The organism is Streptomyces sp. NPDC058653 (genome assembly GCF_042716895.1).
GTDB lineage: Bacteria > Actinomycetota > Actinomycetes > Streptomycetales > Streptomycetaceae > Streptomyces.
The window spans coordinates 1-113394 of record NZ_JBHXRM010000004.1 but is presented as its reverse complement, the minus strand read 5'-3'; the positions used below and the strand labels follow the sequence as shown (position 1 = coordinate 113394).

Genomic DNA, 113394 nt, shown 5'->3' with positions numbered 1-113394 from the left:
TGCGAGTCGCTGGAGTCCCTGCTCGGGTGCGCCGTGAGTATCAAGCTCGAAACGGCGAACCCCGTCCGCAGCTTCAAAGGCCGCGGCACCGAGCTGGCCGCGAGCCTGCTCGTCGAGGACGGCTCGCGTGCGGTGGTGTGCGCCAGTGCCGGCAATCTGGGCCAGGCCCTTGCCTGGTCGGGTCGCCGCCGGGGGCTCGATGTGACGGTCGTGGCATCCCGCTTCGCGACGGCGGCCAAGCTCGACCGCATCCGCGCGCTCGGTGCCGGGCTGGAACTGGTGGACGGTGACCACGAGTTGGCGCGCGAACGGGCGGCGGAGGTGGCCCGGTACGAGGGCATCCGGCTGATCGAGGACAGTCTGGACATCGAGACCTGCGAGGGCGCCGCGACCATCGGCCTCGAACTGGTCGACGTCGCGCCGTCGTTCGACACCGTCCTGATCGCTCTCGGCGGCGGGGCGCTGGCCACCGGCGTGGGTCATGTGCTCAAAGCCCGCGCGCCCGAGGTCGAGATCGTCTGCGTCCAGCCCCTGGGCGCGCCCGCGATGACACTCTCATGGCGCCAACGGCGCGTCGTCACCACCGAGTCGACGGACACCATCGCCGACGGCGTCGCGGGGCGGCTTCCTATCGGGGCCGTCCTGGAGGACCTCCTCCTTGTCGCCGACGACGCCGTCCTGGTCCAAGAGGCGTCGATCATCGCCGGTATGAGGATGCTCCTCGACCACGCCGGCCTCGTCGTCGAACCGTCGGCGGCGCTCGGTATCGCCGCCGTCCTCGAGAACCGTGACCGCTTCGCCGGCCGGCACGTCGTCACCATCCTGTGCGGGAGCAACGTCGACGCGAACGCCTATCGCCGCTGGGTCGGCGCCGACCCCGCCCAGGGACCGTGAACACCCCCCTCCCCGCCGGACCATGACACCGGTCATCGCCTCCGGGTGACACCACTGATCGCCTCCGGACGACGGCCACGGCGATGTGCCGTGGCCGCCGCCGCCCGCAGGCGGGATCACTTCGCGCGGGAACGGGGGTCAGTCGGGCAGCACCGAAAGCGAGACCAACCGTGCGTCGTTGCCGGCCCGGCCCCATATCCGTAGAGCGACGTAGCGGGCGGTGCCCTTCACGGTGAGCGTCGCGTCACGGCCCCTGGTGCGGAACGTCCCGGCCGACTCGTACGACAGACCGTCCGTGCTGAACTCGGCCTCCGCCGACGGCACTCGGCCTCCAGTCCAGCTGATCCGGATCTCGCCGATCGCCGTCGGCTCCCCGAGATCGACCACCATGCGGCCGGCGGCGCCGGGGCTCCAGGAGGTGTGCGCGTCACCGTCGACGGCCGCCGCCGGGTCGGACATGCCGGGCGGCAGCGGCGCCGTCGGGAAGGTGACCCGGCCCAACGCCAGGTCGGCCAGCGGATATGCGGAGGCGCCGTGCACGGTCACCTGCTCGGTGCGTCCCCGGCGCACGCTGACGTGCGTCGCGCGCCCGCCGATCGGGGTGACCAGGAGACGGCAGGAAGGCCCGGTGAGCCGGAGGGTGGCCGCGTCGACCACCTCGACGCGCAGCCCGGCCGGAACGCGCCCGCCCGCACCCGGACGCAGGACGAAGCGCGCGGGCTTCACCTCCGCCCGGGCGGCCGGGAGGTCGGCGCGGTAGTCCGTGCCGTCGGCCGTCACCGTCTGCGTGCCCGCGTACACCCGTACGGAACGGGTGTTCTGCGGCAGGGACACCGTCGTGGTCACCGCCGCCGCCGACAGGTTGAAGAGGCTGAGATGCCCGCCCGCGGTGCTCGCCCGTACGTCGTGGTGGCCCGCGTCGGGTGCCCCGCGGCCGGCGGCCGCCTTCACCTCGGACGGAAGGCCGTTGGCATAACCCTCCACGACGACGGCCTCGGCCGGCCCGTCCGAGAGGATCAGCGTGTCGCCGTAGACGGCGAGCGGGTTGTTCGCACCGCGTACGACGAGGCCCGCCCGCCCGTCCACCGAGACCCATCCGCCGGTGCTGACGAGGTCGGCCTTCGGGTAGCGCGCCAGGTCCGTCCACGTCTGTCCGTCGGCCGAGCCCTGGAGTGCGTACGCCCGGCCCGCGGCGGACTCCCAGCGGAGGGTGACGCGGTCGAACTCCCGTTCCTCGCCGAGGTCGAGGGTGATCCAGCTGTCCGCCCGCGCGCGGTCCGCGACGGCGACGGCCCAGCGCGTCGCGAGGTCGCCGTCGGCGGCCAGAGCCGCGCCCTTGCCGGCGTCGGAGGACGAAGCGGTCACGGTGGCGCTCCGGGCGAGGTCCGTGCCGTCGGCGCCGTCGCGAACCTCGAACGCGTAGAGGGAGTAGCCGTACTTCGGGTCCGGGATGATCCCCTGCATCCGCACATACCGGTAGGAGGCCCGGCCGACGGTGGTGTCGTCCGTGCGCCCGCCGGCAGGCGGCGGGTTCCCGGCGCCGCTGTCCTTGGCGGCGACGGTGGTCGCGCCCTCGGCCGCGGTGTAGGTACGGCCTCCGTCGAGACCGGCGACACCCGGCATGGTGACGTTGTGCACGTCGAGGCGGCCCTCGCCGGCGGACGTGCCACTGGTCGCGTAGACGACGTCACCGGAGGGAAGCGTGGTGAAACCCGCGAAGCCCGTGGGCAGCGTGAGAAGGGTGGCGCTGCCGTCGAAACCGTCGCGGAGTTCGGTGTACGTGGCGACGTTACGGGCGGCCGGCTTGGCGGTGGTGGCGGGAAGGAACATAGGGGTGGAACCGCTGAGCGCGAACAGCCAGTCGTCATGGGCGGGCTGCCAGGCGAACTTGACGAAGCCGGGCTTGCTGACGGCCGCGGCCCAGGCCGCCGGCGACTGGTGCGCGACGAGACCCGGAGCGCTGCCGAAGTCCCTTACGCCGCTGGCCCGTTCGAACATCTCCCGCTCCGAGAGGGGGCGTACGGCCCTGCCCTGGGCGGCCCGCCATTCGTGCAGCAGATAGCTGATGGCGATCTCGGCGCGGGCCTCCGGCTCGTACTTCGGCTCCCCGGAGAACTTGGTCAGCCGGTTGACCGGCGGGTACGCCTGATAGGCCTCCAGACGCTCGGCCAGGGCGAGTTCGGCGCGGGCGGCGGCCCGGTCCCCGGCCACCTGGGCGAGGAACGCGATCGGGATCACGTCGCGTCCGTAGAGGTGCTCACGGTCGTTGACCATCGGCATCAGGGGCTCGCCCGAATCGCTCATCACCAGCAGGAGCGTCTCCCACAGGAGCCCGGCGTTGGGCTGGGCCGTCAGGACCTGCGGCATCGGCCGCCCTGCGGTGACGAAGTGCGCGGCGTTACGGCCGGACGTCCGCCACAGCTCGGACTGGTAGTGCGGGCCGAACGAGCCGTGATTCTCGACGATGAAGGTGTCGTAGAGGTTCTTCGCGGTGTTGTCGCTGATCGCGACGCCGTCGACCAGAGCGGGGTTCACCCGGTCCGCGGCGGGCAGTCCGGCCTCATTACGGCTCCACCGCCCGAAAGCCTCCTCCCACTGCCGATGCCCCGCATCCTCCGGCGCCCACGCGAGACCGGGAGCCAGCGACTGCGCGTAGACGCCCATCTCCTCCAGCTTGGTGTCGCTCACGAATCCGCCGGTGAGACCGTTCGGCGTCCAGTCCCCCGACGCGAGGTCGTCACCGGTGCCGAGACCGGTGGTGTACTCGGCCTGCGCCCGCGCGATCGTGTCCACGTTGTCGCGCGTCGCGCTGTCCAGCCGGTCCCACAGGAGGCGCGCCGCGAGGACGAAGTAGAGCTGGAACGTGGTGTCGAAGAAGAGGGTGCGGCCCCATTCGGTGCCACCGGTGAGGCGGTTCGAGGCGGCGAAGTGCTTGATGGTGTCGACGGTGCGGGAGAGCAGGGTCTTCTCGTCGACGCCGGCCCGCTCGGCGTCGTACGTACCGCGGGTGAGGAGCAGCGCGTTGCCGAGGACGACGGCGAAGCCGAAGTCCTTCGCGGTGTAGTACCCCTTGGCCGCGTCCCACTGGGTCTCGGACCAGCGCGTATGGGTGAGCAGCACCCGGTGGTAGATCTCAGCGATGCCGTCGGGGGCGGCCGGGCGGTGGCCGGACGGCCGACCGGCGGCCGCGGCCGCCGGCACGCCGAGGGACGAAGTCGTCGCCAACGCCAGGGACACGCCCGTCAGTTGGGCGAATCGGCGCCTGCTGAGCTTGGCCGGGTGGTGGTTCACGCGGATACGCCTCCTGGTACGGAGCGGAAGACAACGTTGTCAACAACGCGCTCATTCTTGGTATCCGAAGCCGAAACCGTCAAGACCCGGGGCGGCCTCCGGTCCGGTTCCCACACGATCAGGCGAGCCACGGAACGGAAGCCGAAGCCCCCCGGACCTCTAGGATCAACCGACAAAAGACGTCAAAAGGACTTTTCACCCGGAAGGGATGTACGGGAATGCAGACACGCCATATCGGTGCCGTCGAGGTCAGTGCCGTCGGGCTCGGGGCCATGAACATGTCGATCGAGGGCCGGCCGGACGAGGCCCGCTCCATCGCCACCATCCACGCGGCCATCGACGCGGGCGTGAACCTCATCGACACCGCCGACTCGTACCATCTCGCCGGTCACGACGAGGTCGGGCACAACGAGAAACTGATCGCCAAGGCGCTCGCCTCCCACAGCCGCGGGTCCGAGGTGCTGGTCGCCACCAAGGGTGGCCTCACGCGCCCCGACCTCGACCCCGGCCCGTACACCTGGCCGGTGAACGGCCGTCCCGAGCACATCAAGGCGGCCTGTGAGGGCTCGCTCAAGCGGCTCGGCGTGGAGGCGATCGGGCTGTACTTCCTGCACCGGACAGACCATGACGTCCCGTACGCCGACTCCGTCGGCGCGATCCGCGACCTGCTCGACGCCGGCAAGATCCGTATGGCGGGCATCTCGAACGCCACTCCCGACCGGATCGAGCTCGCCAACAGCACGCTGGACGGGCGGCTCGCCGCCGTACAGAACCAATTCTCCCCAGCGTTCCGGTCCAGCGAACCGGAGCTGGAGCTGTGCGGTGCGATGGGCGTCGCGTTCATGCCCTGGGCACCGCTCGGCGGAGTCTCCCGGCCGAAGAGCGGAAGCAGCCCCGTGCACGACCGGTTCGCCCGGATCGCCGAGGCGCACGGGGTGAGCCCGCAACAGGTCAGCCTGGCGTGGATGCTCGCCAAGTCACCGATGACCATCCCGCTTCCCGGGTCCACCCGGCCGGAGACCGTACGCGACTCGGCGGCGGCGGTCGATCTCGCACTGAGCGACGCGGAACTGAGCGAGCTCGACACCGTCTGAGGTCCGCTCCCCCGATGTTCGACCTCCCCGCTCCGCTGCCGCCACATCCCCGTAAGCCGAGGTCACCCCTTGGGGTGACGTCACCGGAGAGCGGCACGCCAACTGAGAGAAATGTGGCAATTTGAGCACGTTGCACATCCAGTCAACACCGCTCATCAAAGGGGTCTCATGGTGTACACGCGTCCCAAGAAGGTCCGGCCGGCGGCAACCGCGCGCCGACGGCTGGCGGCCACCGCGGCGGCTCTGGCCACCGTCAGCGTCGTGGGGCTGATGACCGCGAATCCGGCGAGCGCCGCGGCGAAGCAGACGTGCGGTGAACAAATCTGCGTGGCGACGGCCTACCAGGGCGCCCGCTACATCCAGGACATCACCGTCTTCACCAAGGACGGACTGCCGGGGAAGTTGCGGGCTTTCGCGGCCGACTTCTCGCAGAGCAAGGCCAACGACGACCGGCACGTGTTCCCCGTCAATCGCGAGCTCGGCGAACCTGGATCCGGACCCCTGCTGGTCTGCGGGGGGTTGGACCGCAGCGGCAGGGTCCTTGAGAACCACTGCGTACGGATCCCCTGATCCGTCAGCCCCGGTCGTGTGCGGCACCGTAACGGCGGGGCGCTCGACACGCCCTCGACCGGTCGGGCCCACCGGTCCGCTCCGGCCGTGGACCGTGGGTACGGATCCCGGTCCCCGCCGTCCACCGGCGGGGACCGGGTGGTGCGACGGCGGACGCCCGGCGCGCGACACACCAAGCCGGCGTACTCCGTGCTCCGTGCTCCGTGCTCCGTGCTCCGGGGCGGGACAGCCCCGCTTGACCTGAAGGTTGGTTGAGGTTCTACGGTCCTCCCATGAGTATGGAGTCCACTGCCTGGACGCAGTTGCACAACGTCATGAACGCCCGCACCGAGCGCAGACAGTTCGACCGCGCCACGCTTCACAGAATCGCCGGCTTCGCCCGGCCGCACCGCCGCCGCATCATTCTGTTCGTCCTGCTCGGGGTCGCCACCGCGCTGCTCGCGGTGGCGACGCCCGTCCTCGCCGGCCGCGTGGTCAACGCGATCGTGTCGGGCGGTGACGAGCGGGTCGTGGTCCAACTCGCCCTGCTCATCGCGGTCATCGCCGTGGCAGAGGCCGGTCTGGGCCTCCTCGGCCGCCGGCTCTCCGCCACTCTCGGCGAGGGGCTGATCCTGGACCTGCGGACCGCGGTCTTCGACCATGTCCAGCGCATGCCTGTCGCCTTCTTCACCCGTACCCGTACCGGAGCCCTGGTCTCCAGGCTCAACAACGATGTGATCGGCGCACAGCGCGCCTTCAGCAACACGCTCTCCGGTGTCGTCAGCAATGTGGTGACTCTGCTGCTGACCCTTGCCGTGATGCTCACCCTCTCCTGGCGCATCACGCTCCTCGCGCTCGTCCTGCTCCCGGTGTTCGTGGTGCCCGCGCGCCGGATGGGCTCCCGTATGGCGCGGCTTCAGCGGGAGGCCGCCGATCTGAACGCCTCGATGGGCAACCGCATGACCGAGCGGTTCTCGGCGCCGGGCGCGACCCTGATCAAGCTGTTCGGGCGGCCCGCCGACGAGTCCGCCGAATTCGCCGCACGGGCCCGGCGGGTACGGGACATCGGGATCCGTACGGCCATGGCTCAGTCCACGTTCATCACCGCCCTGACCCTCGTCTCCGCCCTGGCGCTGGCGCTCGTCTACGGGCTCGGTGGCTCCTACGCGCTGCGTGGCACCCTCGATCCCGGCGCGGTGGTCGCGCTGTCCCTGCTTCTCGTCCGCCTCTACGCGCCCCTGACCGCGCTCGCCGGCGCGCGCGTCGAGGTGATGAGTGCCCTGGTGAGCTTCGAGCGGGTCTTCGAAGTCCTCGCGCTGAAGCCCCTGATCGAGGAGCGGTCCGACGCGCGGCGGGTTCCCGAGGGGCCGGTCTCCGTCGAGTTCGACTCCGTACGCTTCGGTTACCCCTCGGCCGACAAGGTCTCCCTGGCATCGCTGGAAGAGGTCGCCTCGCTCGACAGCCGGGGCGGCGCCGAGGTCCTCCACGGCATCTCGTTCCGCGCCGAGCCCGGCCAGACGGTCGCCCTCGTGGGCTCGTCCGGCGCGGGCAAGTCGACCGTCGCGCAACTGCTCGCGCGGCTCTACGACACCGACGAGGGTGCCGTTCGTATCGGCGGGCTGGACGTACGTGACCTGTCGGCGGAGTCCCTGCGTACGACCCTGGGCATGGTCACCCAGGACGGCCATCTCTTCCACGAGTCCATTCGCGCGAACCTGCTGCTGGCCCGGCCCGGGGCCACCGACGACGAGTTGTGGGACGTCCTGCGGCGGGCCCGCCTCGACGCCCTCGTCCGGTCGCTGCCCGACGGTCTCGCCACCGTCGTCGGCGAGCGCGGCTACCGGCTGTCGGGTGGCGAACGCCAGCGTATGACCATCGCCCGGCTGCTTCTCGCCCGGCACCGCGTCGTGGTCCTCGACGAAGCGACCGCGCATCTGGACAACACCTCGGAGGCCGCGGTCCAGGAGGCGCTCGCCGAAGCGCTGGAGGGCCGTACCGCCGTCGTGATCGCGCACCGTCTCTCCACCGTACGGGCGGCCGATCAGATCCTGGTGGTCGAGGACGGCCGGATCGTGGAGCGGGGCACGCACGAAGAGCTGCTGAGCGCGGAGGGCCGTTACGCGGAGCTGTACCGCACGCAGTTCGAGGGCGGGGAGGCTGGTGAAGCCGGCACGCTCGACCGGGAGCCGCGCGAGGTGACTCCCTGCGACCTCCCGCCCTGTGGCGACCTGGGCGCGGGGGTCGCCACAGGCGTCGCGCCCGCGGCCGGGTAGAGGGGCGGGGGGCGGGGCTGGTGGCGGTTGGCGGTGTCCGGCGCTGGAAGGCTTACGTCGGCGAGGCCCCACGACCAGCCCCAGCAGCCGGAACGGCACACTGGACAAACCGACGGGCCGTCACGAGGATCGAGGCTTGGTCGTACGGGGCGGGTTCCCCTGCGCCCAGGGCCGCCGCGCGGGATGCGTGTCGCTCCGTTCGCGTTCCGCCGCGCTGCCGCTCTGCTGCGCTGCCGCCCAAAGGATCCGCCGTTCCGCCGTTCCGCCGTTCCGCCCTTATCTCGCTCGCGCAGGCCTCAGTCGAGGCCAACTCGTACGAAGGGTGCGTATGTCTGGCATAACCAGAGCAACGTCGCATGATCCGCAGGAAATCGTCCGTCACGTGCGAGCAGGCACGCTCGACCGGCGAAAACTGCTCAAGATGTTCGGCGTGACCGCGGCGTCGGCCGGGCTGGTGGCGGCGGGTCAGTCGTCAAGTTCCGCGCGGAGCCGCCGCTACGACTACGTCATCGTGGGGGCCGGCTCCGCCGGCTGCACGCTGGCCGCGCGATTACTGACGGATTCGGATGCCAGTGTCCTGCTGATCGAGGCGGGCGGGTCCAACGACCTGCCGGAGGTACGTGACTTCACGAAGTCCGGCACCCTGACGGCTCCTGGCTCTCCGCTCAACTGGCCGTTCCAGTCCGAGCCGCAGCCCGCCCTGATGGGCCGGCCCCAGTCCTTCGTGTGCGGCAGGCTCGCGGGCGGCAGCAGTTCCATCAACGGGATGGTGTGGGTCCTCGGCAATCCGGCCGACTACGACCACTGGGCAGCGCAGGGCGCCGAGGGCTGGGACTATACGAACGTACGTCCGTCGCTGGACGCGCTGACCGGACCGATCCGACCCTCGGACGAGCTGACGCGGCGTAACGCGCTGTCACGCGCCACACTGGAAGCGGCCGTCGATCTCGGGTACCGGTACAACCCCGACTACAACGGGGCCTCGCAGTTCGGCGCGGCCTACACGCAGCTCAACGTGCGCGACCGCGTCCGCCAGGACGCCTTCACCGCGTTCCTCGCGCCGCATCTCACCGATCGCCGTCTGACCGTGGTGACGGATGCCAATGTCACGCGGTTGACGTTCGACCGGCGGCACGCGATCGACCGTGTTGTCATCGAGTCCGGGGAACGCGAGTACACGGTCGGGGCGGAGCGGGAAGTCGTCGTCAGCACGGGTGCGGTGAACACCGCTCGTCTGCTGCAACTCTCCGGCGTCGGCGCCGCCGGTGACCTGGAACCGCTCGGCATCGACGTCGTGACCGACCTTCCCGGTGTCGGGCAGAACCTGCACGATCACCTGGTCTCGGTCGTTTCCAGAGCCCTCAGGGCTCCCGAGCCGGAGTCCCACCTCACCGCGATGGACGTCAACGTCTTCACCGGCAGGGGCCGGGTGCCGGGGACTCCCCGGTTCCAGTTCCAGAGCTACTACTCGCGCGTCGGTTATCCGCCGGCTCCCGACGAGTCGGCGTCGATCGGGGTGGTGAACCTGCACCCGACGAGCCGCGGCTACGTCAAACTGCGCTCGGCCGACCCGAATACCCCACCGGTCATCCAGCCGAACTTCCTTCAGACACGCGAGGATCTGGAGTACTCCCTGGAGGGTTTCGAGCTCTCCCTGGAACTGATGAACGCGAGACGGCTCCGTACGTGGGTGACGGAGAAGAACGTCGTGCCGGACACACCGGTCAGGACCAGAAAGGAGAGGATCGCCGCGCTGCGCGCCTTCTCCCAGTCCGACTTCCACACGGTGGGCACCTGTCGGATGGGCACGGACAGGCTCGCCGTCGTCGACCCCCAGTTGCGCGTACGGGGCGTCACGGGCCTGCGCCTGGCGAGCGCCGCGATAATGCCCAGCGTCACCTCAGGCAACACCAACGCCCCGTCGATGATGATCGGCGACCGCTGCGGACGGCTGATGCTCGGCCTCGGCTGAAGCGGCTGGCGGGCGTGGCAGGGGCGGCCTGTCGCGAGGCGGTGATGTGAACGGCAGGGCCCGCGCCCCGGATCGGGGTGCGGGCCTCAGTGCCGCGCAGTGCCGCGCTCGCCGGACGCCGCTCGGGCCTCCCACTCACCGGCAGGGCGCAGACGTTCCAGTGAGCCGGCGGCTTTCCCCACCGGCCGAGTGGAGTGGCGCCCGGGTCTGTGAGCCGATCCGGCCAGTAGATCACTTTGCGTCAACCATCCGTAACTCATCGGCGCCGGGCGGGGGTTCGGGATACACAGAGAGCCGAAGCGTGCACGTGAGCCGATGGCGGCTGGTGACTGACGGGGGGGGTGGGCGGGTGCTGACCGTGGTGATCGTGTCGGCGCTGGGCATTCTGCTCGCCCCCACCGACATGGGCCAGGGGATCCTGAACGTCCTCCAGCAGCTCACGAACAGCATTACGGGGGCCGGCCAATGAGCCCCCGCGCTCGTAGGAGCCGCACCGCGGCCAGGCGCCCGCCCGTGCGGCGGCGCCCCCGTCGGCCCGGCAGGCGGCGGCAGCGGGCGAACGACCGGCTGATCGGGCTCCTGGCCGGCGCCGCCCTTGCCATCACTCTGGCGGTCGCTGTCGCCAACTGGCTGCTGGCCCACTGGTGGATCCTGGTCGTCGCCGGCATGCTCGCGACGTTGGCGGGCGGCACTTGGCTCCACCGGAGACGGCAGGCGGCGCAGTGGGACGCGGTCCGCCTGTCGGGCCTCCGCTACGGGCTGGACGAGCTGGACGCCCTGCATCACACCCAGTTCGAGGACGCGGTACGGGAACTGATGCGGCGTGACGGCTGCCCGGACGCCATCCGCGTCGGGGGCCGCGGCGACCTGGGCGCCGATGTGAAGGCCACCGACCCCTACGGGCGGCACTGGGTGATCCAGTGCAAACACCGGCGCAACGGCCTCGCCGGCGCGGCAGTGGGCACTCCGGACCTCCAAGTCCTCAACGGAACCGCCCGCCAGGTCCACGGCGCCGACATCGCGGTGATCGTGACGAACGGCCGGGTCACCGCCCCGGCCGTGGCCTTCGCCGCGCAGCAGCGGCTGCACGTCGTCGACCGTCGCACCCTCGCGGTGTGGGCGTCCGGCACCCGCCCCCTGTGGGAGCTGTTGCGTGCCGTCCCGCCGCCTCGCCGTCCGACCGCCCTCTCCTGAGACCGTCTGTCGAGCCTTCCCCTTCGACTACTCCGAAGTGTCGCTCGGGGTGAGGCGGGTCCAGCCGGCGGGTGGGGCGAGGAGCGTGCGGGCGTGGGGCTTGTGGGTGCGCAGCCGTACCTGTCCTCGGTGGTCCCGAAGGATGAGGTGGGCGAGGTGTTCGAGAGCTTTGGCGGCGAAGCCGTTCGCCGGGCACATGCCGTCGCCCTTGCCGAAGGGGACGTAGGCGCGCCGCTGGTCGTCCGTGGGCTGCTCCCATCGCGCCGGGCAGAAGTCCCCCGGCCTGTCCCAGACGGCCGCCGAGCGGTGGATCGCGTGCGTGCCGATGAGGACGTGCTCGCCCTCGTGCACCTGGACTCCGGCGATGTCGTGGTCGGCGGCGGCCACCCTGATCAGGCGCCAGGCGGTCGGATACAGCCGGAGCGCTTCCCTGACCAGCTGACGGACCTGCTCGTGCCGCAGGGTCGGGGTGTCGTAGCCGTGCTGGACGCCGAGCATCACCACCCATTCGAGAGTCACACCGGTGAAGCCGACCGTGGACAGGACGAGTCGTTGCAGCAACTGCGCGCGATCTCCCGGGGGCAGGTCTCCGGGCAGGCCGAGCACCAGGTCGACCAGGTCCCGCGCCCCGCCTTCAGGCGCCGGCAGCCGGCCGAGTTGTTCGGCGAGCCCGGCCCGGATGGCGGGGACCGTACGGTGCGAACGCCTGACCACATGGCCGACGATGTCGTCGGGGACGACGCTCGACGTCACATACGCGTCGACCAGCGCGTTGATCTCGGCATGCCGTTGATGGGCGATGACGGGGGCGAGGTAACGACGGACGAGCTCAACTCCCCAACGCTGGTGGCGGAGTCGACCGCGGCGGTCACTCACCTCGCCGAGCGCGGATCCGAGGTCGAACGACGCCGGCAGGCCGCTCCGGGCCAGCATCCTGACCAGTTCGCGGGAGGCCTCGCCGCGGATCTCCTCGGGCAGGGGTTTCCGCCCGAGACGGAAGAACCCGGACTGGGAGAGGTAGGCGTCGGCCGAGTCGACGAGGACGTCCCGGGCCGCGTCGGCGTCGGCCACGAAGAGGGTGCCGAAGCGGAGCCTGAACGGACCGTCCCGGCCCGCGGCCTGCTCCTCCCAGCGCCGCAGCTGCGGCCACAGGCTCTTTCGGTCCAGGAACACGGGTTTTCCGCCCATCTGACGGAGGGGTGGGACGAGCGCCCGGCTGTCGCCGGCCTCTCGCCCCACCCCCGCACGAAGCGAACGTCAGTCTCTGTGCCCGTACCTGTCGCCGTACTGGTTCCGGCGCGCACGCGCCTCACCGCTGACTAGCCGAAGGGTCCTGATGATCCATGACATCGCGGCTGTCCTCCTTGACGTTCAGGGTTGTGGCTGTCCCCGCAGGCGCGCGTCAGTCCTGCTTCCCGTAGCCGACGAAGTATCCGTGCCACCGCGCACGCATCTCACCGCTGAAGGCCCGAAGGCTGCTGGTCACCCATGACATTGTCGTCCTCCTTGCCGGTCGGTGCCGTTGGGGCGTACTGCCCCCGATACGGCATCGCGCCACCGGACCGCCGCACTCGCCGTACGCCGTCGGCCCACCGACGAACCGGCCGGCCGCGAGGACGCCCATTTGGCCCGTAACGCTACTACCACCGCGGAATCGGGTGAACTGCCGGAACCAGCCAAAGAAGGCGGTGTGCACGGCGGCCTCCGGGTACGTGTGCGGGCGGCCGAGCTGGTGCGGGTCAACTCCCGGCGGGCGGGGAGTCGTTGGGCCCGGCGGCCGTTCCTCGTGTGAACGCCTCTTCCGATGCCGCCTCGCCCAGCGCGGCCACGCACGCCGCCCATATCCGGTCCACGTCGTGCCGCTCGGCCGGCGGGAGTGGGGCGCCGGACGTGGCGCGGGCGGCGTGGGCGGTGCCGAGGAGTTCTGCGGACCGTACGGGGTCGTCGGCCGCCGCGGCCACGCCCGCGAGGCCTTCGAGGGCCAGCGCCACGGCGCGTACGTCGCCGAGGGCGCGGGCCGTGGCCAGCCCTTCCTCGTGCAGGTCGCGGGCCCGGTCGGGGTCGCCGCGCTCTTCGGCCGAGAAGCCCAGTTCGGCCAGGGCCAGGGACGTGCCGGGGCCGTAGCCGATGGCACGGAACCAGACCAGGACCGCCTCCATGTGGGCCTCCGCGCCCGCCAGGTCGCCCGTGCGGCGGGCGGTCATGCCCAGGCCGATCCGGGCGTCGGCCTCTCCGGGGCGGTGGTTCTGCTCGCGCGCCAACTTCCAGGCACGGGTGTGCAGTTGGGTCGATTCCACGTGCTCACCCGCCAGGAGGGCCAGACGCCCCAGCGCGCAGAGCCGCTTGGCCGCCTCCGTCCACAGGCCGAGTTCCTCGGCGAGGGCACGCCCCTCCTCGTGCAGCCGGCCCGCCTCCGCCCGGTCCCCGGCGATCTCGTGCAGGGCGGCCCGGGGGAACACCGTCTGCAGCACTCCCCAACGGTCACCCAGCGTCGTGAACAGGCGTGCCCCGCGCTCCGCGTCCGCGCGTACGGCCTCAAGGTCGCCGTGCGCGAGGGCGTGCCTGGCACGCACGCTGAGCGCAGCCGCGGTGCCCCAGGAGTCACCGAGTTCCTCGCAGGCGGCAAGCGCGCGCCGGGTGATTTCCTCGCCCGTGGCCACGTCCCCCGCGCCCATCTGGGCAGCCGCCAGGAAGCAGAGGGCGCGGGCGCGTCCCTGGGGGTCGGCAGCCATGACGGGGAGTTCGTCCAGGGGGGCCAGTACGGCCCGTAGCTCCGCCCCGCCGGCTTCCGGTGACGTTCCCTCTGCCAGGGTCAGGCCGGTCCGCCAGGCGGTCGCGATGGCGCGGGCCGCTGCCCGTTCGTGTGACGCCTCCGGGGCCGGCGGAGCAGTACGCTCCGCCGCGAGGCACGCGTCGAGAAGTCGACCTGCCAGGGCCGGCCGGCCCCGGAGCAGCCAGTACCGGGTGAGGGCGCGGGCCGTGCGCAGCGCGGGCACCACCTCGCCGCGCGAGAGTGCCTCCTCGACCGCCGGGCGCAGATCGGGTTCGGCACCGTCCAGGAGGACCAGCCACTCCCGCTGCCGAGGACCACGGAGCAAGGGCTCGGCCCGCAGCGCCAGTTCGCGGTGGTAGGTGCCGTGCCGGGCGCGGGTGCCGGTCTCCTCCCCCGCCTGCCGCAACCGTTCCAGCGCGTACTCCTTCACCGATTCCAGCAGCCGGTAGCGCGTCGTTCCGGGGCGGTCGACGAGTACGACGAGGGAGCGGTCGACCAGTCCGGCCAGTACGTCGGGAACTCGCGGGTCGGGTACGTCGGCGCCCGCACAGGTGGCACGGGCGGCTTCGGCGGAGGCGTCCCCGGCGTGCACCGCGAGACGCCGCAGCACCGCCTCCTCGGCGGTGCCGAGGAGCGCCCAGCTCCAGTCGATGACCGCGCGCAGGGTGCGCTGCCGCTCCGGCACTCCCCGAAGTCCCCGGGACAGCAGGGCGAACCGGTCGTCGAGCCCCGCAAGCAGGCCGTGTACGCCGAGGCCGCGCGCACGCGCCGCGGCCAGCTCCAGCGCGAGGGGGAGCCCGTCGAGCCGGGTGCAGAGAGCGGCGACGGCCGCCGCGTCGTCCGGTGACGCGAGTGCTCCGGGCGGGAGCGCGGCGCGCGCCGTGAAGAGCGCCACCGCGTCGGCGGGTGCGAGCGGCGCCAGCGGGTGGACGGCCTCACCGGCGAGTCCGAGGGGTTCTTGGGCGGTGGCCAGGACAGCCAGCCCGGGGAGCTGCGGCATGACCGTGGACAGCAACTCGGCCACGCCGTCGGCGAGATGCTCGCAGTTGTCCAGGAGCAGCAACAGCCGTCGCTCACGCAGTGCGCGGAGGAGCAGTTGGGCCGCGTTGTCGCCGACCGAAGCCTGTACTGCGGCCGGTACGGAGCCGGCGTCCGGCTCGGGGTGGCGAAGTCCCAAGGTCTTCAGGATCGCTCCGGCGACGGCTCCGGCGCCGGATCCAGGCGGAAGCGGGGCGAGTTCCACCAGCCACACCTCTTCCCTGCCTCCGTCCGGCCCCCACCCGGCAGCACACTCGACAGCGAGGCGCGTCTTGCCCACCCCGCCCGGCCCGGTGACTGTCACCAGCCGGGAACGTGTCAGCAGGTCCGCCACGGCGTGGGCGTCGGCCTCCCGGCCCACCAGGGGCGTGAGCGGTGCGGGCAGTCGACCGGACGCCACCGACGAGGTACGCGTTACGGCCCCTGAGAGGACGTCCTCCCTCGGAGCCTCCGGCCCCGGACACGGCTCCACGGGACCGAAGCGGGTCTCCACGTCGGCGTCCTGGCGCAGGATCGCCTGCCGCAGCTCGGTCAGCTCCTTGCCGGGGTCGAGCCCCAGCTCCCGCGCGAGCCGGTCGCGCAGGTCCTCGTAACTGTCGAGGGCATCGCTCTGCCGCCCCGCCCGGTAGAGGGCGCGCAGGTGGACAGCTCTCAGGCGTTCTCGCAACGGATGTACGGCGACGAGCTGTTCCAGCTCACCCACGACCGCGTGCTGCTCGCCCAACGAGACGCGCAGGTCGAGCAGTTCCTCCCGCGCGGCGACACGTTCCTCGTCGAGGCGGCGCGCGGCGGCGTGCATCGCGGGGTCGTCGGTGTGGCCCGCGTATGCGTCCCCGCGCCACAGGTCCAGCGCCTCGGCCAGCAGGCCCGCCCTGGTGGTGGCACCGAGTCCGGCGGCCCGTGCGCGGGAGAGGAGTTCCGCGAAGCGCAGGGTGTCCAGTTCGGCGCCGGCCGCGTGCAGGAGGTAACCGCCGGGGCCGTGCACCAGGCGCTCGCGACCGCTGCCCGCACCGGCCCGTTCGAGCGCCGAGCGCAGTCGCGACACCTGGCCCTGGAGGCTTCCGTACGGATGGACCGGGGCTTCGCTGTCGGGGCCGCCCCACAAACTGTCGACGAGCAGGTCGGCGGAGACCGGCCGGCCCGGGTCGACGAGCAGTCGGGCGAGCAGCCGGCGGACCTTCGCTCCGGTCACGGGCACCGGTTCCCCGTCGGCGGTCCACAACAACAGCGGCCCCAACACCCCCATACGCATGCGGTCGAGCCTAACGCGGCTGGTGACGGGCGATCAGGGCCCGCATGCGGAGGGCGCCGACACCCGACGGGCAGCGGACGGGCAGCGGAGCGACAGCGGACCGGCAGCGCGGCGCCGCAGTGTGGTCCCCGTCCCGCAGATCCCCTCCCAAGGAGACACCGACATGAACGCGACCCACACCGGCCCGGCGACCATCAGCGTCCTCGGCCTGGGCAACCTCGGCCAGGCACTGGCCGGCACCTTCCTCGGCAAGGGCCACCGCACCACCGTCTGGAACCGGTCGGCGGGCAAGGCCGACCGGCTGGTCGCCCAGGGCGCACGCGTCGCGGACTCCCCCTCGGCGGCGGTCGCCGACGCCGATCTCGTCGTGGTCGCCGTCCTCGACTACGCGACCGTCCGCGAGTTGCTCCTTCCGGCCGCGGACGGACTGGCCGGCCGTACGGTGGTCAACCTGACCACCGGCACACCGGAGACCGCCCGGGAACTCGCCGCGTGGGTCACCGACCAGGGGGCCGCCTATGTGGACGGCGCGGTGTACGCGGTCCCCCAGACCGTCGGCACCGCGTCCGCCTTCGTGCTGTACAGCGGTGACGAGGCGGCGTACCGGACGTACCGCCCGGCCCTCGACCTGCTCGGCGACGGCGTGTTCGTCGGTGCGGCGCCGGAACTGTCGTCCGTGTACGACACGGCGGTACTGAGCGGTATGTACGGCCTGTTCGCGGGCTTCTTCCAGGCGGTGGCGCTCGCCGGGACCGAGGGGATCACGGCGGCGGCCCTCACCCCGCAGCTCGTACGGTGGCTGGCGGGTGCCGCGGAAGCCCTGCCGGGCTTCGCCGACGAGATCGACCGGGGTGAGTACGCCACCACCACCTCCACCCTGGAGATCAACCAGGTGGGCCTGCGCAACATCCTCGCCACCACCGAGGCGCAGGGGCTCCCCACGGACCTCCTGTCCCCGCTGCTGCGGCTGTTCGACGACCAGGTGAACGCCGGACACGCCTCCGCGAGCCTGAGCCGGGCTGTCGAGTCGCTGCGCGGAGACCGCTGACGGAGGGGCCTGGTGCCGCCCCAGGGCAGGCCAGTGCCGCGGGCCTCGGCCGCCGGCCCGGCGTCGTACCCCTGCGTACGAGCGGGCGGCCGAGTCCGGCGTAAGGGCTGCTCCTCGGCGCGCGGCGCGAGCGCGGGTTGGTCGCCGAGCCACGCGAGCAGGGCGATGAGCCGCGCGCCGGTCGCGCTCAGCGTGACGCAGGAGGCGTGGAGCGCGGATTCGGTGTCTCGACGGCAGCTGCCATCAGCACGGTCACGTCCCGGTACTCGGTTGTCCACGTGACGCCGTCCCGCAGCCTCCCGCACCCACGGAACGTCAGTGGGAGCCGTGAGACGCGCCCCCGCCCATGGGTTTCGGGCGTGGGAGCGCCCGGCCGTCGAGGAAGATGTCCGTCTGTTCGTTGTAGAAGGCCACGAGCCCGGCGATGGGTGTGAGCTGGCGGGTCGGGAAAGCGTAGGACCAGGCGATGTCCGCGTGGCTGCCGGCTTTGGTGGTGACGGACCAGTACTCGCTGGTGCTGCCCTTGTACGGGCAGTGGCTGACGGTGTCGCTGGGCACCAGCCGGGTGAGATCGGTGTGCAGGCGGTCGAGGTAGTAGCGGGTCGGCAGGCCGGTTTCGAACACCATGACGGACGAGGGCGCCTCGGCGAGGACCTCCCCGTCCAGTTCGACCCGGACCGCGCGGTTCGACCGGAGCGCGTCCACCCGTGCGTAGGGGCTACGGGGGTGGACGTACACCGGCTCGTCCTCCTCGAACCACGCGTCGGGGGCCGCCCAGTCGATACGTACGGTGCCCGCGAGACCCGGCGGAGCCTCCTCGGTCCAGAGCCGCGCCGAGCCCGGCCGTGCCACGTCCCCGACGCGCAGCCCGTGGCGGCGGGCCACCCCGAGGCTCAGCTTCTGCGTGTGGTCCTCGTCGATGAGAACGCCCTCGGTGAAGTCCTCCGCCGGAACGCAGTACTGCGGATAGCCGGGCCACTCCCATACGTAAAGGGCCCGGGTGGTGTCGAACAGTGGTCGGCCGCCCAGGAAAGCCCGGATACGGCGGGCGACCGGTTCGACATGTCCCACCGGGACGATCATCTGTGGAAAGAACTGGGCGTTGTCGTCGGGCATGAACGCTTCCTGTCCCTGGTGAGTGGTTGGGCTGCCTGACCCACGATCACATGTCGGCGCGCGTCGGGCTCGCCGAGCGCGTCGACCGGGGCGAACCGCCAGGGCCGCGTCGGCAGGAACGCGCCCCCTCAGGTCCCCACCGGTGCCGAAGGAGCCACCCCCGCCTCGGTCGGCTCCGGCCCCTCGCCCCTGTGTGCGTAGGGCGCGGACTCGTCCTCCCAGCGGTCCAGCACCGCCTCCAGTTCGGCCCGGTTCATCGGCGTACCGAAGGCCGGTCCACCGGGCTGGAGCGCGCGGCCGAGTTCGAGCCGGCTCCGCAGCACGGGATCGAAACCGATCCGGTCCACCATGACGGCGACGACCTCGGCCGCGTCCGACGGGCCGACGACGGCGACGGCCCGTCGCCCGGGGGCGCCCGGCGGACGCCGGTCGCCTTCGAGCTCGTGGTAGGTGAGATGCCCGAAGGTCTTGACGACCGTGGCACCGGGCAGCGCCCGCTGGACGATCTCGCTCGACCCGGACTCCCCGTCCTCGAACTCCTCCAGGGTGCCGTTGACCGGCTGCCAGTAGTTCATCGCGTCGACGACGATCTTCCCGTCCAGGACGGCGGGGTCGACCGTGGGCAACCGGTGCAGCGGAATCGCGAGGACGACCACGTCCGACGCCTCGGCGGCGTCCGCCGCCCACGCGGGGACGGCATCGGGCATCATGACCCGCGCCACGAGTGCGAAGTCCTCCGGCGCACCGGAGGCGGCGACCATGACCCGGTATCCGGCTCCGGTGAGCAGGTTGGCCAGCGCGGAGCCGACCTTCCCGGCCCCCAGAACCGCCACGCGCGGCAGTTCCCCGCTCACCGCTTCTCCTCCGTTCCGGCCGTCGAGCGCAGCCCGGCGCGGAGCGCCGCGGCGATGTTCTCCGCTTCCTTGATCATCGCGGGTGTGAGCGGCTCGACGAAGAGCTGCTGGATCGCCATCAGGTGCAGCACCGAGGACTCCCGGAAGACCGTCGCGCCCTGCGGGCTGAGGACGACCTCGGCGCCGCGGCTGTCGGTCGCGCACTCCTCGCGGAGGACGAGGCCACGCCGTTCCATCCGGCCGAGGTGGTGCGACAGCCGGCTGCGTTCCCAGTTGATCGCGACGGCCAGCTCGGAGGAGCGCAACCGGGTGCCGGGCGCCTCGCTCAGCGCGAGGAGCACCGTGTAGTCGCCGGACGAGATGCCCGACTCGCGCTGGAGGCGTGAGCCCATATGGGCCTTGATCTCCTCGGTGACCTCGATGAACAGCCGCCATGAGGCCAGCTCCTCGCGTGTCGGCACCCGTCGCCGACGCGCCGTTCCGGGTTCTTGATCCTTCACCGCACACCTCCTGATTGACACGTCAATCATATCGCGCACATAATTGACACGTCAATCACATGGAGGCGTCATGGTCAGCGCACTTCCGGATCACCCGGTCGTCCTGGGCGTCGAGGGGTTCGGCGAGGTGATCCTCGACGAGAACGGGGTCCCGGGATCAGGGTGCATCCGCGTACGGCCGGCGTCGCGCTGCCCACCTGGGTCGGGGCCGGCGGCAATCCGAACTCCGTCGTCCGGGCCGCCCGGCACGGACTGAACCTGGTGCTGGCGATCATCGGCGGCACCCCCTCGCGCTTCGTGAAGCTCTCCGAGCTGTTCCGACAGGCCGTCGAGGAGTACTGGAAGGCGTACTCGACCTTCGCCCTGGAGACGCGCCACGAGCGCGGCTTCCCCGAGATCACCCGCGAGTACTACGAGAAGGAAGTGCTCCGGGGGTCGATCCACGTCGGCTCGCCCGAGACCGTCGCGCACCGGATCGCCAGGACCATGACCGTGCTCGGTACCAACCGCTTCGACCTGGAGTACGGCATGGGCCCGATGCCCCACTCCAGCATCCTCAGGACCATCCGCCTCTTCGGCACCCAGGTCGCCCCCCTCGTCCGCCAGGAACCGGCGGACCGAACCACCAAGGAGACGTCATGACCGACAAACTCATCTTCGGGCTCGACACGTTCGGTGACCTCAACGAGGACGGCTCCGGCGGTCACGTGTCCTCGGCGCAGGCGATCCGCAACGTGGTCGAACAGGCCGTCCTCGCCGAGGAGGTCGGCGTCGACGCGGTGGCCCTCGGCGAGCACCACCGCCCCGAGTACGCGATCTCCAGCCCCGAGACGGTGCTGTCCGCGATCGCCGGCCGGACCTCGCGCATCCGCCTGGGCTCCGGCGTCACGGTGCTCAGCTCCGACGACCCGGTACGTGTCTTCCAGCGCTTCTCCACCCTTGACGCCGTGTCCTCGGGGCGAGCGGAGGTGATCCTCGGGCGCGGCTCGTTCACCGAGTCGTTCCCCCTGTTCGGATACGACCTGCGGGACTACGAGGTCCTCTTCGACGAGAAGATCGATCTGTTCGTCAAGCTCCTCGAAGAGAAGCCGGTCACCTGGAGCGGCACGATGCGGCCGGAGCTGGTCGACGCGGACGTGTACCCGAAGACCGATTCCGGGCACCTCCGCACCTGGGTCGGCGTCGGCGGCTCGCCCCAGTCCGTCGTCCGTACGGCGCACTACGGGCTGCCGCTCATGCTCGCCATCATCGGCGGGTCGCCGGAGCGGTTCCTGCCCCACATCGACCTCTACAAGCGCGCCGCCGAGCAGTTCGGCACGACGGCCCTGCCGGTCGGCATGCACTCCCCCGGCTTCGTCGCGGACACCGACGAGGAGGCGAAGGACCAGTTCTTCCCCCGCTACAAGATCACCCGCGACCGTATCGGCGCCCTGCGCGGCTGGCCGCCGGTCACCCGCAGGGAGTTCGAGGCGGAGGTCGCCGGCGGATCGATGTACGTCGGTTCGCCCGAGACCGTCGCACGTAAGATCGCGGACGCCATGGGCACCCTGGACGTGGGCCGGTTCGACCTCATCTACTCCGCCGGGCCGATCCCGCACGACCTGCTGATGCGCACGGTCTCCCTCTACGGGGAGAAGGTCGTCCCGATGGTCAAGGACATCCTGGGGAGGGACTGAGGCCGCGCGCGGCCCGGCCGATCTACGCGTCGAGGCACAGGCAGAAGGGGTGGCCGGCCGGATCGAAGAGCACCCGGACGTTCTCCTGCGGCTGGAACTCCGCGACGGTGGCGCCCAGCGCGACCGCGTCGGCGACCGCCGAGTCCAGGTCGCCCACCTGGAAGTCGAGGTGCATCATCGGGCGCTGGTCGCCCTCTGCCGGTGGCCACACCGGCGGCCGATAGCCCTCCGCCTGCTGGAACACGAAGAAGGGGCCCTGCGGAGAAGCGGCCACGACGGCCGTTCCGGGCTCCTCGTGTCCGATGGGCAGATCAAGCAGTTCGGCGTAGAACCTCGCCAGACCGCCGGGGTCCGGCGCTTCTATCGTCGTCCCCCACCACATACCGCCCGTTCGAGATCGCATGCCTGACCCTAACCGAGGCCACCGACAGCCGCCGGGGGCGTCGGGGGCGCGGGGCTCCGGGCGGTGCGGAGGCGGCGACGGGCGGAGGACGCCGCCTGCCACACCCCCGTCCCGCCGCGTCCCCATCCGAGCCAAGTCCGCGCAGGTCAGAGGCCGGACGTCCCTCGAATACGTCAATGAGGCGGCGACGTTGGCCGGGCGGCGCGGGCACCCCGCATCGTTGGTGGTGCACCGGGTGCCGGCCCAGTTCGCAGTGGGGCGGCACCCACTCATCCCAACGAGTTCGGGGGAAACCCTCATGCCCATCAGCACAGGTAAGCGTCTCGGCATCGGTATCGCGACTCTCGCCCTCGCGAGCACCGCGTTCGGTGCCACCGGCACGGCGCAGGCGGCGCCGTCGGACTGCCCGCGGGGCTGGTTCTGCGTCTGGTCCGGTCAGAACTACACCGGCCGCATGCAGAAGGTCCAGGGCGACAACACGGACTTGTCGCAGTTCACCGTCTTCGCCGATGGAGCTCTCTCCGGCTTCAACAACGGCATCAGCTGCGACGTGAACGTGTACGCCGGCAAGAACTACACCCGGTTCATCGACACCGTCGAGCGGGGATACAAGGGCTCGGACGCGTCACCCGACAAGTTCCTCTCCAACAAGTGGGTCAACTGCAGTTGATTCCCACTGCGCCACGAACACATGTGAAGCCCCCGACCCGGCAGGACGCGGCCACCCGCCGCTCTCCGGTTCGGGGGTTTCACGTCGATCCGGGAAAGGATCACGAGGGCACCGGTGAGGGCTCGGGAAGTGGTGTGCTGCCGCCGGGGTCGGTGCACCCTTTCTCTCCGGAGGTCAATTCCCAGCAGGCTTTCGCCTGTTGTGGGGAGGGCGCACCGAGCATGAACGTGAAAGCGGCAAGATTGGCGTCGTCGGGTACCACTTCGTCGTAAGTACGTCCGTCGTCCCTGACGAGTTCCACGCGGTCCCCCGGCGTCGCCCATTTGATACGCGCCCAGGCCGTTCGGCAGAGGCTGCTGTACCGGACCTCCACGTACGACTCCTTCACCCGGGTCATCGCCGCCGTCCACGCGTCGCCGCCGCAGCCCTGCTCGACGGCGTCCTCGCCGTCGCAGGTGGAGCCGTGGCACCGCGCCTCCGCTCCTCTGGCCGGGGACTGCGGCGTCTCGGACCCGGTCACCGCCGCGTCGTCCTGCCGGGAAGCGTCGTCGCGGGCCACGCCGAGGATCACAACGGCGCAGACCACGACAGCGGCGAGGACACCGGCCGCCGTTGCGGCGCGGCGGTTTCGACGGCGTACGGCAGGGGCGCCGTCCGGCCTTTCGGAACCGCCCTCGCTGCTCCCGCTGGTTTCCTCGTCCGCGAGGGCCGGCTCGGCCGCCGCTCGGCCGCGATCGGGCTCCGCCGTCCTGCCCCTGCCGCGCCAGGCGCTTTCGGCCAGTTCCCACAGGGTCAACAGCCGCGCCGGGTCCGTCCCCGCACGGACCGCGAGTGCCCGGACGGCGTCGGCGGGCGGGAGTTGGGCGCCGTTGAGGTAACGCTCCCAGGACGACTTGCTGTAGGAAGTCGCGGCGGCGAGCGCGGCCAGGCTGATGCCCGCCGCGTCTTTCGACCGGCGCAGTTCCTCGACCAGGCGCCGTACATCGGGTTCGAGCGTGTCGGGCAACGCCTTCCAGTTGGTCATCTCTCAAGAATCCCGTTTCGTGTGTCACCGTCGGCCTCGCGCCTTTGAGCGCGGTCGTTGCGGTTCCCGAAGTGGGTTTTCCCATTCCACCTGTTGGAGATGCCCATGGGAGGGGGAAGGCCGAATCCGCTCCTTGTCTCCGGCGCGTAGGGCGAGGACAAGACACAAGTAGGAATGACAGGGAGACCTATGTCCGTGCGACTGTTACGCGTATTCCTGGCAGCGGCCACTCTGGCCGGAAGTGGCTGTGCGGGCGGGGGCACCGACGGGTCCGGGACGTCGGGGGCCTCCGGGAGCTCCGGGGCGTCCGCTCCCCGGTCGGCCGGGGCGGATCCCGGCCATGTGCGCGGTGACGGCGCGCCTTCCGACGACTGGGAGGACGAGGGGCTCCTCGGCGAAAGCATGCCTCCCCGCAGCGACTTGGCGGCGCTGTGGCAGACGGTGCTCTGGGCGGACGGTTACCTCGACCGGTCCCAGATCGACTGCCACTACGCGGGTGCCACCGTCCGCGCCACCCGTGCCTGGCAGAGCAACCACGGTCTGGCGGCCGACGGCATCGTCGGCTCGCAGACGTTCGGCCGGGCGGGAGAGCGACTCGTCCTGGACAAGGGGCTCGTGACGTACCGGGGAGACGATCACACCGTCCCGTTCCGGCGGGCCGACGACGGACAGTATCTGGTGAAGGATTCCGGCACGTACCGGCCGCTGCGCAGGGACACGGCGACGCTCCAGGTCTGCGGGAGCGGCACGTCCGAGCCCTAGCCGTGGTCCTCCTCCAAGCCCTGGTCCTGGTCCTGGTCCTGGTCCTGGTCCAAGCCCTGGTCATGGTCCGGCTGAGGGCGTCAGTCCGTCCACGCCCGGTTGTCCGAATTCACGCAGGAGTGTTCACCGCTCACCACGACACAGGCCTGGGCGCCCACCCCCGCCGAGTCCAGTACGGCGAGCATACGAGTGCGCCGCGCGCCCGGCTTCTCCTGTAACTGTGCCGCCCCCGGGGCGCTGATCGAGAGCCCCTCGGTATCGGCGGCCGGGGCCACCGAGCCCCACACCGTCCGGCACCTCGCGCTGTGGAGCACCTGGACGCGGTGCTGCTTCCGGTAGTAACTGCCCAGCACTCGTCCGTCCCCCGAGCACCCCGTCTGCACGGGATCGCGCCTCTCACAGGACCGGCCCTGGCACTCGACCTGTTCACCCACGGGAGCAACCTCCGACGGCAACGACCATGGCCACTCGGGCTCGTCGGCCTTCCTCGGCACGTACGGCGACGAGTACGGCACCGACGCCAGAAGCACCAGGACCAGGACGGAGACCGCTGTTCGGACCGCGTGGGCGGCGCCGCTGCCGAGCCGGAGCGGAGTGCGTGGGGCCGACGCCGGCGCCGCCGAAGAAGACGGGACGGAATCGGCCATGACCAAGGCGGCGCCCGCGCCCCGCTTCCCCCGTACCTCCTCCGCCGACTCCCACAACGCCCTCAATCTGGCCAGATCGGGCTCCTTCGCTCCGGCCAGCCTTCCGAGCGCCTCCGTCGCCTCCCAGGGCGGGAAGGCGACACCACCGAGATACCGGGACCAGGACGACGTGCTGTAGGAGGTCTTCGCTTCGAGCGAGGCGTAGCTCAGCCCGCTACGGTCCTTGAGCAGCCTCAGCCGTTCGACGAGCCGGCGTACCTCCGGTCTCAGCTCCGTGGACAGCGGCCGCCACCGTGCCATCGCTTCCCCCGACCCTCTCCGGTCCGACGGCCGGTCCAGGACCGTCACCGGCGGCAACCGCTCAAGGCACGCCCTAGGGCTTGAAGTAACGGCAGTCTCCCACCCCGCCGAAATCAGGCGGAGCCCTTCTGCCTGGTTTTCGCCCTTGCGTGGACGTGATCCGCGGGAGTGAGTCCGCGTGCGGGAGCGGCGCACGGCTGAGCGCGGCACGGGCTGCGGCATTGAGGTGACCCGGTGACCGGACCGTTTCCACGAGAGTGAGCCGGGGCACCCAGGGCTGCATGAGCCGCAAAGCTGCTTGTATGCCCAATGGCATGACCCGACTGGCCTTGATGGGTGTGGTGTCCGGCCTGCGCAGCCAGCTCGGGACGGGCGCCGTCGCGTTGACGACCACACCGGGCGAGCGCGCGCGACCGGCATCCTTCTTCGCCGGGGTGTGGGCCAAGAGGGTCACCGCGGCGACCGCCGTCGGCGAAATGGTCGGTGACAAGCTCCCGACGACGCCGAGCCGTCTCAGCCCTTCCGGGATCACGTTCCGCATGGCGTTCGGCGCGCTCGCCGCGTCGGCCCTGGCCTCCCGCGAACCGGGCCACCCGCCGGCCGTCCCGGCCGCGCTCGGCGCCGCGGGCGCGCTGGCGGGCACGTTGGGCGGGGCGTACTGGCGCCGTACGGTGGCCAAGTCGGGGCGCCCCGACTGGCCGGCGGCCCTGCTGGAGGACGCCACCGCCCTTCTGCTGGCGTACGCGGTCGTCGGACACCGACACGGCCGATGAGTCGATTCGGCGTACGCGTGCGTCAAGACCGGGGGCGGGCGCCCGGTCGGGCCAATAGGGAGCTCCGCCCGCGGCGATGAGTTTCGGCCGGGTCCGAAGTCTGTTCTGGTGAAGTTCGCAGCGCTCGTACTACGCACGCGGCACCACGTACCACGGAGGACACCATGACGACCAAGCCAAACGACGCGGCCACCGCGCTGCCCGGCCGCCCGCCCATCGTCGACCGGGCCACCTGGCAGGCCGCCCGTGACGAGCTCCTGGTCCGCGAGAAGGCCCACACGCGGGAGGGCGATGCCATCGCCGCGGCCCGCCGGCGGCTGCCGATGGTGGAGTTCGACGGGACGGTCGAGGTCGTCGGTCCGGACGGGCCGGTGCCGTTCCTGGAGCTGTTCGAGGGCCGCGACGAGCTCGTGGTCTACAAGCACATGTGGTACGACGGCGCGCCGCACCAAGGGCAGTGTGAGGGCTGCACCACCACGGCCTGGCATCTGAGGGACGCCGTCTACCTCAACGCGCGCGGTGTCTCGTTCGCCGTCGTGACCACGGGCCGCTGGGACGAGGTTGCCCCCTATGTGGGGTTCATGGGCTACACCCAGCCGTGGTACTCGGTGCGGGACGTGGCGGAGCCGGTCGGCGGCGACATGGGGTACCTCACCTGCTTCCTGCGGGACGGCGACCGCGTGTTCCTCACGTACTCCACGACTGGCCGTGGCAACGAGGTCGTCAACGGTTCCCTGGCGCTGCTCGACATGACGCCGTACGGCCGTCGCGAGGCCTGGGAGGACGATCCCGAGGGCTGGCCCGAGACCCCGGAGGTCGGTGCGCCGGTCGGCGGGCACGGCGCGCCGATCTGCTGGTACTGGCGCACGGACGTCGACGGGAACGCCACCTGGGGGCCGACCGGCCGCCCCGCACCGCAGTGGACCCGTCCGGGCGCGACGCCCGAGGAGACGCTCGGCCGACGGAGCGGCTGCCACTGACCCGTTCCGGCGAAGAGGCGCCAGGCGCCGGCGGTCAGCGCATGGTGCTGATCAGGCCGGCGTCGATGGTCACGTCCGCGCCGGTGATGTTGGCGGCACGTGCGCCGGCCAGGAAGGTGACCAGGTCGGCGACCTGCTCCGGGGTGGTGAAGCGCCCGAGCGGGGTGTCCGCGACGGCGGAGTCCGCGACGTCCTCGGCCGACTTGCCGGTGACCCGCGACAGCGTTTTCGCCATGCCCGTCTCACCGAGCCACAGGTCCGTGGCGACGGGGCCGGGGCTGACCGAGACCACGCGGATGCCACGCGGGCCCAGTTCCTTCGACAGGCTCTTGGCGAAGTTCGTCAGGGCCGCTTTGACCGCCGAGTAGTCGAGCACCAGCGGGTCGGGCAGGAACGCGTTCACGGAACCGATCATCACGATCACCCCGCCGCCCCGCTCGACCATCGCCGGGACCGCCGCACGCGTCGTACGCACGGCCGACATGAGGCCCAGTGACCACGAGGTGTTCCAGTCGTCGTCGGTGATGCCGAGGAATCCGTCGGGGCGTGGAGTGACCGCGCCGACGCCGTTGACCAGGATGTCGACGCCGCCGCGTGCCAGCGCCGCCGCCACCAGGGCGGCGGGCCCGGACGGTTCGGTCAGGTCGCCCTGTACGAAGGTGACCTTGCCCGCTTCGACCAGTTCTTCGAGCCCGTCGCCCATCGACCGCGCCCCTGCGACGACATGGGCTCCGGCGCCGGTGAGAGCGCGGGTGACGGCCAGGCCGATCCCCTTGCTCGCGCCGCTCACCACGGCGGTCCTGTCTGCCAGCTCCATGTCCATCGCTGTACCCGCTTCCTGTCTCGCCGGCGCCGCTGTCGGCGCGGGTGGTCACGTCAGACCTGGGGCTCCGACTCGTCGATGCGCCACAGATAGAGGCTGGCGAGAGTCCGGTACGGGCGCCATGGCTCGGCGATACGTGTGACGTCCGCCGGTGACGGAAGACCGGGCAGGTCGTGGAGTCTCCTGACCGCGTGGCGGATGCCCAGGTCACCGGCCGGGAGGATGTCGGGCCGGTGCAGGTGCCAGATCATGAACATGTGGGCCGTCCATGTTCCGATGCCCTTCACGGCGGTCAGCTCGTCGATGACGTCGTCGTCGGGGAGATCGTGCAGCTGGTCGAGCCGGAGCTCGCCGGAGAGGATGTGCTCCGCGAGAGAGCGCAGGGAGTCCGTCTTCGCGTGGGAGAGGCCCGCGGCGACACGGAGTTCGTCGGGGTCGTCGTCGAGGATCTGCCGCGGTGTGGGAGGGCGGCCGTCGAAGCGCTCGGTGAGTTTCCGGTAGGTCGCCCGTGCCGAGAAGGAGGAGATGTTCTGGCTGGCGATCCCCCGGATGAGGACGGCGTAGCAGTCCGTCGGCACGCTCGAATCGTTCGAGTGCGAGGGGTCGGGGGGCAGTGAGGGGCGGGGGCCGCCCCCGGTCGCGATCTCGTCGATGACGCGTCCCAGCGCCGGGTCCGCGCGGCGCAGGTACTCCTCCGGTGTCCTCACCCTCTGCCTGGTCATGGGTACAACGTAAAGCGGGACCGGCGGCGCCGCGCGGGGACCGGGGTCGCGTCCGGAGACCCGTTCCCGCAGGTGGATACCGGCATCTCACCGCCCCACCGCCGAGATCCGGAAGCCTGGGCAGTACTGAGGGGACGTCAGTGGGGGATGACGGGCGGTCGGGCGGGCGAGAGTCGCCCCGACCGGTGCCGTACGGGTGAGCCGGGTCAGCCGGCCGCCGCGTCCCGGGTCTTCTTGACGCGGTCGCGGTGCGCGGCCTGCTTGGCGCGGTTGCCGCAGATCGCCATGGTGCACCAGCGGCGCACGCGCCCGCGGGTGTGGTCGACGAACATCAGTGTGCAGGCCGGGCCCTCGCACGCCTTGACGTCCGAGAAGTCCTCCTCGCTGAGGAATCTCGCGAGGGCCTCGCCGATGGGCAGCAGCAGCGACTCGGGCGAGCGCCAGCGGCGCATGGCCCGCAGCTGGAGACCGGGGGTGTCCTCCCCTTCGGCGAAGCCGAGCTGGAGGTAACCCTCGTCGCGCGCGAGCAGCCGGTTCAGCGGCGCGAGGTCCGCCACGTCCCGCGCGCGCAGCGGCCGGCCTCGGTGTTCGCGTACGAACGTGCGGAACTCCTCGCGCAGACCGCGTGCTTGGGCGGCGACGCTGTCGAACTCTCCGGGCAGCGCCTGCTCGCGCAGTGCCGCGAGCGTGTCGGGCGACACCAGTTCCGCCTGCTCCAGCCAGGCGAGCAGCCCGTCACCGTCCTCGATCCAGTCGACCGGTGTGTCGACGGGCGTGGCGACGGAGTTGAGGAAGTCCAGGCCGAGTGTGTCGGCCACGAACAGGGCCGGAGCGTCCTGGGCCATGGGGCCACCCCTTCCTGCCGCGTGAGCGTGCGGTGTCAACTGTTGAAAGCGAGAGTAACCGCCTTGAGTCGCGTTGACAAGTTACGTTGCGATTCCTAACCTGGCTAGTGAAGGCAGGGCGGTTACCCGACTGCCTGTACTCCACCCGCGCTAACCGGCACCACAGCCGGAGAACACGCACCGGAAATAACCTTCTCAGCGCCAATCAAGCAGTTACATGGACCAGTTCGGGGGATGAGCCGGCCGCAGGGCCTCGGCCGCCTCCAGAAGAAGGGTGAACGTCATGGCTGACATCGCATACCGCACGGCGGACGTGGACGGTCTGAAGGTGTTCTACCGGGAGGCCGGAGCGCCGGACGCGCCCACGTTGCTTCTGCTGCACGGCTTCCCGTCGTCGAGCCACATGTTCCGCGACCTGATCCCGCTGCTGGCCGACAGGTTCCATGTCGTGGCCCCCGATCTGCCCGGCTTCGGCAGGACGGACATGCCCGCGCGGGCCGACTTCGACTACACCTTCGAGCGCCTCACGGACGTGATCGACCGTCTGACCGAGGTACTGGGCCTGGACCGGTTCGCGCTGTACGTCTTCGACTACGGGGCGCCCGTCGGATTCCGTATCGCCACCCGGCACCCCGAGCGGATCACCGGGATCGTCTCGCAGAACGGCAACGCGTACGAGGAGGGGCTGAGCGACGCCTGGAGTCCGGTGCGGGCGTACTGGAAGGACCCGTCGGCGGCCAACAGGGAGGCCGTGCGGATGCTCGTGCGGCCGGAGACGACGGTCTGGCAGTACGAGCACGGCGTCCCCGACGTGACACGGGTCTCGCCGGACGGATACGGCCTGGACAATCATTACCTCGCGCGCGAGGGGGCGGACGAGATCCAGCTCGACCTGTTCCTCGACTACGCGACCAACGTCGCCCTGTACCCCGCGTTCCAGGAGTACTTCAGGACGAGCCGTCCGCCGTTTCTCGCGATCTGGGGCAGGAACGATCCCTTCTTCCTGCCGGCCGGGGCCGAGGCGTTCAGGCATGACATCCCCGGGGCCGACGTCCGTCTCCTCGACACCGGGCACTTCGCCCTGGAGACGCACGCCGAGGAGATCGCCGCGGCGATCCGCGACTTCCTCACCACGTAGGGCCGCCCGCCGGGCGGTCGCGCAGGCAACCCGATCTCAGCGAAGAAGAAGAAGGAGAGTGACATGCCGAATTCCGTAGCAGTGGTCACCGGAGCCAGTCAGGGCATGGGTCGTTCCACGGCGATCCGGCTGGCGCGGGACTTCTCCTCGATCGTCCTCGTCGCCCGCAACCGGGCCAACCTGGAGGACACGGCGGCCGAGGTACGCGAGGCGGGGGCCGAGGCCCTGGTCGTCGACCTGGACCTCTCGGAACCCGCGTCGGCGAGGACGGTGGTCGAGCAGACCCTCGCGGCCTTCCGGCGCGTCGACGCGCTGGTCAACATCGCGGGCGCCGTACCGCAGATCGACCTGTTCGAGATGACGGACGAGCAGTGGGACGCGGGCTTGTCCCTCAAGCTCCACGGGGCGCGCCGTCTGACGGTCGCGGCCTGGCCGGCGCTGGTCGAGTCCAAGGGCTCGGTCGTGCTGATGTCGGGGAACTCCGCCATCTTCCCCAAGGCGCCCTACGCGGCGGTCGGCACGATCAACGCGGCGATCGCCGCTCTCGCGAAGGCGTTCTCCGACCGCGGGATCGCCGACGGCGTCCAGGTGAACAGCGTCATGCCGGGGCCGGTGATGACGAACCGGCGCCGGTCGTACCTCGAACACTGGGCGCCCCTCCACGACATGACCGTGGAGGAGGCGATCGAGAAGTTCCCGCAGAAGGCCGAGATCACCCGCTTCGGCCGCCCGGAGGAGCTCGCGGAACTGATGGCTTTCCTCGTCTCACCCGCGGCACGCTGGATGACGGGGTCGACGTTGCGCATGGACGGCGGGGAGGTCAAGTCCGTCTGACCGCGCGCCCGCACGGTCGAAGACTCGGCGCGTCGCCCGCGCCTTCCCGGGATTCCGCCCGCCCGCCCCGTCACAGCGCGGAGTCGAGGACGGGCGGCCCCGCGTACCGTGAGCCCGCCGGGAAGAGGTCCCGCAGCTGGGGGCGGTCGCTGTGCAGGTCGCACAGCTCCACCACCGTCCCGGAGGGGCCGGCGTTGAGCAGCGGGCGTCCGCCGACCGTCGTGCGGGGGCCGAATCCCAGCGCGGACAGGCGCGCGTTCTCCCGGGCCAGGTCGTCGACCCAATAGCCGATGTGGTGGACGCCTCCGCCCCGGGGAGCCTCCAGCGGCGTGCCGGGGATCGACTCCCACAGCTCGACCGCGAACGGGCCTCCTTCGGAGAAGGTCACCTGGCACTCGACCTCGTGGTCGGCGCCCACCGCGTCGGTCAGGGTCAGCGCGCGGACCCGTGTGGGACGCCAGGAGAGCCCGAACACCTCGCCGAACTCCCTCTTCCCCTCCTCCAGATCCTCGACCGCCACTCCGACATGCCAGATTCGCCGGGTCACTGTCTGCTCCGCTCCTCGGTGGGACTCGTCGTTCCTCAGGGTAGACCCTAAGTGGGCACTCTGCCCACTTAGCTGTTACGGTCGGAGCATGACAGCCCCGAACCAGGCGTTGCGTGCCGACGCGGCACGGAACGTGGACGCGATCCTCACCGCCGCGGCGGAGGTCTTCGGCGAGCTGGGGGCGGACGCCCCGCTCGATGAGATTCCCAGGCGCGCGGGAGTGGGCCGCGCGACGATGCACCGCCGTTTCCCCACCCGCGAGCACCTCTTCGCGGCGATCCTCCGCTCCCAGGTGGACACCCTCGTCGACGCCGCCGAGGCCCGGACCGGCGCCGAGGACCCCTGGGGCGCGCTGCTGGAGTGGATCGGCGCGTACGAGGAGATCGGCGCCCCGTACCGAGGGATGAGCGCCCGCCTCAGCGCGGCTCTCCTGGAGCAGGCCTCTCCCGTCGGCGAGCTCTGCGCGCCGATGAGGACCGCCTTCGACGTGCTGTTCCGGCGAGCCCAGGATCTGGCGCGCGTACGGCGGGACATCTCCTCCGCCGACGTACTCGCCATCATCTCCGCGCTGCCGCGGGATCCGGAGACGGGCCGTGCGAGGACGGCGCATCTCACCGTGGTCCTGGACGGGCTCCGGAGGCCGGCCCCGGAGTCGGCGCGCTCGCTCACCGAATGATTCGACGCCGGTGGGATCGAGAACTCCTGGCGGCAGGAGCCGGGAACTCCCGTCTACACGACGGATCTCCCGCTTGACCCGGCGCGCAAGGCCCTCGACGGGGCCCTGCGCGCCGACACCGTGGCCTGGCGCCGGCGCATGGCCGCGAAGGGGCGGTAGCGGGGTGACCTATCGGGGAGCCGCCGCTCCTTCGCGTACCGGCTCCAGCCGGATCAGAATCCCCTTCGAGGTCGGCGTGTTGCTGACGTCGGCCACGCTGTCGAGCGGCACCAGCACATTGGTCTCCGGGTAGTACGCGGCGGCGCAGCCGGCCGCTGTCGGGTAGGCGACCACCCGGAAGCCCTCGGCGCGGCGCTCGACGTCGTCGTGCCAGACGCCGACCAGGTCGACGCGGTCCCCGTCGTGCAGGCCGAGCGCGTCCAGATCGGACCGGTTGACCATCACGATCCGCCGTGAGCCGCGGATGCCCCGGTAGCGGTCGGTCGTCGTGTACGGGACGGTGTTCCACTGGTCGTGCGAGCGCAGCGTCTGAAGAACGAGATGTCCTTCGGGGGCGGTGAGCATCTCAAGTCTGTTGCGGGTGAAGAGCGCCTTGCCGACGGTGGTAGGGAAGACCCCCTCGTTGACGGGGTTCGGCAGCAGGAAGCCACCGGGTCGGACCGCCCGCGCGTTGTAGTTGTCGAACCCCGGTACGACCCGGGCGATACGGTCCCTGATCGTTCCGTAGTCCGCCTCGAACTCCTCCCAGGGCACGATCACGCGGTCCCCGACCGTCATACGGGCGAGCCGGCTGAGGATGGCCACCTCGCTGAGGAGCTGCTTGGAGGCGGGCTCCAGACGTCCGTACGAGCTGTGGACCTGGCTCATCGAGTCCTCGACGGTGATGAACTGCTCCCCGCCCCTCTGGATGTCCTTCTCGCTCCGGGCGAGTGTGGGAAGGATCAGGGCGGTGTCTCCGCAGACCGTGTGCGAACGGTTCAGTTTGGTCGAGATCTGTGCCGTGAGACGGCAGCGGCGCAGCGCCTTCTCCGTGACCGTGCTGTCGGGTGTGGCCCGTACGAAGTTGCCCGCGAGGCCGAGGAAGAACTTCACCCGGCCGTCGAGCATGGCCCTGATGGAGTCCACCGTGTCCAGCCCGTGCGCGGCGGGGGGTTCGAACGAGAACTCGCGGCCGAGGGCCTCCATGAATGCCTCGGGCATCTTCTCCCAGATGCCCATGGTCCGGTCGCCCTGTACGTTGCTGTGGCCGCGCACGGGACAGGGCCCGGCACCCGGCTTGCCGAGATTGCCCCGTAGCAGAAGGAAGTTGACGATCTCCCTGATGGTGGCCACGGCGTGCTTGTGCTGTGTCAGCCCCATCGCCCAGCAGACGACGACGCGTTCGCTGCCGAGGACGGCGTCGCGCAGCCGCTCGATCCCGGCACGGGTCAGTCCGGTGGCGCTCATGACATCGGGCCAGGTGACCGTCGAGCGGATGTGCTCGGCGAACTCGGAGAAGTCCTTGGTGTGCGAGTCGATGAAGGACCGGTTGAGCACGGTGCCGGGCGATTCGTCCTCCGCCTCCAGGAGCAGCAGATTCAGCGCCTGGAAAAGGGCGAGGTCACCACCGAGCCGGATCTGCAGGAACTCGTCGGCGATCACGGTCCCCGGGCCGATCACGCCGCGTGGTTTCTGCGGATTCTTGAACCGCATCAGACCCGCCTCGGGCAGCGGGTTGATCGCGACGATCCGGCCGCCCCTGTTCTTGGTCTCCTCCAGCGCCGAGAGCATCCGCGGGTGATTGCTGCCGGGGTTCTGGCCCAGGATGAGGATCAGTTCGGCGTGGTGGATGTCCGACAGGCTCACGCTGCCCTTGCCGGTGCCCAGCGTCTCGTGCAGGGCGGCGCCACTCGACTCGTGGCACATGTTGGAGCAGTCGGGGAGGTTGTTGGTGCCGAAGGCGCGGGCGAAGAGCTGGAGGGCGAAGGCCGCCTCGTTGCTGGCCCGTCCCGAGGTGTAGAAGACGGCTTCGTCGGGCGAGTCCAGGCTCCGTAGCTCCTCGGCGATCAGCCCCAGCGCCTCGTGCCAGCTGATCGGCTCGTAGTGGTCGGAGCCCGGCCGCTTCACCATGGGCTCGGTGAGCCGTCCCTGCTGATTGAGCCAGAGGTCCGATCTGCCGCCGAGTTCGGAGACCGAGTGGCGACGGAAGAACTCGGGGGTGACCCTGCGTGTGGTCGCCTCGTCGTTGACGTGCTTGGCGCCGTTCTCGCAGTACTCGTTACGGTGCCGGCTCCCCGGCTCGGGGTCCGGCCAGGCGCAGCCGGGACAGTCGATGCCCCCGACCTGGTTGAGACTGAGCAGGGTCCGGGCGGTGTGCCGGGGCGAGGCCTCCGCGAGGGAGTAGCCGAACGCGTGAGCGACGGCGGGAACTCCGGCGGCCCATGTCTTGGGCGGAGTGATCTCGGGTTCGTTCTCGCTCGGTTCCTTGGTCGGTCGCCTCTTCACCCGGATAGCCTTTCGCCTCAGCCTGTCGGCCAGTTGGGTACTCGCGGATGTTTCTGTCCCGAGTTCGGCCGGACATGGCTGTCGCTGATCGCGCCCCGCCATTCTCCGGTCTCTCGTCCCTGGCCCTCGATGTATTCCTTGAAGGATTTCAGGTCGTTGTGCACGCGACGGTGAACGACGCCCAGCGCGTCTCCGGCGCGCTCCATGAATCCGCGCGGTGAGTACGCGATGCGAAGCGTCACCCGCACCCGGTCGTCGGCGAGTTCCAGGAATGTCACGGTGCCCGAATGACGGGGTCGGCCGAGGCTTCGCCAGCTGACCCGCTCGTCAGGGCTCTGCTCCACGATCTCCGCGTCGAACTCCTGGATCATCGGCCCCAGTTGGGTCACCCAGTGGGTCATCGTCGACTGCGGCCGGTCGATCCGTCGTACCCCGTCCATGAAACGGGGAAAGGTCTCGAATTGCGTCCACTGGTTGTAGGCCACGCGGACCGGAACGTCCACGTCGGAGGAGGCCTCGATGGTTCTCATGAATATCCCGATCCTCTCGCGCCGGATTGTGGCACATGGCCGAAAGGCCGGACCGGAAAGCCCGACATATATAAAGCCTAGGGAGAACCGACCGGGCCCGCCCCTTGAAACGCGCGGACGGCGCAGCCGACACGGATGACACATCCAGGTGGCATCCCTCGATGTTCTGGGATTGATTCGGTCTCACCTTTCGAAGCCCGGCCGGTGTTTTCGCCGGTTCCGACTTCCCTCTGGTGGAGGTGTGCGTCATGGACCCCGGCAGATTCGCCGTGATCTTCCCCGATTCTGCTTTCGTGCCCGTGGTGCTGGGCTTCTTCGGCCTCGGCACCGGATATCTGATCTACGGTCCGCAGGAGCTGCTCCGCGCTCCGCGCCGTAACGCCGATGTCGACCGGGCCATGGGCGTGTGGGGCATCTTCATGCCCGGCCTGTGCCAGTTGCTCGCCGGGATCTATCTCTTCGTCGGGCTCACCTGGTTCCAGGTGTTCACCGACAAGGCGCTGTACATGGCCGCGCTGGCATTCAGCGCGTACGGCATTCACTGGTTCGCGCTGGGCTGGAACCGTTTCCAGCGGACCGGGGTGAAGACGGATGCCGGTATGTGCGTCGCCTTCGTCATCCTGTCGGTACTGGGCATGGTCGTCTTCTTCAGCGCCGGTGCCTGGCCGGTCGGTCTCCTCTTCGTCGGCCTCACCGGTGTGTACGTCTCCAAGTTCTTCATCAGCCTGCCGTTCGACAGGCCCCGGCAGGGCGGGTCCATGGCGATGGTGACGACGGCGGGTGACTGGGGACAGGGGTTCTTCCACACCCTCACCGGTCTGTGGCTGATGTACCTGACCTTCGCGACGACACTCAACATCGCTTCCGGGTACGACCTGCCGGGCGGCTGAGCCGTCCCCGGAGGCGACCGGGGCCCGTGCCGGGGCAGTGGTGCGCGGGTCACTGATACGGACTCCGCCCGGGGATACGGCCGTCGACGAACGCGACCGTCTCGCACAGCGGGGCCCGGCCCGTACGCGGGTGGTCCACCGACACGTCCTCGAACCCGATCGACATGCCGCAGAAGAGCAGGAGATCGTCCGGGGGCGACACGGCCTCCGCGACGCTCCGGTGGAACTTCGCCCACGCCATCTGTGTGCAGCTGTGCAGCCCTTCGGCGCGGAGCAGCAGCATCACGGTCTGCAGATACATGCCGACGTCCGACCACTGGGCCGGGCCCAGGTCGCGGTCGATGTAGCAGAACAGGGCGGCGGGCGCTCCGAAGCAGTCCCAGTTGGCGGAGGCCGCCCGCTGGCGCGCCTCGATGTCGCCGGGCGGGATACCGAGGGCGCCGTAGCGCTGCTCACCGAACCCGGACCGGCGTTCTCGGTAGGGGGATTTCAGCCGGGGCGGGTACTGCGCGTACTCCGGTTCGTCCCAGGGGTCGGCCTCGGCCAGCCGCTCGCCGGCGCGCTTCTTGAGCGCGTCCAGCGGTGGCCCGGTCAGTACGTAGACGTGCCACGGCTGGAGGTTCGACGCGGAGGGCGCCCAGGCCGCCGCAGAGAGTACGCGGTCGAGCACCTCTCTCGGGACCTGCCGCCCGGTGAACGCGCGTACCGCCCGCCGACTCGTGACCGCCTCGTAGACGTCCAAGACCGCCTGCCTCCCAGCATCCATGTGATCTTCGTTGCGCACGAGACGGTATCATTCGATACCGTCTCGTGTTTAACTGTTGCCATAACAAGCCACCCCGGCTCCCCGCCGCAGACACCGCTCCTTGGAGAAAGTCATGGCTACGCTGCTGCACATCGACTCGTCCGTACTCTCGGGCGAGGCGTCCTTGTCCCGGTCGCTCGCGAACACCTTCCGCGAGGCCTGGCGGGAGCAGCACCCCGACGGCACGGTGATCCACCGCGATCTCGCCGTCGATCCCGTTCCGCACATCACGGCCGCCGCGTGGACCGCCGGCCACGCCCCCGCGTCCGGGCGCACCCCGGACCAGGCCGCCGCCTTCGCCACGCGGCTGGAGCTCATCGAGGAGCTGGAGCGGGCGGACGCCGTCCTGATAGGCGCCCCGATGCACAACTACTCGATCCCGTCGACCCTCAAGGCATGGCTGGACAACGTGTTCCTGCCCGGCCGCACCACGGGCGAGGCCCCCTCCGCCAAGGGCACCCCGGCCGTCGTCGTCGCCAGCCGCGGCGGCTCCTACGCGCCGGGCACCCCGCGCGAGGGCTTCGAGTTCGTGCAGAACTATCTGCGGGCCGTCCTCCGGGACAGCCTCTGCCTGGACCTCGACTTCATCGTCCCGGAGCTCACCCTGGCGCCCAGGAATCCGGGCATGTCCGATCTCGTACCCCTCTACGAAGCGTCCCGCGTGCGCGCCTTCGAGGACGCGAAGACCAAGGCGAAGGCGCTGGTCGAGCGCCTCGGGTGATCGCGGGCGGCCGACGCCGCGCTCGGGCTTACGCCTCGCCGTCGGTGGGGTGCGTGATCCGGGTCAGCAGCTCCGTCAGCACCTCGGACTCGCCGGGCCCCAGCCCGCCGACCACACGCTCGGCCAGGGGCTCCGCCGCCGCGTGAGCGGCGTCGAAGAGTTCCAGTCCCGCCGGTGTGATCTCCACGGCCCGCGCCCTCCGGTCCCCCGGAACGGCCTTCCGTACGGCGAGCCCCTTGCCTTCCAGGTCGTCCACGACGCGCATGATCCCGGCCTTGTCCGAGCCCGTCGCGGTCACCAAGTCCCTCTGCACGGTGGGCCCTTCGTTCACCAGGACGATCAGCACGGCGAAATGCCGTAGCTCGATCCCGAGCGGCCGGAGGGCCTCCCCCATCACGCCGGCCGCGTGCCAGTGGGCCCGGCGCAGGAGGAGACCGAGCGCGAAGGGCGACTCGTCCCCGGGGCGATCGGTCGCCCGCGGGGCACCGGCTGAGTGAGGGGGTTCGGCGACCATTCGGTCACCGTACAGCCATCCGCTCATTCAATACGGTCTCGTCCGAAACCAAACTCATCACGCCTGCCGCGGCCCGCTCACCTCACACGGATGTGGACGCGCGCAGGCGGTCAGCCGTCGGCCGTGACGGGCCTGGCGTCGGCCGACGCGGCGAGCCGTCGCAGTGCCGCCTCCGTCGGTGAGCCCGGCTCCGCCGGACGCGGGAATCAATCTCATCGACACGGCGGACGTCTACTCCTCCGGAGAGAGCGAGACCATCGTCGGCGAGGCGCTCAAGGAGCGCCGACGTGACGATGTCGTCCTCGCGACCAAGTTCGCCATGCCGATGGGCGCCGACGCCAACGAGCGTGGTGGATCCCGTAAGTGGATCATGCGCGCGGTGGAGGACAGCCTGCGCCGCCTGGGCACGGACCACATCGACCTCTACCAGATTCACCGCTTCGACCCGGTCACCGAGCTGGACGAGACACTCTCCGCGCTCTCGGACCTCGTCAGGGCGGGAAAGGTGCGGGCCTTCGGCTCGTCGCTGTTCCACCCCGAGCAGACCGTGGAGGCCCAGTGGGTCGCGGAGCGCCGGGGCCATCACCGCTTCCGGTCCGAACAGCCGCAGTACAACATCCTGCTGCGCGGTATCGAGTCCAATGTCCTGCCGACCGCGCGGCGTTACGGCTTGGGGGTCCTGACGTTCGGGCCGCTCGCCTCCGGGTGGCTCTCGGGCCGCGCCGATCCGACGGCGGGACACCGCAACGCGGGCGCGGGGGCGCAGCTGTTCGATCTGTCGGACCCCGGGAACCGGGCGAAGGCCGAGGCCGTACGGAGACTGTCCGAGCTGGCGGACGAGGCCGGCCTGCCGCTGCCGCATCTGGCCACTGCCTTCGTACGGGCGCATCCCGTGGTGACGTCCGTCCTGATCGGGCCCCGCACACCGGAGCACCTCACCGGACTGCTGTCGGGCGCGGGCGTGGTACTCACGGACGACGTGCTGGACCGGATCGACGAGATCGTCCCGCCGGGCACCGACCTGAACCACGGTGACCTCATGTACGTGCCGTCCGAGCTGGCGGACAAGAGGGCACGACGGATCTCGCGCTGACGGTCACGGGGCCGCACGCTCGTCCCTGGGGCGGCCCGGGCCCGTTCCCGGTTCGCCCCAGGAGACGGCGATCATCGCCATGTCGTCCTCCAGCGAGCCGCCCGAGAAGGAGAGCAGGTCGGCCATGAGGTGCTGGAGCATGACGGAGGGGCCGCCGTCCGGCCGCACGGCCGAGCGGCCGGCCACCGCCGCGCTCTCGGCCAGGGGATAGAAGTTGCCCTCGCTGTCCCGCGCCTCCGACACCCCGTCGGTGTAGAGGAGCAGGAAGTCTCCCCGGCGGAAGGGGAAGGTCTCCTCCACGTAGGACGCCTCGCCGAGCCCGCCGAGCCCCAGGGGCGGTGCCGGTTTGCGCACGAAGAGCGGTTCGGCGGAGGCCCGGTGGATCACCAGCGGCGGCGGGTGCCCCATGCTGACCACATGGACCACCTGCCCGTCGTCGGGGATGTCCGCCACCAGCGCCGTGACGAACCACTCCCCGCTCTCGTCGACCGCCGAGTCGAGTTCCGCGAGGCCCCAGTGGACACTGCCCTCCAGATAGGTGGCCAGCTCGGGCAGTGGTTCCTGCCGGTGGGCCGTGGCCCGGAAGGCGCCGAGCATGATCGAGGTGCCGTTGAGGGACGTGAGCCCCTTGCCGCGGACATCTCCGATGAGCAGCCGGGTCGAGTGCTCGGTCCGGGTGACGGCGAACAGGTCTCCCCCGATGCGGCTGTCCGGCTCCGCCGAGCGGTACTCGCTGGCGATACGGAGTGGGCCGGCACGTGGCGGCAACGGTCGTAGTAAGGCCAACTGCGTTGCCTCGGAGACCAGTTGTGCCCTGACGAGCTGGCGCTCGTGCCGTTCGCGCAGATAACAGAAAAGGGTCACGAGCGCCGAGACGACGGTCAGCGAGACAACTTCCAGCACGACACGTTCATCGCCCAGAGCCTGCCGTTCCAGTCCGGCGGTGATCTGGGCCAGCACCGCGAGGGCGCCGATGGTCGCCACGAGACGGGGCCCGGCGAAGGCGGCGGTGAACGTGGGCGCGACGACGAGCAGGGGCGCGACGTGGAGGTTCCGGGGCAGCCATACGTCGATCACGGGCACCGCGATGATGATGGCCAGCGGCACAAGAATCAGGGCCCCACCCGCGATCGGCTGGGGCCTCGAAAGCCTAAAACCGGACCAGCTGCGCATACCTCCTGCATACACCATTCCCTCGACCCGGCCGAACCGACTCGGGCGGGACCCGGTGGAAGGGAGGGGGCGGTGGCGCGCGCCGCGCGCCGGCCCTGGGCTAGGGGGTCAGCACGATCCTGCCGAAGACCTCACCGGCGTCCATCTTCCGGTGTGCCTCCGTGGCTCGGTCCAGCGGGAGGACCTCGTGGACCACCGCCGTCAGCTCGGCACGGCTCGCGGCCTCGAAGTGCTCTGCGCGTACGGCGCGGCGTTCGGCCTCGGGGACGGTGGCCGCGCTGAAGGTGGCGATGGACAGCGATCTCTGGAAGTCGGCCATCAGCTTGGCGCCGAAGGAGGCCGGCGGCTGCCCGGCGACCGCGCCCACCGCGACCAGGCGTCCGTTGGGGTTGAGCCGGTCGAAGAACGCGGGCATGTGCTCACCGGCCGCGACGTCGATGATGACGTCGTAGGCGGAGGGGGCGTCGTCGGCCGTGCCGTTGCCCAGGCGGTCCAGCACGTGGGTCGCTCCCAGGTCCCGCAGCCGTTCGCCGCGCGCGGGCGAGGAGGTGGTGACCGCGACCGCCGCAGCGCCGCCCCGGGAGGCCAGCTGGACCGTCATGATGCCGAGGCTTCCGGCCGCCCCGCGTACGAGGACCGTTTCGCCCGGCGTGAACCGGGCGTGCGCGAGCCCGAAGTGCGCCACGACACCCGCGCTGCCGAGCGTGACCGCGTCGACCGCGGACAGGTCCGGGGGCAGAGCGACGAGGTCGTGGACCGGGGCGACGGCCTGCTCCGCGTAGCCGCCGCTACCGGTGGCCGCCCACACCCGCCGGCCCAGCCAGGACGTGTCGACACCCTCGCCGACCTCCCTGACAATCCCGGCCACCTCGCCGCCCGGGACATGCCCCTCCGTGAAGCCGTACGCGGCGAGGGCACCGCTACGGATCAGCGTGTCCACGCCGCCGACACCGGCCGCCTCCGTGGAGATCAGCACCTGTCCCGGGGCGGGGGCGGGTGAGGGCAGGTCGACGACCGCCAGACCCTCGGGACCCCCGTACTCCTTGATCACGATTGCCATCATGCCGTGTCCACGCCCTTCGATCGACCGCCCACCGGGTCCTACGCTGGAAAGGTAAGCGGACACCTGTGTCCGGTTGAGCGAAGTGAGAGTGACGGCCGACGAATGTCTCGGACTCTGCGCGCCGACGCGCTGGACAACCGCGAGCGCATCCTCACCGCCGCGAGGGAGTTGCTCTCCGCGGAGGGGCTGAACGTGCCGACGCGGAAGATCGCCCGGCGGGCGGGGGTGGGCGCCGCGACCGTGTACCGCCGCTTCCCGGCCCGGCAGGACCTGATCGCGGCCGCCTTCGCCGACCAGCTGCGCGCGTGCCGCACCATCATCGACGAGGGGACGGCCGACGACGATCCCTGGCGGGGCCTGTGCCTGGTGATCGAGAGGATCTGCGAACTGCACGCCCGGGACCGGGGTTTCACCGAAGCGTTCCTGTCGGCGTTTCCGGGGGCCACCGATGTCGTGGGGGGCCGCGAGTACACGGTCAGGGCCGTCGCGGAGCTGGCCCGTCGCGCCAAGGAGGCGGGGAGTCTGCGTGCCGACTTCGTGCTCGACGATCTCATCCTGATGCTGATGGCCAACAAGGGGATCCGCGCGTCCACGGGCGAGGCGCAGGTCGCGGCTTCCCGGCGCTTCGCCGCCTACGTCATCGAGGCGTTCGAGGCGCGCCCCCGGCACACGCCGCTGCCGCCGGCGCCACGGCTGACCTCGTCGGCGCCGGGGTAGCGGGGTGTGGGCTCAAGCCGGCTCGGAGCCGTACGGGCACCGGCCTTTCAGCAGTCGCCCTCTCGCGCCCGTCCGGTTCCGGTTCCGGGTTCGAGCGGCCCGGAGTCGGCCTTGAGGACCTTGAACGCCTGGTAGGCCTCACGCGCGTACACACAGTCGCCCCCACCGTCCGCGTACACACCAGTGCCCAGGACGGACGCGTCACCGGCCGGTGCCTCCGCGTCCATCGCGACGCGCAGCTCGAAGGAGAGCGACGCACCGGGACCCACGCGCGTACGGCCGAGACGGCCGCGGTTCTCGTCGGACTCGTCGAGCGGGACGCCGGTCCACCTTCCGGTGGCCGGGTCCCTGAACTGGAGCGTGACGTGCGTGAAGTCGGTGAAGATGTTCTCGTCGTCCACCTGGGAGGCGAAGACGTCGAGGCCGACGCGCTGATGGACGCGGTCGCCGGTGTTCGCGACGTTCAGCCGGAAGGCCTGGAAACCGCCGCCCGCGACGATCTTCGTCGGCAGCCCCGAGAAGGTGGTGCGCAGGTTGTCGTCGAAGGGGTGGGTGCCGTCGTCGCCGCACGACACACCGCCGCGCGAAAGCGACGGCGAGCCGGGGCCGGCGGCGGAGACGGCGGCGCTGTCTTGGGTCGCGTATGCGACGGGCGCCGCCAGCAGCACGGCCGGCGCGATCGTGACCGCCACGGCGGAGAAGGCCAGGCAGCGACGGAACTTCATGGCGACTCCGGGGGGGCTGTGGTGGACGGTGCGTCTGGGAAGACGGTCGGAAAGCACCGCGCGTTGCCCGTTCCACCGAGATCCATCGCCCGGATGTGTACGGAGACGAGCTCGCGATACGTACCGCGTAGCCGCCCCACCGGCCCGCGACGGTGCCCCCGCGTTACGACGGCCTGCGCGCCGTGCCCGCCGCACCGTCCCGCTGAGGGACGCGGCGGCGTTCAGTCGGCCTTCCGCGCCTGTTCGTCGAAGTTCCTGACGGCTGCCACGGCCGCGCCGATCGGATGGTCCTCTGTGATCCGCTCGATACGGTCGAGGAGGTCGCGATACTCGCGGCCCGGATACATACGCGCGGCAAGGCCGGCCGCGCCTGTCAGGGCGACCACACAGACCGCGCGGGGGGACGGCGCGCCGGGCCCCGTCCCGTACACGACCGTACGGATGGCGTCGGTGATCTCGGCGACGGACCGCCGGGCGTCGTCGGGCGACACGACGTACCAGGTCGTACGGGGAACGAGACCGAGGACGCGGCGCCGGTGGGCCCTCAACAGCCCTCGGGTCTCCATCGCCTCCAGGTAGCGCTTCTCGATGTCACGGAAGTGGGGCCAGGAGCGGATCCAGCCTTCGAGCGTCAGCTTGGTCAGCGACGCGGCGATGCCGATACGGAACCCCGCCGCCAGACGGGCCACGACCCCACGGGGCAGTTCCGGGCGCAGGGCCTCCAGGCTCTCCCGGGGGCCGACGAGGCGGGCCTGCCCGGTGTCGGGCTGGCCGCTTCGTATGTGGGTCACGAGTTGCCCGGAGAGGGAGTCGAGCACCGCCTCGCCCAGCGTGACCGGTCTGAGCTCGGTGATGCGCAGATCTTCGACGGTGATGGCACCGCACAGTTGCAGTTCGGCGAGGACGGCTCCGGACAGGACCCGGTCGAAGAAGTCGGGACGCCTGATCTCGCCCGTGCCCGGATCCGCGCAGGCCAGCAGAAGGTGCTCGGGCAGAGTGCGCAACGGCCGGTCGTACATCGCGAGACCCCCTGGTCGCGGTGCTGACGCTTCGGACTACCCATGACAACGCCGCACGGACCATGGCGGTTGCACTCCACGACCGGGAGCATCGCACGGCCGTTCCCCCGCACACCGGGGGCGGGGGTCTACGCGTCGCGGTACTGGTCCCTGACCTCGGCGCACTGCTGGAATCCGGCCGCCCTGTAGGTGGCCACGGCGCCGACATTCGCGCTCGGGGTGCAGACGAGCGCGCTCGACGAGCCCAGTTCCCGGAGCGCTGCCGCCGCCGCGACGCTGATCGCCTCGCCGTAGCCGAGACGACGGTGTTCCCGGTGCACGCCCATCGGTTCGAGCAGACCGGGCCTCCCCGGACCCGCCGACCACACCGTCACCACCGCCACCGCGTTGCCCCGCCCGTCGTAGGCGGTCAGGCACCTCGCGTCGGCGAACGGCAGTCCGGACGCCATCGCGTGCCAGCGCTCCTCGGTGAACCGCGACCCGTCGAACGCTCCCCGGTGTACGGCCGTATACACGCCCGCCTGCTCCGGACCGGCCGACTCGATCCGCACACCCGGGTCCTTCACCGGCTGCGTGAGGTCGCGGCGCAACGGCGTCCACGGCTCGTCGTCCTTCCAGCCGTCCTCGGACAGCAGCTCGTGGACCAGCGCACCCCTCGGCGTCTCGACGTTCACCCTCCCCCGGGGCAGAACTCCGCGCTCCGGCTCGGTCATGTCCCCGGCCAACTTCCTCGCCAGTTCCTCGTCGCGCGTCGCGTCCGGGGCGATCGTCAGCCGCAGCAGCCCGGGGCCGTCCAGCAGCCCGACGGCGAGAAGCCGTCCGCCCCGGCTCCAGGTCCTGACCGCCTCGGCGGTCGCTTCCGCGCCCGACCGCCAGAACCAGCCCAGATCCCCCGGATGCAACTGCATCGGCGCCCCCTCGTACTGCCACTCCCGCAGCACGCCCACAACCGCGTTCAGCCCGTCGGCTCCCGGCTTGCCCAACTCAACTGCCATGGTCCCGATCCGACACCATCGCACCGGGGTTCGGCATCTGATTTCCGATCCGTGCCGGGTACCCGGTCTCCGGGCCGTACCGAGAACAGGGCGCGCGTACTGGCCGGTAGAGATCTATGCGCGGCGGGCAACCCGCCTCTACCGTCGGGGCACCGTCCCCGGCCCGCCCACCCGGGCCGGGCGTCCCGTCGTACTCCGCCCGGCCGGTCGGCCGGAGTCAGCTCCCCGCCCAGGAGGTCCCATGTCACCCCCCACCGCCCGTCCGTCCAGAAGCAGACTCGCCGTCCTGGTCCTCGTCGCGGCCCTGGGAGCCGCGTCGTTCACCGCGCCTCCCCCGGCACTCGCCTCGGGCGCCGCAGGCGGCACGGCGAGCGCGGCCGGCGACGGGGACTACCTCGTCGGGCGCGGAATCGCCGATGTCACCGGCGAGGCCGCCGAGACCGGGATGATGGGCTACTCCAGCTTCGACCAGAAGACCTCCGGCATCCATCAGCGGCAGCGGTCGCGTGCGTTCGTCGTCGCCGACCGGACCAGCGGCAAGCGCGTGGTGTATGTCAACGCCGACCTCGCGATGATCTTCCAGTCGGTCCAGCAGGGCGTCGTCGCACGCCTGAAGGAGCGTTACGGCAGCCTGTACGGCGACGAGAACGTGCTGCTGTCCGCCACGCACACGCACTCCGGGCCGGGCGGCTACTCGCACGACGTCGCGTACAACCTCTCCGTTCTCGGCTTCCAGAGCGGCACCTACCGGGCCATCGTCGACGGCATCGTCGAGTCGGTCGTCAAGGCACACGAGGACCTGAAGCCCGGGACCATCAGCCTGGGCACCGGCACGCTCACCAACGCGAGCGTCAACCGGTCCCGTACCGCCTTCGACCGCAATCCGGCGGCCGACCGCGCCGCGTTCCCCGGAGGGATCGACCCGGCGATGACCGTGCTGCGGTTCCGGCAGGGCGACAAGGACGCGGGCGCCATCAGCTGGTTCGCCACGCACAACACCTCGATCACCAACAAGAACACGCTCATCAGCCCCGACAACAAGGGCTACGCCTCCTACTCATGGGAGCACGACCTGGAGGGTGTGCGCTATCTCGACAACACACCCGGGTTCGTCGCCGCCTTCCCCAACACCAACGCCGGCGACATGTCCCCCAACCTCAATCTGAAGCCGGGATCCGGCCCGACCGAGGACGAGTTCGAGAACGCGCGCATCATCGGTGAGCGGCAGCTCGACAAGGCCCGCGCGATCTACCAGGACGCGAAGCCGATCAGCGGGGCCGTGGACTCCCGGCTCGCGTACGTCGACATGGAGAACGTGACGGTGGACGGGGCGTACACCCCGGACGGGCAGGAGCACCGCACCTGTCCCGCCGTCGTGGGAGCGTCGACGCTCGCCGGCAGTATCGAGGACGGGCCCGCGATCCCCGGCTTCGAGGAGGGCATGCGCACCCCCGTCGCCTCCATCATCGAGGCGCTGCAGATCGACACCCCGGCCTGGCTGGCGACCTGCCAGTACCCGAAGGCGAGCCTGGTCCCCACGGGCCTGCTGAGCAATGTCCACCCGGTCACCCCGAAGATCCTGCCGCTCCAGATCATGAAGATCGGTGAGCTCCATCTGGTCGCGGGGCCGGGCGAGTTCACCATCACCTCAGGGCTGCGGGTGCGCCGGACCGTGGCCGAGCAGCTCGGTGTCCCGCTCGACCGGGTGCTGCTCCAGGGGTACGCCAACTCCTACAGCCAGTACGTGACGACACCGGAGGAGTACGACACCCAGCAGTACGAGGGCGGCTCCACGCTCTACGGCCGCTACACGCTGCCCGCCTTCCAGCAGGAGTACGCCCGGGTCGCGGCGTCCCTGCGCGAGGGCACCGCGCTCGAACGCGGTACGGCGCCGCCGGACAATTCGGGCCGACAGTTCAACTTCCAGACGGGCGTCGTGTACGACAACCCGCCGCCCGGAGCCGCGTTCGGCGGTGTGATGACCCCGCCGCAGGCGTCGTACGCCCGTGGCTCGAAGGCGACGGTCGAGTTCGCCACCGGACATCCGAAGAACAACGTCCGCCGGGGTGGGACCTTCCTGGAGGTCCAGCGGCAGGTCGACGGGACGTGGGTGCGGGTGCTGGACGACGGTGACTGGCGGACCACGTACCGCTGGACCCGCATCAACGGGCTCACCGGCACGTCGAAGGCCACGATCACCTGGGACATCGGCACGGACACGGCTCCCGGGACGTACCGGATCGTGCACCACGGCGACTCGAAGAACCTCCTGGGGAAGATCACGCCGTTCACGGGAGCGTCGCCCACGTTCACCGTCAACTGATAGCGCGCTGCGCGGAACTGACAGCGGAGGGCTGAGCGCAGGGTCGCCGGGCCGGCAGCGGACGCGCGCGGCCGGCCCGGCGTGCTCGCGTGGGGTTGTGTCAGCCGCGCGCCGATGCTCGATCGCCGGACTCCGGGAACTGTCCCCCGGCGCGTCCCCGTTCACCCGTTCGGCCCCCGCACGGCCGCATCGCCCCCGATGAGAGCAGCCCCGGCGCCCGCCGCCCGCATGATGGGCCGGTGATCAGTGTCCTCTTCGCCGTGCTGACATCGATCAGCAACGCCTGCGCCGCCGTGCTCCAGCGGCGCGCGGCCTCCACCCTGCCCGACTCCGACGTCATGCGCCTGTCGCTGATCGGGCATCTGCTCCGCAAGCGCGTCTGGCTCGCCGGCATCGGGCTGGTGATCGTGGCCGCGATCTGCCAGGGGGTGGCCCTCGCGACCGGGCCGATCGCCGTCGTACAGCCGATCTTCGTCATCGAGCTGCCCCTGACCCTGCTGATCGCGAGCTACGCCTTCCGTTCCGGGCTGGCGCCCACCGCCTGGCTGGGCGTGGCGTCGGTGACCGTCGGTCTGGCGATCGGCCTCGGCGCGTCCGCGCCCACGGGGGGCAGCGAGACCGTGAGGGGGCTCTCCTGGGTCCCGGCGCTGGTGATCACCGGGATCTTCGAGACACTGGTGATCATCGCCGCGCTCAGAACGCGGCGGAACACCCGGGCCGCGCTGCTGGGTCTCGCCGCCGCCTGCGCGTACGCCCTGACCGCCGCGCTTCTGAAGGACGCAGTGGCCCGGCTGGAGGAAGGTGCCGGGATCGGCGCGTTCTTCTCCTCCTGGCAGTTGTACGCCACGGGTGTCGCCGGAGTCGGGGCGCTCTTCCTCCTCCAAAACGCCCTCCAAGCGGGCTCCCTCGTGGCGTCGCAGCCGATGCTGACGCTCGGCGACGCGCTGATCAGCATCACGTACGGGGTGACGCTGTTCGGCGAGAGCGTACGTACCGGCTGGTGGCTGCTGCCCGAGTTCATCGCGGTCGCCCTCATCACGGCGGGCTGCATCGAACTGGCGCGCTCGCCGCTGGCGGGGGGCACCTCCCCGCGCAAACGCCGGGCCCACTGACATCCGCCGTCTGAGGTCGGACAGCTAGGGCCTGACATCAGGTCAGGGGCCAGTGCGGATCTCCGGACACGCCCCGGCTCGTTGACGGCTTCGGGCCGGGGCGTCCGCCGGGAGCCAGGCATGTGAGCGCGTCGGAAAGGCCGTTCAGGTGCCCTCGGCAAGCCCGCGCCGAGGCGGGTGCGCCGGGGGCGCGTGGAGGCCGCGTCGGCCCGCCCTCGTACGGGCCGATGAGACGGATACGGTGCGTGACGAAGGTGACGACGGGGAATTCTGATCACTGACCGCACAGCACTTCCGCTCACCCGCTGAGCAGATCCCGGCGGCGCCCGGCACCAGAGCAAACCGGATCACGGGGAGACAGCATGGCGACGACTTCCGTACGCAGGCTGCGAGGGCAGCAACCGAATCGGCGGGGACTCGCGTCCCTCACCGCACTCACCGCGCTCGCCGCCCTGACAGTGGCCGGATGCGCCGGCTCGGACGAGACCGACGGAGCGGGAGCAAACAGGTCGGACGGGAAGGGCGGGGCCCACGCGACTCCCTCGCCCGAGCGGCCGACCTCGGCCTCCCCCGCCCGGCCGTCGGTGTCGGCGGCGGACGGCGGCGACGCAAGCGCGTGTGCGGACGGCGACTGTGAGATCACGGTGTCCGGGCCGGTGACGTTCCCGATCAAGGGTCCGGCGGGTCCGGCGACCGTGTCGGTGACCGAGGTCGGCGAGAACAAGATCGAGTACACCGTGAAGTCCGGCAACAGTCATTCCCAGAGCGCCGCGACCGGCCCGGGACAGGGCTGCGTCACGGTCCTCCGCACCACCGGCAGCGGCAACTCCTGCGGCGGACTGGGAGCAGCCACCCGCCCGGGCAAGCAGCCCGACGCCGTGGTGATCCAGGCGGCGGCCGGCGGGAACGGCACGGCGATCATCCACATCGTGTCCCACTGACCCGGCCGCCGGGCCGTCGTTCCGGGACCGGCTTGCGGCGGCGTCAGTCCAGCGTCGCGTAGACGATCAGGTTGTTCACCGGGTGGCCGTCGGCGTCGAGTTCGCCGTCGCAGGTGATCAGTCGCAGGGCATGGCCCCGGGCGGGGCCGTAGACCTTCTCGGTCGGGAAGAAGTCCTTGCTGACGCTCTCGGAGTCCGTGACGGTGAATCTCGCCGATTCGCCCAGGCTGTTCCTGACCCTGATGTCCGCGCCCTTGGTGAGTTTCTCCAGGTCGTGGAAGACCGCCTTGCCGAACCGGGTGTCGTTGTGGCCGATGATGACCGCCGTGCCGGACTCGCCCGGCGCGGCGCCGCCGGTGTACCAGCCGGCGGTCATGCCCTTGTCGGGCGGCGGCACTTCGACGGTGCCGTCGGTGTTGAGACCGAGCTCCATCAGGGAACTCTTCACGCCGATCGAAGGGATCTCGACCTCGACGGGAGCCGCGTGCCGTCCGGCTCCCGCCGGAGTTCCGGCCGAAGGGCCGCCGACGGCGGTGCGGTCGGGGGCTCCGGCCCCGGTGGCCGGTTCGTGGGAGACCCTGTCCGCCGCGGAGGAGCAACCGGTCAGCACGATGAGGACCACGGGGACGACACGGGCGAGGCGGGCAAGCGACACGACGGGCTCCAGAACGGGACCGGGAGAGCGGGGGGCCTGTCGTCGGGCGCAGGCCGGAGAGGACGGGACGAGCGGACAGCCTGAGGGGTGGACAGCGCCTCTGGGCGACGGCTGATCCTTCGTACGTACGGGGTGGCGCCGCCCCGCGAAGGACGGCGCCACGGTCGTGGCGGGTCAGATTCCGCGACGCCCGACGGAGCGGCGCCGTACGACGAAGGTGCCGGCGCCCGCGAGGAGCAGCGCTCCGGCGGCCGAGCCGACGAGGGTGGCCGATCCGCCGTCCGCGGCCGGGGCCTCGCCCGCGGCCACGGGGCCCTTGGGGTACTGGCCAGCCTTCGCCTTCTTCGCGTCCTCCTCGGATATGACGCCCGCCTTGGCCTTCTTCGCGTCCTCGGCCTTCTTCATCTCCAGGGTCTTCTGGTCCTCTGCCGCCTTCTCGGCGTCGGCGGCCTTCTTCTCCTCCGCCGTCTTGTCCGTGGGCGGCTCGTCCGCCACCGAGGTGACGGGCGTCTGGGCCGCCTCGGAGGCGACGGCCGCGGAGACGGGGACGAACATCGCGCCGGCCACGACGGCCGGCAGGACGGCGAGACTCAGGCGGTGACGGTGTGACATGTATGGCTCCACTTCCAGCCCGCGATCGGTCGTACCTGAGCGCCGAATCGCGCCAGGTTCCGGGCAGGACCCCAGGCTGACGGTCACTTGTGAAGAAGCTGTCAGAGCGTCATGTTGATCGCATCAGGCGGCGCCGCCGGGCGGTCGGGTCGGGCGTCGGAGGCGTCGGCGGGTGTGGCCGGCAGCCGCAGGGTGAAGACCGATCCCTGCCCCTCCGTGCTCACCACGTCCGCCGTGCCGCCCTGCGCCTCCGCGAGCTTGAGTACGATCGCCAGGCCGAGGCCGCTGCCACCCGTGCTCCGGTTCCGGGACTTCTCCGCGCGCCAGAAGCGGTCGAAAACATGCGGAAGGTCCGCCGCCGGGATTCCCGTGCCGGTGTCGGCCACCTCCAGCGCCACCTCGTCCCCGGAACCGGTCGCGTACGAACGCAACATCACCCGGCCCCCTGACGGTGTGTGACGTAGGGCGTTGGAAACGAGATTGCTGACCGCCTGGCGCAGTCGGACGGGGTCGGCGTACAGCGAGGGCCCGCTTCGGCCCGCGCCCACCGCCGAGACCGTATCCGAGACCGTCAGCGTGACCCCGGCGGTCTCGGCCGGTCCCTGGTACGCCGCGGCGACCTGGCCGATGAGTTCGTCGGCGTACACCTGCTCCGGGTGCAGTCGTAGCGCGCCCGCGTCCGCCGCCCCCAGGTCCTGGAGATCGTCGATGATGTGCTGGAGCTGGACGGCCTCCTCCAGGAGCGAGGAGACGAACGCCGGATCCGGATCGGCCAGTCCGTCCTGTGCCGCCTCCAGCCAGCCACGGATGTTGCTCAGCGGCGTACGCAGCTCGTGGGCGACATCGCTGACCATCACCTTGCGCTGCTCCTCAAGGCGGGCGCGGTGTTCGGCCATGTCGTTGAAGGTGGCGGCCAGCCGTCCGATCTCGTTGTCGGGGCCGACCGGCACCGGCGCGGAGTCCAGCCCGTCCCGCATCCGCTGTGCGGCGCCGGTGAGCGCGTGCAAGGGGCGTACGAGCCGGGTTCCGGCGATCACGGATGCCCCCACGGTGAGGGCCAGGACGAGGGCGGTGACGCCGACGATGCGTGCGGTGTTCTCCGGTGAGAGGTCGAAGCCGGGCACACCGACGGCGCCCGTTCCCTCGATGAACAGCAGTGCGGGCGCGGCAACATAGGCGGTGAGCTGCTCGCGGCGGGCACTGCCGACGCAGGAGGCGATGGCCCGGTCGTACACGCTGTCGTTCGGTCCGCCCACCCGCCCCTTGGTCCCGGCGGCCGCGGCGGCGTCGGCCGCCTTCTTCTCGATCGCCGTCAGTTCGGCCGCCGCCTGCGCGTCTCCGAGGCCGGTGCCCGCTTCGGGCCTCTTCTCGTCGCTCGGGTCCCCGTCGTACCCCCTGTCCCAGGACAGATCCAGATTCAACGTGACACCGGCCCGCCCCTGGCGTTTCAGACAGGCGTCGGCCAGTTCGTCGAGTTCGTCGATGGCCTTCTTCTCGGTGGGCGTGGGCGAGGCGTCGGCCGTCTGGCACTTGAGTTCCCAGGTACCGCCCGGATCACTGCCGACGAACTCGATACGGGGCCGCCCGCTCGGGCTCTCGACCACGTCGGCGGCGATGCCCACCGCCCCCAGGCACGCGACATCCTCACGGGCGGTCTCACGCAACTCGTCGCGTTCCGCCGGGGGCAGCAGGAAGGGGCCCACGGCGCGCGGATCGACACGGTCCGCACCGGCGGGTATGGCCTCGGGCACCAACACGGTGTCGACGGAGAGCGGGTCGACGACGGCCGATGCCTGGGCCGGAAGCGGAGTCGACGCGGTACCGGACGAGGACGGCGAATCGTCCGCCGAGTCGAAGAGAAGGCGCCGGTCCTCGGTGGTGAGCGCGATCCGGCGTTCGGACTTCGCGGCCAGTTCGCGCACGGTGGACTCGACGCCCTCCCAACCGGGGTGGGTCGCCGCGTACCCCAGCAGTGTGTCGTAGATCTTCGCGTCGGAGCTGAGGTCCTGCCCCTGCTCCTGGCGGATCGCTCCCGAGGTCGTCTGCACCGCGAGCCAGGCGGTGGCGGCGACCGAGCAGGAAGCCACCAGGACGGAGACGGTCAGCAGCCTTCCGAGCAGACTCCTGCGGAGGGGGAGGTGCGGCCCGCGCCGTGCTCGCAGACGCCTCGGCCGCTCAGGACCGGGCATGGCGCACGTTCTTGGCGGGGTCCGTCAGTTTGTAGCCGACGCCGAACACCGTCAGCAGCCGGACGGGCCGTCTCGGCGCCTGCTCAATCTTCTTGCGCAGATTCATGATGTGCACGTCGACGGTGCGGTCGCTGATGTACTTGTCGAAGCCATGGAGTTCCTCCAGGAGCCGTTGCCGGGTGAAGACGCGGTCGGGCTCCGTGGCCATCGCGGTGAGGATGCGGAACTCGCCGGGTGTGCACACGACCGGCGTTCCCCCGACCGACACCTCGTGCCGGGCGGGATCGATGCTGAGCGTGCCGACGGACAGCGCGCCCACGGACAGCGTCCCGTGGGAGGCTGCGGGCGCGGGCTCGGGGCGCGTGACGCCGGTACGACGGTTGCGGCGGAGCAGCGTACGTACCCGGGCCGTCAGCTCCCGGGGGCTGACGGGCTTCGTCATGTAGTCGTCCGCGCCGAGATCGAGACCGAGCAGCAGATCGTCCTCGGTGCTGCGGGCCGTCAGCATCAGCACCAGCACGTCCCGGGACTCGGCGCGCAGGATCCGCACCACGTCGAGCCCGTCGGTCCTGGGCATCATCACATCGAGGACGAGCAGGTCGGGTTCCCCGCGTCGTACCTCTTCGAGAGCGGCACGGCCGTCTCCGACGACTGTGACCGTGTGTCCCTCGTGCTCCAGATAACGGCGCACCAATTCGGACTGTTTCGCGTCGTCTTCGGCGACCACGATGTTTGCGCGCACGTCGGCGATCGTAGCGACCGGGGTGTGGGAGGCGGTAGCGAGCGGTCGTTGGCGGGGGCCGGTCCGGGGGGCGGGCGGCCGGCGCTGCCGCGAGATGCGAATCCCGTTGCGCCTTCACGGCCGCTTGCGCATCCTGCGAGGATGCGCTTCTCCATCAACATCCCCAACTTCGGTGACTTCGCCGACCCCCGTACCGTCGCGACCGTGGCGGCCTCCGCCGAACAGGCGGGCTGGGACGGGCTCTTCGTCTGGGACCACGTGCTGCACCGCTACCACCAGGGTCGTCCCTTCGGGGACCCCTGGATGCTGCTGACCGCCGCCGCGCTGGCGACCTCGCGGATCCGGTTGGGCACCCTGCTGACGCCGGTCCCCCGTTACCGCCCGCAGCAACTCGCGCGCCAGGTGGCCACCTTGGACCAGCTCAGCGGCGGCAGGGTGATCTTCGCGGCGGGCCTGGGCGGGCCGGTGGAGGACGAATACCGCAGCTTCGGCGACACCGCCGAGCCACGCGTGCTCGGCGAGCGGCTGGACGAGGGACTGGACCTCTTGGAGCGTTTCTGGTCCGGTGAGCCCGTGAACCACCACGGTCGCCATTACGAGGTCCGGGACGTGACGCTGCTGCCCGCCACCGTGGGGCAGCCACGTCCGCCGGTGTGGATCGGCGGTTTCTGGCCACGTCGTGCCCCCATGCGGCGTGCGGCGCGGTGGGACGGCGCGGTGCCGTTGTTCGAGACGGCCCGGCACGGTCATACGCCGGAGGCGGCCGACGTACGGGAGTTGATCGGCTACGTACGTGAGCAGCGTACGGCGGCCGGGGCCGACTCGTCCTTCGAGTTCGTGCTCGGCGGTGCCACGCCCCTGCACCCGGCGAGGGCCAAGGACGTGATCGGTCCGCTGCACGACGCGGGCGCCACCTGGTGGGACGAACGGCAGATCCAGACCGGCCCCGACCTGGACCGCCTGGCCCCGGTGCTGCGCCGCATCGAGGCGGGGCCGCCGGTGATCTGACGTCGTCACCCCCGGGGAAGCCCGCACCGCATCGCCTCACCCCAGGCGTGGGGGCCGTGGTCACGGTGAGGTGGCCGATCTCGTTCCCGTCCCCCTCACGGGCTGTCGCCCTCCCAGTCCCAACGCCACGGATCACCGGGGCGTGGCCCGTAACCGGTACGGCCCCCCGGCCCGTACGCCCCTATCTCCGTGACCAGCATCGCGCCGGCGCCGAGCTCCTCCTCGGTCCACCCGGTCACATCGAGCAACAGCCCGTCCAACGGCCCGGCGCACAGCTCCCGGTACACCCGCCCGGGCCGCGGCCCCGGGTCGGGGTCCTCATGGTCGGCGCCGTACACCCGCCGCCGCATCAGTTCGTCCATCGGGTCAGCATCCCAGCCACCACTGACAACCCCTGGGGCCTGGCCCGTCCTGGCCCGGGCCCCCGGCCGGCGAGCCAGGCGATACGCCTCCGGCCGAGCGGGCCCCGCCGGGGGAGGGTGCCGTGTCAGGGCGTGTGGGGTTTGCGGGCGAGGAGGCAGGCGTGCGGTCTGTTGACCCGGCCGCCGGGCTCCTGCTCCAGTCGCGCGGTGACGACGAGTCCGGCCTGCGCCAGCAGCTCGACCATGCGGTCCAGGGGCAGGAGGTACGACTCGTAGGACACCGGACGGCCGTAGCCCCGGGTCGGCCGCAGCCGTTCGTCGCCGACGTAGCCTCCCCAGAGCAGGTGGCCGCCGGGTGCGAGCGTGCGGTGGAACTCGGCGAACACGTCCGGCAGCCACCGCGGGGGTGTGTGATGGGTGGAGTACCAGGCCAGGATGCCGCCGAGGCCGTCGTCCCTCATCTCCAGCTCGGTCATCGAGCCCACGGAGAACCGCAGGTCCGGATAGGCGTGCCGGGCCAGCCCGACCATCTTCGGCGACAGGTCGACGCCGAGGACGGACACCCCCAGCCCGGCCAGATGCGCCGTCACGCGCCCCGGGCCGCACCCCAGGTCCGCGACCGGCCCCAGTCCCGACGTCCGCACGAGTTCGGCGAAGCCCGCCAGCATCGCGCGTGACAGCGGGTCCATCTCGCCCGGAGGAGGGACGCGTTCGACGTAGTCGGCGGCGACCGTGTCGTACGACTCACGGACGGCGGTCAGAAAGGAGGGCTCGGCCATGCGAGGGACCCTAGACCGGGCGACTGACAGCCCCGGCTCCCAGTTGGTCGGCATCGCCCCGCGTCGAGCGGCCCCCGCCTCAGACTCGGGCCGTGAACTTGACCTCCGCCAGCAGTTCCGGGAAGGCGAGCCGTGTCGTGCCGATCATGGTGCTGGTCACCTGGGGGTCCGGGCGGCCGTAAGCCTCCTTGCGGACGGGGCCTGCCGCCGCGTTGCCCGCGTCGGCGTCCAGGACGTACAGGACCTCGTCGACCACATCGTCCATCGACGCGCCGAAACGCCCGAGCAGCTCCGCCGCGTTGGCGTAGCACTGGCGCAACTGCTCCCGCATGTTGGTGAAATCGGTGACGCTTCCGTCCTCGTTGACCGGCGCCGGGGCGACGAGGCGCTTGCCGTCGTGGGCGACCTGGCCGGAGAGGTAGATGGTGTCGCCGTTCTTGAGCGCCTGGACGTAGCCGTAACCCTCCTCCCAGGGGACTCCGAAGCTTTCGACCTTGTTCGCGTTGCTCATTGCGCTCCGATCTTCGGAAGGTGGGTTCGTTCACAACGTTATGGAGACCGTTCCCGGTGGGCCAGACCCACTCGTGCCACTTACGGCAAGGATCGTGCCGGAGCGGGCATCCGTTCTGTGGGCATCGCCCGTGGGTTACCCTTGACGCGATAAGCGGAGACAAGGGAGCGTAATTGCCTTCCGGAGATGCCAAGACAGTTGTCGCAATCCTCGCGGTGCCGCGGCTTTACGCGCTGGACGTCAGCATTCCGGCGCATGTTTTCGGTCAGCATGCCGGCTATGAAGTCATTGTGTGCGGTGACGATGATTTCGACTTCGTCGATGATTCGGGCGACAGCTCGTCCTACGTCGACGTTGCCGCCGGTATCAGGCCGACCCACCCACTCGCCGCGATGGCGCGCGCCGATCTTGTACTGATTCCCGGCTACGAGAACCCGCATCTCCCCGTCCCGGCGCACTATCTCGACGCGCTACGGGCCTCCGTCGAGCGCGGCGCCCGTATCGTCGCGGTCTGTACCGGCGTTTTCGCACTGGCCGCCAGCGGAACGCTGAACGGAAAGACAGCCACGACTTATTGGAAGTATACCGAGCTGCTTCGGACGATGCACCCCGAGGTCGATGTCGTCGAGAATCGGTTGTTCGTCGAGGACGGGGCAATTCTTACGTCCGCGGGCGCCGGCGCGGGACTTGATGTGTGTCTCCATATCGTTCAGGCCGATTTCGGTGCCGCGGTCGCCGACGAGGTGGCGAAGGACGTCGTCGTCACCCCTCCGCGTAACGGGAACGAGCCGCAGTACGCGGAAACACTCAGTCCCTCTCGTGCCGATCTGCGCGCGACACGGGAATGGGTGATCCGCAATATCGGCTCACCGATCACGGTCCAGCAGATGGCGGACCACAGCTTCCTTTCGCGCCGGACCTTCATCCGCCGTTTCGTACGTGAGACCGGGATGCCTCCCATGCACTGGGTCGCGCGTCAGCGGCTGACGGGTGCGCGCCGGCTTCTCGAGGAATCCGACTGGTCGGTGGAGAAGATCGCCGGCGCGACGGGTTTTGGGACAGCCGCGAACTTCCGGAGCATTTTCCGGCGCGAGGTGGGAGTGACCCCCTCCGCCTACCGGAAGTTGCACACCCAAGGCGATTCGTCGCGTCCTCGCGAGGAAGAGCGTCTGCCCAGCGGCTGACGCGAGAGCCGGACCCGCCCTCAGCCCTGGCGGCCGTCGAGTGCCGCCACCGCCCATTTCGCCCGGGTGGACAGTTCGCTGAGCGCCTTGGCCGACTGCTTGGCAATCGTCGACAGCAGGACTTCGGCGTGGGTCATCGTCTCGCGCGCGAGTGTGGAATCACCGGCCTCGGCCGCCGCGAGTACGAGTTCCAGATGTTGTTCGGTGATCATGCGGCCTAGGCCGCGCCGGTGCCACTGCGCGACCGTCTCATCCCGCCCGGAGCCCGTGACCGCCGTACGTGAGCGCTCCAACGCCCGCCGGGCCGCGTCGAGATCGCCCTTCCGGCGTTCCAGACGGGCGAGGGCGTACGCCGAACCCGCCCGGTCCCAGTCGGTGTTCTGGAGGGAGAGGTAGCAGGACTGGGCGCGGGCGGCCTGGGCGTGGTCGCCGATGCGTTCAAGGGCCTCGCTCAGCGCGCCGAGACGGTCGGCGTCGGGGCCGGTGTCGTCCAGCAGTCGGATGAGCGCCACCCGGGCGTGCTCGGTCCGGCCCTGCCGACGGGCCAGTTCGATCCAGGTGAAGGGGCTCTCCGTCGCCGGGTCCCGGCCGTGGCGCTCGGCGTCCACGGTGCGCGCCCAGTCGGGGGCGCCCCTGCCGCCGACCGCCCGTCCGTCCGTGGCGGCCCGCACCAGTGGCAGATCCTCCTCCTGGCCGCGCAGCGCCACCAGCATCGCCGCGATACCGCGCTCCGCGAACCACTCGCTCCGCTCGGCCGTCTCGCGTTCCAGAAGCAGTCGCAGCAGTGGCAGGTCGCCGTCCTGACGGTCGTACTGTGCCGCCCGTATCACCCCGGCGCGCAGCACCGCGTCCGCCACGACCTTCTCGGGCATCCCCGGCTCGCCCGCGCGGAACCGCGCGAGCGCGTCCCGGCCGGGACCGAGCACGATGTCGCTCAGCGGCGGGCGCCGCGACGCGCTGTCCGTGAGCTGATAGGCGAGCAGTTCATGGGAGTTGAGGAGGAGATGGTCGGGCTCGGTGCGTGCCGCGGCCGATTCCCTCATGGCGAGGAGCTCGGTCAGCGGGCGGTCGGGAAGCCCCAGTCCGGTGAGCAACGCTGCACGCTGCGAGTGCAGTTCCGGCGCGAACTCCTCGCGCGCCTCCTCGTCGGCCGCGTCGACGGCCGCGCGGATCCGCTCCTCGTCGAGGTCGCCGGACAGGTCCTCGCAGTACCAGGGGAGTCGGACGAGCGCCTCCACCGCGTCGGTGACGCTGTCGCCGACCAGCACCGCGTCGCCCTCGGAGGAGGCGTACAGCACGGCCGCTCCCCCGCACAGGAAGTACGTACCGCCCGTGTCGTCCCCCGCGATGGGCTCCAGCGACGCCCCCGATGCCAGATGGACCTCTTCGACGTGGTGGGTACGGGCCACGTCGAAGTTGAACACGAAGGCCGCGATCGCGGCGAGATCGGGGCGGGTGCGAAGAAGACGTAGTACGCGGTCGGTCATACGCAGCAACCCTAGTAGACCTCCCGTCCCTGCCCGCCGGCCAGGCCTCCTGCCCTGCCGGGCCCCTGTTCGGGGGCCCGGCACGGCCTCCCTCCCCGAGGGACGCCGGACACACCACGGGGGGTCAAGTCCCGCGCCCCAGCGTGCGTGCGAAGGAGTCGAGCGCCCGGAAGTCGGGGTCCAGCAGCCCGAGCCGGGGGTCGATCCGGAGCAGCAGCGCGGATCCCGCGTGGTGGGCGGCGACGTAGGACCGGTCGGGGTCTCCCAGTTCGTCGTCGACCCAGGCGAAGGACCGGCCGGCGGCGTACGTAACGAGGTCCCGCGTCTTCCAGAACGTCTCCTCGGGTCCCGCCTCGTACATCGCCGGCCAGCCCACCGCGGGGAGTTCGGGCAGCCCGAGGACGGGCCCGATGAACACGTTCGCCTCCCTCCCCCAGGTGGTGGCCCACACCAGGTCGTACAGCCCGGCGAGTTCCCGGAGCCGGCGCCCGTGGTCGGGGTTGAGCCAGACCCGCAGGGGCCGCACGGAGGACCGTGGCATGCCCGGGTGCTGGGCGATCCAGCCCTCGGGCTTCATCCGGTGCGTCGTGTAGCCGAACGGGCGCCGGTGGGGCTTGGCGGCGTACGGGTTCAACGGGCCGTCCACGTCGAGATAGAGAAGGGGGCGGCTCATCAGGGGTCCTCTCGCTCGCACTCGGAGTGCGAGCGAGAGTAGCCCTGATCGGTGCCTCGACCCTGGGCATTTTTCTTGCGGCGCCGGGTGTCGCGAACGGGCGGGCGCCGCCGTCGGGTGTCCAGGACGACCCACCGCCCGGCGCGCCCGGAACAGATCACGACGGCTGACCGGCGCCGTCGCCCTCCGGCCGCTCCGCCGGCTCCTGCACCGTGGCGACCCCCCGTATGCCGTACAGCGTCACGGCGGCGCAGAGCAGCGCGGGTACGGCCACCAGGACGAAGCAGAGGGCCGGTGGCACTCTGCCCACCAGCAGGCCCACGAAGGCCGTACCGCCCGAACTCCCCGCGTTCACCGCCGTGTTGACCCAGGCACCCGCCCGGGTGCGGGCACCGGGGGCGGCGGCCTCGTCCGCGATCAGATAGGCGGTGATCAGCGCCGGGGCGACGAAGAGCCCCACCAGGGCCGCCGCCGCGCCCAGCGCGTACACGTTCGGGGCGAGACCCGCGCCCGCCAGTGCGACGCCGAGCGCGGCACAGATGACGGCGAGCCTCGGCCGGGCCGCCGATCGCCAGGAGACGGCGCCGTTCGCCAGGCCGCCGACGGCGCTGCCGGCCGAGAGGGCGGCCAGTACCCAGGCCACCGCAGCGGGCCGGTGCCGGTCGTCGGTGAAGGCGACCACCAGCAGTTCGAGCCCGCCCAGACAGAGACCGACACCGGCGGCGGCCACGACCGGCTGCCCCGGACCGCGCGGCCGGGTGCGGGGCACAGGCTCGCGTGGCGCCCGCCCCCGCTCCCCCGCCCTCCGCCGTTCCGACGCCCGCACCGGGAAGGGGACGGGCGACAGGGCGAGCGCCACCGTCCCGACGAGCACGAGCGCGGCGCTGGCCGCGACTCCGGCCGCCGGCTCCAGGTACGCCACCAGGACCCCGACGAGCAGGGGGCCGGCGACCAGGAGCAGTTCCTCGGCGACACCGTCGAGGCTGTAGGCGCGCCGCAACATCCCCCGGTCCGGCAGCAGTTGCCCCCACAGGGTCCGCATCGTGGGGCCGAGCGGCGGCGCACAGGCCCCGGCGCAGGCGGCGAGCACCCCCACCAGCGCGCCCGAGGTGCCGGAGGTGCCAAACGCCCCCGCCCCGCCCGGCCCGCCGCCCTCCTTGGTGACCAGGGCGAGCACGGTCAGCAGCGCGGTGTACAGCGCGGCCATCGGTACGAGCCCCCGGCGCGGACCGTACCGGTCGACCAAGGAGGCCCGTACGGGCGAGAGCACGACACCGGTCGCGCCGAAGAGAGCGAGCGTGGTGCCGGCGACGGTGAAGGACCCCGTGGCGTCCTTCACGGACAGTACGAGGGAGAGCGACACCATCCCGTACGAGAGCCGGCCGAGCAGGGCGGCGGCGAAGGTGCTCAGGGCGTGCGGGGTCCGCAGGACAGCGGCGTACGAAGACATCGGTGCGGTTCCTCGGGGAGGGCGGCGCGATTCGGGCGCCGCGAGCCGTACAGGGACGCCGAAAGACCGCGACGGAAAGCCGTCGCGGTCTTCACGGGGTCCTACGCACGGAAGAGGAACACGCGGTCAAGCTAGCAGGCGGGCCGGGGATCACATGGCGCCCGAGAGTGCCTCGCGCACCCCGGCCCGCTCACCTCACGCGTTGGGGTCGAACGGGATACCGGCCGGCTTGGCCTTCACCAGGTGGCCGTTGAAGTTGCCGTCCTTGAGGCCGAAGACGGCGCTGCCGAAGTTGGCCTGGCTCAGCTTGTCGCGCAGACCGGCCGGGTAGCCGTTCCAGCCGACCAGGCTGGGGAACTGCCATGTCCCCTTGTGGTTCTCCGGCGGCTCGTCGTTGCTGTTCGCCGCGCGGAAGGCGTGCGTGCCTATGCCGTCCTTGTGGTAGACGACCTTCGCGTGCGTGCCGTCGAACCGCATCTGGTCACGGGTGTGGATGTCGAAATTGCCGTGGGCCGAGGTGGAGACGTACTGCACCTGGTCGTTCTGCACCCACACCACGACGTGCTCCCAGTCGTTGCGGTGCCCGCCGAGCCCGCTGCCGACCACGGCCTGGTCCTTCTCGAAGTACAGGCCGTACATGATGGCGCACCAGCCGTTGTTGCACTTGGCGCGCGAGTATCCGTTGGTGTTGTCGAGGTCCCAGGAGTCACGGCACTGGCCGTTGAGGGCACCACTCGGGTTCAGGCCCGGGTTGATGGTGCCGTCGGGGCCGATGGCCGGGGTGGAGTAGCAGCCGTCCGTGTCGTAGTCGAACGCCGGCTGGAACGTCTGCTCCAAGCCGTCGGCGTTGGCCGGAAGGGCGCTGGGGGGATCGGCTGCGAAAGCGCTGCCGGGAAACGCGATGATCAGCGCGAGGGCGCTGCCAAGCGTGAGTGAGATATTCCGGATGCGCGAGTTTTTCTTCACTGCGTCCTCCTGATCGACCGCAACGTGGGGGCGTCGGTCATTTTGACATGCTCGGATCAGCTTCTGGGTCGTTGTTGACCTATCGAGCGTCAGGAGGTGTCAGCATGATGAAAGATCAACCAATAGCGGGGGTGGGCGAGTTGGGCCTGCGCCGCTTGGGAGGCCTCGGTGTCCGCGGGGTGCCGTGGCGATGACATCGCGTTGACGTCCGGGCAAGGGAAGAGGGGCGCCCGGACCACGGACGCCCCTCCTCCACTATCGTCAAGTCGCCTGCCCCACGCGTTCGTCGGGGAGCCGCCCCTACCCCCGTGACGGCTCGGACCCCCAACCCCCCCGGACACGCGTGGCGTTACGGGGCCGGGACGGTCAGGACTTCAGAGCCTCCGCGATCGACTCGGCCAGCGGCGTCGTGGGGCGGCCCGAGAGACGGGCGAGGTCGCCCGTCGCGACCGCGAGGCGGCCACGCTCGATGGCCTTGTCCACATCCACGAGGACCGGGGCCATCGGCTCCGGCACGCCGGCACCCACGAGAATGCCCACCATGGTCTCGGCGGGGACGTTGTTGTAGACGATCGTGCGGCCGGTCTGGCGGGACAGCTCCGCCGCGTACTCGGCGAAGGACCACGCCGTGTCGCCGGAGAGCTCGTACGCCTTGTCGAGATGGCCCTCACCGGTCAGTACGGCGGCTGTCGCCGCGGCGTAGTCCGCCCGGGGGGCACTGGCGACGCGGCCCTCCCCCGCGGCGGCGACCACCGCGTCGTGCTCCAGCACGGGGGCGAGGTTCCCGGTGTAGTTCTCGGTGTACCAGCCGTTGCGCAGGAAGGTGTACGGCAGCCCGGACTCCAGGATCAGGCGCTCGGTCTCCTTGTGGTCGGCGGCAAGGTCGAAGTCGGCGTCGGGGCCGCCCAGTACACCCGTGTACGCCAGTTGCGCCACGCCCGCCGCCCGCGCGGCGTCGATGACGGCGGTGTGCTGCCGCACCCGGCGGCCGTCCACGCTGCTGCTGGAGATGAACAGGACGCGGTCGCCCGCCCGGAAGGCGTCCGCGAGGGTCGCGGGGCTGTCGTAGTCCGCGATCCGCACCTCGACACCGAGCGCCGCCAGGGGCGCGGCCTTCTCCGGGTCCCGCGCGACGGCGACGATCCCGGCGGCCGGCACGGCCGAGGTCAGAAGGGACTCGATGACAAGACGGCCGAGGTGTCCGGTCGATCCGGTGACGACGATGCTCATGAGGTGGTTACCCATTTCATATATCTGGTTACGGTTGGAGCCGTTTCGAGCTCGCTCCACCAACGATATGGATCGCACTTACTTTGAGGAAGTACCCACCTTGAAGTAAGGTACCGATATGAGCGAAAGCGTCACGTTGCCCAATGTGAACCGGCAGATGTGCCCCTCCCGGCTGGTGCTGGAGCACGTCACCAGCCGATGGGGTGTGCTGGTGCTGGCCGCGCTGCTGGAGCGCTCGCACCGCTTCAGCGAGCTGCGCCGCCAGATCGGCGGGGTCAGCGAGAAGATGCTCGCCCAGACGCTCCAGACCCTGGAACGGGACGGCTTCGTCCACCGGGACGCCAAGCCCGTGATCCCGCCGCGCGTGGACTACTCGCTGACGGACCTGGGCCGGGAGGCGGCCGAGCAGGTGTGGCAGCTGGCGCGCTGGACGGAGCGGCGGCTGGACGCGGTGTTCACGGCCCGCGAGGAGTACGACGAGGCACGCGCCGCCGCCGCGCGGGCCGAGGCGCGTTGACGCCAGGCCCTTCCTTCGCAACCGCGATCACCACAGGACCCGCATACAGGTGATCGCGGGCACGCCCGCGCACGAGAGCGCGAACGCGGCCCGTCGCACACCGTCCCCCGCCACACCGTCGCGCTCCCTCTCCACCCCCGGACGCCCCATCGTCGCCTCCACAGATCCCACACACCTTTTGATGAATCATCAGAAAGTTCTAGAGATTCGTACCGAACCTCTGGACAGTCCCCACGCGGCGCTCTAATGTCTCGGCCCACCGAGACATGCGTTTCGTCGCGGTAACACCGCAGCCCATCGGCGCTCGCTCGAACGCCCTTGACCCCACGAGTCTTTCCACGTCTCTCCCCCCATGGCCGGGCCACCGCCCGTCACGAGGCGCCGCGCGACCGCCGTCACGGCGGTCGTCGCTCACGCACCGTGCAGCACCCCCGTCGGACGACGGGGAAACCGGCCGGGTCACCGACCCTGCCGTGACCGCAGCGGAAGGGAAGCGACATGAAGATCCGTACTTTCATCGCCACGGCCTCACTGGTGGCATCCGGGAGCCTGGTGGCCTTCTCCGGCTCCGCCCAGGCCGCTCTCTACACCACCTGCGTCGGTGACGGCGGGGCCGTGACCGTCAGCAACGACCTGGTCGTACCGGCCGGGAAGTCCTGCACCCTCACCGGCACGAGGGTCAAGGGCACGGTGACGGTCGAGGCCGGCGCCGACCTCGTGGCGGCGGGAGCGACCTTCAACAGCGCGGTCACCGTCGAGGAGAACGCCTACCTCGACCTCACCGACACCACGGTCAAGGGCGCGCTGACCACCGAGTCCGCGTTCGGCACGCACCTGGAGGAGACCACCGTCAAGTCGGTCGACGCCACCGAGGGATTCCTCTACACGGTCGACTCGACGGTCAGCGGGAACATCAGCAGCAGGACCGGCGAGCTGTACGTCTCCGGCAGCACCCTCGGCGGCTCGGTGACCGGTGAGAACAACCAGTACACCGACGTGTACGACTCCACCGTCAAGGGCGCGCTCACCGTCAACGGCAACATCCTCGGCGGTGTGTTCTGCGAGAGCGAGGTGTACGGCGCCGCCACGTACGCGACCAACGCCGACGTCCTCCAGATCGGCGGCGAGGGCCTGCTCGGGAACTGCGCGGGTGCCTCCTACTTCGGCGGCAACCTCGCGTTCACCGACAACACCGCCGAAGCCGTGCTCGACAACGCGATCGTGCGCGGCTCACTCACCGCGACCGGCAACAACCCCGTCCTGGTCGTGGGTGACTCGGCGCGTATCCGCGGCAAGGTCACCGGCGAGACCGCCGACGCCGGCGCGTCGTCCGCCCGTTCGGCCAAGAGGGCCGCGCCGCAGGACCGGGGCGCCGACCTCGCCGAGAAGGCCGCCGAGCGTGCCGCCGCCGCGCGGGCCGACGCCCACGAAGCGGGCAGGTCCAGCCTCTGATCCGGTGCGCCCGGTGCTGCCGCGCGCGGCGGCACACCTCCAACCGGCCACTGCCCGGCCTCGGTTGGAACAGCGTCGAGCAACGCCACACCCTCACGTACCACCAGCAGCCCGACCCACCGCACCACCCGCACCACGATCCGCACCACCCACGGCACTCGTAGCGACGCGACCGGCAGGAAACGGCGACCGCCCCGTCGCCGTTCCTCCTCCCCTCCGCTCGGCGTCCTTCCCCTCCCGCCGGTGAACCGGCCGGAACTCCGCCGACGCACTCGCCACGCCGCCCCTCGGCCGTAGCGGCGCGCGCACCGCAGAGCAGCAGCTCCGGTCGCGCGCGCCCCCGGTCCTACCTTCCTCTCCTCATTCCCAGGAGTGACCGTGAGCCATATCCGCAAGTCCTTCGACCGCAGGGACTTCCTGCGCGCCACCGCCGGAACCACCGTCGCCCTCGCCGCCGCCTCCGTCACAGGCGCCACCGCGGCCTCCGCCGCCCCGGCCCGGGCCGGTCTGTCCATCCCCAAGGACCGGATCGGCATCCAGCTCTACAGCATCCGCGACAAGGTCAGTTCGCTCGGCTTCGCCGTCGTCCTCGCGGAGCTCGCGCGGATCGGCTACCAGGAGATCGAGTTCGCCGGATACACCCAGAACACCTCCATCCTGGGCCGGCAGATCACCCTCCCGGAGATCCGCACACTGCTCGACGACAACGGACTGCGCGCGGTCGGCAGCCATGTCGGCATCGGCAACCTCCGCTCCAACCTCCAGGGCGAGCTCGACGCCGCCGAGATCCTCGGCATGCCCCACGTGGGCACGGCCAACGCGCCGTCGAACCTCAACACCGTCGCCGGCTACCGCGCCGCCGCCGACGAGTTCAACGTCTGGGGCGCCGCCGCCACCGCGCGCGGTCTCAAGCTCTACCAGCACAACCACGCGGGCGAGTTCGCGTTCGCGACGGACCAGCCGTCGGTCCGGCTGTACGACGTGTTCCTCAAGAACACCGACCCGCGTCACGTCTATCTGGAGCTGGACATCTACTGGGCGTACGTGGGCCAGTACCGCTGGCCCGGATTCGACCCGGCCGCCTATGTGCGCAACCAGCCCTACCGCTACCCGCTGTTCCACATGAAGGACGGCGACGCCAACGCGGCGAACGCCAACGGCTTCGACATCGTCGAGTTCGGTGCCGGAGACCTGCCGTACGAGAAGTTCATCCGCGACATCGGGCCGCGCGCCTCGCACGTGGGCATCTGGGAGCAGGACACCGCGCCCAACACGCAGCCGAATCCGCCGGGTTCGCTCGGTGCGGCGGAGCGCAGCTTCACGGCGCTCAAGGGCCTCCTCGGCTGAGCAGCTCCCTCTGAAGCAGCTCCCTCTGAAGAACAGGGCCGGGCGCCGCCGGGCGCGGCGGCGCCCGGCCCTGTTCCCTCCCGCTCCTTCCGCCAGCGATCGAGGAGACGCATCGCCGTGCACCGCACCCTGAGACGCCTGATCACAGGGGTCCTGCTCGTGGCACTGCCCGCGCTGGGCGGTGTGGCCGTCGCGCCCGCCGCCCAGGCGCACCCCGGCCACGAACACGCCCTGGACTGGTCGAACTACGAGAAGGTCACCCTGACGAAGGACACCGGCGAGCCGATCGACCTCGCCGTGCTGCCCGACAGCCGGGTCCTGCACACCGCCCGCAACGGAGACGTCCGGCTCACCGACCCCGGCACGGGTGTCACGAAGGTCGTCAACCACATCGACGTGTACCAGAACTCCGAGATGGGGTTGCAGACGGTCACGCTCGACCCGGACTTCGCCACCAACAGGTGGGTGTACCTCTACTACTCGCCGCCGCTGAACACCCCGGCCGGCTCCGCGCCGCAGCAGTTGCCGGCCGGGCAGACCGACGCGTACTGGAAGCAGTGGGAGGGTTACGACACCCTGACCCGCTTCAAGTGGACCGGCGACAAGCTCGACCTCTCCACCGCGCAGGAGATCATCCGGGTCGACGTCAACCGGGGCCAGTGCTGCCATGTCGCGGGCGACGTGGACTTCGACAGCAAGGGGAACCTGTACCTCGCGACCGGCGGCAACACGCCGGCGTCGGGCCCGAACGTCAACGGGTACACCCCGATCAACGACGCGGCGGGCTACAACCCGGGGCTCGACGAGCGCCGTGGCGCGGGCAACACCAACGACCTGCGGGGCAAGATCCTGCGGATCGACGTCCAGGAGGACGGCGGTTACACCATCCCGGAGGGGAATCTCTTCGCGCCGGGCACGGCGAAGACCCGTCCCGAGATCTTCGTGATGGGACTGCGCAACCCCTTCCGGCTGGCGGTGGACCCCAGGACCGACGCCGTGATGTGGGGCGACTACGGCCCCGACGCCGGTACGGCCGACCCGAACCGCGGTCCGATGGGCTACGTCGAGTGGCAGTCCACGACCAAGCCCCTGAACAGCGGCTGGCCGTTCTGCACGGGTGACAACACCAAGCCCTACCGGGACTTCGACTTCGCCACCCTCACGCCGGGCCCCGCCTTCGACTGCGCGGCGCCGGTCAACGACTCGCGCTGGAACACCGGTCTGACCGAGCTGCCCGCCTCCGCGCCGGCCACGCTCTGGTACGGCGACAAGGACAGCGACCAGCCGTGGCCCGAGCTGACGGCCTTCCGCGGTCCCGGCGGTCCGGGCGGACAGGCCCCGATGGGCGGTCCGGTCTACCACTACGACGCGGACAACCCCTCGCCGGGCAAGTTCCCCGAGTACTGGGACGGCAAGGCGTTCTTCGCGGAGTTCTCCCAGGACTACGTGGCCGCGCTCACGCTCGACGGTCCCGACGGGCCGGTGAGCAAGCTGGAGAACGTGCTGCCCAACAGCGAGCGTTCGCAGAACGGCATCCCGCAGTGGGACAACCCGATGGACCTGGAGTTCGGCCCCGACGGCGCGCTCTACGTGCTCGACTACGGCGACGGCTTCTTCCGGCAGAACCCCGACGCGGGTCTCTACCGGATCGACTACGCCGAGGGCAACAAGGCTCCCACCGCGGTGATCAAGGCCGACAGGACGTCCGGCCAGGCCCCGTTGGAGGTCTCGTTCAGCGCCACCGGCTCCAGTGACCCGGAGAACGGCGACCTCACCTACCAGTGGGACCTCGACGGCGACGGCACCTTCGACGCCACCGGGCCCACGGTCAACCGCACCTATCCCGAGAACGGGCAGTTCCAGGCCCGGCTCAAGGTCTCCGACCCGCAGGGCAAGTTCGGCCTGACGAGCCGTCAGATCACGGTGGGCAACACGGCGCCGACGGTACGGATCACCTCGCCGCCCGACGGCGGGTTCTTCAACTGGGGCGACGCCGTGCCGTACGGCGTAGCCGTCGAGGACCCGGAGGACGGCAGCACGCCGGACTGTGCCAAGGCCGCGTGGACCTTCGGTCTGGGGCACAACCAGCACGGGCACCCGGTCAACAGCGGTACCGGCTGCACGGGCGGGGTCGCGACCCCGGCCGACGCGGGGCACGGAGACACCGAGAACGTCTTCGGTGTCCTCGGGATCACCTACACCGACAAGGGTCACGGAGGCGTGCCGGCGGCGACCGGTGACGCCCAGGTGGTGCTCAACCCGGCGCTGACGCAGGGCGAGCACTACGACTCGGCCGAAGGCGTCACGATCACGGACGACACCACGGCGTCCGGACAGCGCAAGCTGACCTCGTTCGACGCGGGCGACTGGATCGCGTACGACCCGGTGTCGTTCGCCGGGATCGACGGGGTCAAGACCCGTGCGAGCGGCGCCGGTTCGCTGGCGCTGCGCTGGGGATCGGCGGACGCGGAGCCGTTCGCGACGGTGTCCGTGCCGGCCGGCGAGGGCTGGCAGAGCGTCACCACCGCCCTGGGGAACGCTCCTTCGGGGTCGGGCGAGCTCTTCGTCACCTCCTCCGGCGGTGTCGAGCTGGACTCGCTGACCTTCCAGGGCGCGGGAGTCGCGGACAAGACCGCGCCCAAGGTCACCGCCACGCTCAACCCGCCCCGGCCGAACGGTGACGACGGCTGGTACACCGGCAACGTGTCGCTGGCGGTCTCGGCGACCGACAACGGGACGGTCGCGAGCCGGCAGTACTCGGTCGACGGCGGGACGACGTGGCAGTCGGCCAACGCGGCCGTCACGCTCTCCAGGGAGGGTGCCACCACCGTCCGCTACCGGGCGACCGACAACGGCGGCAACGTCTCGGAGGTGGGCTCGCTCACCGTACGGATCGACCGCACCGGTCCGACCGTCACGGCCACCGGTATCGACGCCGACGGCGTCTACGGTGACTCCGCGCGACCGACGCCGGTCTTCTCGGCTGCGGACACGGTCTCGGGGGTCGCCGGCACGACGGCGACGGTCGACGGCAAGGCCGTCGGCTCCGGGCAGGCACTGGAACTGTGGCGGCTGCCGCTGGGGAGCCACGACCTCACGGTCAGGGCCCGCGACAAGGCGGGCAACACCACCACGAGGACGGTGCCCTTCACCACCCGTACCTCCTACGCGGACATCCGCGCGCTGATCGCCCACCTGCGGACCGACGGCCTGGTCACGGCGCAGGGACAGCAGCGGCTGACCGTACGGCTCGGGCAGGCCGAGGCGCACGCCGAAGCGGGCCGGACCAGCCAGGCCGCGGCCGTGCTGGAGTCGTTCGCCGGCTACACGGCCGATGCCGCCCTGGTGCCGGACAGCGCGGCGGGTACGGCCCTGGCACGGGACGCGCGGGCGCTGAAGGGAGGCGCCGCCGGCTGACGCCGGGAGGTGTGCCGGACTGCCCCGCTCCCACCGGGCGGGGCAGTTCCGTGCCCGGAGTCCGTCGGGGCCCTGCGGTCCTGGCGGAGCGGGTTCCGTCAACAGGGCGGCAACTTTCGGTCATGTGTGAAAAAGTTGCCCAGGAGCGTGGGGGACACGGAGCGCCGTCCGCCCGCAGGGCAGGGCGGCCAGGGGCCGGGGGCGCGGACTCCGGCGCGCGAGCGCACCTGCTGGGGCCCGGCCTCGCGGCCGGGACCGGCGGGCCCCGCACGTGGACGCCGACGACGGACGGTCCCGCCCTCCGTGAGCACGAGCCGCGCCGGGCGGTACGGTGCCGGCGCCCCGCACCGCCCGCAAGGCCCCGTGACGACTGCCGACAGCCGCACCCAGGCGTCCAGAGGAAGTGAGCCCGTGAGCATCCAGTACCGCGTGTTGAGTCTGCTGCGGGACAACGGCCCGCTCTCCCGCGCCCAGCTCGCGGACCGGCTGGAGGTCCCCCGCCCGCGGCTGCTCGGCGAGCTCGACCGTATGGTCGCCGCCGGGCGTGTCCGCGAGGCGGGCCCCGCCGCCTCGCGCGGCGGACGGCGCTCCACGCTCGTCCAGCTCGACCCCGGTCTGCGGTTCGCCGCGATCGATCTGGGGGCCAGTTCCGTCGACATCGAGATCACCGACGGCGCGCTCGCACCGGTCGCCTCCTGCTCGGAGCCGGCCGACATCCGGTCCGGGCCGGTCGCGGTGCTCGGGCGTGTCACCGAGCTGCTGCGCGCGATGGCCGACCAGGGTCACTACACACGGCTCGACGCGATCGGTATCGGGCTGCCGGGACCGGTCAGCTTCCGGGAGGGCGTCCCGGTCTCACCGCCGATCATGGTGGGCTGGAACCGCTACCCCGTACGCGACACCCTCGCCCGTGAACACGGCTGTCCCGTCGTCGTCGACAACGACGTCAACGTGATGTCCCTCGGCGAGCAGCACAGCGGGGTCGCGAAGACGGTCGACCATCTGCTCTTCGTGAAGATCGGCAGCGGTATCGGCTCCGGCATGCAGCACCACGGCCGTATCTACCGGGGCGCGGAGGGCTGCGCGGGGGACATCGGGCATGTCCAGGTGGACGCGGAGTCGGACGGGCCCGTCTGTTCCTGCGGGAACACCGGCTGTCTGGAGGCGTACTTCGGCGGGGTGGCGCTGGCCAGGGACGCCACGGCTGCCGCGACCTCGGGCCAGTCCCCCGCCCTCGCCGAACGACTCGCGGAGCGGGGGGTGCTGACCGCCCTGGATGTCGCGGAGTGCGCGGACGGCGGAGACAACACGAGCGTCAATCTCGTCCGGGCCGGCGGCCACCGGGTCGGGCAGGTGCTCGCCACCCTGGTCAGCTTCATGAATCCGTCGATGATCGTGATCGGCGGCGGTCTGACCGGGCTCGGCTATCCGCTGCTCGCCGAGATCCGCAGCGTCGTCTACAAACGCTCGCTGCCCCTCGCCACGGGCAATCTGCCGATCGTGATGTCCGAGCTCGGCCCGCGCGCGGGCGTCGTGGGCGCGGCGCTGCTGGCGAGCGAACTCGCGTACGGCGGCGAGGCGGGCGCGGGAGCCGCCTGACCGGCCCGTAACCCGTCCGGTCGCCCCCGCCCCGCCCGTGTCGTCCCTCTGGCGCCTCCGGGTGGCCGCCCGGCACACCGTCGGTCACCATGACCGGAGCCGGTCCGGGTACACGCGTCGGTGAGGCCGATCGCGAGGGCCGCCGGAGGAGGAGAGCCGACATGATCGATGCCGTGGACATCCGTGAATGGCGTACCAAGGACGTCGTCGACACCGACGGGCGCAAGATCGGGTCGCTGGAGGCGGTCTACGTCGACACCCGTACCGACGAGCCGTCCGTGGCGACCGTGCTGGTCGGCATGCCGACCCGGCACCGCCTGGTCTTCGTCCCGCTCTCGGGAGCCGTCGTGGGGCCGGACTATGTGAGGGTCAACTACGCGAAGGCCGTCGTGAAGGACGCGCCGTCCATGGGGACGGACGATGTGCTGCCGGCCGAGGACGAGAAGGCCGTGTTCTCCCACTACGACCTTCCCTACGAGCCGGGCCCCAGCGGCGAGCGCCAGCTCGCCCGCCGCTGACCACCTCCCGGAAGGGCCCGGCGATGGTGGTCGTCGTGCCGGAATCACTCCGATGAGTTTCCGCTGCCGCGCCGGTCTCTACGCTGGAGACCGACTGACGGAAGGCATGGAGCGATGCGGAAACTGCACTACGGCATGAACCTGAGTCTGGACGGCTACATCGCCGCGCCCGGCGACGACCTCGGCTGGAGCGCGCCGAGTGACGAACTGTTCCAGTGGTGGCTCGACGAGGAGCGGGCGATCGAGCTGTTGATGTACGGGCGCAAGCTGTGGGAGATCATGAGTTCCCACTGGCCGACCGGCGACCAGCAGCCGGACGCCACCCCGGCGCAGATCGACTTCGCTCGGAACTGGCGGGACACACCGAAGGTGGTGTTCTCGTCGACGATCGACAAGGTCGACTGGAACACCCGCCTGGTCACCGGCGACGCGATCGCGGAGATCACCCGGCTCAAGGCCGAGGACGGCGGGCCGATGCGGGTCGGCGGCGCGGCGCTCGGCGGGGCGGCCATGCGGGCCGGGCTGATCGACGAGTACGCGATCATCACCCATCCGGTCCTGGTGGGTGGCGGCACACCGTTCTTCAGCCCGCTGGACAGCTGGGTCAACCTGAATCTGGTGGAGACGCGGACGTTTCCCGGCGGGGTGGTCCTGAACAGGTACGAGACGAGGCGCTGAGCGCGGTCCCTCCCGGGGCTCCCGCGCCGCGCGCTACCCCTTCGACGGAACGCCGCTGTTCTCGGCGTGGACGAAGGCCTTCACGGCCGTGGCCGCCGCCCGCTCCACCAGGGACACGCCCGTGCGGTAGGTGGCCTGTCCGTCCGACAGGACCGCGACGAGCAGGGTGTGGCCGTCGTAGCGGACGCTGCCAATGCTGTTGACGTCCCAGAGTCCGGTCGCGCTGCGCGGGAGCCAGCCGTTCTTCAGCACCGGTGCGGCGGCGGCCTTCCCCGCGCCGTTTCCGGCGGCGGATATCCCCCACCGCTGGTCCTTCTCGACCGTGCTCATCAGTGTCCGCAGATAGGAGCGCGACTGCGTGGTCAGGGGGGAGTGGCCGTCACCGAGAACGGCCTCCAGGAGCACCATCTGGTCGGCCGCCGTCGTGCGGGTCAGGCCCCAGTGGCCGTCCGGGTCGGTGTGGGTGGCCTTCAGGCCGAGGCGCTTGTTGGCGGCGTCCAGGCCCTCCGGCCCGCCGATGGCCTTCCAGAGGGCGTCCGTCGCGTCGTTGTCGCTGCTTCGGATCATCGCCGAGGCGAGCCTCTGCTGGTGGGCGCCGAGGGGCTCGCCACGGTCCTGGGCGCCGAGCAGGAGGGCCGCGAGGATGTCGACCTTGACGATGCTGGCCGTGTCGTAGGCCCCGCCGCCGCCGTACTGGGCGGCGTTCCCGCCGTTCAGGTCCTGGACGGCGACGGTGTAGCGGCCCTTGCTCGCGGGCACGGCGTCCAGCGCCGCGCGCATCGCGGCGTCGACCGCATGGGCCGCCCTCGGGGCGGACTCCCCGGGGGCTTGCGGTCCGGCGGCGGGCGCCGTGACGGCCCTGGCCGGCTCGCCGGGCGTGTCGGCCATGGCGAGCACCGGGCCCGGCACCGTCACGGCGAGGGCGAGTGCGGCTACGGCCAGAGGCGGCAGCCTGCGAATTCTGGACACTCTTCGCACGGTAGGGAACGCGCTTCACCAGCGGATGAGAGATGTCTGAATGTTCGCTGAGAGCGTTTTTCAGCCACCGTGTGTTGCGTCACAGGGGCGCCGTCGTCCGGCCGGCGGCCGAGCCGGGTGCCCCCGGGTCGGCCGCCGGTCACTCGTTCAGCAGGTCAGGTCGCGGCCCGGAGGGGTGCGCAGCACGCGCGTGAACTGCTTGTACAGCTCGACGCGGTGTTCCATCTGCGCCGGATTGCCGCCGTTGCACTCGGCGGACCCGTTGAGGCTCCAGATCGTCTGTCCGAAGCCCTTCTTGTTCACCATCGCGTCGTGGCCGGTCATCGTGCCCGGTCCGGACTGGGTGTTCCAGTACCAGAGGGCCGTCATCCAGGCCACGGCCGGATCGGTCTCGACCAGCCATGGATTGTTGAGCAGGTCGAGGCCGAGCGCGTCGCCGGCGGCCTTGTAGTTGAAGTTCCAGCTCAGCATGATCGCGCCGCGCCCGTAGTAGGCGTCCCGCCCGGCCGGGCAGCCGTAGGGCTGGGTGTCGTCGCAGAAGATCGGGTACATGTCGGGGTTCTGCGACACCACGTAGAACAGCCCGCCGGTCTCGTGGCTGATGTTGGCGAGGAAGGCCGCCGCTTCCTGCTTGCGGGTCTTGGCGCTGCCGGTGTTCGCGAAGCCGGGGTACGCCTTGGTGGCCTCGACGAGGCCGTCGTACGTGAAGAACGGGTCCCGGTCCGGGAACATCCGCTCGAACTGGGCCTCGCCGACGACGAATCGCGGCTTGTGGTGCCCGCCTCGCGCTTCGCCGGCCGCGCCCGTCGCGCCCCGGCCGCTCTCGCTCCGGGAGGGCTGGGCGGCGGCCGGCAGCGCGGCGGTGAGCAGACCGCAGACCAGCAGCAGGGCGGCCATGACAGCCGTGGTGCCTCTTCTCAACACTGTCGCTTCACTCCTGAACGGTGTGGGGGCAGGCGTTCCGGGACCGGCGCCCATCCACAACTGCCTTATGGAAGTGCGCAGTTGGAGGGACGCCGCAGCGCAGAGGCTACGGGCAGCGACCCCTCCCTGGAAAGGTCCATACCAATTCTTGGGAGAACGGAGACGTCCGCTTCCCGCCGAGCGAGCCGGGCGGGCCGCCGGGGAGGCCCTAAGCTCGGCCAATGGCCAAGTATTTCGACGTACACCCCGAGAACCCCCAGCGCCGCACCATCACCAGCGTGGCCGAGAGCATCAGGTCCGGCGCGCTCATCGCGTACCCGACCGACTCCTGCTACGCGTTGGGCTGCCAGTTGGGCAGCCGGGACGGCATCAGCCGGATCCGGTCCATCCGGGATCTCGACGACCGTCACCACTTCACCCTGGTCTGCCAGAACTTCGCGCAGCTCGGCCAGTTGGTGCAGATCGACAACGACGTGTTCCGCGCGATCAAGGCGGCGACGCCCGGCAGTTACACCTTCATCCTGCCGGCGACCAAGGAGGTGCCGCGTCAACTGCTGCACCCGAAGAAGAAGACGGTCGGAGTCCGTATCCCGGACCATGTCGTCGCGCAGGCCCTGCTGGCGGAGCTCGGTGAGCCGCTGCTCTCCAGCACACTGCTGCTGCCCGACGACGGTGAGCCGATGACCCAGGGCTGGGAGATCAAGGAACGGCTCGACCATGTGCTCGACGTCGTGGTCGACTCGGGCGACTGCGGGACCGAGCCGACCACCGTCATCGACTTCTCCGAGGGCGAGCCGGAGATCGTACGCAGAGGGGCGGGCGACCCCGCGCGCTTCGAGTAGGAGCGGACGGCGGGCACGGGCCGGGTGGCGAGGCGGCGCAGGGGCCGGGCACGGGCGGGGCGGTGCGGGTCGGCTCTCGCGTCGCCGACCCGTGCCCGCGCCTTTACGCTGGTCTGAGCCTGTCCGGACCCTGCTCCCGACCGCGCCGATCGACCGTCCGGGCGGAGGAAGGAAGTCCCGCCATGCCGATCATTTCGCGCGGGTTCCACGGCCGCAGGCCGGATCCGGGCCGGAAACTGCCACCCGGCCAGTACGAGGTCCATGACTTCCCGGTGCTGTCCGCGGGGCCCACACCACGCGTGAGTCACGACGAGTGGGAGTTCACCCTCACCACCGAGAACGGCGACCGGCACACCTGGGACTGGGCGCGGCTGATGGCGATGCCCGCCGAGACCCCGACGCTCGACCTGCACTGCGTGACGAAGTGGTCGAAGTTCGAGACGCACTGGGAGGGCGTCTCGCTCGACAGCCTGATGGAGGGGGTCGAGACGGCGGCCGAGTACGCCCTCGTCCACTCCTACGGCGGCTACACGACCAACCTCCCGCTGGAGGACCTGCTCGACGGCAAGGCGTGGATCGCCCACCGCTACGACGGTGAGGAACTGCCCGCCGAGCACGGTGGCCCCGCGCGGCTGCTCGTCCCGCATCTGTATTTCTGGAAGTCCGCGAAGTGGGTGCGCGGGATCCAGCTGATGCTCGACGACGAGCCGGGGTTCTGGGAGGGCCTCGGCTACCACTCGTACGGGGACCCGTGGCGCGAGCAGCGCTATCAGGGGGACTGATGGCGGCCGCGCCACTGCGCTGGCTGGTGGCCGAGCTGGTCGGCCGGCGGGCGGAGTCCTCCACGGCCCAGACCCTGGTGTTCGACGTGCCCGGCTGGCCGGTGCATCTGGCGGGCCAGCACGTCGACGTACGGCTGACCGCCGAGGACGGCTACAGCACGGAGCGCAGCTACTCGGTGGCGTCCGCGCCGGACGCCGACCGGGTGGAGCTGACGATCCAGCGGGTCGGGGACGGTGAGGTGTCGCCGTATCTCATGGACGTGCTGGAGCCCGGCGAGAAGGTGGAGCTGCGCGGTCCGATCGGCGGCTACTTCGTCTGGCGGCCGGAGCAGGACGAACCGGTGCTGCTGGTGGGCGGTGGTTCGGGGCTGGTGCCGCTGATGTCGATGGTGCGCACGCGTGTCGCGGCGGGCGGGGGCGCGCCGTTCCGGCTGCTCTACTCCGTACGCCGGCCGGACGATCAGCTCTATGTGTCCGAGCTGCTCCGCGGGGAGCCCGGCCTCGACACGGAGTATCTGTACACGCGTACGGCGCCGCCCGAACACCCCAGGCCGGTGGGCCGGTTGACGGCCGACGACCTGGTCCGCGGGGGCTGGCCGGCCGATCGGCGACCCCTGTGTTACGTCTGCGGCCCGACGGGCTTCGTCGAGAACGCCGCGACGCTGCTGACCGGCCTCGGCCACGCCCCCGACCGCGTCAAGACCGAACGCTTCGGCCCCAGTGGAGGATGACATGGACGCCTATCCGGCCCACGACGACGCCTACCACGACGGCAACGCGCTGGGCGGCCCGCTCTCCGAGCTCTTCGCGGTCGATCTGACCGACGCCGTGGGCCGCTGCGCCTCCTGCGGCCGCCGGGGCCCGATGGCCCAACTGCGGGTCTACGACCGGGCACCGGGTCTGGTGGCCCGGTGCCCGCGGTGCGAACAGGTGGTGCTCCGGCTGGTCCGGGGGAAGGACACCGCGTGGCTCGACCTTCAGGGCGCCTCCTCGCTCCGGATTCCCCTCGGCCCGTCCTCCTGAGGTCCCCCCGACGTCTTCTCCTCGGGGCCGAAGGGCCCGTCAGGAGCCGACCCTGCGTTTGTTCCAGACGTCGAACCCGACGGCGGCCAGCAGCACCAGTCCCTTGATGACCTGCTGGTAGTCGGTGCCGATGCCGACCAGGGACATGCCGTTGTTGAGGACACCGAGGACGAGTCCGCCGATGATCGCGCCGAACACCGTGCCGACGCCGCCGCTCATCGACGCGCCGCCGATGAACGCGGCCGCGATCGCCTCCAGTTCGAAGTTGACGCCGGCCTGCGGAACGCCCGCGTTGAGGCGCGCCGCGTAGACGATTCCGGCGAGCGCCGCCAGCACGCCCATGTTGACGAAGACGAGGAAGGTGACGCGCCGGTCCTTCACTCCGGAGAGCTTCGCCGCCGCCCGGTTGCCGCCGAGCGCGTAGACGTGGCGGCCGACGACGGCGTTGCGCATGACGTAGCCGAAGCCGATGAGCAGCGCGGCGAGCAGCAGCAGGACGACGGGGACACCGCGGTAGCTGGCGAGCGTCATGGTGAAGGCGAGGACCGCCGCGGCGAGCGCCACGCACTTGGTGAGGAAGAGGTTGCGGGGCAGGACCTCCAGCTCGTACTCCTTCTGACGGCGCCGGTCCCGGACCTCCTGGAGCAGGGCGAACGCGAGCAGCGCGAGCCCCAACAGCAGTGTCAGATTGTGGTAGTTGGTGGACGGTCCGATCTCCGGGAGGTAGCCGGTGGAGATCTTCTGGAAGCCGTCGGGGAACGGGCCGAGCGAGCGTGAGCCGAGGAAGATCTGTGTGCCGCCGCGGAAGAGCAGCATCCCGGCGAGGGTCACGATGAACGAGGGGATGCCCACGTACGCGATCCAGAAGCCCTGCCAGGCGCCGGCCACCGCCCCGATGGCGAGGCCGAGTACGAGCGCGAGCACCCAGGGGATGTCGTGCTCGACCATCATGACCGCGCAGGCGGCCGAGACGAACGCGGCGAGGGAGCCGACGGAGAGGTCGATGTGGCCGGCGATGATGACGATCATCATGCCGATGCCCAGCACCAGGATGTAGCTGTTCTGGAGGACGAGGTTGGTGACGTTGTTGGGCTTGAGGAGGACGCCGTCGGTCCATATCTGGAACAGCACGACGATCAGCGCGAGCGCGACGAGCATGCCGTACTGCCGCATGTTGCGCCGCGCGGCGTCCAGCAGCAGATCGCGGGTGCCGGTGGTTTGCGGGCGGGCGGGCCGCGGTGGGTCGCCCTTGGGCCTGTCGCCCGGGGACTTGGAGAGGTCGGTGGTGGCCGGACCCATGTCGTCTACCTCGTGTTCCTGGTCATGTGGCGCATCAGGACTTCCTGCGTCGCCTCCGCGCGGGGGATCTCACCGGTGAGCCGGCCGGCCGCCATGGTGTAGACGCGGTCGCACATCCCGAGGAGCTCCGGGAGTTCGGAGGAGATGAAGACGACGGCCTTGCCCTCGGCGGCGAGCCGGTCGATGACGGTGTAGATCTCGTACTTGGCGCCGACATCGATCCCCCGGGTCGGCTCGTCCAGCAGGAGCACATCGGGCCCCGCGAAGATCCACTTGCTGAGGACGACCTTCTGCTGGTTGCCGCCGGAGAGCCGGCCGGCCTGCTCGAAGACCGTCGGGGCCTTGATGTTCATGCTTCTGCGGTAGGACTCGGCGACACGGGTCTCCTCGTGCTCGTCGACGATGCCGCGCCGCGCGACCTTCGGCAGGGCGCTGAGGGTGATGTTGCGGCCGATGGTGTCGATGAGGTTGAGCCCGTACTGCTTGCGGTCCTCGGTGACGTACGCGATGCCGTGTCCCACGGCCTCGGGCACGGTTCTCGTACGGATCTCCCGGCCGTCCTTGAAGACGGTGCCGCTGATGTTGCGGCCGTAGGAGCGTCCGAAGACGCTCATCGCGAGCTCGGTGCGGCCCGCGCCCATCAGACCGGCGATGCCGACGATCTCGCCCCGCCGGACATGGATGGAGACGTTGTCGACCACTTTGCGCTGCTGGTCGATGGGGTGGTGGACGGTCCAGTCGCGGATCTCCAGGGCGGGCCTGGCCTCGGGGTCGCCGTCGTACGGTGTGCGTTCGGGGAAGCGGTGGTCGAGGTCGCGGCCGACCATGCCGCGGATGATGCGGTCCTCGGTGGTCGACTCGGCGCGGACGTCCAGGGTCTCGATGGTGCGGCCGTCGCGGAGGATGGTGACGGAGTCGGCGACCTCGGCGATCTCGTTGAGCTTGTGCGAGATGATGATGGAGGTGATGCCCTGGGCCTGCAATTCCCTTATCAGGAGCAGGAGCTGGGCGCTGTCCGAGTCGTTGAGCGCGGCGGTCGGTTCGTCGAGGATGAGCAGTTTCACCTCTTTGGCGAGGGCTTTGGCGATCTCCACCAACTGCTGTTTGCCCACGCCGATGTCGGCGACCCTGGTCCCCGGATGCTCGTCGAGCCCGACCCGCCTGAGCAGTGCGGCGGCGTGTCTCAGCGTCTCGTTCCAGCTGATGATCCCGCGCCTCGCGTGCTCGTTGCCGAGGAAGATGTTCTCGGCGATCGACAAGTAGGGGACGAGGGCCAGCTCCTGATGGATGATCACGATGCCGCGCGCCTCGCTGCCACCGATGTCCTTGAAGGCGCAGGACGAGCCCTGGAAGAGGATCTCGCCGTCGTAACTGCCGTGCGGATGGACCCCGCTGAGGACTTTCATCAGCGTGGACTTGCCGGCCCCGTTCTCCCCGCAGATGGCGTGCACCTCCCCCGGGGCCACGGTCAGCGTCACGTCGGAGAGCGCCCTGACCCCGGGGAAGGTCTTGACGATGGAGCGCATCTCCAGGACGGGCGCGGTCACAGGTCGCTCGCCTTGATGTATCCGGAGTCGACGAGGACGGAGCGGTAGTTGGCCTTGTCGACGCTGACCGGGTCCAGCAGATAGGCCGGGACGACCTTGGTCTCGTTGTCGTACGTCTTCTCGTCGTTGACCTCGGGCTTCTTGTCGTTCAGTACGGCGTCGGCCATCTGCACGGCCTGCTTGGCCAGCGCCCTGGTGTCCTTGTAGACGGTCTGCGTCTGCTGTCCGGCGATGATCGACTTGACCGAGGCGACCTCGGCGTCCTGTCCGGTGACGAGCGGGTACGGCTTGGCGGACGTGCCGTAACCGTCCGACTTCAGCGCGGACAGGATGCCGATGGAGATGCCGTCGTAGGGCGAGAGCACGGCGTCGACGTCGTCGGAGCCGTACGACTTGGTGAGCAGGTCGTCCATCCGGCGCTGCGCGGTGCCGCCGTCCCAGCGCAGCGTGGTGATCTGGTCGAGCTGTGTCTGGCCGCTCTTCACGACGAGCTGCTTCTTGTCGATGTACGGCTTGAGCGTCTTCCAGGCGCCCTGGAAGAAGTAGCGGGTGTTGTTGTCGTCCGGCGAGCCGGCGAACAGCTCGATGTTGAACGGGCCCTCGTCGCCCGCGCCGTCCTTGAGACCGAGCTTGTCGACGAGGTACGTCGCCTGGAGGACGCCGACCTTCTCGTTGTCGAAGGACGCGTAGTAGTCGACGTTCGGGCTGCCGAGGATGAGCCGGTCGTAGGAGATGACCTTGATGCCCTGGTCGGCGGCCTGGCCGAGGACGTCGCCGAGCGCCCGGCCGTCGATGGAGGCGACGACGAGGACGTCGACCCCCTTCGTGATCATGTTCTCGATCTGGGAGACCTGCTGGTCGACGTCGTCCTCGCCGTACTGGAGGTCGGTCTTGTAGCCGAGCTTCTTGAACTCGGCGACCATGTTGCGTCCGTCGGCGATCCACCGTTCCGACGATTTGGTGGGCATCGCGATGCCGACGGTGGAGCCCTTGCCGCCTTTCTTCTCCTCCTTGCTCCCGCCCTCGCTGTTCTGGCCGCAGGCGGTCAGCGCGAGGGCGAGCGAGGTGACGACGACGGTGAGTGCGGCGCGGCTGGTGCGCATGGTCATCAGTCCTGTCCTTGAGGAAGCGGGAAACGGTTGAGCGGTCCGGGCCGGCGTGAGCCGAGCGGTGACATGCCGCCGTCGGCGCCGTGGCGGGCGAGCAGATCGAGGACGAGCCGGCCGCGCCGTACGCGTTCGCGGGCGGTGGCCAGGGTGAGGTCGCGCAGATGGCCGCCGTACGGGTAGATGCCGGGCGCCTTGGAGAGGCCGAACTTCAGGTACAGGGGCGCGCCGCGCCGGATCAGTTCGGCGGTCTCGTACATCCGGACGTAGCCCCCGAGGTCGTCCGGTGCCTCGATGTAGAGGTCCATCGGGGCGCGGCTGGCGCCGCGGATCTCGGTGACGTGGGCGAGCGTCAGATCGGAGGGGATGTTGAGGGAGTCGGCGCCCAGACGTTCGTAGACCGTGTACGAGGCGGGGTTGACCGGCCCGATGAGCGCGGACACCTTGAGGGTGGTGTCGGCGGGCAGTACGCCCAGCTCCCGTAGCCGGTGGAGGGACCAGAGCACTCCCTCGTCGGCGACGAGCAGGCAGGTGACGCCCAACTCGGCGGCGCGCAGGGCGTCTTCGACACAGCCGGCGACGGCGTCGCGGCCACGGGCGCGCAGACCGGCGCCGCCGGAGTCGGTGCGGGTGGCGGCGCCGGTGTCCCAGGTGCCGCGTGGTCCGGTGAAGAGGCACAGTTCGATGTCGCGCGCGGCGCAGGCGCCCACCATCTCGGTGATCTCGTCGTCGGTGAGCATCCAGACGCCGCTGCCCTGGCTGATCCGGTGGATCGGCACGTCGAGGCGGGTGGATTCCTTGAGGACCTCGGCGAGGGCTTCGGGGCCTTCGACGGAGGGGATCTCGGTGCGCCAGGTGCCGCCGTCGGGGAAGGTGTGCGGCGACATGTCGGCGGGGTGGTCGTCGGGGGCGGGCAGGCCGAGGGCGGCGAGGGCCTGCTCACCGGGGCGGCGGCGGGTGCCGGGGGCTGGTGCGTCGGTCAACGGACGTGTCCTTAGGTCGCTGCCTGTCGTGCTCGGCGGTGCTGGTGTTCAGAGGGCCGGTGAGTTGCTTGTCCGAGATTTCGAACCGCGTTCGGGTCTTGCGGCGGGGGGTGGTCGTGGTGTGCCCCGCCCTCGTGGTCAGGGGCGCAGCAGCACCTTCCCCGTGCCGGGGTCGTCGCCGCCGACGAGCGCGATCGCCTCGGCGTACCGCTCCAGCGGGAACTCGTGCGTGATGAGCGGGCCGGGGTCGAGCAGGCCCGCCGTGAAGGCGCGTACGGCGAAGGACCAGGCGGACGAGGGCGCGCCGAAGACGCTGCGTACGGTCAGCTGGCTCAGTGAGAGATGGACGGGGTCGATGCCGGTCGCGCCGGCGGTGAACATGCCGGTGAGCACGACCCTGCCGCCGCGCCGTGCCAGCAGGCAGGAGGAGGCCGCGGTGGTGGGCGCGCCCGCCGTCTCGACCACGAGGTCGTAGTGGCCCCGGCGTTTCTCGGCGTCCGCCGGCGTGAGGATCTCGTGCGCGCCGAAGGTGGGCGCGAGGTCGGCACGTCGCGTGCGCGGTTCGATCACCGTCAGCTCGCCGGGCGCGTACGCGGCGAGGAACTGGACGGCGAGCAGTCCGAGTGTTCCGGCGCCCACGACGGCGATCCGTTCGCCGGGCTCCGGTCGGCCGGCCCGTACGGCTCCGGCGACCACGGCGGCGGGCTCCAGGAGGGCGGCGGCCCGTAGGTCGGCGTCGTCGGCCAGGGGGTGCAACAGGCGGGCGGGGACGGTGACATGGTCGGCGAAGGCGCCCGGCCGGGTGAACCCCGTCTCGTCGTAGCCCCCGGTGCACAGCGACGTGTCGCCGGCGCGGCACCGCTCGCAGACGGAGCAGGCGCGGAAGCCCTCGGCGACGGTGCGTCTGCCGACGAGCGCGGGATCGACTCCCCCGCCCACGGCCTCGACGGTGCCGGACCACTCATGGCCGGGGGTGACGGGGTAGCGGACGTAGCCCGGGTCGCGGCGGCCGTGGTACACCTCGCGGTCACTGAGACAGATCCCGGCGGCGGCGACCTTCACCAGCACCTCGCCGGGGCCGGGTTCGGGGCGTTCGCCGTCGACGATCCGGGAAACGCCGGGCTCGTCGACGACGACGGCCCGGCTCATCGGGGCGCCTTGGGGTCGCGCTTCTCCCAGCCCTCGGCCCAGAGGTCGAACCGGGCCTGCTGCTGCGGGAACTCGGCCGCGGCGTCGGCGTCGAACTCGACGCCGAGCCCCGGCGCGTGCGAGATCGCGAAGCAGCCCGTCTCCGGGTCGACCTCCGGCGCGCCCGTGACGATCTTCTTGATCTCCGCGTCGGCGAAGTCGTTGAAGTGCTCCAGGATCTTGAAGTTCGGTGTGCAGGCGGCCAGTTGGAGACTGGCGGCGGTGAGCACGGAGCCGCCGACGTTGTGCGGGGCCACCAGCACGTAGTGCGTCTCGGCGGTGGCGGCGAGCTTCCGCGTCTCCAGGATGCCGCCGATGTGACCGACATCGGGCTGGATGATGTCGGCGGCCTGCGAGGCGAACAGCTCACGGAACTCGATACGGTCGTGGACGCGTTCGCCGGTCGCGACGGGGATGTCCACCTTGTCGGCGACCTTGCTCAGCGCCTGGAGGTTCTCCGGCGGTACGGGCTCCTCCAGCCACGCCGGTTCGTACGGGGCCATCTCCCGCGCGAGCCGTACGGCCGTGGAGGGGCTGAACCGTCCGTGCATCTCCAGCATCAGCTCGGTGTCGGGGCCGATCGCGTCCCGTACGGCCTCGATCAGCGACACCGCGTAGCGGGTCCCGGCCCGGTCCAGCTCGAAGTGGCCGGTGCCGAACGGGTCGATCTTCAGGGCGCGGTAGCCGCGGGCGACGACGGCCTCGGCGGCCCGGTGGTACGCCTCCGGGGTGCGCTCCGTGGTGTACCAGCCGTTCGCGTACGCCTTGACGCGGTCGGTGACCTTTCCGCCGAGCAGCTGCCACACCGGGACGCCGAGCGCCTTGCCCTTGATGTCCCAGCAGGCCATCTCCACCACGGCGATGCCGGACATCACGATCTCGCCTGCCCGCCCGTAGTCGCCGTACTTCATCCGGCGGACCAGGTCCTCGACCGCGAACGGGTCGGAACCGGCGATGTGGTTGGCCTCGGCCTCGCGCAGATACCCCACGAGCGCGTCGGTCCTGCCGAGCATCCGCGTCTCGCCGACGCCGGTCAGCCCCTCGTCGGTGTGGACCAGCACATAGGTGAGATTGCGCCAGGGCGTGCCGACGACGTGGGTGCTGATTCCCGTGATGCGCACTGCGGTACCCCTAGAGGTTGTTCGGGCCGCCCGGATCGGCTGCGGTTGTTCGATATTTCGTCACGCGTTCGAAATGCTGGCGAGACCGTAAACAGCTGGGCGGGGGGTGTCAATGGGGCGTGCGACAGCTAGCCTCTGTTCGGTACTCCGACCGTTGACCGGAGTACCGAACAGCAGGGTGGGAGGAGAGAGATGGGACGGCTGGTCCCCGCAGTGACGCGGGCGTTCGACATTCTCGAACTGTTCCTGGAGGGCGAGGGGAAACTCTCGGCGCCCGATGTCATCCGCAGGCTGGGGCTGCCACGCACCACCGTGCACGAGCTGCTCACCACTCTCGCGGCCCGCTCGTATCTGGAGGCGATCCCCGAGCAGCCCGGCCGCTACCGGCTCGGTGTACGGGCCTACCAGCTCGGCAGCCGGTACGCGGAGCAGCTCGACCTCGCCGCGGAGGGCCGACTGGTCGCGACGGACATCGCGCAGACCTGCGACGAGACCGTGCATGTGGCGATCCTCGAAGACCTCGACGTCATCTACATCGCGAAGGTGGACTCCACCCACACGGTCCGGATGGTGTCCGCGGCGGGCCGCCGGCTGCCCGCGCACTGCACCTCGGTCGGCAAGATGCTGCTGGCCTCGCTCCCGGAGCCGGAGCTCGACGCCCGGCTCACCGGCGCCGAGCTCACGGCCATGACCGGCAACAGCATCACGGACCCCGCTGTTCTGCGGACGGCGCTCGCCGGCATCAGACGGCGCGGGATCGCGGTCGAACACCGGGAGTCCAACTCGGACGTGAGCTGTGTGGCCGCCCCGGTGCGCGACAGACGGGGCCAGGTCGTGGCCGCGCTCTCGATCTCCGTCCCGATGATCCGCTGGACGCAGACCCGTGAGGAGGAGCTGGCACGTCTGGCCACGAGGGGCGCGGAGGCGCTGTCCGTACGGCTCGGACACCGCTCCACCGTCCGGGCGGAGCACTGACGTACGCGGGCGAGGACGGAACACGCCTCAGTGCTCGCTCACCGAACCGCCGCGCCGGTCGGGCCTGATCCGGGGCGGCCGGCCGTTCTCGCCGTTCACTCGACTCCCCCTCACTTCACTCCCAGGGTCTCCTGCCAGGCACGGGCCTCGATCCCGCGGAAGTGGTCGGCCATCGCGCGCTGCGCCTGCTCGACGTCGCGGGCCCGCAGCGCGGTGAGGATGTCCCGGTGGCGGCGCGCGGTGACGGTGAGGGAGGGGTCCTCGGTCCAGCCGCGTACGCCCGCGACCCGGTGGAAGACGTTCCAGAACGCCGCGAGGAGCTGGGGGACCAGGGCGTTGCCGAGTGAGCGGTAGAGCTTCTCGTGGAACTCGCGGTCGAGTTCGGGGAAGGCCTCGCCGGCTCGCGCGGCGGCCTCCATCCGCTGGATGACGTCCTCCAGTTCGTCGAGTTCCGCGTCGCCGAGGGCTTCGGCGACCCGTCGGACGAGCCCTTCCTCAAGGACCTCTCTGACCTGGAGGATCTCGCCGAGCGCGTGGGCGTCGTCGCCTTCCCGGGCGAGCGTACGGAAGGTGAGCCCGTCGACGAACGGGCTGAGCGAGGCCTGGCCGACATAGGTGCCGTAGCCGTGCCTGATCTCCACGATGTCCAGCGCCTGAAGAGCCTTGAGGGCCTCGCGTACGGAGTTCCTGCTGACCTTGAGGCTCTCCATCAGCTCGACCTCGGTCGGCATCGGGGCTCCGGCCGGCAGCCGCCGGTCCAGGATCAACTGCATGACCTCGCGCTGGACCTGGCTGCCCACACGCCGTTCCCGGCCGGTGGAGACCGTGGCGTTTCTTCGTTCGTCAGACATGCTGCACATCGTAAGGGTGCTGAACATCCCACGTCCCATGTCGGAGACAACATCCCGATCTCCGTGGTCGACCCGAGAGCCAAAGCCTCTGGCCACACCCACGGGTGAGATCCTGCGCGATCTCTTGACCGGCCGGGCGGGCACTCCTAGGGTCTCGCTACCTTGAGAGGTAGGACGTCGGATCTCCAACTCCCTTCCTTCTCCCGGGACTCCGGGAGACCACCCCCCATGGAGGCAGCACTGTGAGCGACGTGAACCCGGCATCGGCCCTGCGCCGCCGCTCGTTACTCAAGTACACCGGCGCCCTCGGCGCAGCCGCCGCGATCACCACGACCCTGTCCGCCTGCTCCGGCGGTCCGGAGTCCACCAATGACACCGGGGCCGACGGCAAGGGCGGGGCCGGGACACTCACCGCCGTCATCGGGTACGGGAACGACGGCAGTTGGGACCCGACCCAGACCGCGTCGGCGTTCAGCATGGCCGCCAACCACCACCTCTACGAGGGTCTGCTCGACACGGACCCGATCGACCGGGAGCCCTACGCGGCGCTCGCCACCGGGATCCCGGCGGATCTGACCGCCACCACCTGGAAGTTCACCCTCCGGCCGGGCGCCACCTGGCACGACGGCAAGCCCGTCACCGCCGACGACGTGGTGTTCACCTTCGACCGCATCCTGGACCCCGGGACCACCACCCTCGCCAAGGGCTTCTTCGTGACCTGGCTGAAGGAGGTCAGAAAGGTCGACGCGAAAAGCGTCGAACTCGTCCTGAGATTCCCCTTCCCGGACGGCGCGCCCCGGCTCACCCTCGCGAAGATCATGCCCAAGCACGTCTTCGGCCGGCCCGGCGGCTGGGAGAAGGCCACCGCCGGCACGGCCGTCGGTTCGGGCCCGTACAGGATGACGGCGCACAACCCGAAGTCGAACACCAACTTCGCCGCCTTCGACGAGTACAACGGCCCGCGCAGGGCCGCCTTCAGGAAGATGACCTGGCTGACCATCGTGGACGCCGCGCCCCGCGTCGCGAAGATCTCGGGCGCCGGCGCGGACGCCCAGATCGCGGACAACATCCCGTACGCCAACATCGCCCAGCTGGAGAAGGACGGCCTGGAGGTCGGGAGCGGCGCGGGCATGAACCATCTGTTCCTGCTCTTCAACACCGCGCACAAGCCGTTCGACGACGTCCGGGTGCGCCAGGCCCTGCACTACGCCATCGACACGGAGAAGATGATCGAGGCAGCGCTCAGGGGCCACGGCAGGGCCGCCTCCTCCTTCCTCAACGAGGAGAACCCGACGCACCGCAGGGCGAGGACCGTCTACGGATACGACCCGGCGAAGGCCAGGAGGCTCCTCGCCGAGGCGGGCGTGAAGGACCTCGAGATCGATCTGATGGCGGTCAACGTCAGCTGGCTCGTGGACTGTCTGCCCACCATCAAGGCGTCCTGGGACGCGATCGGCGTCAGGACCGCCCTGGAGCCCCAGGAGACCACCGCGGTCTTCACCAAGCTCGACCAGAGGAAGGATTTCCAGGTGGTCGCGGCGGCCTCCAACCCCAACCAGTTCGGCCTCGACGCCGACCTGATCGTGCGTTACAACTACGGCCCCGAGAACCTCTGGATGAGGTACGCGCGGTGGGCGGACAGCTCCGAGGCCAGGAGGCTCTTCGCGCTCATGGACCGGGCGACCCGGGAGCCGGAGCCGGCCAGGAAGAAGGAGATGACGCGGGAGTACATCGACATCGTCGCGGAGAACGCGGTGATCTACCCCGTCGTGCACAACGAGCTGGTCACCGCCTGGGATCCCCGGAAGCTGGCCGGCACAAGGGCCCAGGCCTATCCCGGCATCAACGTGCTCCAGTCGAAGCCCGCCGGCTGAACCCCTGCCCCGGCCAACCCGGTTTAGGAGCCGTACGTGCTCGCGATCGCCAGAATCCTGGCCCGCCGAATCCTTCTGCTGGTCCCGCTGATGCTCGGGATCGTACTGTTCGTCTTCCTCGTGATGCGGTTCTCGGACAGCGACCCGGCGTCGGCGTTCTTCCAGGGCGCCAACCCCACTCCCGAGCAACTGCACCGGTTCCGCGAGGAGAACGGGCTGCTCGATCCGCTGCCCGTCCGCTACGTCGCCTTCGTGGGTGAGCTGCTGCGGGGGGACCTGGGCACCGGTGTGCTGGTGCGGACCCCGGTTCTCGACCAGGTCACGACCGCGCTGCCGCTCACCCTGCAACTGACCTTCCTCGGCCTCGGGATCGCGGTCGTGCTCTCGCTCGTCCTCGGCGTGACCGCCGCCATCCACCGCGACCGGGCGCTCGACCAGATCATCCGGGTCGTCTCGCTCACCGGGGTGGCGGCGCCCAGCTTCTGGCTGGCGCTCCTGATGATCCAGTACCTGGCCGTGGGCCGGGGCTGGTTCCCGACGGGCGGTTACGTCAATCCCGCCGACTCGTTCAGCGGCTGGCTCAGGACGATGACGTTGCCGGCGCTCGCGCTCTCCCTGCCGGTGGCCGCCCAGCTCACCCGTATCGTGCGCACCGCTGTCGTCGAGGAGCTCGACAAGGACTACGTCCGCACGGCGATCGGCAGCGGGCTGCCGCCGGTCGTCGTGGTCGGCCGCAATGTGCTGCGCAACGCCCTGATCAACCCGCTGACCGTGCTCGGTCTGCGGGTCGGCTATCTGCTCGGCGGGGCCGTCGTCATCGAGACGATCTTCTCGCTGCCGGGCATGGGAAAGCTGATGATCGACGCGGTCAAGAACGGCGACCCCGCCGTCGTCCAGGGTGTGGTGATCACCACCGCCGTCGGCTTCGTGATCGTGAACCTGGCCATCGACATCCTCCATCTCCTGGTCAACCCGCGTATGAGGAGTGCCGCCTGATGCCGACGGTCCTGACGCGCAAGGAACTCACCCGAAGGATGTCCCGGCCCGGGATGCGCGTGCGAGGCCTCGACCGGCTGCCGCCGCTGTCCCGGATCTCCCTGGGCGTCCTCGCGGTCGTGGTCCTGATGGCCGTGTTCGCACCGCTTCTCGCACCGCACGATCCGCTCGACCAGGTCGCGCAGACCGACGGCACCGGACATCCGTCCGCGGACCACTGGATGGGCCAGGACAGCCTCGGCCGCGACATCCTGAGCCGGCTGATGTACGGGGCGCGGTGGTCGCTGGCCATCGGCCTCGGGGCCACCCTGCTCGGCCTGGTGGTCGGCGCGGTGCTGGGCGCGGTCGCGGCGACCTCGCGCAAGGCGGTCGACGAGACCCTGATGCGCTGTCTCGATGTCGTCATGGCGTTCCCCGGTATCGCGCTCGCGGCCGTGCTCATCTCCGTGTTCAACGGCGGTATCACCGTGCTGATCTGCGCCATCGCGTTCCTCTACGTACCACCCATCGCACGCGTCGTACGGGCCAATGTGCTCGACCAGTACGGCGAGGACTATGTGACGGCCGAACGCGTCATCGGCGCCCGGACCCCGCATATCGTGCTCAGACACGTGGCGGTCAACTGTGCAGCGCCGATCCTGGTGTTCTGCACCGTGCAGGTCGCCGAGGCCATCGTCTTCGAGGCCTCGCTCTCCTTCATCGGCGCGGGCGTACGGCCGCCCGACCCGTCCTGGGGCAGCGTCATCGCGGACGGCAAGGACATGGTCCTGATCGGCGGCTGGTGGGCGACGGTGTTCCCGGGCCTGCTGATGCTGATCACCGTGCTCGCCCTGAACGTCCTGTCCGAGGGTGTGTCGGACGCCTGGGCGGCGCCCGCCGCGCGTGACGTACCGGCGCGGAAGGCGGCGGCCGAGGACCGGCTGGAGGCCCCGGAGGCGGGCTCGGGGACGGTGCTCGACCTGCCGGGCCTCACCGAGGCGGCCGCCCGACTGCGTGAACGGGCGCGACAACTCCCGCACGGTGAGCCGATTCTGACGGTGCGGGACTTGGCGATCGGCTTCGAGCGGCGGCACGGCGGCGTCGACATCGTCGACGGAATCAGCTTCGACGTGCGCCCCGGCGAGGTCCTCGGCCTGGTCGGCGAGTCCGGCTGCGGCAAGTCGCTGACCGCCCTGACCGTGATGGGCCTGGAGCCGAAGGGCGCGCGCGTCGGCGGCCGGATCACCTTCGACGGCCGGGAGCTGCTCGGAATGCCGACGCGCACCCGGCGACGGCTCCTCGGGCACGACATGGCGATGATCTACCAGGACGCCCTGTCCTCCCTGAACCCGGCGATGACGATCCGCGCACAGCTGAGGCAGGTCGTCCGCAGGGGCGGCCGGCGCTCTCCCACCGAGCTGCTCGACCTGGTCGGTCTCGACCCGGACCGCACCCTGCGCAGCTACCCGCACGAGCTGTCCGGCGGCCAGCGCCAGCGCGTCCTGATCGCCATGGCGCTCTCCCGCGATCCGAGGCTGATCGTCGCCGACGAACCGACCACCGCCCTGGACGTCACCGTCCAGGCCCAGGTCATCGAGCTCCTCCTCCGGCTGCGCGAGGAGTTGGGCTTCGCCCTGATCCTCGTCTCGCACGACCTCGCCCTCGTCGCGGACGTCACGGACCGCGTGGTGGTGATGTACGGCGGCCAGATCGTCGAGACCGGCGTGACCGCGGACCTCGTCGAGGCACCGGCCCACCACTACACCCGGGGCCTGCTCGGGTCGGTGCTCTCACTGGAGTCGGCGGCGGACCGCCTCACCCAGATCAGGGGTGTCGTGCCCTCCCCCGCCGACTTCCCCGCTGGCTGCCGGTTCGCCGACCGGTGCCCGCTCGCCGACGAGGTGTGCCGGACGACGGCGCCGGAGCTCCTCGGCGCCGGGCGCCGGCACTCGGCGGCCTGTCACCATCCCGCGGTCACCCCGACCGTGCCCGGACCCAGGGGAAGCGAGGCCGTCACATGACCATTCCTCAGCCGCTGATCTCCCTCGCCGACGCCCATGTCGTGCACCGGGCGCGCTCCGGCGGACTGTTCTCCCGCGACCGGGTGTACGCCCTGACCGGCGCGGACCTGACCGTCTCGGCCGGCGAGACGGTGGGCCTGGTCGGTGAGTCGGGATGCGGCAAGTCGACCCTGGCCAGGGTCCTGATGGGCGTGCAGCGCCCGACCTCGGGGACGGTGTCGTTCCGCGGCCGGGACCTGTGGTCCATGCCGGCCGCGGAGCGGCGCGCCACCATCGGCGGCAGAGCGGGCATGATCTTCCAGGACCCCTCGACCGCCCTGAACCGGCGGCTTCCGGTCCGGCGGATCCTGCGGGACCCGCTCGATGTCCACCGGCGCGGCACACCGGCCCAACGGGAGGCGCGGGTGCGGGAGTTGATGTCCCTGGTCGGGCTGCCCGAGGTGCTCGCGGAGGCGCTGCCCGGGCAGCTGTCCGGCGGCCAGCGACAGCGGGTGGCGATCGCCCGCGCGCTCGCGCTCGAACCCGAACTCGTGGTGGCCGACGAGCCCACCAGCGCCCTGGACGTGTCGGTGCGGGCGCAGATCCTCAATCTGCTGCTCGATCTGAAGGAGCGCCTCGGGCTCGCGCTGCTCTTCGTCTCGCACGACATCCAGACCGTGCGCCGGATGAGCGACCGCGTGGTCACCATGTATCTCGGCCGGATCGTGGAGGAGTCCCCCGCCGACGCGGTGCCCGGCCGCGCCCGGCACCCGTACACCCGGGCCCTGTTCTCGGCGACCCCGGGGCTGCTCGGCCCGATCGAGCCGATTCCGCTGGTCGGTCCCGTCCCCTCGGCGACCCGGCCACCGAGCGGCTGTCCCTTCCGCACCCGCTGCTGGAAGGCCGACGACCGCTGCGCCGGGGAGATGCCCGCCTTCACGGAGGCGGGTGGGGAGGCGGGCGGGGAGGCCGGCGGGGAGCATCGCTTCCGCTGCCACCACCCCGTGGACGAGGGCCAGTCGACCCGGGACCTCGTCACCCAGGCCGCCGTGGCCGCGAAGGAGCCTTCCTGACGTGTCCCGTCCACGAGCAGGGGGATTCCCGATTTCGGGTAGTTTACGGGTGTCCGCCCCGGTCGCGTACCGGTACCGGCACCCCGCAGAAGTCCCCTTCCTCCCCCGCCCGGCGGCGGAGGAATCCACGGAAGGATCCCGATGACGATTCCCACCCCGCTGACCGGTGTCGTCCCGCCCGTCTGCACGCCCCTGACACCGGACCACGAGGTGGACACCGCGTCGCTCGTCAGGCTCGTCGATCATCTGCTGACGGCCGGAGTGCACGGTCTGTTCGTACTCGGCTCCTCCTCGGAGGCGGCCTTCCTGCCCGACGGGCACCGCAAGGCCGTTCTCGACACCGTGGTCGGCCATGTGGCGGGCCAGGTCCCGGTCCTGGCGGGTGCCATCGACATGGCGACCCTGCGGGTGCTCGAACACGCCAAGGCCGCCGTCGCCGCCGGGGCCGACGCGATCGTCGCCACGGCGCCCTTCTACACCAGGACCCACCCCGCAGAGATCTCCCGGCACTTCCGGCTGATCGCCGAGGCGACGCCACTCCCCCTGTTCGCGTACGACCTGCCGGGGTCCGTGCACTCCAAGCTGGGCACCGACCTCGTCCTGGAGCTCGCCGCCGACAACGTCCTGGTCGGCCTCAAGGACTCCTCGGGCGACGAGGGCGGTCTCCGCTCGGTGATCCTGGGCGCCCGCGCCCGTGACGACATCAGCGGTTTCACCGTGCTCACCGGCGGCGAACTGACCGTGGACAGCGCGCTCGCGATGGGCGCCGACGGGGTGGTGCCGGGGCTGGGGAACGTCGACCCGGAGGGTTACGTACGCCTGTACCGGCTCTGCGCCGCGGGCGACCGGGAGCGCGCGAGGGCCGAACAGGAGCGGCTGTGCGGCCTGTTCGGGATGGTGGACGTGGGCGATCCGGCCCGGATGGGCCGCGGGTCGTCGGCGCTCGGCGCCTTCAAGACGGCGCTCCATCTGCGGGGCGTCATCGACTGCCCCGCGACGGCCGCCCCGCAGATCCCGCTCTCCCCGGACGAGGTGGAACTGGTCGGCAAGTACCTCGCGGGCGCGGGGCTGCTCTAGGTCCTGTCCGGCGGGGCGCGTCCGCCGCGCCCCGCCGGACGGGTTCGGCTCAGCGAAGTTCGTCGACGGGGATGCGGCGGAACTCGATGGTCTCGTACGCGCCCGTGACCCCGGTCTCGTAGAGGATTCCCACGGTGCGCCGGTCGGGCTGGACCAGGTCCGAGTAGGCCGCGGGCCGCGTGGACAGGGTCACCGCCTTGGTGAACGACGCCCCCGCGTCCGCGCTGCTCCAGATCGCCATCGATCGGCGCGCGGTCGGCACGGACGGACCGGCGAACAGCAACGCGCCGTCGGGGCCCGCCAGTTGCAGGACGGTGCCCTGCACGACGGGAGTCTCACCGAGCGTCGGCTGTACGGCGTACGCCCGGTCGATGCTCTCGCCGCCGTCGCTCGAATAGGTGTCGAGGCGGTTGCCGGGGCTGCTGCCGTTCTGGTCGCGCGCGCTGAAGTAGAGCCGCCCGTCGGGGAGTTGGGCGGCGATGGACTCGTTGGCGTTGTTCACGCCCTCGTAGTCGGCCTCGACGAAGCCGAGCTGCCAGCTACGTCCGCCGTCGTCGCTGTGGATGGCGTGCGCGCCGTAGTACCTGGCCTCCTGCCCGGTGTCGGACGACCCCTCGGGCGGCGCGGTCGAGTGGTTGGACGGCACCACGAGGCGTCCCTTGTGGGGGCCCTTGGTGAGCGCCACCGCGTGGCCCGGCCCGGTGGCGTACCAGCGCCAGTCGGGCAGCTTGGTGTCGGCGGTGATCTCGCGCGGCCGGGAGAAGGTGCGGCCGTCGTCGGCGCTGGTCTGCGCGTAGACCCGGCGGCTCTGGTCGGCCGTCACCTCACCGCGCATGATCTGCGCCTCGGTGACCTGACCACTGTTGTACGAGGTGACGAGCACGATCTTGCCGGTACGGGGGTCGACGACCGGTGCCGGGTTGCCCCGGGTGTCCCCGTCGCCCGCCGCGACGACGCCGAGCGGGCCCCAGGTGCAGCCGCCGTCTGTGGAGCGCCTGAGGACCACGTCGATGCTTCCCGAGTCGCCCGCGCCGCCCACCCGGCCCTCGGCGAAGGCGAGCAGGGTGCCGGCCCCGGTCCTGACGGCGGCCGGAATGCGGTACGTGTCGTAGCCCGCTTCGCCGGCCCGGTAGGGCACGGACGAGGTGCAGCTCTCTCCGGAGGCGGACGGCCGCGCGCCGGAGGTGGCCGTGGCGGTGCCGGTGACGGCGAGCGCGACGAGGCCGGTGACGGCGGCGAAGGTGATCGGGCGGCGCGTGAAGGCCATCGCTCTCCCCTGACCTATGGCTGACATGCCGGGCAGACCGAACATGGGACGTAGGACGTCCGGCGAATCTACCGCTGCCTGTGAGGCCCGGCAACACCCACGCGCCGAGGGGGGTACGGGCTCCGGGCCAAGCTCCCGGACCCCGGACGGCGCCGTTCTGACGGAAAGTCACACACCCCGACCCTCGGCGCCCGTGTCGCGACCCGCGCGTCCCCGGTGAGTCCCCGCCGAGTCCCCGTGGGGACAGCACGAGGACTTTCCACTCGTGCGTGACAAAGTATGGACGGTCCCGACAGAAGTCTCTAGTCTTTCGCTCGACGTCGACCGGTGGCGTACATGACAGGTCATCAGTCGAGCCGCGAACCGACAGAACGCCACGTCCGCATCAGCATCCGCATCCGTTGCCAGACCTCCGCATCCGGTTCGAAGGGCTTGCCCTCGGTGCACTCCGCCCAGGGCCCAGGGTGTTCTTTCCTCCCGGTGCGCGAAGTGCCAGGAGGAAGAATGGATCAAAGACCGGGCCGCCGCCTGCGCAGATGTCTGCTCAGTCTGCTCGCCGTCTCGTTCCTTGCCACCGGCCTCATGACGACCCCGGCCACCGCCGCCGATCCCGTCGCGGCCGACCCCGTCACCCGTGAGGTGCCGCCGCAGGAGCCGGGGGTCACGCTGCGCGTGTTCGACGTGCAGGTGCCGCTGGAGAAGATCTGTGTTCTGAAACCCGGACAGACCCCGAACGTCGACAAGTTGATGCCCACGATCGACTGGTCGTCCACCGACGACTTCGGCGGGATCGGCGACAACTTCGTGTCGCAGGTCATCGGCAACATCGACGTTCCGCAGAACGGTTCCTACTCCTTCCGGCTGACCAGCGACGACGGTTCGCGGCTGCTGATCGACGATCAGATCGTCATCGACCACGACGGTCTGCACGGAGCCGACCCGAAGGACGGCACGGTCACCCTGACGGCCGGTTACCACTCCCTGCGTATCGATCACTTCGACCGCACCGGCGGCCAGAACATCACCCTGGCGTGGCGGCCCCCGGGCGCCTCCGGCTTCGCCGTCGTGCCCAACTCCGTTCTCAGCACGGACGCCGGCGTCGTACGGGTGACGGCGCCGGGCCGCAAGGAGTGCGAGGGCGTCAGGGACTCGCCCGGCGACGGCCTTCCCCTGAACAGCGTGCACCCCGGATACACCCTGACCGACCTCCGGCCGAGCGGCTTCGAACCGCAGGTCACCGCCATGGACTGGCTGCCCGACGGTCGGCTGGCCGTCACCACCTGGGGCGGTACGGACAATCTGACCGGCGAGGTCTACCTACTCAGCGAGGTCACGGGCAGCACGGGCCCCGACAGGGTGAAGGCCAAGAAGATCGCCGGGGGCCTCAAGGAGCCGCAGGGCATCAAGTACGTCGACGGTTCGCTGTACGTGTCGCAAAAGCACGAGCTGACGGAGCTCCAGGACACCGACGGGGACGATGTCACCGACACCTACCGGAAGGTCGCGACCTGGCCGCACGGCGGGAACTTCCACGAGTTCGCGTTCGGGCTGCTCTACCGGGACGGTTTCTTCTATCTGAACCTCTCGGTCGCGATCAACCAGGGCGGCGCGACGACCGATCCGCAGCCCGCGAAGAACCGCGGCTCCACGATCAAGGTGAACAAGGAGACCGGCGAGGTCAGTTATGTCGCCGGTGGTCTGCGGACGCCCAACGGCATCGGCTGGGGCCCCGAGGGCGACATCTTCGTGACCGACAACCAGGGCGGCTGGCTGCCCTCGTCGAAGCTGGTCCACATCAAGCAGGACCGCTTCTTCAACCACTACACCAACCCCGCCGGGCCGTTCGACGCCAAGCCGGTCACCAAGCCGGTGCTGTGGCTGCCGCAGAACGAGATCGCCAACTCCCCCAGCACGCCGCTGCTGTTGAAGGAAGGACCGTACGCCGGGCAGATGGTCTTCGGCGACGTCACCTACGGCGGCATCCAGCGCGCGTATCTGGAGAAGGTCAAGGGCGAGTACCAGGGCGCGGTCTTCCGCATGACCCAGGGACTCGAAGCCGGTGTCAACCGGATCAGCATGGGCCCGGACGGCGCGATCTACGCCGGCGGCTTGGGCGCGGGCGGCAACTGGGGCCAGGAGGGCAAACTCTCCTACGGCCTCCAGAAGTTGACGCCCAACGGCGAGGACGCCTTCGACATCCTGGCGATGCGGGCCAAGCCGGGCGGCTTCGAGCTGGAGTACACCAAGCCGCTCTCGGCCGAGACCGTCGCCGAACTGGTCGAGCGGTACGAGGTCAAGCAGTGGTACTACGCGCCGACACCGGACTACGGCGGCCCGAAGATCGACGAGGAGACCCTCCCGGTCCGGTCGGCGACCGTGTCCGCCGACGGCAGGAAGGTCACCCTCGCGATCGACGGCCTCAAGTCCAACCGTGTGGTGCACATCCGCTCGCCGCGCCCCTTCGGCTCGGCGGACGGCGAGACGCTGTGGAGCACCGAGGCCTGGTACACCCTCAACTCGCTGGTCGGCGACGAGACGCCGAAGACGCTCTACGAGGCGGAGGAGGCCGCGCTGACCGGCGGCGCTCGGGTCGACACCGAGCACGCGGGCCACTCGGGCGGCGGCTTCGTCGACAGTTACGGGACACAGGGCGCCACCACCACGTTCGACGTGACGACGACGAAGGCGGGCAAGTACGACGTCGGGCTGCGGTACGCCAACGGCCCGAACCCGTTCGTCGGCGACAAGACGGTGAGCGTCTACGTCAACGGCCGCAAGATGAAACAGACGGTCCTGCCCAGCACCGGTCCCTGGACCGGCTGGTCGACGGTGACGGAGTCGCTGCCACTGAGCCGCGGGGCCAACACGATCGCCTACCGGTACGACGAGGGCGACACGGGCCATGTCAATCTCGACCTGATCACCGTCCATCCCAAGGACAGCCGCATCACGCTGTTCGACGGGAAGGACCGGTCGCAGTGGCAGCACATCGACGGCAGTGACGTCCGCTGGCCGTCGGCCGCCGACGAGGCCATGGAGGTCTGCTGCGGTGACATCCGCACCAAGCAGGCGTTCAAGGACTTCAAGCTGCATGTCGAGTTCCGGGTGCCGCAGCTGCCGCCGGACGTGACCGGCCAGGACCGCGGCAACAGCGGCGTCTATCTCCAGGAGCGGTACGAGGTCCAGATCCTCGACTCGTTCGGTGTGGAGAAGCTCGCCGACAACGAGGCGGCGGCGATCTACACCAAGAAGGCGGCGGACCTCAACGCCTCGACGGCGCCGGAGACCTGGCAGACGTACGAGATCACCTTCCGCGGCGCCCGCTTCGGCGCCGACGGGAAGAAGACGGAGGACGCGCGGGTCACCGTCGTGTGGAACGGCAAGGTCGTCCACGACGACGTGGCCGTCGACGGTCCCACGGGCAACGGGGCGCCGGAGACCACGGCCAACGGCGCCATCCGGCTCCAGGACCACGGCAACAAGGTGCGTTACCGCAACATCTGGATCGAGCCCCTGTCGTAACCGGCCCGGTCCGGACGGCCCTCCTCCGGGCCGTCCCCCTCCGGACGGTCCACGCTCCCTCACCCCCCGGTCGGTCACGGCCGGGGGGTGAGGGCTTTCCACCCGCTGTCGTCAGCTCGACGCCGTGAGCGCCCCTCGGCCCGCGCCGGGTCGGGCCCGCCGGTCAGCCGCCGCCCGGACTCACTCGGCGTAGACGCTCAGCCCGGACAGCTGACCCGCCGGCCAGCCGGTGTTGCCGGTGATCTGCACCCGTACGTACCGGGCGGACGCGGCCGACGCGAGGGTGACCGTCGCCGTGTTCCCGCTCGCCGGGTCGAAGACGCGGGCGGCCGGGGCGCTCAGCGTGCTGAAGCTCGTCCCGTTCGTGGAGCCGAGAACGGACAGCGTCTGGGTGCGGGCTCCCCAGGCGGGGTTCGGCGGCAGCGACAGGACGAGCCGCCGGACCGGCAGGGCGGAGCCGAGGTCGACCTGGATCCACTGGGGGAACGCGTTGTTGGCGCTCTCCCAGTAGCTGCCCGCGTTGCCGTCGACGGCGTTGCCCGGCCCGTAGTTCTGCGTCTGGCTGCTCGCGCTCGCGGCCCTGCGCAGCGCGAGGTCGCCGGTCGGCGGGTTCGGGTCGCCGCCGCCGACGACCGGCGGTGTCGGGCGGGTCGGCGTCAGCGCAAGCTGGCCCTTGAGCATCCGGCCTCCGTCACCGGTGAGGCGGAGGTAGTAGTCCGCCGAGCAGGCCGTGCCGTCCTCGTCCAGCGCCCGTATGCCGGAACCCACCGGGACGTGCGCGGACGTCTCGGCGGTCTTGGCGATCTGGTTGCCCTCGTTGAACTCGTCGAACATCGAGATGTAGATGCCCTGCACGCCGATCCGGCACATGTTGTAGAACTGCCGCCACATGAAGTCGCCGTGCGCGCGGTGGCCGGACTGGAGGTCGCCGGGCAGCACGCACGGCTGGTAGTCGATCCCGTTGGCGTCGCAGTGCGCCTGGTCGGGGGTGTTGACGTTGGCGTAGAAGTTGTCGGCGCCCGCGATGTCCCCGATCCGGCCGACCATCCACGGCGAGATCATGTCGAACGCGAGGTACACGTCCATGTATCCGGGCCGTGAGTCCTCGATGCCCCTGCGCCAGTGGGTGGGCACGCCGCCCATCACATAACACCCCTGCGCCTTGAACCAGTTGACGACGTCCAGACAGACGGCGGCCGACCAGGTCTTGTTGGGCTCGTTGAAGCCGAAACCCCAGATGCCGACCACCGGTTTGCCGTTCTGCCGGGCGTAGGCGGGGGACTCGATGTTCGCCTTCATCTTGGCGAGCCAGTCCGCCTTCATCTCCGGCTGCATGTTCGTCCAGGCGGTGGCGTCGTACATGATGTAGTACTTGCGGCCGTACTTCTCGGCCGCGCTCCGTACCTTCACCGCCATGTCGTCGCGGGTCGCGCCCTCGCCGCCGTTGGGGTTGAAGCGCTGGAGGGCGGCGGTGTCGATGCCGTTCTGCTGCATCCACGAGAAGTGGGTGTCGACGGTCTGCTGGTCGTACGAGGAGAACAGCGAGGCGGGCTGTCCGTTGCCGAGCGCCGGGTAGGCCGTCCGGTAGGTGTGGGTGTAGTCCCGTACGTCGGGCCAGCTCACGATCGCGGTGTTGCTCGGGGACGGCGACTGGCCCCAGTTCTGCGACCAGTGCCACCAGCCGTTGATCGGCGCGCCGTCGCCGGAGCAGGCGAACCAGCCCTGGTAGCCGACGGTGATCTTGCCGACGACGTCTCCGGGTGGGGAGGCGGCCGCCTGGGCGGTGCCGGTCTGGGCGGCCAGGCCTGCCGCCGCTCCGGCGCCGGCTATCGCGGACGCGATGACGGTGCGTCTGGAAAGTGCCACGGGGTTCCTCGCAATCGGCTCTGCGTGTGGAGGTGCGGGGAAGAGCGGCATGCGGCGGCATGCGGAGTACGTCGTACGTGGCGGCGCCGCGCGCGTCCCGGCGCACGGTGCGGCCCCCCACAACGTAGGGACATGACAGTCCACGGGCAAGACAGGGGACTGGAAATTATTGACCGATCCACGTCATGATCCTGAGAGTGGGGCGAAATTACCGCCGCCCAGGGTGGATTCGCGGAACGGTCAGCTCATCGGCGGCGGATCTCCCACCCGGCTCGGAGAGCGGAGCGCCGTGATCGCTCCAACGCCGCCCGGTGACGGCGCAGCTGACGGTGCGACAGGAACATCAGGACGGGGAACGCGAGCACGCCGATCGTGGCGGTGCGGAGTGTCTGTCCGCCGGGGTCTCCGGACCAGAGCGCGGCGGCGAGGTGCGCGGCGGCCAAGACGGCCATCCCCGCGTACACCCATCGCACCCAGGTCAGCATTCCGGCCTGGTCCTCGGTCAGCGGATACCGGCTCGTCCCGGACTCCGGGATGGTGGTGGCCATGTCCCGCGCCTACCCCGAGAGAGCCGTACCAGCCCTGCTGTCCCGGCGGCGCGCCATGCGATCACCGGCCGGGCCCGCGTGTCCGCCGCCGAAAAACCGGTGCGGTCGTCGCACCCCGCTCAGTACACTCACCACGAACTCGCGCCGTACACCTCGTCCCGGCGCGCGCCGTGACCACTGAGGGGAGACCAGCCATGCGTGACCGCACCGCTGTTGTCGTTCCCCCGGCACGGTACGAGGTGATCCTGGTGTCTCGCGGCGCCCGGCGCCGGCTGCGCGGCCGGTCCCGGACGTCCGTGACGAACGCCTGATTCCGCGTCGATCCGCGGTCGACCCACCGTACGCACACCCTTGTCGGGCCCTGCCCGGGGAGAGCTGTCGCGGCGCGTCGGGGGTGCTTTCGTCCGGCAATCGCGTCGCCCTTCTCCCGGATCACCCGAAAGGCCATGGGCCGTGCGTACCGACCTGCACCGTCACTCCACCAGCGCGCTCACCAACCCGCTCGCCGCCGTCCGGAACCTGGGCATCCTCGCCCATGTGGACGCCGGCAAGACCACCGTCACCGAGCGGATCCTCTATCTCACCGGCACCATCCACAAGCGTGGCGAGGTCCATGACGGCACCACCGTCACGGACTTCGACTCGCAGGAGCGCGACCGTGGCATCACCATCTTCGCCGCGGCCGTGAGCTGCGCCTGGGACGGTCACCGGATCAATCTCATCGACACGCCGGGCCACGTCGACTTCGCCGACGAGGTGGAGCGTTCGCTGCGGGTGCTCGACGGTGCCGTCGCGGTGTTCGACGCGGTCGCGGGCGTGGAGCCGCAGAGTGAGTCGGTGTGGCGGCAGGCGGACCGGCACGGGGTGCCCCGGATCGCGTTCGTCAACAAGCTGGACCGTGCCGGGGCCGATCTCGACACGGCCGTCGAGTCGATCCGCCGCCGGCTCCATCCGGCTCCCCTGGTGGTGCAGTTGCCGATCGGCGGCGAGGACGGGTTCACCGGTGTGGTGGATCTGCTCCGTATGCGGGCTCATCTCTGGTCCGGCGGCTCCTACGAGCAGGGCCCGGTGCCCGACTCCCTGGTGGAGGAGGCGCTCCGGCGCCGCCGGGTGCTGGAGGAGGCCGTCGCGGAGCTGCATCCGGCCGCGCTGGAGGAGTTCTGCGCGGAGGCGACGCTCTCCGCGGGGACGCTGGCCTCCGCGCTGCGTGATCTGACCCGTACCGGCGAGGGTGTCGTGGTGCTGTGCGGTTCGGCGTACCGCGACCGCGGGATCGAGCCCCTGCTGGAGGCGGTCGTCGCCTATCTGCCGTCGCCGCTGGACGTACCGGCGGTGCGCGGCACGCTGGGCGGCGAGGAGCAGGAACGGGCCGCCGATCCGGCGGGGCCGTTCGCGGCGCTCGTGTTCAAGGTCAGCTCGACGTCCACGGGCCGGCTCACGTATCTGCGGGTCTACTCGGGAACGGTCGGAAAGGGAGAGGCGGTGCTGGACGTGGGTGCGCGGCGTACCGAGCGGATCAGCCGGATCCTGCGGGTCCGGGCCGACCGCCACGCGGAGGTGGACCGGGCGGTCGCGGGGGACATCGTCGCGGTGATCGGGGTGAAGGCCGCCCGCGCGGGTGCCACTCTCTGCGTACCGTCGGCCCCGCTGGTCCTCGAACCGCCCGGTGTCGCCGATCCCGTGGTCACCGTGGCCGTCGAGGCGCGCAGGCGCACCGACGTCGACCGGCTGGTGACGGCGCTGGCGCGGCTGGTGGAGGAGGATCCCTCGCTGGCCGTCCGGACCGATGCCGAGACCGGCCAGACGGTGCTGTCCGGGATGGGTGAGCTGCATCTGGAGGTCGCGGTGGAGAAGATCCGCCGCGCCCACGGGCTCGATGTCGGGGTCGGCAGGCCGCAGGTGGCCTACCGGGAGACGGTCGGGCGCGGGGTGTCGGGTCTGGTGTACCGGCATGTCAAGCAGGACGGCGGCGCCGGCCAGTTCGCCCATGTCGTCCTCGACACCGAGCCGTTGGAGGCGGCGGACTCGGACAGCGGCGGCTTCGCGTTCCGGTCGGCCGTCGTCGGCGGACGCGTCCCGCAGGAGTACGTGCGGGCGGTCGAGGCGGGCTGCCGGGACGCGCTCGCCGAGGGGCCGCTCGGCGGTCACCCGGTGACGGGGGTACGGGTCACCCTGACCGACGGGGCCACGCATCCGAAGGACTCGTCGGAGATGGCGTTCCGTACGGCCGGACGGCTCGCGCTCCGTGAGGCGCTGCGGGCCGGGACGATGGTGCTGCTGGAACCGGTGGTCGAGGTCACCGTGACCGTCCCCGACGACGCCGTCGGCGGGGTGCTCGGTGACCTGGCGGCCCGGCGCGGCCGGGTCTCGGGCTCGACGGCCCGGGCGGGTACGGCGGTGGTCACCGCGACGGTGCCACTGGCCGAACTCTTCGGCTACGCCACGCGGTTGCGCAGCCGGACGCGGGGCCGCGGCACGTTCACGGCCCGCCCGACGGGCTATGCCCCGGCGCCGGGCGCGCGGCCCGGGCCGGCCGCGTCCCGGTAGCGGCTGAAAGCGGTGGCCCCGCCCGTACGCGGGCGGGGCCACCGGTGGTCCGTCGCGATCAGCGCACCGGCGCCCCCGGGCCCAGTGGTATGCCGAGCGCCCACCACGCCAGGAACAGCAGCGTCCAGGCCACGGTCATCGCCACGGCGAGCGGCAGCGTGTAGGAGGCGAGCGTGCCGATGCCCGCGCTCTTGCGGTACCGCTGGAGGAAACCGAGCGCCATGATGAAGTACGGGCTCATCGGTGTGATGGCCGTGGAGCCCGAGTCCGCGATCCGGAACAGCGCCTGTGTCGTCTCCGCCGGCACACTCACCAGCATCAGCATGGGCACGAGTACCGGAGCCGCCAGCGCCCACATCGCCGAGCCGCTGGTCACCATCACGTTCACCAGCGTCAGCAGGAGCAGGATCAGCAGGAAGACGACCACGATCGGCAGTCCGCTGGACTCCAGCGCCTCGGCCGCCCTGACCGCGAGCACATCACCAAGGTGCGTCCACTCGAAGTACGCCAGGAACTGGGCGATCGCGAAGAAGAGCACCAGCACGGGCGCCATCTGTTTGATGCCCTCGGCCATCAGCCTCGGTACGTCGGCGGCCTTCTTGATCGAGCCGGAGCGCAGGCCGTAGACGATGCCCACCAACCCGAAGAGGAAGGCGACGACGGCCGCGATGCCGTCGAGGAACGGGGATTCCACGATGCTACCGCCGTCGCCCCGCAGCGGGGACGAGACCGGCAGGAGCGCCGCCGTCAGGGCCACGACGGCCACGAGCAGCGTGCCCACGGCGCGGCGCAGCGCCGAGCGTTCCTGGTCGCTGAGCGTGAGCCGGCCCAGGTCGTCCAGGTCGGCGTCGGGATCGGCGTCCAGGTCGGGCCGCTTGCTGAGCACGTACTTGGTCACCAGCGTGATCACGACGGCGAGCAGGAACGAGGACGCGATGTTGAAGAACCAGTTGCTCAGCGGGGACACGTACGCGTCGTCCCCGCCGACGATCTGCGCGGCGGCCGTGGTGATGCCCGCGAAGATGGCGTCGTTGGGGGTGGGCAGCGGACTGGCGTCGTACCCGGAGGCGATCGCGGTGTACGCGACCACGATGCCGAGGATCGGCGAGCGGCCCACCGCGCGGAAGGCCAGACCGCCGAGCGGTACGAGGATGATGTAGGCGGCGGCGGAGGCGACATGGGCGACGGTGCCCGCGAAGGCCACGGCGAACACCACCCACGAGGCCGGTACCCGCGAGACGCCGACCCGCATCAACGCGGCGAGGAATCCGCTGCGTTCGGCGACGGCGACACCCATGATGACGACCACGATCGTCGCCATCGGCGGGAAGGTGGCGAAGTTCTCGATCATCGTCGAGACCGCCATGGCGAGCCCGTCGCCGCTGAGCAGGTTCTGTACGACGACCGTCTTGTCGTCCGCCGGTGAGACGACGGAGACGTCCGCCGCCGCCAGTACGGCGCTGATGACGGCGAGGATCCCGGACAGGATCCAGAACAGCCAGAAGGGGTGCGGCAGGGCGTTGCCGGCGCGTTCGATCACGCCCATGGCGCGGATGATCAGTGGCAGCCGGGGTTCGGCCGCGGTCTCACCGGGGGTCTCCGGGGTACCTGGTGGCGCGGGGTTCTGTGTACTCATGAGCGGCTCTCCTCACTCGGTTCCCGCGTCAGCGGCCGGCTGGTCTCGGGGTCCGGTACTGGCGCAGGAACTGCCACATCACCTCGTGCGCCTCGATGGTCTCGGTGACGTATCCGCCACCGCTGTAGCTGTCGGCGCCGGGCCAGGTGTGCCCGCCGTCCGTGATGGCGACATGGCGCACGTCGGCGCCGCGGTCGCAGCCGTTGTAGCCGGTGATCGTGATGTCGGGCTCGATCACGCGGGTGTGCGGCCGGGAGCGGCAGTCGTTGCGGTCGGCCCACGCGGCGGTCCACTCGGGGAGGGCGGGCAGACCGCGCTCGGGGTCGCCGGCGTAGGGGATCGTGACGTCGCCGGTGCCGTGGAAGTCGATGACGGGGACGGGCCGCGAGGGGCGGCAGTTCTCGCCGGTCTCGGGGTAGAACGCGCCGGCCACGGGGGCGATGGCGGCGATCCGGTCGGCCATCCGGCAGGCGAGCAGCCCGGTGAATCCGGCGCCGTTCGACTTGCCGGTGGCATACACACGACGTGAGTCGACGCAGAGGGTGCGCTTCAGCTCGTCGATCAGATCGCCGGTGAAGGCGACGTCGTCGACGCCGGCCGCGGCGTAGGGCGCTCCCTGCCAGGCCTGCCGGTCGCCGTCGCCGGTCCCGATGACACCGTTGGGGTACGCGACGATCGCGGGCAGGTTCGACAGCCCGGAGAACTCCTCCGTACCGACACCGGTGTTGCCCCGGCCGTGGAAGGCGAGCACGACGGGCCAGTCCTTGCGCGGGGTGTAGTCGGCGGGCAGATGGAGTTGGTACGTACGGGAGAGCCCGCCGCTCGCGACGGTACGGAGCTGACTCGTGCCGGGCTGCTGCGGCGCCGGCTGCCGACAGCCGTCGGGGGACTTGGACGTGGCGGCGGGAGCGGCCGTGGGCGCGGCGCTCGCCGTGACCGGCGCCAACGCCGAGCCGACGAGGGCGAGTCCGGCCGCCGCCACTGAGGTACGGAACAGGGCGCGGGCACGGCCCGGGGTCAGGCGTCGGCCGCCGAACGGGGACTGCTTCATCGCAGGCTCCTTCTGCCGTACGGCGCTGGGGCGCGTACGGCTGGGTGTGGTGAGACGGGTGCGGGGACTGAGGTGTGGGGACGAGGGTGCGGGGACGGGGGTGCGGTGAATCTGCGCGCGCGGAACCACGCGCGGGGGTGCGGTGACGGGTGAGGGGCGCCCGCCGCCTGGGGGGAGGGGGCGACGCGCGCGGGAAGTGGTGTACGTACCGGAGGGGCCTTTCCGGGCCCCTCTAGGCGTCCAGCCACTCCTTGACGAAAGCCACGATGCGGGACACGGCCGTGTCCACGATGGCCTGCCCGGCGGCGGCGGTCGCGCGGCGCGGGTCGCCGAGCACACCGTTGGCGCTGAGCCGGTCGTAGCTCACCGCGAGCGCGGGGTGGCCGCGTCTGGAGAGCCGGGAGAGCGGATCGAGATCGGCGGTGGCCGTCGATCCGGGGGTGAGCCGGTCGGTGTGCACGAGATGGGGCGCGAGGTGCAGCATCTGGGCCGTCTCCGCCTCACCGCTGTGACCGTGCACCTCGCCGACACGCATGTCCGCCACGGCCTCGGGCGCCAGCGCGGTGAGCGGTGTCCACGCGAACTCGAGGTCGGGCCGGGTGACGAGGAGGTCCTGCGCGACGGTGGACAGGGTGGCGTTGTTGCCGCCGTGCCCGGTCACGATAAGGATCTTCCGCCAGCCGTGCCGGTACAGGGAGTCGACGTACTCCCGTACGACGGCGGCGAACGTCGTGGTCGAGAGTGTCACCGTGCCGGCGAACGCCAGGTGGTGCGGGGAGACCCCGACCGGCAGGGACGGACCGATCACCGCGCGCCCGCCCAGCTCGGCGGCGACGAGATCGACCACCGACTCCGCCCGGAGCGTGTCGGTCGCCATCGGCATACCGGGGCCGTGCTGCTCGAACGCGCCGGCCGGCAGGATCACCACCGGGCTGGACGTCACGGCGTCGGCCGCCTCGACGGTCGTCAGCTCGGCGAGCCGTGCGGAGCGGCGGGCCGAGGAAGGCTCGGAGTTCACCGTGAGCCTCCTTCCTGGAGCGCGAGACCGGTGGCGGGTGCGGTATCGGGGTCGCTGTCGGATTCGGGACCGGTATCGGGACCGGTATCGGGTTCGGTATCGGGTTCTGTATCGGGTTCGGTATCGGCTTCGTCCGCCGGGAAGTCGGCCGTGAGGACCGCGTCGCGGATCGCCGCCAGATGCGTACGGGTCAGCCGCTCGGCCGCCGCCGCGTCACCGTCGCGTACCGCGTCGAGGATCTCCAGGTGCTCGGCGTGGTCCCGGGCCCGGTCGTTGTACCGGTGCCGGATCTCCACCTGGTCCCGGGCCCGGACCTGGAGCAGGGCCTCGACGGCCTCGCGGAGCAGGGTGTTGCCGCTCGCCGCCGCCAGCGCCACATGGAAGTGGACCGACTGCTTCAGTGATTCCTCCGGCGGGTGCAGCGCGTTGGACGCCGCCGACTCCAACTCCCGTACGCCGTCGGCCATCCGTACGTTCGCGGCTGCCGCGGCGACGGCGGGCTCCAGCACCAGCCGGGCCTCGACCAGTTCCAGCACCGATGCCCGGGTGCTGCGCGGCAGATGGGGGTTGGCCATCAGCCGGCGTCCGATGCCCGGGCCCACATAGGTGCCGGATCCGTGCCGGAACTCCACCACGCCGGTCGCCTCCAGCCTGCGCAACGCCTCGCGCACCGTGGGCGTGGTGACCCCGAAGCGGCGGGCGAGGTCACGGGAGGACGCGAGGGCGTCCCCGTGACCGAGGCGTTCCGAGCGGATGATCTCGACGATGTTGTCCGCCAGTCGCTCGGACAACGACAACTCACTGCGACTCATGAAGTGAATAGATCACTTGATCTCTTACGGTGTCAATGCTCCTGACAACGACTTCTGGCCGCTTCGGCGATTATCGGCCTGTGGTGTCATCGGTATCAGTGGTAGCTTCGGCGCCATGAGTGAATCCAAGGCCGCGGCCATGAGCCTGCGCTTCCCCGATCCCGGGCAGCGCGCCGCGATCGTCGCCGCGGCCAAGGCCGCCGGTGTCAGCCTTCAGGAGTACATCCTGTCGGCCGCGTACGACCGGGCCACCGCCGTGGAGAACACCTTCCTCGAAGGTTTCAAGGCGTCGATGGCGCGCGGCGGCGAGGAGTTCGACACCGAGCCGAGCGCGGTCGACCCCACGCCCGAGCAGCGCGCGGCCGATCTGCGGGCCCGCCGGGAACTCGAGGGGCGCGACCGGGGCCACGCCGCGTGAGTGCGAGCGAGCCCGAGCCGAAGATCGATGTGTCCTACCTGCTGCACGCGGCCGAACTGCTGCCGCGCGACCCGCAGGTCGACGACTACGGCCCCCTCCACGCGGCCGTCGCCCGCGTCTACGCCCGCGCCATGGACCGTGACATCTACGGCTCCCCGCATCTCAAGGCCGCCGCGCTGCTCCAGACCCTGGCGAAGCTGCCCTGTCTGGAGCACTCCAACGAGGCCTTCGCCTGGCACTCCTGCGAGGCGTTCCTCTCACTGCACGGGCACCGGCTCGACTACCCCGTGAAGGCGGCGGTCGCGCTGGTGCGCGACGCGGCGGCGGGGACGGTCGGCGTCGCCGGCGTCGCCCGTCTTCTGCACGGCTGGACCACCGGCTGAGCCCTCCGGCGGCCGGGTGTTCAGCGGCGCTTGCCGAACAGGGCGTAGCCGATGACGCCCACGGCGACGGCGATCGCCACGAACGTGTACCAGGTGGGGCCTCCCGTGTCCTGCGCTCCGAGGATCATGCGGCGGCCCCGCCGAACCGACGGACCGCCCGGGGGGACGGGGGGAAGGACTTCTCGGATGCCATGCCCTCCGTCTACCCCTCACGGGCGGCGGCAGACAGCCACGTTCCCCGTGCCGGCGAACCCTCGCCGCCCGCTGCGCCTCTCCAACCGCCGCCGCGCACAAAATCCGTTGCCGCTCCCGGAGCCGTGACCGAGGATCGGTGCCGATGACCGACGAACTGGAAGAATCCCGCCGGCTGATCGACGCCGGTGACATCCCCGGAGCCGTACGGGCTCTGCGTCCCGCCGCCGAATCCGCCCCGCTCACCGAACTGGCCCGCGCCGTCGGCCGGTTGGCCGAGGCGACCGGCTTCGACGATCTGACCGCCGCGTCCCGGGTGCTGGCCGAGGACCCCCAAAGCCCCCAGGCGCTCTACGACTTCGGCTACGGCTGCGTCGAACGAGGCGTCGCCTTCCTCGCCGTACCCGCGCTCCGCGAGGCCCTGCGGCTGGCGCCCGACTCGTACGCCGTACTGGACGAACTCGTCTCCGCCCTGGAGAGCGAGAACCGGCATGCCGAGGTGGTGGCCCTGCTCCTGGAGCGCGACGCCACGCTCCGGCCGTGGCCCGAGCGCTATCTGCTCGTCTTCAACTCCCTTCTCGCCGGGGACCTTTCGACCGCCCGCACCCACTTCTCCCGGCTGCCGGCGCCGGACGACACCAAATGGGAATGGGCCCACACCCGGGTGAGCGGCATGCTCCACCGGGCGGATCGCGCGCTCTCCGCACACCCGGGAGACGGCGCGCGGCTGGACCGGCGCGATCTGCGCGGCTGGCACTACGTCCTGACGGGCGGGTATCTGGCGACGCTCTCGCCGTACGGTTTCGACGCCGCCATGACCGGCCGCTTCGCCTACCTCCAGGACAGCGCCGAACTGTGCCGGCGCGGGCTCGACCGGCTGCGTGTCGTCCTCGACGCCGCCGGTCCCCGCCCGCGCACGGTCTCCCTGCTGCCAGGCCGCCCGGACCGGATCCTCGGTCTCGCGGCGGCCGACGTGCTCGGGCTGCCCACCGAGCCGTACACCCCCGGCGGCGAGGACACCCTGGTCGTCGCCTACGACCTGAACGACATCGACCGTGAAGTGGCCGTCTCCCTCCGGGACCGCGCCGACGGGCAGATCCTGTACGAGCACGCCACCTGCTGGACCGACCCGCCGGTGGTGAGCGCGGACGTCAGCGGTCTGCTCTGCCAGACGGTCGTCCAGCCGTGGGGGGAGCGGCTGCTGATGACGGACGACGGCGCCCGGACAGAGCCCCCGGACGCCCGCCCGGAGGCCGAGATCGCGGCGGAGATCGTACGCGCCGACGGAGCCGCCGACCCCGGCGACGGCGAGACCCCGCCCGACCCGGACGCGGCGCTGGCGGCGTTCGTCACCGGGACGGCGGCGGGCCGGCCGACCGGCCCCCGGACCCATATGGCCTCCCCGGGCCCGGTCCCCAGCGCCCGCTTCGCCTAGCGCCTCCCGGACACCCGTCCGGAGCCCGCCTCCGCCTTGCCCCGGCCGTCGCCCCGCGCCCAGCTCCCGCCGAACCGCCCCCGATCCACCCGGGGGACATTTCGGGCGTATTCTGAAGATCTCTCGTCATGTTCTGGTGGTCCTCGATTCACACCTCCAGACCGACGGGAGCCGGGCCGGGCACCCGCAGGGGGCGGTCCCGGACGCCGCCCCGCGGCGTTCCGGAAACGCGCGGGTGGAGACCCTTCTGGAAAGGATCGAGTCATGGCCGACGAGTCACGAGGCGACGATGTGTACCAGCCCGAGAACTCGGACGTCCGGAACAGCCCCTCCGACGATCTCGATCTGGAGAACGTGATAGGCGAGCGCGATCTGGACGACATGATGACGGAGGGCTACTCCCCGCCCGAGCGCCCCCTCGGAGTCAACAAGTACGGGGTCACCGGCGAGGAGCAGCAGGAGGGCGAGACGCTGGAGCAGCGGCTCGCACAGGAGGCACCGGACGTGCTGCCGGAGTCGGGCGACGACGTCGGCGACGTGCCGGGGGGCGAGGGCGAGCCCAGGGACCCGGAGACCGGTGAGGAGCGGGCGGGACGGCTCCGGCCGGTGGACGACATCGCACCGCGCCGGCACTCCGACGTGTCGGCGCGCGACGTGGGGATCGACGGGGGCGCGGCGTCCGCCGAGGAGGCCGCCATGCACATCTCTCCGGACGAGGAGGGCGAGGGGTAGTGCGGGAACGGGACAGCGGGTTCACCCGGTCGCGCGGCTCCCGCGCCGCGCTCCTCGTCGATGGCCGTACGGGCTGAGGTTCGCCATGGCCGAGCGGAGCGGAGAGGACCGGCTGGCGCGCTACCACGGCAGGCGCCGGTTCGACACCACCGACGAGCCGCGCGGCGAGAGCGCAGGTCCCTCCGAGGAGCTGTCGTTCGTCGTCCAGATCCATGACGCGCGCCGTATGCACTTCGACTTCCGGCTGGAGGTGGACGGCGTGCTGAAGTCCTGGGCCGTGCCGAGGGGCCCCTCCACCGACCCCGGTGACAAACGCCTGGCGGTGCCGACCGAGGACCATCCGATGGAGTACCGGGAGTACGAGGGGGTCATCGCCGCCGGTGAGTACGGGGCCGGCCCGGTCATCGTGTGGGACGAGGGGAGCTATCGGCCGATCGGGGTCGACAGCACGGCCGCCTTCGCCGCCGCGCTGGACAGGGGCCACGCCTCGTTCCGGTTGAACGGGCGGAAGCTGAGCGGCGCCTACGCGCTCACCCGGTTCCGTGGCGGCGGGGACGGCTCGGGCGAGGCCTGGCTGCTGGTGAAGAAGACCGGTTCCGGAAGCACGCGCGGTGTCAACGCCACCCCCGACCCACGGCGGGCCCGGTCCGCCCGCACGGGCCGGACCCTGAGCCAGGTGCTCCGGAGCGCCCGCGACGAGGAGGAGACGCGGGACGACGACGGGAACGCGGCGGACCGCGGGGGTACGCGAGACCGGAGGATGCCGGATCATGGGAGCAGCCGCGTCCATCGATCCGAAGGCAACGACCATGCTTGACGCAGACCTTGGCCCGTCAGGTCTTGACGCCGACGACGTCCGCCGTATCGCGATGTCCCTCCCGCGCACGGTGGAGAGGGAGTTGTGGAACATTCCCACCTTCCATGTCGCGGGCAGGATGTTCGTCACGGTGCCGGACGACGGGACGTCGTTCGCCGTCCGCTGCCCCAAGTTCGAGCGTACGGAGCTGATCGCGGCGGAGCCCGGGAAGTTCTGGGTCCCGCCGCACGAGGCCAACTCCTCCTGGGTACGGGCCCGGCTGGGCGCGCTGGAGGACGAGACCGAGCTGTACGACATCCTGGTCGACTCGTGGAAGCAGGCCGCCCCGACGGATCTCGCGGAGTCCTTCGGGCACTGACCGGCCGATGAGTTCGGTGGCGCCGACCGGTCGTCACCCCAGCGGAAGCACCGCAGCGGCCACGGCCGACGCCCGAGAGCACGGGAGCCACGTATGACCCCGAACGACGCCGCGCCCAACAGCGCCGCACCCGACGACGACGTGTCCGGCGGCGACGTGCCACGGAGCGCCGAGCGGCTGGTCGAGGCCAACGGCGTACGCCTCTGCGTCCAGACCTTCGGCCGCCCCACCGACCCGACGATCCTGCTGATCAGCGGAGCGGCAAGCTCGATGGACGGCTGGGACGAGGGGTTCTGCGCGCGGCTCGCGGCCGGCGGGCGCCAGGTCGTGCGCTACGACCAGCGTGACACCGGCCGGTCCCCGGTCTCCCCGGCGGGCGCCCCGGACTACACCTTCACGGATCTGACGGCCGACGCGGTCGGCCTGCTGGACACACTGGGCGTGGACCGGGCCCATCTGGCCGGCATCTCCATGGGCGGCGCGCTCGCGCAGTGCCTGGCGGTCGCGTACCCGGAGCGGGTCTCGACGCTCACCCTCCTCTCCACCAGCCCCGCGGGTCCCACGGGGTCGGAACTGCCGCCGCCGACGGAGAGTCTGCGCGCGTCGTTCGCCGATCCCGCTCCCGAGCCGGACTGGTCGGACCGCGCGGCGGTGATCGCGTACCTGGTCGGCGGCGAGCGGCTCTTCACCGGTTCGGCGCCGTTCCACGAGGACGCCGTCCGGGAGTTGTCGGGCCGGATCGTGGACCGCACCACCGACATCGAGGCGGCCATGAAGAATCACTGGGTGCTGCCGGAAGACAAGGAGCCGGTCACCGTCCGGCTGGCGGAGATCGCCGCGCCCACCCTCGTCCTGCACGGCGCCGAGGACCCGCTCTTCCCCCTCGGCCACGCGCGGGCGCTGGTGGAGGGGATTCCCGACGCGCGCCTGGTCACCCTGGAGGGCGTGGGTCACCAGGCGCCGCCGGCCCGTGTGTGGGGCACGGCGATTCCCGCCGTACTCCGCCACACGGACCGGCGCTGATC

General features: G+C 70.8%; 103 protein-coding genes and 1 pseudogene (1 of these 104 only partly in view). 52 read left to right on the top strand and 52 right to left on the bottom strand.

The genetic code is table 11. The features are described 5' to 3' along the window. Positions 1–894, top strand: partial view of a threonine/serine dehydratase gene (locus ACFWU9_RS05310; protein ID WP_384315024.1) — the 3' portion only. The gene continues 87 nt to the left of window position 1, outside the view; the window shows 894 of its 981 coding nt (coding positions 88–981); its start codon lies off the left edge, out of view; it ends in the stop codon at positions 892–894. A gap of 138 nt (positions 895–1032) precedes the next feature. Here ACFWU9_RS05310 and ACFWU9_RS05305 read toward each other — a convergent pair whose 3' ends face one another. Then, complete coding sequence (locus tag ACFWU9_RS05305) at positions 1033–4185, bottom strand: discoidin domain-containing protein (RefSeq protein WP_384315023.1); 3153 nt, start codon at positions 4183–4185, stop codon at positions 1033–1035. Between the two features lie 218 nt (positions 4186–4403). On the opposite strand from ACFWU9_RS05305, the gene ACFWU9_RS05300 reads away from it, so the two are divergent. The 6 genes from ACFWU9_RS05300 (at position 4404) to ACFWU9_RS05275 (ending at position 11267) form a co-directional block, all read left to right on the top strand. Next, positions 4404–5279 (top strand): aldo/keto reductase, encoded by an 876-nt coding sequence (locus ACFWU9_RS05300; protein WP_384315022.1) that lies wholly within the window; start codon positions 4404–4406, stop codon positions 5277–5279. 168 nt (positions 5280–5447) lie between these two features. Further along, entirely contained in the window at positions 5448–5849 is a 402-nt protein-coding gene (locus tag ACFWU9_RS05295) for a hypothetical protein (protein ID WP_384315021.1), read from the top strand. Between the two features lie 278 nt (positions 5850–6127). Then, positions 6128–8101 carry an ABC transporter ATP-binding protein gene (locus ACFWU9_RS05290; protein WP_384315153.1) on the top strand — a complete coding sequence of 658 codons (1974 nt, stop codon included), beginning with the start codon at positions 6128–6130 and terminating at the stop codon, positions 8099–8101. A gap of 382 nt (positions 8102–8483) precedes the next feature. Then, positions 8484–10073, top strand: a complete 1590-nt coding sequence (locus ACFWU9_RS05285; protein WP_384315020.1) for a GMC family oxidoreductase — start codon at positions 8484–8486, stop codon at positions 10071–10073. A 325-nt stretch (positions 10074–10398) separates the two neighbouring features. Continuing rightward, entirely contained in the window at positions 10399–10542 is a 144-nt protein-coding gene (locus ACFWU9_RS05280; RefSeq protein WP_384315019.1) for a hypothetical protein, read from the top strand. Beyond that, complete coding sequence (locus tag ACFWU9_RS05275) at positions 10539–11267, top strand: restriction endonuclease (protein WP_384315018.1); 729 nt, start codon at positions 10539–10541, stop codon at positions 11265–11267. The genes ACFWU9_RS05280 and ACFWU9_RS05275 overlap by 4 nt, the downstream gene beginning before the upstream one ends. A 27-nt stretch (positions 11268–11294) precedes the next feature. Here the strand turns inward: ACFWU9_RS05275 and ACFWU9_RS05270 are convergent, their stop codons facing one another. Both ACFWU9_RS05270 and ACFWU9_RS05265 read right to left on the bottom strand, forming a co-directional pair. Next, a complete protein-coding gene (locus ACFWU9_RS05270) occupies positions 11295–12440 on the bottom strand; it encodes a cytochrome P450 (protein WP_384315017.1) in 1146 nt (381 codons plus the stop codon). 566 nt (positions 12441–13006) lie between these two features. Beyond that, on the bottom strand, positions 13007–16330 hold the full coding sequence (locus ACFWU9_RS05265) for a BTAD domain-containing putative transcriptional regulator (RefSeq protein ID WP_384315016.1): 3324 nt from the start codon (positions 16328–16330) through the stop codon (positions 13007–13009). A 163-nt stretch (positions 16331–16493) separates the two neighbouring features. Between ACFWU9_RS05265 and ACFWU9_RS05260 the strand changes: the two genes are divergently transcribed. Then, entirely contained in the window at positions 16494–17378 is an 885-nt protein-coding gene (locus tag ACFWU9_RS05260) for an NAD(P)-dependent oxidoreductase (protein WP_384315015.1), read from the top strand. Between the two features lie 113 nt (positions 17379–17491). Here the strand turns inward: ACFWU9_RS05260 and ACFWU9_RS05255 are convergent. From ACFWU9_RS05255 to ACFWU9_RS05240, 4 genes and pseudogenes are all read right to left on the bottom strand, one after another. Beyond that, positions 17492–17673 (bottom strand): annotated as a pseudogene (locus ACFWU9_RS05255) (TetR family transcriptional regulator); the annotation flags it as partial. Positions 17674–17693: 20 nt separating this feature from the next. Further along, the gene (locus tag ACFWU9_RS05250; protein ID WP_384315014.1) at positions 17694–18494 is read right to left on the bottom strand and encodes a DUF427 domain-containing protein; all 801 of its coding nucleotides are present in this window, start codon (positions 18492–18494) and stop codon (positions 17694–17696) included. Positions 18495–18622: 128 nt separating this feature from the next. Continuing rightward, entirely contained in the window at positions 18623–19348 is a 726-nt protein-coding gene (locus ACFWU9_RS05245) for an NADPH-dependent F420 reductase (RefSeq protein WP_384315013.1), read from the bottom strand. Further along, positions 19345–19848 carry a MarR family winged helix-turn-helix transcriptional regulator gene (locus ACFWU9_RS05240; protein ID WP_384315012.1) on the bottom strand — a complete coding sequence of 168 codons (504 nt, stop codon included), beginning with the start codon at positions 19846–19848 and terminating at the stop codon, positions 19345–19347. Before ACFWU9_RS05240 ends, ACFWU9_RS05245 begins: the two co-directional genes overlap by 4 nt. A 162-nt stretch (positions 19849–20010) precedes the next feature. Between ACFWU9_RS05240 and ACFWU9_RS05235 the strand changes: the two genes are divergently transcribed. Both ACFWU9_RS05235 and ACFWU9_RS05230 read left to right on the top strand, forming a co-directional pair. Beyond that, positions 20011–20490 (top strand): hypothetical protein, encoded by a 480-nt coding sequence (locus ACFWU9_RS05235; protein ID WP_384315011.1) that lies wholly within the window; start codon positions 20011–20013, stop codon positions 20488–20490. Beyond that, the gene (locus ACFWU9_RS05230) at positions 20487–21524 is read left to right on the top strand and encodes an LLM class flavin-dependent oxidoreductase (protein ID WP_384315010.1); all 1038 of its coding nucleotides are present in this window, start codon (positions 20487–20489) and stop codon (positions 21522–21524) included. Before ACFWU9_RS05235 ends, ACFWU9_RS05230 begins: the two co-directional genes overlap by 4 nt. A gap of 22 nt (positions 21525–21546) precedes the next feature. Here the strand turns inward: ACFWU9_RS05230 and ACFWU9_RS05225 are convergent, their stop codons facing one another. Continuing rightward, complete coding sequence (locus ACFWU9_RS05225) at positions 21547–21927, bottom strand: VOC family protein (RefSeq protein WP_384315009.1); 381 nt, start codon at positions 21925–21927, stop codon at positions 21547–21549. 298 nt (positions 21928–22225) lie between these two features. On the opposite strand from ACFWU9_RS05225, the gene ACFWU9_RS05220 reads away from it, so the two are divergent. Next, entirely contained in the window at positions 22226–22597 is a 372-nt protein-coding gene (locus ACFWU9_RS05220) for a peptidase inhibitor family I36 protein (protein WP_384315008.1), read from the top strand. A 100-nt stretch (positions 22598–22697) separates the two neighbouring features. Here ACFWU9_RS05220 and ACFWU9_RS05215 read toward each other — a convergent pair whose 3' ends face one another. Beyond that, complete coding sequence (locus ACFWU9_RS05215; protein WP_384315007.1) at positions 22698–23621, bottom strand: DUF2690 domain-containing protein; 924 nt, start codon at positions 23619–23621, stop codon at positions 22698–22700. 342 nt (positions 23622–23963) lie between these two features. Between ACFWU9_RS05215 and ACFWU9_RS05210 the strand changes: the two genes are divergently transcribed. Beyond that, the gene (locus ACFWU9_RS05210) at positions 23964–24383 is read left to right on the top strand and encodes a peptidoglycan-binding protein (protein WP_384315006.1); all 420 of its coding nucleotides are present in this window, start codon (positions 23964–23966) and stop codon (positions 24381–24383) included. A gap of 80 nt (positions 24384–24463) precedes the next feature. On the opposite strand, the gene ACFWU9_RS05205 is transcribed toward ACFWU9_RS05210, so the two are convergent. Further along, positions 24464–25330 (bottom strand): helix-turn-helix domain-containing protein, encoded by an 867-nt coding sequence (locus tag ACFWU9_RS05205; RefSeq protein WP_384315005.1) that lies wholly within the window; start codon positions 25328–25330, stop codon positions 24464–24466. A 314-nt stretch (positions 25331–25644) separates the two neighbouring features. On the opposite strand from ACFWU9_RS05205, the gene ACFWU9_RS05200 reads away from it, so the two are divergent. After that, positions 25645–26103 carry a hypothetical protein gene (locus tag ACFWU9_RS05200; RefSeq protein ID WP_384315004.1) on the top strand — a complete coding sequence of 153 codons (459 nt, stop codon included), beginning with the start codon at positions 25645–25647 and terminating at the stop codon, positions 26101–26103. A gap of 164 nt (positions 26104–26267) precedes the next feature. Continuing rightward, on the top strand, positions 26268–27083 hold the full coding sequence (locus ACFWU9_RS05195) for a DUF899 domain-containing protein (protein ID WP_384315003.1): 816 nt from the start codon (positions 26268–26270) through the stop codon (positions 27081–27083). A gap of 34 nt (positions 27084–27117) precedes the next feature. Here the strand turns inward: ACFWU9_RS05195 and ACFWU9_RS05190 are convergent, their stop codons facing one another. The 3 genes from ACFWU9_RS05190 to ACFWU9_RS05180 form a co-directional block, all read right to left on the bottom strand. Next, entirely contained in the window at positions 27118–27900 is a 783-nt protein-coding gene (locus ACFWU9_RS05190; RefSeq protein ID WP_384315002.1) for an SDR family oxidoreductase, read from the bottom strand. A gap of 59 nt (positions 27901–27959) precedes the next feature. Beyond that, a complete protein-coding gene (locus tag ACFWU9_RS05185) occupies positions 27960–28628 on the bottom strand; it encodes a DNA-3-methyladenine glycosylase family protein (RefSeq protein WP_384315001.1) in 669 nt (222 codons plus the stop codon). Between the two features lie 206 nt (positions 28629–28834). Further along, positions 28835–29473 (bottom strand): CGNR zinc finger domain-containing protein, encoded by a 639-nt coding sequence (locus tag ACFWU9_RS05180; RefSeq protein ID WP_384315000.1) that lies wholly within the window; start codon positions 29471–29473, stop codon positions 28835–28837. Positions 29474–29756: 283 nt separating this feature from the next. Between ACFWU9_RS05180 and ACFWU9_RS05175 the strand changes: the two genes are divergently transcribed. Further along, positions 29757–30611, top strand: coding sequence for an alpha/beta fold hydrolase (locus ACFWU9_RS05175; RefSeq protein ID WP_384314999.1), 855 nt, complete (start codon positions 29757–29759; stop codon positions 30609–30611). 63 nt (positions 30612–30674) lie between these two features. Beyond that, on the top strand, positions 30675–31445 hold the full coding sequence (locus ACFWU9_RS05170; RefSeq protein WP_384314998.1) for an SDR family oxidoreductase: 771 nt from the start codon (positions 30675–30677) through the stop codon (positions 31443–31445). Positions 31446–31515: 70 nt separating this feature from the next. On the opposite strand, the gene ACFWU9_RS05165 is transcribed toward ACFWU9_RS05170, so the two are convergent. Then, entirely contained in the window at positions 31516–31992 is a 477-nt protein-coding gene (locus ACFWU9_RS05165; protein WP_384314997.1) for a VOC family protein, read from the bottom strand. 88 nt (positions 31993–32080) lie between these two features. Here ACFWU9_RS05165 and ACFWU9_RS05160 point away from each other — a divergent pair, with 88 nt between their 5' ends. After that, positions 32081–32668 carry a TetR/AcrR family transcriptional regulator gene (locus tag ACFWU9_RS05160; protein WP_384314996.1) on the top strand — a complete coding sequence of 196 codons (588 nt, stop codon included), beginning with the start codon at positions 32081–32083 and terminating at the stop codon, positions 32666–32668. Positions 32669–32836: 168 nt separating this feature from the next. Here the strand turns inward: ACFWU9_RS05160 and ACFWU9_RS05155 are convergent, their stop codons facing one another. Both ACFWU9_RS05155 and ACFWU9_RS05150 read right to left on the bottom strand, forming a co-directional pair. Next, positions 32837–35152 carry an FdhF/YdeP family oxidoreductase gene (locus ACFWU9_RS05155; protein WP_384314995.1) on the bottom strand — a complete coding sequence of 772 codons (2316 nt, stop codon included), beginning with the start codon at positions 35150–35152 and terminating at the stop codon, positions 32837–32839. 17 nt (positions 35153–35169) lie between these two features. Then, entirely contained in the window at positions 35170–35682 is a 513-nt protein-coding gene (locus tag ACFWU9_RS05150) for an SRPBCC family protein (protein ID WP_384314994.1), read from the bottom strand. A 248-nt stretch (positions 35683–35930) separates the two neighbouring features. Here ACFWU9_RS05150 and ACFWU9_RS05145 point away from each other — a divergent pair, with 248 nt between their 5' ends. Further along, positions 35931–36572 (top strand): hypothetical protein, encoded by a 642-nt coding sequence (locus tag ACFWU9_RS05145; RefSeq protein ID WP_384314993.1) that lies wholly within the window; start codon positions 35931–35933, stop codon positions 36570–36572. A gap of 49 nt (positions 36573–36621) precedes the next feature. On the opposite strand, the gene ACFWU9_RS05140 is transcribed toward ACFWU9_RS05145, so the two are convergent. Next, positions 36622–37314, bottom strand: a complete 693-nt coding sequence (locus ACFWU9_RS05140) for a nitroreductase (protein WP_384315152.1) — start codon at positions 37312–37314, stop codon at positions 36622–36624. Positions 37315–37450: 136 nt separating this feature from the next. Here ACFWU9_RS05140 and ACFWU9_RS05135 point away from each other — a divergent pair, with 136 nt between their 5' ends. Further along, the gene (locus ACFWU9_RS05135) at positions 37451–38098 is read left to right on the top strand and encodes an FMN-dependent NADH-azoreductase (RefSeq protein ID WP_384314992.1); all 648 of its coding nucleotides are present in this window, start codon (positions 37451–37453) and stop codon (positions 38096–38098) included. Positions 38099–38126: 28 nt separating this feature from the next. Here the strand turns inward: ACFWU9_RS05135 and ACFWU9_RS05130 are convergent, their stop codons facing one another. Further along, on the bottom strand, positions 38127–38612 hold the full coding sequence (locus ACFWU9_RS05130) for a MarR family winged helix-turn-helix transcriptional regulator (protein WP_384314991.1): 486 nt from the start codon (positions 38610–38612) through the stop codon (positions 38127–38129). 178 nt (positions 38613–38790) lie between these two features. Here ACFWU9_RS05130 and ACFWU9_RS05125 point away from each other — a divergent pair, with 178 nt between their 5' ends. Continuing rightward, entirely contained in the window at positions 38791–39705 is a 915-nt protein-coding gene (locus ACFWU9_RS05125) for an aldo/keto reductase (protein ID WP_384314990.1), read from the top strand. A gap of 3 nt (positions 39706–39708) precedes the next feature. Here the strand turns inward: ACFWU9_RS05125 and ACFWU9_RS05120 are convergent, their stop codons facing one another. Beyond that, the gene (locus tag ACFWU9_RS05120; RefSeq protein ID WP_384314989.1) at positions 39709–40812 is read right to left on the bottom strand and encodes a PP2C family protein-serine/threonine phosphatase; all 1104 of its coding nucleotides are present in this window, start codon (positions 40810–40812) and stop codon (positions 39709–39711) included. 166 nt (positions 40813–40978) lie between these two features. Next, positions 40979–41941 (bottom strand): zinc-binding dehydrogenase, encoded by a 963-nt coding sequence (locus ACFWU9_RS05115; protein WP_384314988.1) that lies wholly within the window; start codon positions 41939–41941, stop codon positions 40979–40981. 102 nt (positions 41942–42043) lie between these two features. Between ACFWU9_RS05115 and ACFWU9_RS05110 the strand changes: the two genes are divergently transcribed. Beyond that, the gene (locus tag ACFWU9_RS05110) at positions 42044–42658 is read left to right on the top strand and encodes a TetR/AcrR family transcriptional regulator (RefSeq protein ID WP_384314987.1); all 615 of its coding nucleotides are present in this window, start codon (positions 42044–42046) and stop codon (positions 42656–42658) included. Between the two features lie 47 nt (positions 42659–42705). Here ACFWU9_RS05110 and ACFWU9_RS05105 read toward each other — a convergent pair whose 3' ends face one another. The 3 genes from ACFWU9_RS05105 to ACFWU9_RS05095 form a co-directional block, all read right to left on the bottom strand. Next, the gene (locus ACFWU9_RS05105; RefSeq protein WP_384314986.1) at positions 42706–43383 is read right to left on the bottom strand and encodes a hypothetical protein; all 678 of its coding nucleotides are present in this window, start codon (positions 43381–43383) and stop codon (positions 42706–42708) included. A gap of 221 nt (positions 43384–43604) precedes the next feature. Continuing rightward, positions 43605–44387 (bottom strand): GPP34 family phosphoprotein, encoded by a 783-nt coding sequence (locus tag ACFWU9_RS05100; RefSeq protein WP_384314985.1) that lies wholly within the window; start codon positions 44385–44387, stop codon positions 43605–43607. A gap of 143 nt (positions 44388–44530) precedes the next feature. Then, complete coding sequence (locus ACFWU9_RS05095; RefSeq protein WP_384314984.1) at positions 44531–45397, bottom strand: GNAT family N-acetyltransferase; 867 nt, start codon at positions 45395–45397, stop codon at positions 44531–44533. A gap of 241 nt (positions 45398–45638) precedes the next feature. On the opposite strand from ACFWU9_RS05095, the gene ACFWU9_RS05090 reads away from it, so the two are divergent. From ACFWU9_RS05090 to ACFWU9_RS05080, 3 genes are all read left to right on the top strand, one after another. After that, positions 45639–47720: a neutral/alkaline ceramidase gene (locus ACFWU9_RS05090; protein WP_384314983.1), complete on the top strand. Its 2082-nt coding sequence runs from the start codon at positions 45639–45641 to the stop codon at positions 47718–47720. Positions 47721–47959: 239 nt separating this feature from the next. Continuing rightward, a complete protein-coding gene (locus tag ACFWU9_RS05085) occupies positions 47960–48832 on the top strand; it encodes a DMT family transporter (protein ID WP_384314982.1) in 873 nt (290 codons plus the stop codon). 362 nt (positions 48833–49194) lie between these two features. After that, positions 49195–49773 carry a hypothetical protein gene (locus ACFWU9_RS05080; protein ID WP_384314981.1) on the top strand — a complete coding sequence of 193 codons (579 nt, stop codon included), beginning with the start codon at positions 49195–49197 and terminating at the stop codon, positions 49771–49773. Between the two features lie 43 nt (positions 49774–49816). Here ACFWU9_RS05080 and ACFWU9_RS05075 read toward each other — a convergent pair whose 3' ends face one another. The 4 genes from ACFWU9_RS05075 to ACFWU9_RS05060 form a co-directional block, all read right to left on the bottom strand. After that, positions 49817–50428, bottom strand: coding sequence for a class F sortase (locus ACFWU9_RS05075; RefSeq protein WP_384314980.1), 612 nt, complete (start codon positions 50426–50428; stop codon positions 49817–49819). Between the two features lie 174 nt (positions 50429–50602). Next, a complete protein-coding gene (locus tag ACFWU9_RS05070) occupies positions 50603–51040 on the bottom strand; it encodes a hypothetical protein (RefSeq protein ID WP_384314979.1) in 438 nt (145 codons plus the stop codon). 101 nt (positions 51041–51141) lie between these two features. After that, positions 51142–53229, bottom strand: coding sequence for a sensor histidine kinase (locus ACFWU9_RS05065; RefSeq protein WP_384314978.1), 2088 nt, complete (start codon positions 53227–53229; stop codon positions 51142–51144). After that, a complete protein-coding gene (locus ACFWU9_RS05060) occupies positions 53216–53971 on the bottom strand; it encodes a response regulator transcription factor (protein ID WP_384314977.1) in 756 nt (251 codons plus the stop codon). Before ACFWU9_RS05060 ends, ACFWU9_RS05065 begins: the two co-directional genes overlap by 14 nt. A gap of 141 nt (positions 53972–54112) precedes the next feature. Between ACFWU9_RS05060 and ACFWU9_RS05055 the strand changes: the two genes are divergently transcribed. Further along, complete coding sequence (locus ACFWU9_RS05055; protein WP_384314976.1) at positions 54113–54979, top strand: LLM class flavin-dependent oxidoreductase; 867 nt, start codon at positions 54113–54115, stop codon at positions 54977–54979. 95 nt (positions 54980–55074) lie between these two features. Here ACFWU9_RS05055 and ACFWU9_RS05050 read toward each other — a convergent pair whose 3' ends face one another. The 3 genes from ACFWU9_RS05050 to ACFWU9_RS05040 all read right to left on the bottom strand — a co-directional run bounded on the left by ACFWU9_RS05050 (position 55075) and on the right by ACFWU9_RS05040 (position 56631). Beyond that, positions 55075–55341, bottom strand: coding sequence for a hypothetical protein (locus ACFWU9_RS05050; protein ID WP_384314975.1), 267 nt, complete (start codon positions 55339–55341; stop codon positions 55075–55077). A gap of 125 nt (positions 55342–55466) precedes the next feature. Then, positions 55467–56120: a class I SAM-dependent methyltransferase gene (locus ACFWU9_RS05045; RefSeq protein ID WP_384314974.1), complete on the bottom strand. Its 654-nt coding sequence runs from the start codon at positions 56118–56120 to the stop codon at positions 55467–55469. A gap of 79 nt (positions 56121–56199) precedes the next feature. After that, positions 56200–56631 (bottom strand): Rid family hydrolase, encoded by a 432-nt coding sequence (locus ACFWU9_RS05040; RefSeq protein ID WP_384314973.1) that lies wholly within the window; start codon positions 56629–56631, stop codon positions 56200–56202. A 173-nt stretch (positions 56632–56804) separates the two neighbouring features. On the opposite strand from ACFWU9_RS05040, the gene ACFWU9_RS05035 reads away from it, so the two are divergent. Further along, positions 56805–57815 (top strand): GlxA family transcriptional regulator, encoded by a 1011-nt coding sequence (locus tag ACFWU9_RS05035; protein WP_384314972.1) that lies wholly within the window; start codon positions 56805–56807, stop codon positions 57813–57815. Between the two features lie 20 nt (positions 57816–57835). Here ACFWU9_RS05035 and ACFWU9_RS05030 read toward each other — a convergent pair whose 3' ends face one another. The 5 genes from ACFWU9_RS05030 to ACFWU9_RS05010 all read right to left on the bottom strand — a co-directional run bounded on the left by ACFWU9_RS05030 (position 57836) and on the right by ACFWU9_RS05010 (position 63621). Then, complete coding sequence (locus ACFWU9_RS05030) at positions 57836–59302, bottom strand: hypothetical protein (RefSeq protein WP_384314971.1); 1467 nt, start codon at positions 59300–59302, stop codon at positions 57836–57838. A gap of 124 nt (positions 59303–59426) precedes the next feature. Further along, positions 59427–59975: a hypothetical protein gene (locus tag ACFWU9_RS05025; protein WP_384314970.1), complete on the bottom strand. Its 549-nt coding sequence runs from the start codon at positions 59973–59975 to the stop codon at positions 59427–59429. A 157-nt stretch (positions 59976–60132) separates the two neighbouring features. Continuing rightward, positions 60133–61425 (bottom strand): MFS transporter, encoded by a 1293-nt coding sequence (locus tag ACFWU9_RS05020; protein WP_384314969.1) that lies wholly within the window; start codon positions 61423–61425, stop codon positions 60133–60135. 195 nt (positions 61426–61620) lie between these two features. Then, positions 61621–62391: an NPP1 family protein gene (locus ACFWU9_RS05015; RefSeq protein ID WP_384314968.1), complete on the bottom strand. Its 771-nt coding sequence runs from the start codon at positions 62389–62391 to the stop codon at positions 61621–61623. A gap of 366 nt (positions 62392–62757) precedes the next feature. Next, positions 62758–63621: an SDR family oxidoreductase gene (locus ACFWU9_RS05010; RefSeq protein ID WP_384314967.1), complete on the bottom strand. Its 864-nt coding sequence runs from the start codon at positions 63619–63621 to the stop codon at positions 62758–62760. A 118-nt stretch (positions 63622–63739) separates the two neighbouring features. Here ACFWU9_RS05010 and ACFWU9_RS05005 point away from each other — a divergent pair, with 118 nt between their 5' ends. Then, positions 63740–64138, top strand: a complete 399-nt coding sequence (locus ACFWU9_RS05005) for a winged helix-turn-helix transcriptional regulator (RefSeq protein ID WP_384314966.1) — start codon at positions 63740–63742, stop codon at positions 64136–64138. Positions 64139–64165: 27 nt separating this feature from the next. Here ACFWU9_RS05005 and ACFWU9_RS05000 read toward each other — a convergent pair whose 3' ends face one another. After that, positions 64166–64309 (bottom strand): hypothetical protein, encoded by a 144-nt coding sequence (locus tag ACFWU9_RS05000; RefSeq protein WP_384314965.1) that lies wholly within the window; start codon positions 64307–64309, stop codon positions 64166–64168. Positions 64310–64636: 327 nt separating this feature from the next. On the opposite strand from ACFWU9_RS05000, the gene ACFWU9_RS04995 reads away from it, so the two are divergent. The 6 genes from ACFWU9_RS04995 (at position 64637) to ACFWU9_RS04970 (ending at position 73149) form a co-directional block, all read left to right on the top strand. After that, complete coding sequence (locus ACFWU9_RS04995) at positions 64637–65590, top strand: hypothetical protein (protein ID WP_384314964.1); 954 nt, start codon at positions 64637–64639, stop codon at positions 65588–65590. Between the two features lie 378 nt (positions 65591–65968). Next, entirely contained in the window at positions 65969–66937 is a 969-nt protein-coding gene (locus tag ACFWU9_RS04990) for a sugar phosphate isomerase/epimerase family protein (RefSeq protein WP_384314963.1), read from the top strand. 117 nt (positions 66938–67054) lie between these two features. Beyond that, positions 67055–70354: a PQQ-dependent sugar dehydrogenase gene (locus ACFWU9_RS04985; RefSeq protein WP_384314962.1), complete on the top strand. Its 3300-nt coding sequence runs from the start codon at positions 67055–67057 to the stop codon at positions 70352–70354. A 411-nt stretch (positions 70355–70765) separates the two neighbouring features. Further along, complete coding sequence (locus ACFWU9_RS04980; protein ID WP_384314961.1) at positions 70766–71953, top strand: ROK family transcriptional regulator; 1188 nt, start codon at positions 70766–70768, stop codon at positions 71951–71953. A 161-nt stretch (positions 71954–72114) separates the two neighbouring features. Next, positions 72115–72471 carry a PRC-barrel domain-containing protein gene (locus tag ACFWU9_RS04975; protein WP_384314960.1) on the top strand — a complete coding sequence of 119 codons (357 nt, stop codon included), beginning with the start codon at positions 72115–72117 and terminating at the stop codon, positions 72469–72471. Positions 72472–72585: 114 nt separating this feature from the next. Further along, positions 72586–73149 carry a dihydrofolate reductase family protein gene (locus ACFWU9_RS04970; RefSeq protein WP_384314959.1) on the top strand — a complete coding sequence of 188 codons (564 nt, stop codon included), beginning with the start codon at positions 72586–72588 and terminating at the stop codon, positions 73147–73149. Positions 73150–73182: 33 nt separating this feature from the next. Here ACFWU9_RS04970 and ACFWU9_RS04965 read toward each other — a convergent pair whose 3' ends face one another. Further along, positions 73183–74118: a serine hydrolase gene (locus ACFWU9_RS04965; RefSeq protein ID WP_384314958.1), complete on the bottom strand. Its 936-nt coding sequence runs from the start codon at positions 74116–74118 to the stop codon at positions 73183–73185. Between the two features lie 156 nt (positions 74119–74274). Then, positions 74275–75024: a chitinase gene (locus ACFWU9_RS04960; RefSeq protein WP_384314957.1), complete on the bottom strand. Its 750-nt coding sequence runs from the start codon at positions 75022–75024 to the stop codon at positions 74275–74277. 248 nt (positions 75025–75272) lie between these two features. Here ACFWU9_RS04960 and ACFWU9_RS04955 point away from each other — a divergent pair, with 248 nt between their 5' ends. The 4 genes from ACFWU9_RS04955 to ACFWU9_RS04940 all read left to right on the top strand — a co-directional run bounded on the left by ACFWU9_RS04955 (position 75273) and on the right by ACFWU9_RS04940 (position 77698). After that, entirely contained in the window at positions 75273–75893 is a 621-nt protein-coding gene (locus tag ACFWU9_RS04955; RefSeq protein WP_384314956.1) for an L-threonylcarbamoyladenylate synthase, read from the top strand. 182 nt (positions 75894–76075) lie between these two features. Continuing rightward, positions 76076–76675: a sulfite oxidase-like oxidoreductase gene (locus ACFWU9_RS04950; protein ID WP_384314955.1), complete on the top strand. Its 600-nt coding sequence runs from the start codon at positions 76076–76078 to the stop codon at positions 76673–76675. Continuing rightward, positions 76675–77406 (top strand): ferredoxin reductase, encoded by a 732-nt coding sequence (locus ACFWU9_RS04945; RefSeq protein WP_384314954.1) that lies wholly within the window; start codon positions 76675–76677, stop codon positions 77404–77406. The genes ACFWU9_RS04950 and ACFWU9_RS04945 overlap by 1 nt, the downstream gene beginning before the upstream one ends. A gap of 1 nt (position 77407) precedes the next feature. After that, complete coding sequence (locus ACFWU9_RS04940; protein ID WP_384314953.1) at positions 77408–77698, top strand: DUF6510 family protein; 291 nt, start codon at positions 77408–77410, stop codon at positions 77696–77698. Between the two features lie 39 nt (positions 77699–77737). Here ACFWU9_RS04940 and mmsB read toward each other — a convergent pair whose 3' ends face one another. The 6 genes from mmsB to ACFWU9_RS04910 all read right to left on the bottom strand — a co-directional run bounded on the left by mmsB (position 77738) and on the right by ACFWU9_RS04910 (position 84942). Continuing rightward, on the bottom strand, positions 77738–78997 hold the full coding sequence (mmsB, locus tag ACFWU9_RS04935; RefSeq protein ID WP_384314952.1) for a multiple monosaccharide ABC transporter permease: 1260 nt from the start codon (positions 78995–78997) through the stop codon (positions 77738–77740). A gap of 5 nt (positions 78998–79002) precedes the next feature. Then, positions 79003–80544, bottom strand: coding sequence for a multiple monosaccharide ABC transporter ATP-binding protein (gene mmsA / locus ACFWU9_RS04930; RefSeq protein ID WP_384314951.1), 1542 nt, complete (start codon positions 80542–80544; stop codon positions 79003–79005). Continuing rightward, entirely contained in the window at positions 80541–81647 is a 1107-nt protein-coding gene (gene chvE / locus ACFWU9_RS04925) for a multiple monosaccharide ABC transporter substrate-binding protein (protein WP_384315151.1), read from the bottom strand. Before chvE ends, mmsA begins: the two co-directional genes overlap by 4 nt. Positions 81648–81652: 5 nt before the next feature. Continuing rightward, positions 81653–82633, bottom strand: a complete 981-nt coding sequence (locus tag ACFWU9_RS04920; RefSeq protein ID WP_384314950.1) for a hypothetical protein — start codon at positions 82631–82633, stop codon at positions 81653–81655. A gap of 138 nt (positions 82634–82771) precedes the next feature. Next, positions 82772–83782: a zinc-binding dehydrogenase gene (locus ACFWU9_RS04915; protein ID WP_384314949.1), complete on the bottom strand. Its 1011-nt coding sequence runs from the start codon at positions 83780–83782 to the stop codon at positions 82772–82774. Continuing rightward, entirely contained in the window at positions 83779–84942 is a 1164-nt protein-coding gene (locus tag ACFWU9_RS04910) for a mandelate racemase/muconate lactonizing enzyme family protein (RefSeq protein ID WP_384314948.1), read from the bottom strand. Before ACFWU9_RS04910 ends, ACFWU9_RS04915 begins: the two co-directional genes overlap by 4 nt. A 192-nt stretch (positions 84943–85134) precedes the next feature. On the opposite strand from ACFWU9_RS04910, the gene ACFWU9_RS04905 reads away from it, so the two are divergent. Further along, positions 85135–85917, top strand: coding sequence for an IclR family transcriptional regulator (locus tag ACFWU9_RS04905; protein ID WP_384314947.1), 783 nt, complete (start codon positions 85135–85137; stop codon positions 85915–85917). A gap of 110 nt (positions 85918–86027) precedes the next feature. Here the strand turns inward: ACFWU9_RS04905 and ACFWU9_RS04900 are convergent, their stop codons facing one another. Beyond that, complete coding sequence (locus ACFWU9_RS04900; RefSeq protein WP_384314946.1) at positions 86028–86768, bottom strand: FadR/GntR family transcriptional regulator; 741 nt, start codon at positions 86766–86768, stop codon at positions 86028–86030. A gap of 242 nt (positions 86769–87010) precedes the next feature. Between ACFWU9_RS04900 and ACFWU9_RS04895 the strand changes: the two genes are divergently transcribed. From ACFWU9_RS04895 to ACFWU9_RS04875, 5 genes are all read left to right on the top strand, one after another. After that, positions 87011–88642 carry an ABC transporter substrate-binding protein gene (locus ACFWU9_RS04895; RefSeq protein ID WP_384314945.1) on the top strand — a complete coding sequence of 544 codons (1632 nt, stop codon included), beginning with the start codon at positions 87011–87013 and terminating at the stop codon, positions 88640–88642. Between the two features lie 36 nt (positions 88643–88678). Further along, positions 88679–89638 carry an ABC transporter permease gene (locus ACFWU9_RS04890; RefSeq protein ID WP_384314944.1) on the top strand — a complete coding sequence of 320 codons (960 nt, stop codon included), beginning with the start codon at positions 88679–88681 and terminating at the stop codon, positions 89636–89638. Next, a complete protein-coding gene (locus tag ACFWU9_RS04885; RefSeq protein WP_384314943.1) occupies positions 89638–91638 on the top strand; it encodes a dipeptide/oligopeptide/nickel ABC transporter permease/ATP-binding protein in 2001 nt (666 codons plus the stop codon). Before ACFWU9_RS04890 ends, ACFWU9_RS04885 begins: the two co-directional genes overlap by 1 nt. After that, positions 91635–92690 (top strand): oligopeptide/dipeptide ABC transporter ATP-binding protein, encoded by a 1056-nt coding sequence (locus ACFWU9_RS04880; RefSeq protein ID WP_384314942.1) that lies wholly within the window; start codon positions 91635–91637, stop codon positions 92688–92690. The genes ACFWU9_RS04885 and ACFWU9_RS04880 overlap by 4 nt, the downstream gene beginning before the upstream one ends. Positions 92691–92831: 141 nt before the next feature. After that, the gene (locus tag ACFWU9_RS04875) at positions 92832–93767 is read left to right on the top strand and encodes a dihydrodipicolinate synthase family protein (RefSeq protein ID WP_384314941.1); all 936 of its coding nucleotides are present in this window, start codon (positions 92832–92834) and stop codon (positions 93765–93767) included. A 49-nt stretch (positions 93768–93816) separates the two neighbouring features. Here ACFWU9_RS04875 and ACFWU9_RS04870 read toward each other — a convergent pair whose 3' ends face one another. Further along, entirely contained in the window at positions 93817–95034 is a 1218-nt protein-coding gene (locus tag ACFWU9_RS04870; protein ID WP_384314940.1) for an exo-alpha-sialidase, read from the bottom strand. A gap of 504 nt (positions 95035–95538) precedes the next feature. Between ACFWU9_RS04870 and ACFWU9_RS04865 the strand changes: the two genes are divergently transcribed. Further along, positions 95539–98556: a family 16 glycoside hydrolase gene (locus tag ACFWU9_RS04865; protein ID WP_384314939.1), complete on the top strand. Its 3018-nt coding sequence runs from the start codon at positions 95539–95541 to the stop codon at positions 98554–98556. 180 nt (positions 98557–98736) lie between these two features. Here ACFWU9_RS04865 and ACFWU9_RS04860 read toward each other — a convergent pair whose 3' ends face one another. Both ACFWU9_RS04860 and ACFWU9_RS04855 read right to left on the bottom strand, forming a co-directional pair. Beyond that, the gene (locus tag ACFWU9_RS04860; RefSeq protein WP_384314938.1) at positions 98737–100422 is read right to left on the bottom strand and encodes a discoidin domain-containing protein; all 1686 of its coding nucleotides are present in this window, start codon (positions 100420–100422) and stop codon (positions 98737–98739) included. Between the two features lie 245 nt (positions 100423–100667). After that, on the bottom strand, positions 100668–100970 hold the full coding sequence (locus tag ACFWU9_RS04855) for a hypothetical protein (RefSeq protein ID WP_384314937.1): 303 nt from the start codon (positions 100968–100970) through the stop codon (positions 100668–100670). Between the two features lie 453 nt (positions 100971–101423). On the opposite strand from ACFWU9_RS04855, the gene fusA reads away from it, so the two are divergent. Next, positions 101424–103517: an elongation factor G gene (gene fusA / locus ACFWU9_RS04850; protein ID WP_384314936.1), complete on the top strand. Its 2094-nt coding sequence runs from the start codon at positions 101424–101426 to the stop codon at positions 103515–103517. 58 nt (positions 103518–103575) lie between these two features. On the opposite strand, the gene ACFWU9_RS04845 is transcribed toward fusA, so the two are convergent. The 4 genes from ACFWU9_RS04845 to ACFWU9_RS04830 form a co-directional block, all read right to left on the bottom strand. Continuing rightward, on the bottom strand, positions 103576–105153 hold the full coding sequence (locus ACFWU9_RS04845) for an AbgT family transporter (protein ID WP_384314935.1): 1578 nt from the start codon (positions 105151–105153) through the stop codon (positions 103576–103578). A gap of 28 nt (positions 105154–105181) precedes the next feature. After that, complete coding sequence (locus ACFWU9_RS04840; RefSeq protein WP_384314934.1) at positions 105182–106204, bottom strand: alpha/beta hydrolase family esterase; 1023 nt, start codon at positions 106202–106204, stop codon at positions 105182–105184. Between the two features lie 232 nt (positions 106205–106436). Continuing rightward, positions 106437–107222 (bottom strand): creatininase family protein, encoded by a 786-nt coding sequence (locus ACFWU9_RS04835; RefSeq protein WP_384314933.1) that lies wholly within the window; start codon positions 107220–107222, stop codon positions 106437–106439. Next, positions 107219–108034 (bottom strand): FadR/GntR family transcriptional regulator, encoded by an 816-nt coding sequence (locus tag ACFWU9_RS04830; RefSeq protein WP_384314932.1) that lies wholly within the window; start codon positions 108032–108034, stop codon positions 107219–107221. Before ACFWU9_RS04830 ends, ACFWU9_RS04835 begins: the two co-directional genes overlap by 4 nt. Before the next feature lie 115 nt (positions 108035–108149). Between ACFWU9_RS04830 and ACFWU9_RS04825 the strand changes: the two genes are divergently transcribed. From ACFWU9_RS04825 to ACFWU9_RS04795, 7 genes are all read left to right on the top strand, one after another. Then, a complete protein-coding gene (locus ACFWU9_RS04825) occupies positions 108150–108452 on the top strand; it encodes a hypothetical protein (RefSeq protein ID WP_384314931.1) in 303 nt (100 codons plus the stop codon). After that, positions 108449–108835 (top strand): fic family toxin-antitoxin system, toxin component, encoded by a 387-nt coding sequence (locus ACFWU9_RS04820; protein WP_384314930.1) that lies wholly within the window; start codon positions 108449–108451, stop codon positions 108833–108835. Before ACFWU9_RS04825 ends, ACFWU9_RS04820 begins: the two co-directional genes overlap by 4 nt. Before the next feature lie 337 nt (positions 108836–109172). Continuing rightward, positions 109173–110462: a hypothetical protein gene (locus ACFWU9_RS04815; protein WP_384314929.1), complete on the top strand. Its 1290-nt coding sequence runs from the start codon at positions 109173–109175 to the stop codon at positions 110460–110462. 264 nt (positions 110463–110726) lie between these two features. Next, a complete protein-coding gene (locus ACFWU9_RS04810) occupies positions 110727–111194 on the top strand; it encodes a DUF5709 domain-containing protein (protein ID WP_384314928.1) in 468 nt (155 codons plus the stop codon). Positions 111195–111279: 85 nt separating this feature from the next. Continuing rightward, positions 111280–112011: a DNA polymerase ligase N-terminal domain-containing protein gene (locus tag ACFWU9_RS04805; RefSeq protein ID WP_384314927.1), complete on the top strand. Its 732-nt coding sequence runs from the start codon at positions 111280–111282 to the stop codon at positions 112009–112011. Further along, positions 112004–112369: an MmcQ/YjbR family DNA-binding protein gene (locus tag ACFWU9_RS04800; RefSeq protein ID WP_384314926.1), complete on the top strand. Its 366-nt coding sequence runs from the start codon at positions 112004–112006 to the stop codon at positions 112367–112369. Before ACFWU9_RS04805 ends, ACFWU9_RS04800 begins: the two co-directional genes overlap by 8 nt. Before the next feature lie 93 nt (positions 112370–112462). After that, positions 112463–113392 carry an alpha/beta fold hydrolase gene (locus ACFWU9_RS04795; RefSeq protein WP_384314925.1) on the top strand — a complete coding sequence of 310 codons (930 nt, stop codon included), beginning with the start codon at positions 112463–112465 and terminating at the stop codon, positions 113390–113392. The last annotated feature ends 2 nt before the right edge of the window (positions 113393–113394 follow it).

Bases quoted from the DNA above. Each gene is read 5' to 3' on its own strand.
- ACFWU9_RS05070 (WP_384314979.1), bottom strand. From the start codon at position 51,040: ATGTCACACCGTCACCGCCTGAGTCTCGCCGTCCTGCCGGCCGTCGTG.
- ACFWU9_RS05005 (WP_384314966.1), top strand. From the start codon at position 63,740: ATGAGCGAAAGCGTCACGTTGCCCAATGTGAACCGGCAGATGTGCCCC.
- ACFWU9_RS05230 (WP_384315010.1), top strand. From the start codon at position 20,487: ATGACCGACAAACTCATCTTCGGGCTCGACACGTTCGGTGACCTCAAC.
- ACFWU9_RS05010 (WP_384314967.1), bottom strand. From the start codon at position 63,621: ATGAGCATCGTCGTCACCGGATCGACCGGACACCTCGGCCGTCTTGTC.
- ACFWU9_RS05185 (WP_384315001.1), bottom strand. From the start codon at position 28,628: ATGACCAGGCAGAGGGTGAGGACACCGGAGGAGTACCTGCGCCGCGCG.
- ACFWU9_RS05215 (WP_384315007.1), bottom strand. From the start codon at position 23,621: ATGACCAACTGGAAGGCGTTGCCCGACACGCTCGAACCCGATGTACGG.
- ACFWU9_RS04975 (WP_384314960.1), top strand. From the start codon at position 72,115: ATGATCGATGCCGTGGACATCCGTGAATGGCGTACCAAGGACGTCGTC.
- ACFWU9_RS04815 (WP_384314929.1), top strand. From the start codon at position 109,173: ATGACCGACGAACTGGAAGAATCCCGCCGGCTGATCGACGCCGGTGAC.
- ACFWU9_RS05150 (WP_384314994.1), bottom strand. From the start codon at position 35,682: ATGAGAACCATCGAGGCCTCCTCCGACGTGGACGTTCCGGTCCGCGTG.
- ACFWU9_RS05080 (WP_384314981.1), top strand. From the start codon at position 49,195: ATGGCGACGACTTCCGTACGCAGGCTGCGAGGGCAGCAACCGAATCGG.
- ACFWU9_RS05115 (WP_384314988.1), bottom strand. From the start codon at position 41,941: ATGATGGCAATCGTGATCAAGGAGTACGGGGGTCCCGAGGGTCTGGCG.
- ACFWU9_RS04825 (WP_384314931.1), top strand. From the start codon at position 108,150: ATGAGTGAATCCAAGGCCGCGGCCATGAGCCTGCGCTTCCCCGATCCC.
- ACFWU9_RS05180 (WP_384315000.1), bottom strand. From the start codon at position 29,473: ATGGCCCAGGACGCTCCGGCCCTGTTCGTGGCCGACACACTCGGCCTG.
- ACFWU9_RS04905 (WP_384314947.1), top strand. From the start codon at position 85,135: ATGGGACGGCTGGTCCCCGCAGTGACGCGGGCGTTCGACATTCTCGAA.
- ACFWU9_RS05225 (WP_384315009.1), bottom strand. From the start codon at position 21,927: ATGCGATCTCGAACGGGCGGTATGTGGTGGGGGACGACGATAGAAGCG.
- ACFWU9_RS04995 (WP_384314964.1), top strand. From the start codon at position 64,637: ATGAAGATCCGTACTTTCATCGCCACGGCCTCACTGGTGGCATCCGGG.
- ACFWU9_RS05050 (WP_384314975.1), bottom strand. From the start codon at position 55,341: ATGGACGAACTGATGCGGCGGCGGGTGTACGGCGCCGACCATGAGGAC.
- ACFWU9_RS05290 (WP_384315153.1), top strand. From the start codon at position 6,128: ATGGAGTCCACTGCCTGGACGCAGTTGCACAACGTCATGAACGCCCGC.
- ACFWU9_RS04865 (WP_384314939.1), top strand. From the start codon at position 95,539: ATGGATCAAAGACCGGGCCGCCGCCTGCGCAGATGTCTGCTCAGTCTG.
- ACFWU9_RS05055 (WP_384314976.1), top strand. From the start codon at position 54,113: ATGCGCTTCTCCATCAACATCCCCAACTTCGGTGACTTCGCCGACCCC.
- ACFWU9_RS05030 (WP_384314971.1), bottom strand. From the start codon at position 59,302: ATGACCGACCGCGTACTACGTCTTCTTCGCACCCGCCCCGATCTCGCC.
- chvE (WP_384315151.1), bottom strand. From the start codon at position 81,647: ATGCGCACCAGCCGCGCCGCACTCACCGTCGTCGTCACCTCGCTCGCC.
- ACFWU9_RS05295 (WP_384315021.1), top strand. From the start codon at position 5,448: ATGGTGTACACGCGTCCCAAGAAGGTCCGGCCGGCGGCAACCGCGCGC.
- ACFWU9_RS04805 (WP_384314927.1), top strand. From the start codon at position 111,280: ATGGCCGAGCGGAGCGGAGAGGACCGGCTGGCGCGCTACCACGGCAGG.
- ACFWU9_RS05065 (WP_384314978.1), bottom strand. From the start codon at position 53,229: ATGCCCGGTCCTGAGCGGCCGAGGCGTCTGCGAGCACGGCGCGGGCCG.
- ACFWU9_RS04875 (WP_384314941.1), top strand. From the start codon at position 92,832: ATGACGATTCCCACCCCGCTGACCGGTGTCGTCCCGCCCGTCTGCACG.
- ACFWU9_RS04950 (WP_384314955.1), top strand. From the start codon at position 76,076: ATGCCGATCATTTCGCGCGGGTTCCACGGCCGCAGGCCGGATCCGGGC.
- ACFWU9_RS04840 (WP_384314934.1), bottom strand. From the start codon at position 106,204: ATGAAGCAGTCCCCGTTCGGCGGCCGACGCCTGACCCCGGGCCGTGCC.
- ACFWU9_RS04945 (WP_384314954.1), top strand. From the start codon at position 76,675: ATGGCGGCCGCGCCACTGCGCTGGCTGGTGGCCGAGCTGGTCGGCCGG.
- ACFWU9_RS04960 (WP_384314957.1), bottom strand. From the start codon at position 75,024: ATGGCCGCCCTGCTGCTGGTCTGCGGTCTGCTCACCGCCGCGCTGCCG.
- ACFWU9_RS04845 (WP_384314935.1), bottom strand. From the start codon at position 105,153: ATGAGTACACAGAACCCCGCGCCACCAGGTACCCCGGAGACCCCCGGT.
- ACFWU9_RS05200 (WP_384315004.1), top strand. From the start codon at position 25,645: ATGACCCGACTGGCCTTGATGGGTGTGGTGTCCGGCCTGCGCAGCCAG.
- ACFWU9_RS05175 (WP_384314999.1), top strand. From the start codon at position 29,757: ATGGCTGACATCGCATACCGCACGGCGGACGTGGACGGTCTGAAGGTG.
- ACFWU9_RS05170 (WP_384314998.1), top strand. From the start codon at position 30,675: ATGCCGAATTCCGTAGCAGTGGTCACCGGAGCCAGTCAGGGCATGGGT.
- mmsB (WP_384314952.1), bottom strand. From the start codon at position 78,997: ATGGGTCCGGCCACCACCGACCTCTCCAAGTCCCCGGGCGACAGGCCC.
- ACFWU9_RS04970 (WP_384314959.1), top strand. From the start codon at position 72,586: ATGCGGAAACTGCACTACGGCATGAACCTGAGTCTGGACGGCTACATC.
- ACFWU9_RS04800 (WP_384314926.1), top strand. From the start codon at position 112,004: ATGCTTGACGCAGACCTTGGCCCGTCAGGTCTTGACGCCGACGACGTC.
- ACFWU9_RS05045 (WP_384314974.1), bottom strand. From the start codon at position 56,120: ATGGCCGAGCCCTCCTTTCTGACCGCCGTCCGTGAGTCGTACGACACG.
- ACFWU9_RS04900 (WP_384314946.1), bottom strand. From the start codon at position 86,768: ATGTCTGACGAACGAAGAAACGCCACGGTCTCCACCGGCCGGGAACGG.
- ACFWU9_RS04830 (WP_384314932.1), bottom strand. From the start codon at position 108,034: ATGAGTCGCAGTGAGTTGTCGTTGTCCGAGCGACTGGCGGACAACATC.
- ACFWU9_RS05040 (WP_384314973.1), bottom strand. From the start codon at position 56,631: ATGAGCAACGCGAACAAGGTCGAAAGCTTCGGAGTCCCCTGGGAGGAG.
- ACFWU9_RS04915 (WP_384314949.1), bottom strand. From the start codon at position 83,782: ATGAGCCGGGCCGTCGTCGTCGACGAGCCCGGCGTTTCCCGGATCGTC.
- ACFWU9_RS05260 (WP_384315015.1), top strand. From the start codon at position 16,494: ATGAACGCGACCCACACCGGCCCGGCGACCATCAGCGTCCTCGGCCTG.
- ACFWU9_RS05265 (WP_384315016.1), bottom strand. From the start codon at position 16,330: ATGCGTATGGGGGTGTTGGGGCCGCTGTTGTTGTGGACCGCCGACGGG.
- ACFWU9_RS05145 (WP_384314993.1), top strand. From the start codon at position 35,931: ATGGACCCCGGCAGATTCGCCGTGATCTTCCCCGATTCTGCTTTCGTG.
- ACFWU9_RS04940 (WP_384314953.1), top strand. From the start codon at position 77,408: ATGGACGCCTATCCGGCCCACGACGACGCCTACCACGACGGCAACGCG.
- ACFWU9_RS05105 (WP_384314986.1), bottom strand. From the start codon at position 43,383: ATGAAGTTCCGTCGCTGCCTGGCCTTCTCCGCCGTGGCGGTCACGATC.
- ACFWU9_RS05220 (WP_384315008.1), top strand. From the start codon at position 22,226: ATGCCCATCAGCACAGGTAAGCGTCTCGGCATCGGTATCGCGACTCTC.
- ACFWU9_RS05135 (WP_384314992.1), top strand. From the start codon at position 37,451: ATGGCTACGCTGCTGCACATCGACTCGTCCGTACTCTCGGGCGAGGCG.
- ACFWU9_RS04855 (WP_384314937.1), bottom strand. From the start codon at position 100,970: ATGGCCACCACCATCCCGGAGTCCGGGACGAGCCGGTATCCGCTGACC.
- ACFWU9_RS04880 (WP_384314942.1), top strand. From the start codon at position 91,635: ATGACCATTCCTCAGCCGCTGATCTCCCTCGCCGACGCCCATGTCGTG.
- ACFWU9_RS04885 (WP_384314943.1), top strand. From the start codon at position 89,638: ATGCCGACGGTCCTGACGCGCAAGGAACTCACCCGAAGGATGTCCCGG.
- ACFWU9_RS05205 (WP_384315005.1), bottom strand. From the start codon at position 25,330: ATGGCACGGTGGCGGCCGCTGTCCACGGAGCTGAGACCGGAGGTACGC.
- ACFWU9_RS05020 (WP_384314969.1), bottom strand. From the start codon at position 61,425: ATGTCTTCGTACGCCGCTGTCCTGCGGACCCCGCACGCCCTGAGCACC.
- ACFWU9_RS05090 (WP_384314983.1), top strand. From the start codon at position 45,639: ATGTCACCCCCCACCGCCCGTCCGTCCAGAAGCAGACTCGCCGTCCTG.
- ACFWU9_RS05250 (WP_384315014.1), bottom strand. From the start codon at position 18,494: ATGCCCGACGACAACGCCCAGTTCTTTCCACAGATGATCGTCCCGGTG.
- ACFWU9_RS05025 (WP_384314970.1), bottom strand. From the start codon at position 59,975: ATGAGCCGCCCCCTTCTCTATCTCGACGTGGACGGCCCGTTGAACCCG.
- ACFWU9_RS05300 (WP_384315022.1), top strand. From the start codon at position 4,404: ATGCAGACACGCCATATCGGTGCCGTCGAGGTCAGTGCCGTCGGGCTC.
- ACFWU9_RS05110 (WP_384314987.1), top strand. From the start codon at position 42,044: ATGTCTCGGACTCTGCGCGCCGACGCGCTGGACAACCGCGAGCGCATC.
- ACFWU9_RS04810 (WP_384314928.1), top strand. From the start codon at position 110,727: ATGGCCGACGAGTCACGAGGCGACGATGTGTACCAGCCCGAGAACTCG.
- ACFWU9_RS04955 (WP_384314956.1), top strand. From the start codon at position 75,273: ATGGCCAAGTATTTCGACGTACACCCCGAGAACCCCCAGCGCCGCACC.
- ACFWU9_RS05095 (WP_384314984.1), bottom strand. From the start codon at position 45,397: ATGGCAGTTGAGTTGGGCAAGCCGGGAGCCGACGGGCTGAACGCGGTT.
- ACFWU9_RS05190 (WP_384315002.1), bottom strand. From the start codon at position 27,900: ATGGAGCTGGCAGACAGGACCGCCGTGGTGAGCGGCGCGAGCAAGGGG.
- ACFWU9_RS05130 (WP_384314991.1), bottom strand. From the start codon at position 38,612: ATGGTCGCCGAACCCCCTCACTCAGCCGGTGCCCCGCGGGCGACCGAT.
- ACFWU9_RS05275 (WP_384315018.1), top strand. From the start codon at position 10,539: ATGAGCCCCCGCGCTCGTAGGAGCCGCACCGCGGCCAGGCGCCCGCCC.
- ACFWU9_RS05195 (WP_384315003.1), top strand. From the start codon at position 26,268: ATGACGACCAAGCCAAACGACGCGGCCACCGCGCTGCCCGGCCGCCCG.
- ACFWU9_RS04870 (WP_384314940.1), bottom strand. From the start codon at position 95,034: ATGGCCTTCACGCGCCGCCCGATCACCTTCGCCGCCGTCACCGGCCTC.
- ACFWU9_RS04795 (WP_384314925.1), top strand. From the start codon at position 112,463: ATGACCCCGAACGACGCCGCGCCCAACAGCGCCGCACCCGACGACGAC.
- ACFWU9_RS05160 (WP_384314996.1), top strand. From the start codon at position 32,081: ATGACAGCCCCGAACCAGGCGTTGCGTGCCGACGCGGCACGGAACGTG.